This is a genomic window from Streptomyces albospinus (assembly GCF_014648695.1).
GTDB lineage: Bacteria > Actinomycetota > Actinomycetes > Streptomycetales > Streptomycetaceae > Streptomyces > Streptomyces albospinus.
Genome location: NZ_BMRP01000003.1, coordinates 327,016 through 424,668, shown reverse-complemented (window position 1 = coordinate 424,668; position 97,653 = coordinate 327,016). Strand labels below are relative to the sequence as shown.

Annotated in this window: 86 protein-coding genes and 2 pseudogenes; 41 read left to right on the top strand and 47 right to left on the bottom strand. The window is 71.0% G+C overall.

Annotation, left to right across the window (positions count from 1 at the left end):
- The 8 genes from IEZ17_RS42080 to IEZ17_RS07400 all read left to right on the top strand — a co-directional run.
- A partial coding sequence (locus IEZ17_RS42080; protein WP_229851990.1) for a hypothetical protein occupies positions 1-253 on the top strand: 253 nt, incomplete at its 5' end.
- A gap of 529 nt (positions 254-782) precedes the next feature.
- Positions 783-1,487: a class I SAM-dependent methyltransferase gene (locus IEZ17_RS07430; RefSeq protein ID WP_229851988.1), complete on the top strand. Its 705-nt coding sequence runs from the start codon at positions 783-785 to the stop codon at positions 1,485-1,487.
- A 94-nt stretch (positions 1,488-1,581) separates the two neighbouring features.
- Positions 1,582-2,814, top strand: a complete 1,233-nt coding sequence (locus IEZ17_RS07425; protein ID WP_189297625.1) for a hypothetical protein — start codon at positions 1,582-1,584, stop codon at positions 2,812-2,814.
- A 490-nt stretch (positions 2,815-3,304) separates the two neighbouring features.
- Complete coding sequence (locus tag IEZ17_RS07420; protein WP_189297702.1) at positions 3,305-4,807, top strand: sensor histidine kinase; 1,503 nt, start codon at positions 3,305-3,307, stop codon at positions 4,805-4,807.
- A gap of 4 nt (positions 4,808-4,811) precedes the next feature.
- Positions 4,812-5,219: a roadblock/LC7 domain-containing protein gene (locus IEZ17_RS07415; protein WP_189297624.1), complete on the top strand. Its 408-nt coding sequence runs from the start codon at positions 4,812-4,814 to the stop codon at positions 5,217-5,219.
- Positions 5,216-5,590 carry a DUF742 domain-containing protein gene (locus tag IEZ17_RS07410; protein ID WP_189297623.1) on the top strand — a complete coding sequence of 125 codons (375 nt, stop codon included), beginning with the start codon at positions 5,216-5,218 and terminating at the stop codon, positions 5,588-5,590. Before IEZ17_RS07415 ends, IEZ17_RS07410 begins: the two co-directional genes overlap by 4 nt.
- Entirely contained in the window at positions 5,571-6,194 is a 624-nt protein-coding gene (locus IEZ17_RS07405) for a GTP-binding protein (RefSeq protein WP_189297622.1), read from the top strand. Before IEZ17_RS07410 ends, IEZ17_RS07405 begins: the two co-directional genes overlap by 20 nt.
- A gap of 128 nt (positions 6,195-6,322) precedes the next feature.
- Positions 6,323-7,636, top strand: a complete 1,314-nt coding sequence (locus IEZ17_RS07400) for a cytochrome P450 (protein WP_229851986.1) — start codon at positions 6,323-6,325, stop codon at positions 7,634-7,636.
- Between the two features lie 91 nt (positions 7,637-7,727).
- Here IEZ17_RS07400 and IEZ17_RS07395 read toward each other — a convergent pair whose 3' ends face one another.
- The 6 genes from IEZ17_RS07395 to IEZ17_RS07370 all read right to left on the bottom strand — a co-directional run bounded on the left by IEZ17_RS07395 (position 7,728) and on the right by IEZ17_RS07370 (position 15,650).
- Positions 7,728-8,741, bottom strand: a complete 1,014-nt coding sequence (locus tag IEZ17_RS07395; RefSeq protein WP_189297619.1) for a terpene synthase family protein — start codon at positions 8,739-8,741, stop codon at positions 7,728-7,730.
- A 552-nt stretch (positions 8,742-9,293) separates the two neighbouring features.
- Complete coding sequence (locus tag IEZ17_RS07390) at positions 9,294-10,556, bottom strand: sugar ABC transporter permease (protein ID WP_189297617.1); 1,263 nt, start codon at positions 10,554-10,556, stop codon at positions 9,294-9,296.
- A complete protein-coding gene (locus IEZ17_RS07385) occupies positions 10,553-11,332 on the bottom strand; it encodes an ATP-binding cassette domain-containing protein (RefSeq protein WP_189297615.1) in 780 nt (259 codons plus the stop codon). Before IEZ17_RS07385 ends, IEZ17_RS07390 begins: the two co-directional genes overlap by 4 nt.
- 11 nt (positions 11,333-11,343) lie before the next feature.
- The gene (locus IEZ17_RS07380) at positions 11,344-12,444 is read right to left on the bottom strand and encodes a sugar ABC transporter substrate-binding protein (RefSeq protein WP_189297613.1); all 1,101 of its coding nucleotides are present in this window, start codon (positions 12,442-12,444) and stop codon (positions 11,344-11,346) included.
- A gap of 10 nt (positions 12,445-12,454) precedes the next feature.
- Positions 12,455-14,947, bottom strand: coding sequence for a SpoIIE family protein phosphatase (locus IEZ17_RS07375; RefSeq protein WP_189297611.1), 2,493 nt, complete (start codon positions 14,945-14,947; stop codon positions 12,455-12,457).
- 256 nt (positions 14,948-15,203) lie between these two features.
- Positions 15,204-15,650, bottom strand: a complete 447-nt coding sequence (locus IEZ17_RS07370; RefSeq protein ID WP_229851985.1) for a hypothetical protein — start codon at positions 15,648-15,650, stop codon at positions 15,204-15,206.
- Between the two features lie 285 nt (positions 15,651-15,935).
- Here IEZ17_RS07370 and IEZ17_RS07365 point away from each other — a divergent pair, with 285 nt between their 5' ends.
- Complete coding sequence (locus tag IEZ17_RS07365; RefSeq protein WP_189297609.1) at positions 15,936-17,354, top strand: amino acid permease; 1,419 nt, start codon at positions 15,936-15,938, stop codon at positions 17,352-17,354.
- Between the two features lie 139 nt (positions 17,355-17,493).
- Here the strand turns inward: IEZ17_RS07365 and IEZ17_RS07360 are convergent, their stop codons facing one another.
- Both IEZ17_RS07360 and IEZ17_RS07355 read right to left on the bottom strand, forming a co-directional pair.
- Positions 17,494-18,435, bottom strand: a complete 942-nt coding sequence (locus IEZ17_RS07360; RefSeq protein ID WP_189297607.1) for an NAD-dependent epimerase/dehydratase family protein — start codon at positions 18,433-18,435, stop codon at positions 17,494-17,496.
- A gap of 208 nt (positions 18,436-18,643) precedes the next feature.
- Positions 18,644-18,883, bottom strand: coding sequence for a hypothetical protein (locus tag IEZ17_RS07355; protein WP_189297605.1), 240 nt, complete (start codon positions 18,881-18,883; stop codon positions 18,644-18,646).
- A gap of 1,534 nt (positions 18,884-20,417) precedes the next feature.
- Here IEZ17_RS07355 and IEZ17_RS07350 point away from each other — a divergent pair.
- The 4 genes from IEZ17_RS07350 (at position 20,418) to IEZ17_RS07335 (ending at position 24,059) form a co-directional block, all read left to right on the top strand.
- Positions 20,418-20,909 (top strand): hypothetical protein, encoded by a 492-nt coding sequence (locus IEZ17_RS07350; protein ID WP_189297603.1) that lies wholly within the window; start codon positions 20,418-20,420, stop codon positions 20,907-20,909.
- Positions 20,910-21,230: 321 nt separating this feature from the next.
- Positions 21,231-21,515: a hypothetical protein gene (locus IEZ17_RS07345; RefSeq protein ID WP_189297601.1), complete on the top strand. Its 285-nt coding sequence runs from the start codon at positions 21,231-21,233 to the stop codon at positions 21,513-21,515.
- 964 nt (positions 21,516-22,479) lie between these two features.
- The gene (locus IEZ17_RS07340) at positions 22,480-23,388 is read left to right on the top strand and encodes a hypothetical protein (protein WP_189297599.1); all 909 of its coding nucleotides are present in this window, start codon (positions 22,480-22,482) and stop codon (positions 23,386-23,388) included.
- Positions 23,389-23,780: 392 nt separating this feature from the next.
- Positions 23,781-24,059 carry a hypothetical protein gene (locus IEZ17_RS07335; protein ID WP_189297597.1) on the top strand — a complete coding sequence of 93 codons (279 nt, stop codon included), beginning with the start codon at positions 23,781-23,783 and terminating at the stop codon, positions 24,057-24,059.
- A gap of 568 nt (positions 24,060-24,627) precedes the next feature.
- Here the strand turns inward: IEZ17_RS07335 and IEZ17_RS07330 are convergent.
- The 3 genes from IEZ17_RS07330 to IEZ17_RS07320 all read right to left on the bottom strand — a co-directional run bounded on the left by IEZ17_RS07330 (position 24,628) and on the right by IEZ17_RS07320 (position 25,966).
- Complete coding sequence (locus tag IEZ17_RS07330) at positions 24,628-24,978, bottom strand: hypothetical protein (RefSeq protein WP_189297594.1); 351 nt, start codon at positions 24,976-24,978, stop codon at positions 24,628-24,630.
- 127 nt (positions 24,979-25,105) lie between these two features.
- Entirely contained in the window at positions 25,106-25,393 is a 288-nt protein-coding gene (locus IEZ17_RS07325; RefSeq protein ID WP_189297592.1) for a hypothetical protein, read from the bottom strand.
- A 327-nt stretch (positions 25,394-25,720) separates the two neighbouring features.
- Positions 25,721-25,966, bottom strand: coding sequence for a hypothetical protein (locus tag IEZ17_RS07320; protein WP_189297590.1), 246 nt, complete (start codon positions 25,964-25,966; stop codon positions 25,721-25,723).
- Positions 25,967-26,791: 825 nt separating this feature from the next.
- Between IEZ17_RS07320 and IEZ17_RS44380 the strand changes: the two genes are divergently transcribed.
- Together IEZ17_RS44380 and IEZ17_RS07310 are read left to right on the top strand one after the other, a co-directional pair.
- Positions 26,792-27,361 carry a hypothetical protein gene (locus IEZ17_RS44380; protein ID WP_373299746.1) on the top strand — a complete coding sequence of 190 codons (570 nt, stop codon included), beginning with the start codon at positions 26,792-26,794 and terminating at the stop codon, positions 27,359-27,361.
- Between the two features lie 245 nt (positions 27,362-27,606).
- Positions 27,607-27,837, top strand: coding sequence for a hypothetical protein (locus IEZ17_RS07310; protein WP_229851981.1), 231 nt, complete (start codon positions 27,607-27,609; stop codon positions 27,835-27,837).
- A gap of 437 nt (positions 27,838-28,274) precedes the next feature.
- Here the strand turns inward: IEZ17_RS07310 and IEZ17_RS07305 are convergent, their stop codons facing one another.
- Positions 28,275-28,559, bottom strand: a complete 285-nt coding sequence (locus IEZ17_RS07305) for a hypothetical protein (protein ID WP_189297586.1) — start codon at positions 28,557-28,559, stop codon at positions 28,275-28,277.
- Positions 28,560-28,998: 439 nt separating this feature from the next.
- On the opposite strand from IEZ17_RS07305, the gene IEZ17_RS07300 reads away from it, so the two are divergent.
- Positions 28,999-29,175 (top strand): hypothetical protein, encoded by a 177-nt coding sequence (locus IEZ17_RS07300; protein WP_189297584.1) that lies wholly within the window; start codon positions 28,999-29,001, stop codon positions 29,173-29,175.
- Positions 29,176-29,653: 478 nt separating this feature from the next.
- Positions 29,654-29,881: pseudogene (locus IEZ17_RS42075) on the top strand (chaplin); the annotation flags it as partial.
- Between the two features lie 1,104 nt (positions 29,882-30,985).
- Here IEZ17_RS42075 and IEZ17_RS07290 read toward each other — a convergent pair.
- Both IEZ17_RS07290 and IEZ17_RS07285 read right to left on the bottom strand, forming a co-directional pair.
- On the bottom strand, positions 30,986-32,878 hold the full coding sequence (locus IEZ17_RS07290) for an alpha-keto acid decarboxylase family protein (protein WP_189297580.1): 1,893 nt from the start codon (positions 32,876-32,878) through the stop codon (positions 30,986-30,988).
- Positions 32,875-34,989 carry a flavin monoamine oxidase family protein gene (locus tag IEZ17_RS07285; protein ID WP_189297578.1) on the bottom strand — a complete coding sequence of 705 codons (2,115 nt, stop codon included), beginning with the start codon at positions 34,987-34,989 and terminating at the stop codon, positions 32,875-32,877. The genes IEZ17_RS07290 and IEZ17_RS07285 overlap by 4 nt, the downstream gene beginning before the upstream one ends.
- 421 nt (positions 34,990-35,410) lie before the next feature.
- Between IEZ17_RS07285 and IEZ17_RS07280 the strand changes: the two genes are divergently transcribed.
- The gene (locus IEZ17_RS07280) at positions 35,411-36,325 is read left to right on the top strand and encodes a LysR family transcriptional regulator (RefSeq protein ID WP_189297576.1); all 915 of its coding nucleotides are present in this window, start codon (positions 35,411-35,413) and stop codon (positions 36,323-36,325) included.
- A gap of 345 nt (positions 36,326-36,670) precedes the next feature.
- On the top strand, positions 36,671-37,816 hold the full coding sequence (nicT, locus tag IEZ17_RS07275) for a Nickel transporter NicT (protein ID WP_229851978.1): 1,146 nt from the start codon (positions 36,671-36,673) through the stop codon (positions 37,814-37,816).
- Between the two features lie 43 nt (positions 37,817-37,859).
- Here the strand turns inward: nicT and IEZ17_RS07270 are convergent, their stop codons facing one another.
- From IEZ17_RS07270 to IEZ17_RS07255, 4 genes are all read right to left on the bottom strand, one after another.
- Positions 37,860-39,455 (bottom strand): purple acid phosphatase family protein, encoded by a 1,596-nt coding sequence (locus IEZ17_RS07270; protein ID WP_189297574.1) that lies wholly within the window; start codon positions 39,453-39,455, stop codon positions 37,860-37,862.
- Between the two features lie 127 nt (positions 39,456-39,582).
- On the bottom strand, positions 39,583-41,154 hold the full coding sequence (locus tag IEZ17_RS07265) for a GMC family oxidoreductase (protein ID WP_189297572.1): 1,572 nt from the start codon (positions 41,152-41,154) through the stop codon (positions 39,583-39,585).
- 26 nt (positions 41,155-41,180) lie between these two features.
- On the bottom strand, positions 41,181-42,776 hold the full coding sequence (locus IEZ17_RS07260) for an APC family permease (RefSeq protein WP_373299743.1): 1,596 nt from the start codon (positions 42,774-42,776) through the stop codon (positions 41,181-41,183).
- Positions 42,773-44,242 (bottom strand): aldehyde dehydrogenase family protein, encoded by a 1,470-nt coding sequence (locus IEZ17_RS07255; RefSeq protein ID WP_189297567.1) that lies wholly within the window; start codon positions 44,240-44,242, stop codon positions 42,773-42,775. The genes IEZ17_RS07260 and IEZ17_RS07255 overlap by 4 nt, the downstream gene beginning before the upstream one ends.
- A gap of 175 nt (positions 44,243-44,417) precedes the next feature.
- On the opposite strand from IEZ17_RS07255, the gene IEZ17_RS07250 reads away from it, so the two are divergent.
- Positions 44,418-44,906 (top strand): DUF6314 family protein, encoded by a 489-nt coding sequence (locus IEZ17_RS07250; RefSeq protein WP_189297565.1) that lies wholly within the window; start codon positions 44,418-44,420, stop codon positions 44,904-44,906.
- On the opposite strand, the gene IEZ17_RS07245 is transcribed toward IEZ17_RS07250, so the two are convergent.
- Both IEZ17_RS07245 and IEZ17_RS07240 read right to left on the bottom strand, forming a co-directional pair.
- Positions 44,866-45,756 (bottom strand): class I SAM-dependent methyltransferase, encoded by an 891-nt coding sequence (locus IEZ17_RS07245; protein ID WP_189297563.1) that lies wholly within the window; start codon positions 45,754-45,756, stop codon positions 44,866-44,868. The genes IEZ17_RS07250 and IEZ17_RS07245 overlap by 41 nt on opposite strands.
- A 10-nt stretch (positions 45,757-45,766) precedes the next feature.
- A complete protein-coding gene (locus tag IEZ17_RS07240) occupies positions 45,767-46,504 on the bottom strand; it encodes an ATP-binding cassette domain-containing protein (protein ID WP_189297561.1) in 738 nt (245 codons plus the stop codon).
- A gap of 301 nt (positions 46,505-46,805) precedes the next feature.
- On the opposite strand from IEZ17_RS07240, the gene IEZ17_RS07235 reads away from it, so the two are divergent.
- Positions 46,806-47,624, top strand: a complete 819-nt coding sequence (locus IEZ17_RS07235) for an SAM-dependent methyltransferase (protein ID WP_189297559.1) — start codon at positions 46,806-46,808, stop codon at positions 47,622-47,624.
- Between the two features lie 66 nt (positions 47,625-47,690).
- Here IEZ17_RS07235 and IEZ17_RS07230 read toward each other — a convergent pair whose 3' ends face one another.
- Positions 47,691-48,599: a Sco1979 family transcriptional regulator gene (locus IEZ17_RS07230; RefSeq protein ID WP_189297557.1), complete on the bottom strand. Its 909-nt coding sequence runs from the start codon at positions 48,597-48,599 to the stop codon at positions 47,691-47,693.
- A 116-nt stretch (positions 48,600-48,715) separates the two neighbouring features.
- On the bottom strand, positions 48,716-48,964 hold the full coding sequence (locus IEZ17_RS07225) for a DUF397 domain-containing protein (protein WP_189297555.1): 249 nt from the start codon (positions 48,962-48,964) through the stop codon (positions 48,716-48,718).
- 214 nt (positions 48,965-49,178) lie between these two features.
- On the opposite strand from IEZ17_RS07225, the gene IEZ17_RS07220 reads away from it, so the two are divergent.
- Positions 49,179-49,715, top strand: coding sequence for an ATP-binding protein (locus IEZ17_RS07220; RefSeq protein ID WP_189297553.1), 537 nt, complete (start codon positions 49,179-49,181; stop codon positions 49,713-49,715).
- 71 nt (positions 49,716-49,786) lie between these two features.
- Here the strand turns inward: IEZ17_RS07220 and IEZ17_RS07215 are convergent, their stop codons facing one another.
- The 5 genes from IEZ17_RS07215 to IEZ17_RS07195 all read right to left on the bottom strand — a co-directional run bounded on the left by IEZ17_RS07215 (position 49,787) and on the right by IEZ17_RS07195 (position 56,603).
- Positions 49,787-50,185 (bottom strand): coenzyme f390 synthetase, encoded by a 399-nt coding sequence (locus tag IEZ17_RS07215; RefSeq protein ID WP_189297551.1) that lies wholly within the window; start codon positions 50,183-50,185, stop codon positions 49,787-49,789.
- Positions 50,186-50,260: 75 nt separating this feature from the next.
- Positions 50,261-51,262: a carboxymuconolactone decarboxylase family protein gene (locus IEZ17_RS07210; RefSeq protein WP_189297549.1), complete on the bottom strand. Its 1,002-nt coding sequence runs from the start codon at positions 51,260-51,262 to the stop codon at positions 50,261-50,263.
- 172 nt (positions 51,263-51,434) lie between these two features.
- Positions 51,435-52,439 (bottom strand): methylmalonyl Co-A mutase-associated GTPase MeaB, encoded by a 1,005-nt coding sequence (gene meaB / locus IEZ17_RS07205; RefSeq protein ID WP_189297547.1) that lies wholly within the window; start codon positions 52,437-52,439, stop codon positions 51,435-51,437.
- A gap of 10 nt (positions 52,440-52,449) precedes the next feature.
- Positions 52,450-54,717, bottom strand: coding sequence for a methylmalonyl-CoA mutase (scpA, locus tag IEZ17_RS07200; RefSeq protein WP_189297545.1), 2,268 nt, complete (start codon positions 54,715-54,717; stop codon positions 52,450-52,452).
- Complete coding sequence (locus tag IEZ17_RS07195) at positions 54,717-56,603, bottom strand: methylmalonyl-CoA mutase subunit beta (RefSeq protein WP_189297543.1); 1,887 nt, start codon at positions 56,601-56,603, stop codon at positions 54,717-54,719. The genes scpA and IEZ17_RS07195 overlap by 1 nt, the downstream gene beginning before the upstream one ends.
- Positions 56,604-56,946: 343 nt before the next feature.
- Here IEZ17_RS07195 and IEZ17_RS07190 point away from each other — a divergent pair, with 343 nt between their 5' ends.
- Positions 56,947-58,239, top strand: coding sequence for a DUF5005 domain-containing protein (locus IEZ17_RS07190; RefSeq protein WP_189297541.1), 1,293 nt, complete (start codon positions 56,947-56,949; stop codon positions 58,237-58,239).
- 21 nt (positions 58,240-58,260) lie between these two features.
- Here the strand turns inward: IEZ17_RS07190 and IEZ17_RS07185 are convergent, their stop codons facing one another.
- From IEZ17_RS07185 to IEZ17_RS07170, 4 genes are all read right to left on the bottom strand, one after another.
- Positions 58,261-58,662, bottom strand: a complete 402-nt coding sequence (locus IEZ17_RS07185) for a DnaJ family domain-containing protein (protein ID WP_189297539.1) — start codon at positions 58,660-58,662, stop codon at positions 58,261-58,263.
- Between the two features lie 75 nt (positions 58,663-58,737).
- Positions 58,738-59,379, bottom strand: a complete 642-nt coding sequence (locus tag IEZ17_RS07180) for a hypothetical protein (RefSeq protein ID WP_189297537.1) — start codon at positions 59,377-59,379, stop codon at positions 58,738-58,740.
- Positions 59,376-61,013, bottom strand: a complete 1,638-nt coding sequence (locus IEZ17_RS07175; protein ID WP_229851976.1) for an ATP-binding protein — start codon at positions 61,011-61,013, stop codon at positions 59,376-59,378. Before IEZ17_RS07175 ends, IEZ17_RS07180 begins: the two co-directional genes overlap by 4 nt.
- Positions 61,010-61,714 (bottom strand): response regulator, encoded by a 705-nt coding sequence (locus IEZ17_RS07170; RefSeq protein ID WP_189297535.1) that lies wholly within the window; start codon positions 61,712-61,714, stop codon positions 61,010-61,012. The genes IEZ17_RS07175 and IEZ17_RS07170 overlap by 4 nt, the downstream gene beginning before the upstream one ends.
- 157 nt (positions 61,715-61,871) lie before the next feature.
- On the opposite strand from IEZ17_RS07170, the gene IEZ17_RS07165 reads away from it, so the two are divergent.
- Positions 61,872-62,669 (top strand): polysaccharide deacetylase family protein, encoded by a 798-nt coding sequence (locus IEZ17_RS07165; protein WP_229851975.1) that lies wholly within the window; start codon positions 61,872-61,874, stop codon positions 62,667-62,669.
- Positions 62,670-62,887: 218 nt separating this feature from the next.
- Here IEZ17_RS07165 and ssgD read toward each other — a convergent pair whose 3' ends face one another.
- The 3 genes from ssgD to IEZ17_RS07150 form a co-directional block, all read right to left on the bottom strand.
- The gene (gene ssgD / locus IEZ17_RS07160; protein ID WP_189297530.1) at positions 62,888-63,301 is read right to left on the bottom strand and encodes a spore wall synthesis regulator SsgD; all 414 of its coding nucleotides are present in this window, start codon (positions 63,299-63,301) and stop codon (positions 62,888-62,890) included.
- A gap of 163 nt (positions 63,302-63,464) precedes the next feature.
- Positions 63,465-65,030, bottom strand: a complete 1,566-nt coding sequence (locus IEZ17_RS07155) for a PH domain-containing protein (RefSeq protein ID WP_373299741.1) — start codon at positions 65,028-65,030, stop codon at positions 63,465-63,467.
- A complete protein-coding gene (locus IEZ17_RS07150) occupies positions 65,027-65,548 on the bottom strand; it encodes a PH domain-containing protein (protein ID WP_189297528.1) in 522 nt (173 codons plus the stop codon). The genes IEZ17_RS07155 and IEZ17_RS07150 overlap by 4 nt, the downstream gene beginning before the upstream one ends.
- A gap of 139 nt (positions 65,549-65,687) precedes the next feature.
- Between IEZ17_RS07150 and IEZ17_RS07145 the strand changes: the two genes are divergently transcribed.
- Together IEZ17_RS07145 and IEZ17_RS07140 are read left to right on the top strand one after the other, a co-directional pair.
- Complete coding sequence (locus IEZ17_RS07145; protein ID WP_189297526.1) at positions 65,688-66,326, top strand: TetR/AcrR family transcriptional regulator; 639 nt, start codon at positions 65,688-65,690, stop codon at positions 66,324-66,326.
- A gap of 217 nt (positions 66,327-66,543) precedes the next feature.
- Positions 66,544-66,870, top strand: a complete 327-nt coding sequence (locus tag IEZ17_RS07140; protein ID WP_189297524.1) for a hypothetical protein — start codon at positions 66,544-66,546, stop codon at positions 66,868-66,870.
- 178 nt (positions 66,871-67,048) lie between these two features.
- On the opposite strand, the gene IEZ17_RS07135 is transcribed toward IEZ17_RS07140, so the two are convergent.
- Positions 67,049-67,555: a MarR family winged helix-turn-helix transcriptional regulator gene (locus tag IEZ17_RS07135; RefSeq protein ID WP_189297522.1), complete on the bottom strand. Its 507-nt coding sequence runs from the start codon at positions 67,553-67,555 to the stop codon at positions 67,049-67,051.
- A gap of 171 nt (positions 67,556-67,726) precedes the next feature.
- On the bottom strand, positions 67,727-69,589 hold the full coding sequence (locus tag IEZ17_RS43800; RefSeq protein WP_189297519.1) for an FUSC family protein: 1,863 nt from the start codon (positions 69,587-69,589) through the stop codon (positions 67,727-67,729).
- 309 nt (positions 69,590-69,898) lie between these two features.
- Here IEZ17_RS43800 and IEZ17_RS07125 point away from each other — a divergent pair, with 309 nt between their 5' ends.
- Entirely contained in the window at positions 69,899-70,519 is a 621-nt protein-coding gene (locus tag IEZ17_RS07125) for a TetR/AcrR family transcriptional regulator (RefSeq protein ID WP_189297517.1), read from the top strand.
- 354 nt (positions 70,520-70,873) lie between these two features.
- On the opposite strand, the gene IEZ17_RS07120 is transcribed toward IEZ17_RS07125, so the two are convergent.
- The 5 genes from IEZ17_RS07120 to IEZ17_RS07100 all read right to left on the bottom strand — a co-directional run bounded on the left by IEZ17_RS07120 (position 70,874) and on the right by IEZ17_RS07100 (position 75,452).
- On the bottom strand, positions 70,874-71,185 hold the full coding sequence (locus IEZ17_RS07120) for a hypothetical protein (RefSeq protein WP_189297515.1): 312 nt from the start codon (positions 71,183-71,185) through the stop codon (positions 70,874-70,876).
- 415 nt (positions 71,186-71,600) lie between these two features.
- On the bottom strand, positions 71,601-72,404 hold the full coding sequence (locus IEZ17_RS07115) for a DeoR/GlpR family DNA-binding transcription regulator (RefSeq protein ID WP_189297513.1): 804 nt from the start codon (positions 72,402-72,404) through the stop codon (positions 71,601-71,603).
- 9 nt (positions 72,405-72,413) lie between these two features.
- On the bottom strand, positions 72,414-73,442 hold the full coding sequence (locus IEZ17_RS07110) for a P-loop NTPase family protein (protein ID WP_189297511.1): 1,029 nt from the start codon (positions 73,440-73,442) through the stop codon (positions 72,414-72,416).
- Positions 73,443-73,581: 139 nt separating this feature from the next.
- A complete protein-coding gene (locus IEZ17_RS07105; protein WP_189297509.1) occupies positions 73,582-74,463 on the bottom strand; it encodes a class II fructose-bisphosphate aldolase in 882 nt (293 codons plus the stop codon).
- Between the two features lie 83 nt (positions 74,464-74,546).
- Positions 74,547-75,452: an SIS domain-containing protein gene (locus tag IEZ17_RS07100; RefSeq protein ID WP_189297507.1), complete on the bottom strand. Its 906-nt coding sequence runs from the start codon at positions 75,450-75,452 to the stop codon at positions 74,547-74,549.
- Positions 75,453-75,816: 364 nt separating this feature from the next.
- Here IEZ17_RS07100 and IEZ17_RS07095 point away from each other — a divergent pair, with 364 nt between their 5' ends.
- Both IEZ17_RS07095 and IEZ17_RS07090 read left to right on the top strand, forming a co-directional pair.
- Positions 75,817-77,286, top strand: coding sequence for a sugar porter family MFS transporter (locus IEZ17_RS07095; RefSeq protein ID WP_189297506.1), 1,470 nt, complete (start codon positions 75,817-75,819; stop codon positions 77,284-77,286).
- A gap of 116 nt (positions 77,287-77,402) precedes the next feature.
- Complete coding sequence (locus tag IEZ17_RS07090; RefSeq protein ID WP_229851973.1) at positions 77,403-78,317, top strand: nucleotidyltransferase domain-containing protein; 915 nt, start codon at positions 77,403-77,405, stop codon at positions 78,315-78,317.
- Between the two features lie 79 nt (positions 78,318-78,396).
- Here IEZ17_RS07090 and IEZ17_RS07085 read toward each other — a convergent pair whose 3' ends face one another.
- Positions 78,397-78,696, bottom strand: coding sequence for a YciI family protein (locus IEZ17_RS07085; RefSeq protein ID WP_189297504.1), 300 nt, complete (start codon positions 78,694-78,696; stop codon positions 78,397-78,399).
- A gap of 138 nt (positions 78,697-78,834) precedes the next feature.
- On the opposite strand from IEZ17_RS07085, the gene IEZ17_RS07080 reads away from it, so the two are divergent.
- Positions 78,835-79,557 carry an endonuclease V gene (locus tag IEZ17_RS07080; RefSeq protein ID WP_189297502.1) on the top strand — a complete coding sequence of 241 codons (723 nt, stop codon included), beginning with the start codon at positions 78,835-78,837 and terminating at the stop codon, positions 79,555-79,557.
- A gap of 15 nt (positions 79,558-79,572) precedes the next feature.
- Here the strand turns inward: IEZ17_RS07080 and IEZ17_RS07075 are convergent, their stop codons facing one another.
- Complete coding sequence (locus IEZ17_RS07075; protein ID WP_189297500.1) at positions 79,573-80,763, bottom strand: saccharopine dehydrogenase family protein; 1,191 nt, start codon at positions 80,761-80,763, stop codon at positions 79,573-79,575.
- Between the two features lie 235 nt (positions 80,764-80,998).
- Between IEZ17_RS07075 and IEZ17_RS07070 the strand changes: the two genes are divergently transcribed.
- Positions 80,999-82,510, top strand: a complete 1,512-nt coding sequence (locus IEZ17_RS07070) for a sialate:H+ symport family MFS transporter (protein ID WP_189297498.1) — start codon at positions 80,999-81,001, stop codon at positions 82,508-82,510.
- A gap of 45 nt (positions 82,511-82,555) precedes the next feature.
- Here the strand turns inward: IEZ17_RS07070 and IEZ17_RS07065 are convergent, their stop codons facing one another.
- Complete coding sequence (locus IEZ17_RS07065) at positions 82,556-83,290, bottom strand: MgtC/SapB family protein (protein WP_189297496.1); 735 nt, start codon at positions 83,288-83,290, stop codon at positions 82,556-82,558.
- Positions 83,291-83,711: 421 nt separating this feature from the next.
- On the opposite strand from IEZ17_RS07065, the gene IEZ17_RS07060 reads away from it, so the two are divergent.
- The 5 genes from IEZ17_RS07060 to IEZ17_RS07040 all read left to right on the top strand — a co-directional run bounded on the left by IEZ17_RS07060 (position 83,712) and on the right by IEZ17_RS07040 (position 90,712).
- Complete coding sequence (locus IEZ17_RS07060) at positions 83,712-84,878, top strand: CaiB/BaiF CoA transferase family protein (protein ID WP_189297494.1); 1,167 nt, start codon at positions 83,712-83,714, stop codon at positions 84,876-84,878.
- Positions 84,878-85,903: an LLM class F420-dependent oxidoreductase gene (locus tag IEZ17_RS07055; RefSeq protein ID WP_189297492.1), complete on the top strand. Its 1,026-nt coding sequence runs from the start codon at positions 84,878-84,880 to the stop codon at positions 85,901-85,903. Before IEZ17_RS07060 ends, IEZ17_RS07055 begins: the two co-directional genes overlap by 1 nt.
- A 101-nt stretch (positions 85,904-86,004) precedes the next feature.
- Positions 86,005-87,147: an acyl-CoA dehydrogenase family protein gene (locus IEZ17_RS07050; protein ID WP_189297490.1), complete on the top strand. Its 1,143-nt coding sequence runs from the start codon at positions 86,005-86,007 to the stop codon at positions 87,145-87,147.
- An 88-nt stretch (positions 87,148-87,235) separates the two neighbouring features.
- Positions 87,236-88,450 carry an acetyl-CoA C-acetyltransferase gene (locus IEZ17_RS07045; protein ID WP_189297488.1) on the top strand — a complete coding sequence of 405 codons (1,215 nt, stop codon included), beginning with the start codon at positions 87,236-87,238 and terminating at the stop codon, positions 88,448-88,450.
- Between the two features lie 33 nt (positions 88,451-88,483).
- Positions 88,484-90,712, top strand: a complete 2,229-nt coding sequence (locus IEZ17_RS07040; protein WP_189297486.1) for a 3-hydroxyacyl-CoA dehydrogenase NAD-binding domain-containing protein — start codon at positions 88,484-88,486, stop codon at positions 90,710-90,712.
- A gap of 36 nt (positions 90,713-90,748) precedes the next feature.
- Here IEZ17_RS07040 and IEZ17_RS07035 read toward each other — a convergent pair whose 3' ends face one another.
- Positions 90,749-91,495, bottom strand: coding sequence for a MerR family transcriptional regulator (locus IEZ17_RS07035; RefSeq protein WP_189297484.1), 747 nt, complete (start codon positions 91,493-91,495; stop codon positions 90,749-90,751).
- A 558-nt stretch (positions 91,496-92,053) separates the two neighbouring features.
- Here IEZ17_RS07035 and IEZ17_RS07030 point away from each other — a divergent pair.
- From IEZ17_RS07030 to IEZ17_RS07020, 3 genes are all read left to right on the top strand, one after another.
- Positions 92,054-92,230 carry a hypothetical protein gene (locus IEZ17_RS07030; RefSeq protein ID WP_189297483.1) on the top strand — a complete coding sequence of 59 codons (177 nt, stop codon included), beginning with the start codon at positions 92,054-92,056 and terminating at the stop codon, positions 92,228-92,230.
- Between the two features lie 236 nt (positions 92,231-92,466).
- The gene (locus IEZ17_RS07025) at positions 92,467-93,909 is read left to right on the top strand and encodes an amino acid permease (protein WP_189297481.1); all 1,443 of its coding nucleotides are present in this window, start codon (positions 92,467-92,469) and stop codon (positions 93,907-93,909) included.
- A 153-nt stretch (positions 93,910-94,062) separates the two neighbouring features.
- Entirely contained in the window at positions 94,063-94,560 is a 498-nt protein-coding gene (locus IEZ17_RS07020) for a macro domain-containing protein (protein WP_189297479.1), read from the top strand.
- On the opposite strand, the pseudogene IEZ17_RS43795 reads toward IEZ17_RS07020, so the two are convergent.
- A pseudogene (locus tag IEZ17_RS43795) lies at positions 94,534-94,752 on the bottom strand (IS110 family transposase); the annotation flags it as partial. The gene IEZ17_RS07020 and the pseudogene IEZ17_RS43795 sit on opposite strands and share 27 nt — an antisense overlap.
- 83 nt (positions 94,753-94,835) lie before the next feature.
- Positions 94,836-95,837, bottom strand: coding sequence for a sphingomyelin phosphodiesterase (gene sph, locus IEZ17_RS07010; protein ID WP_189297477.1), 1,002 nt, complete (start codon positions 95,835-95,837; stop codon positions 94,836-94,838).
- Between the two features lie 565 nt (positions 95,838-96,402).
- Between sph and IEZ17_RS07005 the strand changes: the two genes are divergently transcribed.
- Both IEZ17_RS07005 and IEZ17_RS07000 read left to right on the top strand, forming a co-directional pair.
- Positions 96,403-96,609, top strand: coding sequence for a hypothetical protein (locus tag IEZ17_RS07005; protein ID WP_189297475.1), 207 nt, complete (start codon positions 96,403-96,405; stop codon positions 96,607-96,609).
- Positions 96,610-96,791: 182 nt separating this feature from the next.
- Positions 96,792-97,637 (top strand): oxygenase MpaB family protein, encoded by an 846-nt coding sequence (locus tag IEZ17_RS07000; RefSeq protein ID WP_189297473.1) that lies wholly within the window; start codon positions 96,792-96,794, stop codon positions 97,635-97,637.
- Positions 97,638-97,653 lie beyond the last annotated feature (16 nt).

The following is a 97,653-nucleotide window of genomic DNA, read 5'->3' as shown; positions in this document are numbered from 1 at the left end:
TTCCATGCTTCACCCCCCGTCACGCTGGCGGCTTGACATCACGATTGGGAAGTTCCTTCTGGTGGTGCGGGTGGTGCAGGAGCCGGTGGCGGCAGCGCGCCGCCCGTACGTGGGCAATGAGCGGATCGCGGGCGATCGTGCACCTGCCACTGCTGTCGGGAAGTGGGCCGGGGAGAACACCCCCGCCTCTGACGAGGAGCTCTATGGCACTCCCGGGCGAGCCGGTTTGCCGAAGGCCGCCCTGGTGCCCTGAGCCAAGCGGGAGCGTACAGGCGCCGATGCGAGATCGGGCAGGGGGAAGCGACGGCGAAGGGCCGGCGTCCTGCGAAGCCGGCCCGGCCAGATCCGGCCGGTCCGCTGCTTTGGCCGGCCGGAACTCACAACTCCCCGTTCCGGCCGCCTGGAGCCTGACCTGACTTCATGATGAAGACCGGCCGAGTCGACGGCCGGGAACATGGTGTCCTTGCCGTGCGCCCGGCGGACCAGGGCGTCGTCCGGCCAACTCCTCCTCGCCGATTCCGAAGAACGGGCGGAGCGCCCCCTGCACAGACGCCTGCTCGGCCGCCGCAACCGGCGCCCATCAGCGCCTCTGCTGCTAAGCCTCCTTTACGTCTCCATTTACGTCTCCAATTACGTCTCCGTCTACCGCGATCCCGCGGGGGCGGGGGCGGGGGCGGGGGCGGGGATAGCCTTCAGAAGTCACGGGCGTCGGGATACAGGGAGCGATCTTGAAATACCGCATATCAACCCGGGCCTCGGCCCGGCGCCAGGGGAAGTACGGCGTGGACGCACCGTACGTTCCGGCCGGCTACGGCGCTGCGGGTATCGTGCTGCTGGTCTGGGGCGTCGTCTCGCTGGCCCTGGACAAGGCCGTCGCGGCACGTTCGGCGCTCCTACTGGGCTGCCTGGCGCTCATCGCCGCGGGCCTGTACATGTACGCCACCCGGCGCGGCAAGTTCGTGGTCTGGGAGAAGCTCCTCGACGATCTGGCACTGCGCGGTGACGAGAGCATCCTCGACCTGGGCTGCGGCCGGGGCGCCGTGCTCCTGGCGGCTGCCCGCCGCCTGCCCGAAGGCCGGGCGCACGGCGTCGACCTGTGGCGCAGTCAGGACCAGAGCGGCAACGAGCCCGCCGTCACCGAGCGCAACGCACAGGCGGAAGGCGTGGCCGACCGCATCGAGCTTCACACGGGCGACATGACCCAACTCCCTTTCCAGGACGGCACGTTCCACGCCGTGGTCAGCAGCCTGGCGATCCACAACATCTCCGACTCCGCCGGCCGCACGGCGGCAATCGAGGAGGCGGTACGCGTGCTCGGACCCGGCGGCCGGCTCGTCGTCGCCGATATCCGCAACACCCGCCAGTACCGTGCCGATCTGCAACGGCTCGGTCTGCACGACATCACGCACCGCGGTGTGGGACCACGGATGTGGTGGACCGGCCCCTGGATGCCGACCACGGTCGTGACCGGCACCAAGCCGAGCTGACCCACCACCAGCGGTCGTGACGGTTCCGTACATTGCGGCGGGTTTGCACCGGCCTGCCTGCCGAAGCCGACCGGTCGGCGGATACGGTGCAGATGTGCAGATCAACGGGGCGGGAGGACCGCCGGGGACAGTGCTGCTACTGGCAGCCGCCCCGGCGGGCAAAGGCAGGTTCGCCGATGCGAGCGGCGTGATACCCATGCTCGCCGCCGTGCCCCCGGCCGCGTGGGCGGGCACGACGACCGCCACGCTCATCGAACTGGCCGACCCCGTCGACCCTCAGGCCGTCCTCACCCACCTGCGAGGTGCCGCCGCCGCGGAGGGCCCGCTGACCGTCGTGATCGCGGGCCAGCTGCAACTCGACCGCAAACAGCGCGCCGTCCACCTGGCCCTCGCCCGCACCACGCCCTCCACGGTGCGCTATACCGCCCTCCCGTGGGCCTGGCTCGTCCAGGAGCTGCGACAGCGCCGCCCCGGCACCGTCACCACGTTGTACGTGGACCTGGTCGCCGATGCCGATGTCTGGCAGCTGCTCGGGGAGGGACAGCCGCTCGCCCTCCCCGGCGGCACCCGCGTCTACGGCGTCATCGCCCCGCCCCCGCCCCGTCGGCGGAACGCCCAGCCCCATTACATGCAGGCCGTGGCCCAGATCCTGCGCGCCGGGCAGCGCTCCGGCCCCGCCGAGCTGCACCGCGAGGCCCTCCGCTGCGCAGAGGTCGCCGAGGCCGCACTCGTCCTCGACGCCGGGCCCGCGCCCGTCAATCCCCTTGTGCCGCCCGGGAATCCGGCCCCTGCGGCCCCCGAGGTATCCGCGGTCCCCGCCCCGGTGTCCCCACCGCCGGCACAACAGGCCATCTCGCCCGTCCACGTGCCCAGCGGGGCCATGGTCCCGGTCGACGACGACCCGCACGAACGCATTGCCGCCCTCTCGAAGGCCGGCCGGCACCGCGAAGCTGCCGACCTGGCAGCCGCCGCCGAACGGCGCGCGGTGCAGACGTACGGGGAGACCACGTTCGCCGCGGTCCACTGGGTCGAGGTCCGGGCGTTCCTCGCGCTGGTCGCCCAGGATCCGCGCCTCAGCTGCCAATTGTGGCTCCAGGCCGCCGAGGCCCGCCTCGACGTCCTCCAGCAGACCCCCACCGCGCAAGACGTCGAGACCGCCGTCGACGGAGCCCACCACCAGTGGATGCAACTGCGCGACCCCGTCGCCGCCCGCGCGCTCGCACCCCAACTTCTCGCCCTGCGCAGCCGGGTGCCGGGGCGACGACGCACCGCCACCGAATCCATCCAGAAGATTTTGGACCGGCTCGACAGCCTCCCCGGAGCCTGACGGAAGGGCCTGGACCCAGGCCCGTACCGCGACCTCACAGGGGCGAACCGGCACGACAGTCGGGGCCCCGATCCCTCAGCGGAGCAGGTCGCGGCAGGTACCGGCACATCAGTTTGATTCAACTGCCCATGAACTCAAGGAAGTTGAACGTCTGTCCGACTTCTGTTTTTCGTACATGAGTACATTCCGGTGGTATATGCAGTAGGGCTACCCAGCGGTCTTGAAAGGGCTATGCTCCCTGTTGCGCAGCGAGTTGTGGCGACTACAGATGGTCGTCGCCTGCTGATGCGGTGCCGCCGACTGCACGAGGTTCTGGGTGTCCTGGGGACAGGCTTCCATGTGGGTGGAACACCACCGCGACCGCGCCGCGGCAAGCGCCGTGAGTGTGATCCGGTGGCTGTTGAGCCTGTTCACCCGGCCCCGCGCGATGGTGTGCGCCCACATCACGCCGGACAGTTGGTCCGGCATTTATCACGCTCTTAGGATGCCGATGGCTCGTGCTGGCTCGTCACCCGGAGGCTGGCGGTCTACGCCAACTCCCTTGTGGATATTCCCTCCTGCCCTGGTGGCCGCGTGTGCCGCCGCTGTCGTGTCGCTGGCGCCGTCGAGCGCCGTCGCACCGGTTGCCCTCTGCGGCGCGGCATCGACCGCGACCGTGGCCCTCGTGGCCGGGGAGACGGTGCGCAGGGGGCGCAAGATCACCGAACTGCGCAGGCAGCATGCCGAACAAGAAGCGCAGCAACGTCAGTACCTGGCCAACCAGGAGATCGAGACGGTACGGCTCGCCAAGGAGCTGCTGCCGGTCCTGGTCGCGCGGCTCCAGCGAGGCGAGTTCGGCGAGGAGGTGCTGCGCGACGTCGACTACGGCTCCAGGGTCAGCCCCGAGTTCGCCGCAGCGCACGAGGCCGTGCTGCGCTCGGTGGTCGAAGCGGTGGAGGCGGAGGAGGGCCTGCGCGACTCGGCCCAGCGGGCCTTCGTCAACATCGCGCGCCGCGTGCAGGCCATCGTCCACCAACAGGCGCAGGACCTGCGGGAGATGGAGGACAAGCACGGCAAGTTGCCGGATGTCTTCGGGGATCTGCTCCACCTCGACCATGCCACCGCGCTCGTCGGGCGCCTCGCCGACAGCATCGCCGTACTCGGCGGGGCCCGCCCGGGGCGCCAGTGGCAGCAGAACGTACCGCTGTTCAACGTGCTGCGCGGCGCGATGTCGCGGATCATCGACTACCAGCGGGTCGATCTCCACTCGGTGGCCGAGATCGCCATCGTCGGGCCCGCGGTCGAACCGCTGATCCACGCCCTGGCCGAGCTGCTCGACAACGCCACCCGCTACTCGCCGCCGCAGACGCGGGTCCATCTCACGGCGATCGAGGTGCAGTCCGGCGTCGCGGTCGAGATCGAGGACGCCGGGGTCGGCCTCACCGACGAAGCACGCCACCGCGCCGAGCGCGTGCTGGCGCAGGCATCGGCCGGACTGGACCTCGACGACCTGGGTGAAACTCCCCGTCTCGGCCTGGCAGTTGTCGGCCGCCTCGCCCAGGCCAACAACTTCTCGGTCTCGCTCCGCCCTTCCGCATACGGCGGGGTGCGGGCGGTCCTGACGGTTCCCCAGGAAGCGACCACCGCGACTCCCACCCCCGGCGGGCAGATCGCCCGGGCGGCCACCCTGCCGCCGCCCAGGCCGCGGATCAGGCCGCTGGCCACGCCCACGCCCCAGGAGATCGAGGAGGCGGAAGCGGCGGCAGCACCCGAGGCCGGTGTCAACGGCCTGCCGCAGCGCCGGCGGCGGCGCATCGCGGGTGCTCCGGTGGCTCCCCGGGCCAGATCGGCTCCCGCGGAATCCGGACCCGCGTCCGGGGGCCGGACGTCGGCCGAACCCCCCGCACAGCCGGGCATGTGGCTGGCCGCCTTCCAGAACGCAGTTTCCGGAGAGGCGCCCTCGGCCAGCCACGACCGCCCGAACAGCGATGAGTCTCCAGGAAAGGATGAATGAGCACGTGACGCAGCAGCGGCTCAATATGGACTGGATGCTCAAAGACCTGGCGTCCAGCGTTCCGTTCACCCGCCACGTCGTGGTGTTGTCCGCGGATGGCCTGTGCATGGCCAAGTACGGTACCGACACAGACACTTCTGATCGCCTGGCCGCGGCCTGCGCCGGACTCCAGAGCCTGTCAGGGGCTGTGGCCGCCGAGTTCCCGGACGGTGACGGGACCATGAGACTCGTCGTGATCGAGGTCGGCGGGGGCTTCTTCTACCTGATGGCGGCCGGCGCCAGAGCCTATCTCGCGGTGCTGGCCGACGACGGGGTGGACGCCGGGCTCATGGGGCAGCGCATGCGGGATCTGGTGGCGAGGATCGGTCAGCACCTCACCAGTCCGCCGCGTGCCGACGGGCAGGTCACATGAGCGACGGTCCCCAACACGAAGGACGAAAAGAGTGGGAGGAAGGCGGCCCCGAGCGGCTCTACGTCGTCACGGCGGGCCGGAGCCGCCCCGCCGAGCAGGCCGCACTGGACCTGGTCACGTTGATCGTGTCCCGCAGCGCGCCCGCCTCGGGCATGCAACCCGAACACGTCGCGATCATACGCATGTGCAATTACCCACTGTCCGTCGCCGAGATCTCCGCCTACCTGCACCTGCCGGCCAGCACGGTGACGGTGCTCCTCGCGGATCTCGTCGAAGGCGGCCACGTCGAGGCCCGGGCCCCGATCCCGGCCGCAGCCTTGCCCGATGTCGAACTCCTGGAGGCGGTGATGCATGGACTGCAACGTCTCTGAGGCCCTTGTAGGGCCCCGGATCGAGGACCAGTTGCCCGCCTCGGCTGCTGCTGCCGTCAAGGTGGTGATCGTTGGCGGCTTCGGGGTCGGAAAGACCACGATGGTCGGATCGGTGAGCGAGATCCGGCCGTTGACCACCGAAGAGATGATGACCAAGGCCGGCGCCGATGTGGACGACATCGCCGGGGTGGAACGCAAGACCGCGACCACCGTGGCGATGGACTTCGGCAGGATCAGCCTCAACGAACAACTGGTGCTGTATTTGTTCGGCACGCCCGGACAGGAGCGCTTCTGGTTCCTGTGGGACGGGCTCTTCGAGGGCGCGCTCGGCGCGGTGGTCCTGGTCGACACCCGTCGGCTGGAAGTCAGCTTCGACGTCATCGGCCGCCTGGAGGACCGCGGCGTGCCGTTCGTCATCGCCATAAACGCCTTTCCCGACGCGCCGGTCTACCCCATCTCCGACCTCCGCTCGGCGCTGGACCTGTCCGCGACCGTCCCCATCTTCGACTGCGACGCCCGCAACCGCTCCTCCTCCCGTGATGCGCTGTTGACGCTCATGCGCTACCTGCACTCCCTCACAACCGCAACCCCGGAGCCACAGTGACGCCCCCTTCCCCCGACCTCTCCGACCACGACTCGACACTTGCCCCGCCGCCGGGGTGCCCGGCCCATGCCCGTCGGGCCGCGGGCGGATCGACGCGCTTGTACGGGCCCGAGTACGAAGCCGATCCGATGCGCGTGTTCGAGCAGCTGCGCGCGAAGCACGGTGCGGTGGCCCCGGTTCTCCTCACCGGAGACCTGCCGGGCTGGCTGGTTCTCGGCTACCGCGAGATCCTGGAGGTGCTGCGGACGCCGGGCCGGTTCTCCCACGACTCGCGGATCTGGAACGAGTTGAAGCAGGGCAGAGTCCCCCAGGACTCACCGGTGCTGCCGGTGATCGCCTGGCGGCCGGACTGCCTGTCCGCCGACGGAGAGGAACACCGGCGGCTGCGCGACGCGATCAACGAGAGCATGGGGCGCTTCGACCGGCGGGGGATCCGCCGCTACGTCACCCGCTTCACCCACCAGCTGATCGACGCCTTCGCCGCTGACGGTCAGGCGGAGCTGGTGACGCAGTTCGCGCAGCAACTGCCCATGATCGTCCTCACGCAGATGCTGGGGATGCCGGAGGAGTACGGCCCGCGCATCGTGGAGGCCGCGACCGAGCTGGTCAAGGGCTCCGAGAAGGCGGTCGCCAGCCACCAGTACATCATGGAGGTGCTGAGGGAGCTCGTGGCGCGCAAACACACCGCGCCCGGTCCCGACCTCGCGTCGTGGCTCATCGACCACCCCGCCAAGCTGAGCGACGAGGAGGTGGTCAACCACCTGTGGCTGGTCCTCATCGCCGCCAATGAGAACACCACCAGCCTGATGGCGAGCACCCTGCGGATGGTGCTGACCGACCAACGCTTCCGCGCCTCGCTGACGGGTGGCCACATGACGCTGCCCGACGCGGTGGAGCAGGTGCTGTGGGACGAGCCGCCGACCACCGTGGTCCCCGCCCGGTGGGCCACGTGTGACACCAAGCTCGCCGGCCGTTCCATCCAGGCCGGCGACATGCTCGTGCTCGGTGTGGCCGGCGGGAACGTCGACTCGGCGGTCCGCCCCGATCTCAACACTCCGATGCACGGCAATCGTTCCCACCTCGCGTTCGGTGGCGGGCCGCACGAGTGCCCTGGCCGGGATGTGGCGCGCGCCATCGCCGACACGGCCGTCGACGCCCTGCTCATGAGGCTGCCCGACATCCAACTGTCGGTCCTCGAAAGTGAGTTGCTCTGGCGGTCCAGCACCTGGACCCGCCATCTGGTGGCGCTGCCCGTGCAGTTCGCTCCGCGCCGGGTCGACCCCGTCCCGGCCGCCCGTCGCCCGCGGGACACCGCAGCACGGCCCGCGCCGCAATCGGCTCCCGCGGAGGCGGCCGGATCCACACAGTCGCCGCCCGTCCACGCGGGCGGGCCCCGGCGGTCCTGGTGGCAGTCGGTGAAGCGGCGGTTGCTGCGACGGTAGCCGGGCCGTTTGCGGTCGTACCCGGTGCGGTCGCCGGTTCAGGGAGCGGTACAGCCCCCTGAACCGGCGAGTCGGCCACGGCAGCCGCCGGTCAGACCACGGAGACCCGGTCCTCTATGCGCGGGGACTCCCTGACGTACTGGACGCCGGTCCGGTCGTAACGGCCGGTGGCCCGGCCCCAGTCGTAGTTGCCGCGCATGCAGACGCGGTTGGCCTCCACGAAGCGGGCCGCACTCTCGCGCTCCCGAAGGGGGAGCTCCAGCGCTCGGCACAACCGGCCCACTTCGAGGCTGAGCAGCTGGAACCGGCTGATGCGCTGTCGCGTCATCTCCTGCACCGCGTCGATGGCCTCGCCCAACTTGTAGTGGTGCTCGCGGAGGAGAAGCAGGATGATGTTGTTGGGCTCGCCGTTGGCCTCGTCCTTCTCCAGGGAGCTGAGGTCGTTCGCGAGGATGACGACCTCGCAGGTGAGGTCGCGTAGTTGGCGCATGCAGGTGCTCTCGTGCAGAGCGGCGGGCGCTTCGAAGTGGCCGCATCGTTCTGTGGTGTCCAGGACGGGTTGGGCGCCGATCGCGTGGCGTCGCAGCCTCAGGTACCCGTCGACGTCAAGCACCGTGCCCGACTTCCGGTTGACCGCTTCGGCCGCGTAGGACAGGAAGTACTCCGCCCAGTGGCGTGCGGTGCGCGCCTTCCACGCGTCGGACATCCCCTCCTGGGCGCGGGTCCAGTGGTCGAGCCAGACGTGGGCGAGGGGAAAGGTCGGCTGCACCAGCCTGGAGTCGGGACTGCGGTGGGCGAGCGCCGCCATCTCGTGACAGATCGCGTACGTGCTGACCGGGTCCGTGCCGAGGTGACCGTCGAACAGGTCGTCGAAGAAAAAGAAGAAGCTCTGTCCCTGGACGCCCAGCACCAGGTCGTCACCGACGGCGTCCGGGTAGAACCGCGCGGCGAGGTCGGCCAGGTTCCAGCCGAGGTACCTGGCCTGGTTCTCGGCGCTGGTGAGCAGGCCGGTGGATGTCAGCCACTCGAGGTTGCGGGCCCGGGCCGTCTCCAGGTCCGGGCTGATACGTGGGGCGAAGGGGATGTCGAGTTCGATGTGCTGCACGGGCGTCCTCCGAGGGTGTCCTGCGTTGCGGGGCTCCTCATGCCGGAAACACTCGAATGTGCGGGGCGGATCGCGAAGTCCCCCGCGCGCACGGCGCGTTCGTCGGTGCCGACATGACAGAGCTCCTTGCTGACGTTGCAGAGCGTCTGGCGCACGCGCCTCCTGCTCTGGGCACGCCGGGGCGCGTATCGGCTGCAGGTTCCAGCCTTTTACCTCATTGGAACAAAAATTGTTCATGACTGTACCGGCGTGCAGGGGATGTAACCAGGCGCACGGACACGCCCTTCACCCCTGCCACTGTGCGACGTCCCGTGGTATGCGCACGAGGTGCTGTCCCGTCGCAACAGCCCGGTGGGAGCTGAGCGTTGTCCGACTCGGGAGACGCGGGGGAGGGCGGGAAGCAGCGCCGGCAGAGCCGTGACGGCGCGGAACCGCCGGTCCGGTGGGGGCCGGTGAGCGCCGGGAGCTGTCGCCGAGGCGGTGTCGTGGAGCAGCCCGTCCGCGCCCCAGGAGCAGCCGATCGCCTGCCGCCGGCGGTACGTCGCCGTCGCCTCACACCCGCCCATGCGCCCGCTGTGCCCGGCGGGAGAGGGAGTCGATGACCACCGCGACCAGCAGTACGCTGCCGGTGATCATGAACTGGACGGCGGGCTGGACGCCCATCAGTGCCACACCGGAGGCGATCGACTGGATGACCAGCACGCCCAGGAGCGCCGACCAGGTGCGGCCCCGGCCGCCGAAGAGGCTGGTGCCGCCGATGACCGCGGCGGCGATGGCGTTCATCAGCAGATTGCCCGCGCCGGACGTCTGGGTGGCCGAGGTGACGCGGGAGGCCAGGAACAGACCGCCGATGGCGGCCATCGTTCCCGAGACCATGAAGACGGAGATCCGCACCAGGTCCACGTTGAGGCCGGTACGGCGGGCGGCCTCGACGCTGCCGCCGACGGCGAAGAGCATTCGTCCGTAGCGGGTGCGGAGCAGAACGTGGTCGAGCCCGACGAGGAAGACGAGGAAGATCAGCAGGGCCAGCGGCAGCCCCTCGAACTGGTTGAGGACATAGGCCGCGGCCAGTGAGATCACCGCGATGACGCCGGTGCGCAGGATGATCTCGCGCTGCGACCGGGTGGGCACCCCGGCGGACCGCCGGCGCCGTACGTCGCGGTAGGACGCCAGGAAGTAGCCGGCGGTGCCGAGCGCTGCCAGGCCGTACGCGACGGCGACATGGGTGAAGTAGAAGCCGGTCAGCATGGCGACCAGGCCCTTGTCGTCGAGGTTGATGGTGCCGCTCGCGCCCAGCAGGGAGAGCATCAGACCGTTCCAGCCCAGCAGGCCGGCGAGGGTGACCACGAAGGCGGGCACCCCGACCTTGGCGAAGAAGAACCCGTGGATCGCTCCGATCGCGGTGCCGGCGAGCACCGTGAGCAGCAGTGCCAGACCTTCCGGCACGCCCTCGTTCACGTTCAGCACCGCGAACGCAGCCGCCGCCAGGCCGCTCACCGAGCCGACCGACAGGTCGATCTCACCGAGCAGCAGCACGAAGACGACGCCCGTCGAGATCATGCCGATACCGACGATGTCCACGCTCAGGGCGGACAGATTGCGCGGGGAGAGGAAGTGCCCGTTGAGGCTCTGGAAGATGATCCACACCACCACCAGGCCCAGGACGACGGGGACCGCGCCGAGTTCGCCGCTGTGGAATCTGCGGGCGAGCGCCCGGAGCGGGTTCTGCGCGCCCTGCCCGGACGGGGGCCGGCGGTCCGGGCCGCCCGTCCGGTTCCGGCGCAGCGGAAGCGGCAGGGGCCATGGACGGCTCATCGCTCCACCTCCCAGCCCGGTGCCTTGCGGCGCGTCACCGCGTTGTCGGTGGCCCCGGTGATGGAGGAGATGATCTGTTCCTGGGACGTGGTCATGACGTTGAAGAACCCGTTGTTGCGGCCCAGCCGCAGCACCGCGATCCAGTCCGCGACGGCCTTGACGTCCCCCAGGTTGTGGCTGATCAGCAGCACCCCGAGGCCGCGCTCGCGCAGCTGGTCCACGAGGTCGAGGACCTGGGCGGTCTGCTCGATGCCCAGGGACGCGGTGGGCTCGTCCAGCAGTACCAGCCGGGGCTCGCCCAGCAGCGAGCGGGCGATCGCGACGGTCTGCCGCTGGCCGCCGGACAGCGAGGCGACCGGAAGGCGCACGCTGGGCATCCGGATGGCGAGGGTGTCGAGCAGTTCCAGGGTGTGGCGCTCCATCTCCACCTCGTCCAGCACGCCGGCCCGGCAGATCTCCCGGCCGAGGAAGAGGTTGCCGACCACATCGAGGTTGTCGCACAGCGCGAGGTCCTGGTAGACGGTGGCGATGCCCAGTGCCTGGGCCTCGTGCGGCCTGGTGATCTGGACCGGCCGGCCGTCCCACTCGATGACGCCCGCATCGGCCGCGTCGACCCCGGCGATCACCTTGATCAGCGTGGACTTCCCCGCGCCGTTGTCCCCCACGAGCGCGACGACCTCCCCGGCGCGGATCTCCAGTTCGACGTCCGCGAGGGCCTGGACGGCGCCGAATCGCTTGAAGATCCCGCGCAGCGCCAGCAGTTGGGGTGCTGCCATGGGTGCCTGCCTTACCTGGTGAGACCCGCCTTCGCGCAGGCGGCTGCGTACTTGGGGGTGCAGATCTGATCGACGGTGTACATCCCGTCCCTGACGACGGTGGCCTTGATGTCATGGACGGTCACCGCCACCGGGGTGAGCAGCACGGCCGGGATGCGGTGGGTGGTGGGGCTGTCGACACGGTGGGAGACGATGCCGTCGAGACTCCGGCCGCGAGCCAGCGCGACGGCCAGGGCGGCGGCGGTGTCGGCCTCGGGCGCAAAGGGCTTGAGGACGGTCATGTACTGCTCGCCGCTGACCAGCCGCTGGATGGCGGGGAGCTCGGCGTCCTGGCCGGTGATCGGGGGCAGCGGACTGACCTTCGCGGCCTTGAAGGCGGCGATGATGCCCGAGGCGAGGCCGTCGTTGGCGGAGTAGACGCCGTCGATCTGCTCGGGGCCGAGGGCCGAGATGGCGGCGGCCATATTGCTGTTGGCCGCCTCGGGCCGCCAGCCGGCGGTGTTGTACGCCTTCGCGATCTGCACCCTGCCCTGGAGCACGGACAGTGCACCCCGTTTGAACCAGGCGGAGTTGGGGTCGGTGGCCGCGCCGTTCATCATGACGATCCGGCCGCCGTGCGCCTTGGCGCCGAGCGCCGTCAGCAGCGCCTCGCCCTGGAGCCGGCCGACCTGCGCGCCGTCGAAGGAGACATACGCGGATATCGGCCCTTCCACGAGGCGGTCGTAGGCGACGATCCGGATGCCGGCCCGGCGCGCGTTCACGACCGGGGCGCGCAGCGACTTGGTGTCGACGGCGTCGAGGATCAGCACGTCCACCTGCTTGGTGATCATCGCGTCCATCTGCTGCTGCTGGGTGGCCACCTCGTGCTGCGCACTGACGGTCTCCACCTGGCACTCCCGGCACAGCTGGTGGATCCTCTTCTCGATCATGGGCTTGTCGAAGTGGTAGAAGCGCGAGGTGTTGTCGGGGAGCAGCACACCGATCCGCGGCGGCTCACCGGAGGTCCCGACCGGCGCATGCACCCCGGGGGCCTCGCCGCAGGCCACCGGGACCGCCGCCAGGCACAGTCCGGCCAGGGCGGCGACGGCAGCGCGCCGGCGCGTTCGCTCCATGGGAACCTCCTCACGCTCCCGTTCCGTCGATCCGTTCGCCCGGGAACAGGCAGATCTCGCTCCACACCTGCTTGCCACCGCTCAGCGGCACCGAGCCCCAGGACTCCGACATCGCCTCGACCAGCAGCAGCCCCCGGCCACCGGTCGCCTCCCAGTTCACGCTGACCGGCTTGACGGGGGCTCGGGGTGACGCGTCGTTCACCGCGATCCGCAGCCGGCCGGCGACCAGCGTCAGATCCAGCTGGACCTCGCCCTGGGTGTGCGCGATGGCGTTGGTGACCAGCTCGGAGACCACCAGCAGCGCCACGTCCAGCTCCTCCGTCACGCCCCAGGTGCGCAGCGTGCGCCCGGTGAAGCGGCGGGCGTGCATGACGGCGTCGGGGAGCCGCCACACCGCCCAGCGGGCCCGGGTCGGGCGGACCCGCATCCCGTCGTAGCGCAGGACCAGCACCGCCACGTCGTCATCGCGCCGCCTGCCGCCGCCCACCAGCTCGTCGGCGAGCCGCCCGGCATCGGCGGGGTCGGCCGCACCGAGGACCTCACGGACCCGGTGGAGCCCCTCCTCCAAGGGGAGGTCGGCCGACTCGGCCAGGCCGTCGGTGAGCAGCACCAGTACCGTGCCGGGAGCCAGCCCGACCTCCGTCAACGGGAATTCGCCCTCCTCGGACACGCCCAGCGGCGGCCCGCCCTCGACCGACAACTCCTCCGTACTGCCGTCCGGGTACCGCACCAGCGGCGGCAGATGCCCGGCCCGTACGAACCAGGCGATGCCCTCCTCCATGTCCAGGTCCACGTAGCAGCAGGTGGCGAAGAGGTCGGTCTCCATGCCGAGGAGCAGCCGGTTGGCGTGCGCGATCACCACATCGGGCGGATGGCCCTCCACCGCGTAGGCCCTGATGGCCGTCCGCATCTGGCCCATGATCGTCGCGGCGCCCGCGCTGTGCCCCTCCACATCGCCGATGACCAGTGCCACATGGCCGTCGGAGAGCGGAATCACGTCGTACCAGTCGCCGCCCAGCTCCAGCCCCATCGTGGCGGGCAGATAGCGGACCTCGGCCTCCCCGCCGGCCAGCTCCGGCAACTTGCGGGGCAGCAGGCTGCGCTGGAGCATCGTGCCGAGCTCGTGCCAGGCGTCCTGCGCATGGGCACGCACCAGGGCCTGCCCCACCAGGCCGGCGGTCGCCGTCAGCAGCGACCGCTCCTCCGGCCCGAACCGGTGCTCCGTGTTCCACCCGATCAGGCAGACCCCCACGATCCGGCCCTCGGCGGGCAGCGGCAGGATGGCGAGGCCGCCGGGGCCGATGCCCGCCAGGCCCGGTTCGAGGTCCGCGCCGGGGGGCCACACGGCCACGTGCCCGCCCCGGAGCACGCCCTCCAGCGTGGGCAGTGCGTGGGACGAGGTGTCCGGCCACTCGGACCGCCATTCGGACTGCCAGGACGCGGGCCACGACTCGGGCGACGGCGGGTCGAGAACGGTCACCACCAGCCGGTCCGCCTCCAGTTCCGCCACCGCGATCCGGTCGGCGGACAGCGGCGCGCGGAGCGTTGCGACCACGGCCCGGCTGACGTCGCGGATGGTGGTGGCGCCGGCCAGCGCGGCCGACAGCCGCTGCACGATGGAGACCTCGTCGGCGCTGGGCCGCAGATACGAGGCGTCCGCGACGACTCCCAGCATCCGCTCCGGCCTGTCGTCCGCCCCGATCAGCACCCGGCAGCGCAGACTCAGCCAGCGCAGCTCACCGTTGGGCCGGCGGATACGGAACGACAGCTGCTGCCCGGCGACCGTCGCCCCGCCCGGCTCCACGATCGCCAACAGCGCCGGCACGTCGTCCGGGGCGGTCCGCTCCAGCAGGGTCTCCACCCGCCGGTCGAAGTCCTGCGGGGCGATGCCGAACAGTTCCAGCACCTGGGCGTCCGCGTCCATCCGCCCGGTGTGCAGCATCAGGCTGAACGCGCCGCCGCGGAGCGTGTCCAGGCCCGGACCGAGCAGCGAACGGCGCTCCGTCCGTGCCATCGTCCGGGCCGCGACAGCATCCAGCCCCGCGGCCACCTGGTCGGCGTGCAGCTCCAGCAGATGGCGGCGGTCGGCGTCGAAGGCGTTCACCGCCTGGTCCACCACGACCAGGCAGCCCAGCCGTCGGGCGCCCCCGCCCAGCGGCAGTATCCCGGCCGAGCCCGTGGCCGGCGGCGCTCCGGCACGGCGCACTTCGCTGTCGCGGCCCGGGGGAGGGGCGCCCCCGTGCTCGGCGAGATCCGCCGCGCTCGGCCACTGGGGGAGGCCGGTCAGGAAGGCCCGGGTGACCGGGGAGTCACCGGACAGCGGGTAGCTCGTCGGCAGACTGAAAGGGACCCCGGAGCCACCGACCATCTCGGCCAGCTGGAGATCGTCGTGTCCTTCGGCCAGCACGTAGACGGCGGTCAGCTCAGCCCCGGAAGCCCCAAGGACCCGCGCGGTCACTTCCTGCACCGCCTCCGTACGGGGGAAGCCGTCGTCGTAAGCCACGGTCGCCGTATCCGCCCTCGGGGCCAGGGCCGCCGCCCTGCCACCGCCTCATCGGATACTTCGCCACTTACCGCCCTTACTCCATGGTGCGGCATGGACGGAGACCGTAGCCAGTCGGTGAACGGAACACGCACGACCACGGTGCGTGACCGGCGCATCCGCGTCTGGTCGAGCGCCGCGGGGCCCGCCCCGCTGCCCGTCGTTCACCGTCGGTCACGCCGGGACCGCTTCGGTCGGCCTCGTCCTCCCCTTCCTCTCAGGCGGGCCCGGAACGCGTCGGATCATCGATATCCACCGTGATCGCCACACCGGACGTCGAACGGAATTCGGCGGTCGTTCCTGACAGGCGGATGTCGCAGAAGGGGTTCGACACCTGGAAGAAGATCACCCAGACCAGCGTGAGATCGGCATGCAGCCTCGCGAAGAACCCGTTCGACCCCGTGGCCCCGTCCCCTCCCCAGAGGACCCCGCCGTCCCCCAGGGGGACCGTTCGCAGCCCATCGACCCGGGTCGTCCAGTCCGGGTCCTCCGCCAGAACCTCTTCGAGGTCGAACTGCTCCTGGACCCGCATCCCACTCGGCACATCAGGGTCGATCTCCACCTCGAATGACCGTCCGTCAGCGAAGTGCAGCGCATCCAGGATCGGCAACCGGTAGTCCGCCCAGAGGCGTTGAATCGCGGTCAATTCTTCCTGCGTCCCCATTGCGTTCCTTCCTCCGTAGAGGAGCCGACCGGATCCGACCGCCCGCGCGGAGAACAAGCGCATCGCGGACGCACGCCTCGCCCTGCCCGGACGGCCGGCCCAGGGCGACGGCATCGTGCCGGCCCCCGGCCCCCGGCCCGCAGGCCGGCGGACCGTCGCCGTGTTCACGTCTTCACCACGAGTGACCGCGGTGTCCGAATAGCGGGCGTTCACGTCACTCACGCAACGTGCCTCCGCAGACTCGTCTGGCTCATCGATCGTCTCAAGTAATGAACAGGCACGACCATGACTCGGAGTATGACCCGGTCCCCCCAGGGCACCCCGGAGGCCGTGCAGGACGCTGCGCCCGCCTTGTCGCACGGCCTCAAGCAGCGCCATCTCTCGATGATCGCGCTCGGCGGGGTCATCGGCGCAGGGCTCTTCGTAGGTTCCGGGGTCGGCATCGCCGCAGCAGGGCCGGCCATCGTCCTCCTCTTCGCGGGTACCGGCGCGCTGGTCATGCTGATCATGCGGATGCTCGGCGAGATGTCCGCGGCCCGGCCGTCCACCGGTTCGTTCTCGGTGCATTCCGAGCAGGAGCTCGGCTCCTGGGCGGGGGCCACCTCGGGCTGGATGTACTGGCTGATGCTCTGCGCCGGCGTGGCTGCCGAGGCCACCGCGGCGGGCGCCATCATGCACACCTGGGTGCCGTTCCTCCCCGCGTACGGCTGGGTGGCGGTCTTCATGGTGTTCTTCTGCGCCAGCAACCTGACCGCGGTGAAGAACTTCGGCGAGTTCGAGTTCTGGTTCGCCACCATCAAGGTCACCGTGATCGTCGCCTTCCTGGTGCTCGGCGTGCTCGGCATCCTCGGTGTGTTCGGCAGCGCACCCGGCACCCACCACCTCACCGGCCACGGCGGCTTCTTCCCGACCGGCGCCGCCGGACTCGCCGCCGGACTGCTGACCACCATCTCCGGGTTCGCCGGTCTGGAGACCGTCACCATCGCGGCGGCGGAGTCCGACCGGCCGAGCCACAACGTGGCCCGCGCCGTCCGCACCGCCGTCTGGCGCATCGCCGTCTTCTACATCGGCTCGATGGCCGTGGTCGTCACCTTGGTGCCGTGGAACGACCCGAAGGTCGCCACCGACGGCCCGTACGTCACCGTGCTCGACAGGCTCGGCATCCCGGCAGCCGGCACGATCATGCAGGTCGTCGTGCTGGTGGCACTGCTCTCCGCGATGAACGCCAACATCTACGGCTCGTCGCGCATGGCGTACTCCCTCGTCACCCGGGGGTTGGGCCCGCGCTTCCTGAGCAAGGTCACCAGGGGCATCCCGGCAGCGGCGGTGCTGGCATCCTGCGCGTTCGGCTTCGCCGCCGTGATCGCCGGAATCGTCTGGCCGACCACCGTCTTCACCTGGCTGCTGAACATCGCCGGCTGCTCGGTGCTGGTCGTCTGGTCCATCGTCTGCCTCACCCAGCTGAAGATGCGCCGCCGCCTGGAGCGCGAGGCACCGGAACTGCTCTCGGTGCGGATGTGGGGCTTCCCCTATCTGACGTGGCTGGCGCTGGCCGCCATCCTCGGCGTCTTCGCCGTCATGGCCACCACCTCGGACGGACTCCACCAGCTCGCCGGCACCGCCGTCGTGGTGGCGGCGCTGGCCGGCGCGGGCCACCTCAAGGGACGCCGCGACCGGCGGACCGACCTCACCCCGCAGCCGTAATCACCCACCCGTAGTAACCCAGCCACCGTCGCGATTCCGCCGTCGGTGCCCGGAAGACAGCATTCCGGCGGTGTTCCCGCCGGAATGCTGTCGCACCGCGCACGGGTATCCACGGCCCGGATCCTCGCGGTCACCGACCTCACCCGGCGGTGGCCAGGTGCCCCCGCCACCATTCCACCGTCGCCTTGACCTGCTCGTCGACGGGTGTGGCCCGTACCGCGAACTCGGCTTCGTACGCGCCCGACTCCGCGACAAACGGACGGTCGAACTGGTAGCGGATCTCCTTCAGTTCGCGAATCAGCGGGGAGAAGACCGCAGCGATCCCCAGCACGGCCGGCGACAGCCCGCGCACCGCGACCGGCCCGGTCCCCGCCTGAGCGGCAAGCCGGCCGACCATCTCCCGGGTGGACAGCGCGGGCTCCGTCGGAACGTGCCAGGCCCGCCCCCAGGCCCGTTCCTCGCCCGCCACCTCGACCAGGGCCCTGGCCACATCGGGGAGATAGCTCCAGCTGTGCGGGGCGTCCGGATCCCCGAGCGCGGAGACCGGCTTCCCGCGCAGCAACCGCGGCATGACCCGCGCGGCCAGGTGACCGCCGTCGGTCACCCCGGGCCCGAAGAAGTCCGAGGCCCGCACCTCGACCGCCTTGATACGACCCTGCTCGTGCAGTTCCTGCGCCTGCTCCCAAGCGGTGGCGCGCACCCGCCCCTTGGGGCCGGTCGCCGCGAGCGGCAGCTCCTCGGTCATGGGACCGTCCACCGGACCGTAGCCGTAGAGGTTGCCCAGCATGGCCAGGGTGGCCCCGGTCGCCTCGGCCGCCGCACAGACCGACGAGGCCAGCGGTGGCCATTCACTCGCCCAGCGATGGTAGGGCGGTGCGGCACAGCTGTAGATCGCGGCTGCGCCCTGCGCGACCTCGCTCAGTCGCGCGCTGTCCGTCGCGTCCAACGCGACATGCTCGATGCCGGGCTCCGGGCTTCGGCCGGACTTGGTGACGACCCGCACCGCATGACCCTCTTCGGCCAGCAGCCGAGCGGTGCCCGCCCCGGCGGGCCCGAACCCAATGACGACATGAAGATCCATCCGGGCACACTAGCGCGAGGTCAGGTTGCCCTTGTCGTCCATGAGCCGGATGGGGGCACCGCGCTGGCAAGCGACGCGGACCGGGCCTGTCTCCGGCCCGCCCCGCGCGCTGTCAGGACCCCGAATGCCGAAATGGGCCCGGCGCCGGGCTCGCGGCTCGGCTACCAAGACCCATTTCGGTGACAAGGGTGAGGCGACTGCCCGATCCCTACATGCCGCAGTTGCCCATGCCGGTGACCTGACCGCCGGCGTTGCCCTCGCCGTTGAGCGCGTTGCCCAGCAGGCCGTTGAGGATGCCGACCTCACCGAGGACGTCGACGTTGATCTCGTGGTTGCGGCACCCTCCGCCGTGGCCCCCTGAGGGCTGGGCGGACGCCGTACCGGCGCCGAAGAATCCGACGCTGCCAATGACGGCGGCCACAGCAGCGGCCTTGTGAAGCTTGCGCATTTTTCTCCTCCTTGGGTGGTTCAGAGCTAGGCATCAAAAGATCCACTTCGCGCTGTTATAGGAGGTTAATCACATAATCGTCATATCGCCCACCGATGCCGCCATCCGAGGCTGGAGGCCCGGCCGCCCCCGCTGGCACGGCGCACCGAATCCGGCCTTCGGCACGTCAGGATCCACGCAGGTCACACCCGTTGCCGGGCGGCATACGGCGCCCGGGCGCCGCCGTCCAATCGACGATCACCGTGTGCCCACGGGGGGTCATCCGACCGCGGCAACCATCCCTGCGGCGCCGTGCATGCCGTCGGCCGCCTCGCGCGGACGGCACCCCCGTCACCCGCCCGTCACCCGCTGCGGGCGAACCGCTAGGGGTAGCCGTCCACCTGTTCGAGACCACGGCCGAGCCGCAGCCCACCGGGAGGGAGGAGGCGCCCCTCAGCGCCGCCGCATACGACGTACAGCTGGAGGGGTCCATGCGCTCCGAGCGAGCCAGGGCATGGTGTCAGGCCCTCCGAGCTCACCAGGTCTACGTATGGGCGACCTGCGAGCCGACGGCGGATGCCTTCACTCGGGTAACGGATTCAGGGCGGTCGACCCCAGCCGCTCACGGTGGCGAAGGTCCCCCATCACAACGAACACGACCGTCGGCCATACGTCGATGCCGACATCCGCGGTGAGTTGGGCGGAGCCGTCGGCACGGGGCCGGACAGGGCGCCGGCGGCCTCGCATGACCACGTTCTCTCCACCGGGAGAACGCGGCGGTCGGCGCGCCATGGGTCCTTCCGGTCGGCCGTCTTCTCTTCCTGGCACGAGGGCGCCGCCTCCTCGGGCGCGCTGTACCAGACGTGTGGCGGGCCGGGTTTGCGCTCCCACCACCCAGGAAAGTCCCCACGTTCAAAACGAAGTTGACGGAAGGTCAAAAAATCCCACGGTGGAACCGTCAACCATCGAGACCGCCCCCACGGTGCTTGACGGCCGGGAGTCCGCCTCCCCGCGGGTCATCAAAGCTGCGGCGAACGGCGGCACTCTGACTGCCGCCCGCGCACGTTTCTGCCCGCCCGGGCGTCGTACCAACACCCGGGCAACCACCCGGAACTCAGGCCGAGATCACGGCCTGTTGGGAAAGCCAGGACGCCGGGCACTCCAAATGATTCATGCTGCTCGGCAAATGGGTGACCGTTCATGGGTTCCCGTGACCGGGTCCGGTGAATTGCCGTTCCTCGCTGGGAGAGGACAGTGAATGGGCCTGAGGGCCGCCGGCCGGCAGGGTCTTCGTTGCTGGCTTCGGGCGGTCCGCGGCGACGATACCGGCATGTTGTCCCACGTGAATCGGAGGAGAGGCGATGGGGTGCGCCGTCGGCTTCGGGAAGCGTTGGCGAGCGTCGCGGTGGGTGTTGTCGCGGCCCTGCGGGAGGCTTCCGCCGTGATTTTGCATGGGGTGCGCCGGGTGTGAAGCCCAGGACTACCTCTGTTCGCGCACTCAAGACAGCGATAAATAATCAGTTTTCCATACAAGCAATGAAGGGCCGAAGGTTCCATGCGCAAGCTTCAGCAGATCGCGCTCATCGTCGCAGCGGCCGGCGGTCTGTCCACCATCGGTGCCGGCGCGAGTTCCGCCGACGCTCCTGTCGGGTACAACGGCGCCGTCCCGCCCACTGCTCCGCAGAACGAAGGCCCCCAGGCCGCCTCCTGGACGGCCGCCGGAGCCACGTCGCACACTTACGGCTCGCACGGCGGTCCGCAGCAGGCCGCCCCCCAGGCCGCCGCTCCGCCGCAGGCCGGCCCGCAGGTCAATCCGCAGCTCAATCCGCAGCTCAACCCGCAGCTCTCCCCGCAGGTCGCGCAGGTCCTGCCGCACGCCGCCGGCCAGCGGGAACAGAACAACCTCTTCCGCCCGTTCCAGGAGTGCAGCCCGCAGTCGCTGCTCGACGCCAATGTCCCGATCGGCCTGCTGGCTACGCCGGAGACCCACGGCTTCAGCTGCACCCAGGCCAACAACCAGGCCAACGCCTTCGCCACGGCCAGGTAGGGGCGACTGCGTTCGCCTGCCGTACTCGCTGCGGGCCCTTCGAGGGGATTCCTCGGAGGGCCCGTTCGTGCGTCGTGAGCCAGTGGGTGCTGCGCGATTAGTTGAAAACGGCAGCTCACCACGGGGATCCGCGCTGTTCCCGCTGGTTCATCCCTGAACTACGTGGGTTCCGGGGCAACTTCCAACTTCTTGATTTCGCGATCCGGCGCGTCGCTCAAAACCGGTGGATATTTCGTATTAGCCTCCCTGATTGTACGAAGTCGGTACATCAGAGATACATCGGGATCGCACACCACATCGACTCAACCTTCCGGAGAAGAAATGCGCAAGCTTTACAAGGCTGCCGTCGTGGCCGCCGCCATCGGTAGCGTCGGCTTCCTCGGCGCCGGCACCGCCAACGCCACCGGCCACGGCGGGGGCGGCGGTGGCGAGTTCGACATCAAACAGGGCTCTCAGTGCCGGTCGCACGACCTGAACGTCGATGTTCTCGGCGAGGTCGGGATCCTCAACGGCCTGCTGGGCAACGCGCTCAACGGTGAGGGCTCGCCCGGTGCGCAGTCCACCCACATGGGCTCGAGCGTGGGCTGCAACAACAGCGCCCTCTGAGCGACCAGCAGTCGCGCAGGTCACCCAAAGGGGTCCCGCCGCCGAGCCGCAAGGCCGGTGGCGGGACCCCTTTTTGATGTTCCGTCATACGCTGTCGAAGAGCGCGTAGCCAGTGTGGGTGAAGGCCCCGACACGGCGAATTCGAACCGGTGGACACTGCCCCTCCGTGAGTTCGCCCGCCCTCACATGCAGCACCGCTCGTCCGAATCCGACGTTCGCCGGCGCGGCAGTAACTTCACGGTGTCAACCGGGACTTCGGCAGCCGGCGAGCCGGCGGGTCCATCCACTTTGGGCACGCCCTGCCGTTTCGGCGTGGCGAACTTCGCCGAGGTCCCGGTCCCCCCCCGGGCCGCCCGTAACTCTGGCGGGGGAACTGCTGCCGTGGCCGCTCGTGTCCTCGCTCACCGGTGGCTCGGCTGCCGTCGGCGGTCCCGCCAACCGGATCAGATGCCCGGTGTCGGCCATGCGGTTGCGCGAAGCGCGCAACCGTCAACGGATGGCGCTGGGTTGGGGGTTGGGGCGATGCGCGGGGTGGGGTGCGGTACCGCTGCGGGGTCTCCGCCGGCACTCCAAATGATTCATGCTGCTCGGCAAATGGGTGACCGTTCATGGGTTCCCGTGACCGGGTCCGGTGAATTGCCGTTCCTCGCTGGGAGAGGACAGTGAATGGGCCTGCGGGCCGTCGGCCGGGGTTGTTTCCTTCCTGGTGTGGGGCGGTATCCGCGGCGATGATGTCGGCTTGTTGTCCGACGCGATTCGGAGGAGGGGTGATGGGGTGCGCCGTCGGCTTCGGGAAGCGTTGGAGAGCGTCGCGGTGGGTGTTGTCGCGGCCCTGCGGGGGGCTTCCGTCATGGATTTGCGTGGGGTGCGCAGGGTGCGAAGCCCGGAATTACCTCTGTTTGCGCTCTCAAGACAGCGATAAGTAATCAGTTTTCCATACAGGCAATGAAGGGCCGAAGGTTCCATGCGCAAGCTTCACCAGGTCGCGCTCGTCGTCGCAGCGGCCGGCGGTCTGACCGCCATCGGCGCCGGCGTGAGCTACGCCGATGCTCCAGCCGGGTACAACGGTGCCGCCGCGCCCACCGCTCCGCAGGCGACCGCTCCGGGCCCTGCCCCTCAGCAGGCGGCTCCTCCGCAGCCTGCTCCGCAGCAGTACGTTCAGCAGCCGGCCCCGCAGGCGGCTCCTCCGCAGCCGCAGTACGCCCCGGCTCCCGCTCCGCAGCCGCAGTACGCCCCGGCTCCCGCTCCGCAGCAGGTGGCTCCCCCGCAGCCTGCTCCGCAGCAGTACGTTCAGCAGCCCGCCCCGCAGCCTGCTCCGCAGCCGGCCCCGCAGGCGGCTCCTCCGCAGCCGCAGTACGCCCCGGCTCCCGCCCCGGCTCCCGCTCCGCAGCCGGCACCCCAGCCGGCTCCGCAGCCGGCTCCGCAGCAGTACGTCCCCCAGCCGGCTCCCCAGCCGGCTCCGCAGCCGGCTCCTCCGCAGCCGCAGTACGAGCCCCAGCACGAGGAGGGGCCCCACGCCAGTGCCTGGGCCGCTTCGCGCGGTGCTGCGCAGGCCTCTGTCTCGCAGCCTTCGGGCCCGCAGTCCGCTCCGCAGGCGGCCCCGGCACCTGCTCCGCAGGCCGGCCCGCAGGTCGCTCCCCAGGCGGCCCCGCAGGTAACTCCCCAGGTGGCGCCGCAGGTTGCCGTTCCGCAGGTCTTTTCCCCGCAGCCCTCTCCCCAGGTCGCGCCGCAGGTCAATCCGCAGCTCAACCCCCAGGTCAACCCGCTGGTCAACCCGCTGGTCTCCCCGGATGTTCCGCAGGTGAACCCGCTCGGGCTCGGGCGGCTTGCGGCACCCCCGGTGGGCGCGCTCGACCTGCCTCGCATGGCCTGACCCTGCAAAGGCGGCCCGGAGCGCTGCCCTTGAACCGCCCCGACACCGGAGGCGAGGTCGCACGGACTGCCCTCGGATGTCTCCTGGGGCCGGGCCCTGAGGCCGCGACGGGTTCGCCGCAACCGGCAAGCCCGCGCAGCTCCTTCAGCAGGACCGGAACCGGCTCGTCCGCCCGTACCAGGGTGCATGCCGCGGACGTCGCTCTGTGCCGATCTTCGATCGGCCTGCTTGCCACCCCCTAATTCCCGGGTGCCTCCTGAGCTCAGCGCGCAGGAGGTCCCCGCCCGTTCCGGCCCGCCGATGCCGTGCCCTGCGGCACGGCGCCCGCGGCTTCCGTAGCGGCACCAAGCCGACCAACTCCACAACTCATCCGCTCGATCACCGGAGAAGAAATGCGCAAGTTCCACAAGGCCGTCGTCGTGGCTGCGGCGGCCCTCGGCAGCGCCGGCGCACTTGGCGCAGGTACCGCCTACGCCCATGGCGAGCCTGGCCATGACGTCGACGTCAGGCAGGGCACCGAGTGCCGGTCGCACGACATGAACGTCGATGTGCTCGGGGCATTTGGAGTGCTCAACGGCACGCTGGGCAACGCCCTCAACGGCGAGGGCGCGCCGGGTTCGCAGCCTTCCCACGTGGGCGCGAACCTGCGCTGCGACAACGCGGCCTTCTGAGCGACGGACCATCGCGCAGAAACCGACCGGGAGGGGTCCCGGCGCCGGGCTTCGAGCCCGGCGCCGGGACCCTTTTTGTTTATGGGCAGGTCCGAGGTCGTCGCTCCGCAGGGCCTATTGATGTCGTCGACGCGCTGGATACGGCTGCCGGGCCGGGCTGTTGAAGGTACTGAGTGACGCTGTGTCAGAACTCACCGGGACTTGTTCGCCGGCCGGGCAGCTGTCGGCCGGCCGGGAACCGGCAGTAGTGGGCGTGCCGGGTGCGGCCGGATTCGGAGGGCGATGGCGGTGGTGCGACTCCGGGATTTCTGCGCTCGTGCAGGTAGCGAACAGCGGATGGCCGGACCGAGGTCAACTCGGTCCGGCCATCCACTATTTGGGGGGTGCTATCAGCCGTCACCCAGGTTCAAGCGGATTGGGGAAGCAGCCGACGGCGGGCCTGTGCGGTGCGAGTGGTGCCTCGCTGATGGGCGGGGCTCTGCCCCCGGCTGGTCGTGGCCGAGGAGGTAGGGAGACCTGTCTCGTGCACTGCCTGCCGACCCCTCGCGCAGCGGCTCGCCAGTGGGGCTCAGTCCATCGAGGGCAGCTGGTCGCTGGACACGGGTGCCTGCTCGCCGGGCGCGGGTGCCACGTTGGAGCAGGTCACAGCGGGTCCGACCTGCGTGACGCCCGGGTTGAGCACGCCCTGCGCGGGGATTGACACGGGCTTCGTCGGATTACAGCTCTGTGTCTGGTTGAGGGTGTAGCTGCCGTCTTGGGTCGGCCCGGTGCTTCTCTGGAGGCAGGTGACATTGCCCTGTGCGTCGCGGCGGCACAGACCCGTGTTGTCCGCAGCGTGTGCCTGGGGGATGACGGCGCAGGTTGCGGCGAGGCCGCCCAGGAGTGCCGTGATGGCTGCGATCTTCTTCCGACTGAACATGTACTGCGTTCCTTTGTGATCGGTGCCCGGGTGTGAAGTGGCGTGTGCCGGTCCGCGCCCGAGCCTGGAGAATGCCAGAGGGTTCCGGTGCCCGGGCCCGAGGACCGAACACCGGAACCCCTTCCGGCTACTTGCTGAGGGCGCTGTTGTTGCAGCCCAACCCCGAGCCCATCGGGGTGGCCTGCGCGCCCGCGGAGCCCTCGCCGTTGATCGCGTTGGCCAGCACGCCGTTGAGGATCCCGACCTCCCCGAGGACGTCGACGTTCAGGTCGTGCGTGCGGCACTGGGAACCCTGACCGACGTTGACGTGGCTTCCGCCGCCCTGCCCGCCGTAGGCGTACGAGGTACCGGCGCCGAAGAAGCCGACGCTGCCGAGGGCGACGGCGACGACAGCAACCTTGTGAAGCTTGCGCATTATCTTCTCCATAGATTGAGCGGAGCGATCTGTGAGCGATCGACTTCGTACAGTTGCGGAAAGTTAATACGAAAGATCCGCAGTTGCTGAGCGACGCGCCGGATGCTATGAGCGTCGTGAACGGGCTTCGGCCCCGGAACGGTCCCATGTTCCGGGCGGGTAGGGGGTTCAACGGGCCGGGGCGGACTCAAGAGCTCCGCGGTGAACCACTCGTTCGGTCGCACCGCATACGACTCCTCCGGTCGGGCGCAAGCGAACGGGCCCTTCGGGGGAACATTCCCGAAGGGCCCGCGATCGGCGTCGGGTGCGGCTGCCCCGACGACTTCCTTACTTGGTGAAGGCGTGGTTGAACTGGCCGCAGGTGGTGCCGAACGTTTCGGGCACGGCGAGCACGCCGAGCGGGAGGTTCGACTCGGCGAACGTCTGCGGGCTGCACTCCTGGTAGGGGCGGAAGATGTCGTTCAGCCGCGCCTTGCCGCCATCGTGGGCGTAGGCGGTGCCGGCTCCGGCACCGATGGCGGACAGACTGCCGGCCGCGGCGGCGACGAGCATGACCTGCTGAAGCTTGCGCATGGAACCCTCGACCCTTCGGTCCCTATACAAGGAGACCTAGTTGCTGGTTGTGACCGCGCGAACACTAGCAGTAGTCAAACTGGGGGTTCCACTCCGTTGCGCGCTTTGTGTCGAGGTGCGGCGGAAGCTTTTCGCGGGTGTGTGACGGCGTAGTGAGTTCCGCCTGGTTGGGCGGTGGGAGTCGGAAGTGGTGAGCCGTCGGGCGATGGACTCACTATGCGGCAACGGGTCGGCCGCGGCAGCACATTAGAGCTCCACGGTCTCCCCTTTCGTTGGTCCTGGGGAGAGGCCGGTCTGCCGAAACCCGCTGTGTTTGCCGGGAATTCGGCGAGTGCGGCTGTCTCGGCGGTGGGGGTGCCGCAAAGAGGTGTGTGGGCGGGGCCCGTGTTGACGGCGAGGGCAAATGGGTGACTGTGGATCGGCTTCCGTGACCCTGTCGGGGGGGCGTCTCGTTTCTCCCCCGGAGAGAGTAGGGGAAGGGTTCGCGTCGTCGTCGTCCTTCCTTTTGTCGGTAGCTCCGTCATGCGCGTCCTCGGCGAGCTTTGTCGGGCTCAACTGGTCTGCCGTGCGGGCCTCGTTGGGAATCTTCCGGCGTGAATTCAGAGGGGAGGTGCCGGGGGGTCGCCGGTCGCTTTTCCGGGTGCTGGAGTGCGTGGCGGCGAGTGCCTGTCGCAGGCTTTAGGGAGGGGGCTCCTGTTGCGGGCTCGACACGAAGTGTGTATCGGGAGGAAATGCACGATTGGTTACAGTTGGTGTGCATATACTCACACTAAGTAGTCAAGGCATGTCATCTCCATCCACACGCAATCAAGGATCAAGGGTTCCATGCGCACACTTCAACGAGTCGCCATCGTCGTCGCAGCGGTCGGCTGCCTGTCCACCGTAGGTGCCGGAGTCAGCATCGCTGACGGCGGGCCGGAGGCCAACGCCTGGGCCGTTTCATCGTCCGCCTCGGGGGCCACTTCGCGTGGCGGCGGCGGGTACGGCGGCGAGCAGGCCGCCCCGCAGCCGGCTCCGCAGGCCGCTCCGCAGCCGGTCCAGCAGGCTCCCGCTCCGCAGCCGGTTCAGCAGGCTCCGGCCCCGCAGGCCGCTCCGCAGCCGGTCCAGCAGGCTCCCGCTCCGCAGCCGGTCCAGCAGGCTCCGGCCCCGCAGGTTGCGGAGCCGGTTCAGCAGGGTCCGGCTCAGGAGTCGGGGCGCCGTGAAGAGAAGAAGATCGACATCAAGCAGGCCGCTCAGTGTCGGTCGCATGACCTGAACGTCGATGTCCTCGGCCAGGTCGGGGTGCTGAACGGTGTGTTGGGCAACGCGCTCAACGGCGAGGGTGCCCCCGGTGGGCAGCACACCCACCAGGGTTCGCGCATGGGCTGCGACAACGTCGCCCTCCCCCGCAGGTAACTGGAAGGGGTTCTGGCGTCCGGCCTGAAGGTCGGGCACCAGAACCCTCTTTCGGTATTCGTCAGGCCCGGGTGCGCACCGTTCGCGGTGCTTCGCACCCGGGCATCGATCGCAAAGGAACGCGGTACATGTTCAGTCGGAATCAGATCGCAGCAATCGCGGTACTTCTGGGCGGCGTTGCCGCAATGGGTGCCGTGGCCCCTCAGGCGTATGCCTCGGGAGCCGGTGGCTGCGACCGTGGCGTCGTGGGCGACAAGAGTTGCGTCCACAGGAGCGCGACCGCCTTCACCACCAGGGAAGGCAAGCACGTCGTCATCAGGCAGATGCAGAGGTGCGCGACGGCGTCCCGGCAGCGTCTGATCTGGCCCGAGAACGGCCTGCTGAGCCGGGGGGACACCGAGATCGGTCCGCACATGAACTGCTCCAACGGGTTCCGGCTCCCCAGGGGCTTCAAGCGCCCGCATATCGACTTCTGAACCTCACGCGATCGATAGCCGGGCCAGGTTGATCCTGTGCCCGGCTTTGCGATGCCCTGGTGAGGCGGGCGGCCTGCTCGCCGGCGACCGGTAGCGCGTCCGGGTTGCCCGGGTTCTGTGGTGGGGGTGCCCGCGGACGATGTCTCAGCGGTCCGTGCCGAGCGGTCGGTGGGGTGCCGTCTGCATGTATGACTCCGGGGCGACGGCGGAAGGTGCTGCCGTCGCCCCGGAGTCAGTGGCTACTTCTGCCTGTGAGGGCTGCTTTGCTGTGCGTTGCCGCCGGGTCGGGGTCAACTCGATTTGTGGGCGGCCTGCTTGGGGGGATTGCCGGCCGGCGCTGCCGGTTCGTGACGGATCGGTTGGCCGCGGGGGCCGGGGGAGAGCATGAAGGAGTTCCGGCGTCCGGCCTGCGGCCCGGACGCCGGAACTCCTTCCCGTTACTTACCGAATGCGTCGTTGCTGCAACCCATGGTCGAGCCCATGTGGGTGGACTGCGCGCCCGGTGCGCCCTCGCCGCCGAGCAGGTTGCCGCCCAGGCCGTTCGCGATCCCGACCTCGCCAAGGATGTCGACGTTGGTGTCGTGCGATCTGCACTGGGCGCTCTGCCTGATGTCGAAGCGGGAGCCGCCTCCCCCGCCGTCGGCAGAGGCGGTGCCGGCACCGAGGATGCTGACGCTGCCGAGGACAGCGGCGACGAGAGCGGCCTTGTGAAGCTTGCGCATTTCTTCTCCGGTGGGTTGAGCGGATGGTGTCGCTGAAGTACCGATTTCGTACTGATAGAGATGTTAGTGGTAAATATCCGTGAAGTCGCTTAACGACGCGCCGGATTGTATGATTGAGGTTTTGTGATTTGCCCAGGTCATGCACGGTTTTTGGCCGCTGTCGGGCACCCCGTGAAGGCAGATCTCGCGAGGCAACCCACCTGTTCGGCTGTACGGCGCCCAACTCTTTTCCGGCAGTGCCGCAAATCAGCCTCACGTCTTCATGCCGTCTGCTCTGTGGGCGTCTTCGGGGTGATGGCCGGTCGCGCTTTCGGTAGCGCGCATCCCGCAATCGCGCGATCAGGTGACCGCTTGGCGTGGACGGCAGGGCCTGCGGTGCGCGGGTGCAAGGGTGGCGTGTGCCGGCACGCCAACGCCACGAAATGGAGCAGGAGTAGCTATGCGCCGTGTATTTGCCGCCCTTCTGGGGGCCTTCGCGCTCGCCGGAGCCCTTTCCATGCCCGCCCACGCCGACGGTCCGGGTGGCGCTGTCCTCGGAATCCTCGGCGCCCCCGTGAAGGCCACCTCCGATATCGGTCCTCTGCACATCGGCCGGCTGCCCGTGCTCGGGAGCTGATCGCTTGACGCCGGCTGGAGAATCGGCCGGGCGAGCAGTGGTCGGACTCGTTCGGTCGGCCGCGGCGCGGGTTTGTCGCGGTCGTCCGGCGAGTTCGCCTTCGAGGTGCGGGGAAATTCAGGAGGTGGGGCGGGTGCGACGGTTGCCGGTAGTTGTCAAAGGGCCGGTGTGAAGCCGCTCGCGCGGTCAGAAGGGCGAATGGGGTGAGGGTGTGACGCCCTCGGAGCGGCTCGAAATATTGCGGAAAATACGATTGATTTCGGGCGGTGGGGGCGGGTTTCTGCCTCGGAATTTTCCGGGCTGATTATCGTTGTGGATGCATCTCTGTAAAAAGGAATATGTGTCACTCTTCAGCCGTGCGAGCATACATATCAAGCTGAAAGAGTGATCGAAATGACGCATTCGGAGCTTTCCTCCTTCGGGCTCGTTGTGTGTTGTGCGGTCCGCGGACGTGACCGCACTGTCAAGGAGGAGTCACGTGATCAAAAAGGTCATTGCCGCTTCGGTTGCCACGGGCGGCCTGCTGCTCGCGGGGGCGGGCACGTCCGTTGCCGACGCCGGTGCTGATGGGGCAGCTGTCGGATCTCCCGGCGTGCTGTCCGGCAATCAGATTCAGGTGCCCCTGCACGTCCCGATCAACGCCTGCGGTAACACCGTGAATGTGATCGGCGCGCTCAATCCCGCTTTCGGCAACCGTTGCGCCAACGTGTCGAAGAGCCACGAGCGGCGGGAGCACAAGCACCACAAGCACCACAAGCACCACCGAGCGCAGGAGCAGCAGCCGCAGATGCACCACGAGCGGTCGGCGGTCCACCACCGGGAGGCTCCGGAGGCGCCGGAGGCGCCGGCGGTCACTCCCGAGACCGGGAACCACCGTCACCACCACCACGTTGTGTCTCACGCCCGCCCCCAGCTGGCGAAGACCGGTGGTGCGCAGACCGGTCTGGCGATCGCGGGCAGTGTCGGGCTGCTGGCCGGTGGCACCCTGCTCTACCGCCGGGGCCGTCGCGCCGCCAACAACTGACCGGCAGCAGCGGCAACGGTCCGGCGCCGGCGCTCGGTTACGTAGGGCGTCGTGCCCGCCGGACATGCCCGGTACGGACGCGGGCGTCGGCGCGGTAGGACTCGCGGTCGGCCATCTCGGGCTGTGAACAGGCGACGAGGTGGTCGGCGCGCGTCCGGAACGCGACGCGCGTATCCAGCCGGCTGTTCAGTGATACCCAGCAGCGCCCGGGCCGCCCCGGTCCGGGCAACAGCTGGTCCTTCTCGGCAGTTCACCGCCGTTGGTGGTGAACTGCCGTTCCATGGGTGCTCAGCTCGTGGCGCGCCACGCGGGCGGCACCGTCACGAGGCGGGTCTGCGGGCCCGTCCGTGCCGCGGCGTGGTGTCTGCCGGGTGGGCTGTCCGACCTGGCGGAACACAGGTGGACGGCATGGTCGTGGGGGTGCCGGGAGCCGCTCGGGGGCGGCCGTGACGACGACGGTGACCGCGCGGCCGTCGGCGGGACACCGGTGCGCGTGCGGTGGCCGGGGATGCCCCCGCCGTGGCCCCACATCAGGCCGCCGCACCTCAGCGACGGTTCCCCGGCTCTCGTCGGCACCGCCCTGTGCCGGTGACGGCCGGCGGTCCGAGGTGACCGTGTGGGCAGGGGTGGGCGGCGTCGGTGCGGCGGGTGATCATGCGGCATGCCGCCCCCACCACCGGGAGCGGCATGCGGCGGGCTAGCCCTCGGGGCGGGCCCGGTGTGCGGGCGGGTGGGCCGGTGCCGATGCGGTGGCCGGAGCGCCGGGGGACCTGGTGCCGTCCGGGCTCATGCCACCTTCTCCTTCAGTACCGCGGCGGACGGGGGCGGGCAGTTCTCCTGGATCTTGTACTTGAGCGCCTCGGGGTAGTCGTGGCGTGACAGGCCCACCCGTACGAGGATCGGGCCCCGGTTGATCGGGTCGTTGGGCTCGCCGATCTTCTTGAGGAGGGCGGCGAGGTCGTCGTGGGTGGCGACGGCGACGCCGTGCATCGGGTACTTGGCGGAGCCGAAGACCTCGGCGAGCTTCTCGTAGCGCCAGGGGAGGAGCTCGTTGTAGAAGTCGGCGCCGTCGGAGGGCGGGGCGTCGTTCGGCTTGAAGTAGCAGGGGTGCACCAGCATCTGCTCGATGCCGTAGAAGCCCTCGTTGTCCAGGACGAACACCACCGGGTTCAGGCCCTGCCGGACGTGGGTGGACATCTCCTGGCAGGTCTCCTGGAACGAGCCGTCGCCGACGAAGACCATCGGCCGCTTGCCCGCCCCGCGGCGGCCGATGCCCACCCCGGTGGCGGCGCCGACCGAATAGCCGATGGACAGCCAGCTGTTCTGCGCCACGTAGGAGGCGCGTTCGGGCATCCGCAGGTTCATCGAGCCGATCAGCGCGAACGCGGCGTCGCTGATCACGGTGAACGGTGTGGTGCGCCGGCCGGATTCCTCGGTGGTCTGCGATTCCAGGAAGGCGTTGATGTGCCGGAAGAAGCTGTCGTAGGTCGGGCTCTTCGGGTACGGGCCGCCGGTCAGGGTCTCCAGGAAGGCGGCGACGCTGTCCGGGACGTCCAGACCGGCCCGGTGCGCTTCGGCGTAGTAGTCGGCGGCGAAGTGGCCGCTGCCGAACTCCTCGACGAAGGCGTTCCGCAGCGCCGGGATGAACTCCGCGAGCTGGACCTCCGGGAAGTACGAGGCGCCCACCCGCACCCCTTCGTGTGCGGCGACCGCCCAGTCGTCGCCGATCGACATCATTCCGCCGAGGTTCTTCGACGTCGCCCAGGTGCCCAGTCCGATGCGGCAGCCGGCGTTCTGGAACACCGCGGCCACGTCCGGGTTGCTGGCCTTGCCGTTGTAGACACCGGAGAAGCCGGGGGTGTCCTCGGAGATGACGGACTTGGCGCCGATGGTGGTGCAGTACGGGATGCGGGTCGCCCGTACCAGCTCCTCGAACTCCTCGGCCAGGCCGAACCGGTCGATCTCCTCGCCGGCCCACAGGATCGGGTCGAACCGGTGGTCCTGCACCAGCTTCACACACGCCTTGACCGCGGCGTCCAGCATCTTCTTGTTCCGCGGTGTGAGGGGGCGCTCGTGCCGCTTCAGCCGGCCTTGCGGTGCCGGGCAGTGCGCCTCCCAGACGTCCTCCATGACTTCCAGGTAGACCGGCCGGCGGTGGGACAGGCAGGCGGTGAGCGCCCTGTCGATCTGGCTGGGGGCCAGCCCCGGGTGGGAGATCGCCTGGGCTTCCACCGTGACCTGCCGGTAGACGTCGAGGTTGCACTCCGGGCGCTGGGACATGTGCGAGGTGAGCAGGCCGATCGCCCGCTGGTTGAGCCACTGCTCGTACGTGGGGGCCCCGTTGATGGCGATCAGCGGGACGTACTCGGTGTAGCCGCCGCCGATCGCGTTGAGCAGGTTGAACGCGCCCACGCCGTAGGTGACGGCGACCGCGCCGATGCCCTGCTCGCCGAGCGCGGTCTGCGCGTCGGCGACCTTCACCCGCGCGTACCCGTCCGCGGCCTGGCCGGCGCCGCCCTCGGTGGGGGTGCCCACCCAGCGGACCTTGGTCTTCTCGTGCAGGGTCGACAGGAACGGGCCCAGGTGGTTGCCGGGCACGCCGAACAGGTGGGTGATGCCGAGCTGTTCCAGGCGGACGGCCAGGTACTCGGCCACGGTGCAGGTCCGGGAGGCGGTCATGAGGTCAGCACTTCCTCTCGCGTCGGCTTCGTCGACGCGGTGGCCCCGCGCCTGCTGGTGGCTGAGATGGTGCCCGCGTCGGCCGCGGGTGCCTCGTTGGCGGCGATGGCGGCCCGTACGGCGGTCTCCACCGCCCCCTCGATCCAGGCGTGCTTGAGCGACACATGCTCACCGGCGAAGTAGACCGGCCCCTCGGGGCGGACGACATCGAGGTGGAAGCTGGTCATCTGGTGCGGGGTGTAGACCGCCGCCTCACCGCAGGCGTACGGGTCGCGCAGCCAGCTCTGGGTCTGGCCGGCGCCGGTGAAGAAGACCTCGATCCGGCGGCCGTGCACCGATTGCAGGTTCTCCAGGGCGTAGCCGTAGCGCTCGGCGTCGTCGAAGGAGTCCCAGCGGGCGGCGTCGTCCGACCAGGAGTAGGCGGCGAGCACCACGCCGCCCTTGCTGCCGGGGACGGGGTGGGAGGGGTAGTACATGAAGCGGTTGGGGTTGTCGGTGGTGGAACCGCCACCGTAGGCGTTGGTGGCCGGCCGCACCCCGCCGCGCAGCGAGGAGTTGCGGTAGTACTCCACCTGCTCCTCGCTGATCCGGCTCTCGTCGACGCTCGGGTGCGCGCCGAGCAGTCCGGTGGGCAGCTTCCGCAGGCTCTGCGGCAGGGCCAGCGCCGCTTCGGCGTCGTCCTCGCCCCACTTCTGGTAGTACTCGTACAGGCCGGGCCCGATCGCGTCCAGCTCCCGCTTCCAGTCGTCCTCGGTGAACTCCCACCAGCGGCGCGAGAACTCCAGCAGCACCTTGGTGGCCTGGTCGTAGTGCGTCTCGATGACGGCCCGGCGCTTCTTGTACGAGAACGGCGGGGTCACCTTGACGAACCGCAGGCTGGAGAACGGGATGGTGACGATGGCGAGGTCGCCGGTCCAGGTCTCGGTCGCCGCGTACGGTTCGCCCTCGGGCACGGTCTCGATGGCGACGGCCGGGCCGCCGGGGCCGGTGAGCCTGCCCTCGTGGCCGTCGCGGCCCGGGTCGTAGTACTCCAGCCGCACCATCCGATGGCCCATCACGATCTGGTCCCGCAGGTCCTTGGCCAGCGCTTCGGGCAGCTTGCGGCTGCCGCCCTCGATCTCCCAGTAGGTGGCCTGGGGGTCGATGTCGCTGCGTCCCAGGAAGCTGTGGAAGAACGCCAGGTGGAGCCGCGAGGTCATGTTCTCGATGGTGCCGATCGCCTCGACGGCCTCATCGCTGAATCCCGCGTACTCGCGGAGGAAGCGCCCCATCGAGTAGCCGTCGAACTCGCGGATGACGTCGGCCCAGCCCGCCAGCCACTCCTTGAACGGCTTGTTGACCCGCTTTCCGTCGTTCTGCATGACGGAGTAGTAGTCGCGGACCGGTTCCAGGGCCTGGTTGACCATGTGGGAGACGGTCAGCCGGGTTTCGCAGCCCGTGAGGTGGAAGCCCTCGTTGATGGCGGAGGGGTCCTTGGCGTACTGGGCGCGGCGGACCTGCTCGCGGTTGGTGCGGATCCAGGCGTGGTTGCGCTTGTCCGGCTCCCGGAACTCGGGGCTGGGGTCGCCGTGGGTCCAGATCTTGCCGTCCTTGAACGACTTGTAGACCACCGGCGGCGCGGGCGCGTCCGGGTTGCCGGTCGAGGGGTCGATGTCGACGTTGTAGAACAGCCGCCGCTTCAGGCCGAGTTTGTCGATCAGCGCCAGCGTCAGCGGATGGAAGCTGGGCAGCCGCATCGCCCCGGCCTCCGCGTACTGCGCCGGGTCGGTGAAGGGCGAGGGCCGGCCCTTCTGGGTGTGGAAGGTCTTGACCCGTCCGCCGACCCGGTTGCCGTTGGCCTCCAGGATCGTCACGTCGTGCCCCGCCCGGGTGAGCAGATCGCCGGCGACCAGACCGGCGATGCCGGCACCGACGATCAGGATGCGCTTGGGCGGCCCGGGGGGATTGAGCCCGTTGTCGATCAGTACGTCGAGATAGCGCAGCTTGAGGTCCTCGTTGGCGGGGGCGGGGCCCACCAGCAGCAGTTCGCGGGCCAGCTGCTCGTAGGTCATCTCGCTGGCGCGCTCGACACCGGTGCGGCGACCGGGGGTGTCGGTGCGGTTGTCGTTCATGCGGGTTCAGCCGTTCTTGTGCAGGGACGGGTGCGCGGCGGGCCGCCGCGGGGTGCTGATGGTCACGGTTCTCCTTGTGACAGGGGCCGGCGGCGCGGGACCACGCGGGCGGCACAGGGCTTCGCTCACAGGGCATGCGCGGCCCTTGCGGGTGCGCGCGCATGTGAAATCCGCGCGGAGCGGGACACGGGCATATACCGATGTCAGCTGCGCGGCAGATGACACCAGCCCATCACCGAACCGGAGGGTCCGCATGCGCAGCGAGGCGAACGGGGCGCACGCCCGCCGGTGCCCGACTCCACCCCGGTCCGGGGGGCGGACTCGCGGTCGCCGGGCTCCGTGGCCTCCGGTGTGCGCTGGTGCACTTCCGGACCGGTTCTGCCGTGTGATGATGCCCGGCAGGCATGAGGAAAGGTGGGCGATGGACCTCTTGCAGCTGCGCTACTTCCAGGTCGTGGCGCGCTACGAGCACATCAGCCGGGCCGCCGAGGAGCTGCGGGTCGCCCAGCCGTCGCTCAGCCGGGCCGTCGCCCGGCTGGAAGCCGAGCTGGGCGCACCGCTCTTCGACCGGCGGGGCCGCCGCATCCGGCTCAACCAGTACGGTGTGACCTTCCTGCGCCATGTCGAGCGAACGCTGAGCGAACTCGACGACGGGCGGCGGGCGTTGCTGGACGCCCGCGACCAAGTCCTCGGCAGGGTCTCGGTCGCCGCCGAGACATTATTGACGATCAGTCAGATGCTGGGCGGCTTCCGTGCCGCGCATCCGCGGGCCGAGGTGCGGCTCCGCCAGTCGACCGCGGAGGAGATGGAGCGCCAACTGCGCGCCAGGGAAGTCGACTTCTGTATCGCCTCGCAGCCGCTGACCGGGCCGGACCTGCACGTCGTCGAGCTTGCCCGTGAGGAGGTGCTGCTCGCCGTGCCGTGCGGGCACCGGCTGGCGGACCGGGAGAGCGTGACGATCCCCGAGATCGCCGAGGAGCCGTTCGTCACCACCCGCCCGGGGAGCTGGCCGCGCGCCCTGCTGGAGCGGCTGTTCGCCTCGGAAGGGCTCACCCCGGTCCTGTCCTGCGAGGGCGACGAGCCGGGCGCGACCGGGGACCTGATCAGCGCCGGGCTGGGCATCGGCCTCGTCCCGGCCATGTCCCGCCGGGTCGGCCCGCGCGCCCCGGTCGCCGCGGTGCGCCTCGACGCCCCCGACTGTCACCGCGTGCTCACCCTGGTGTGGAACGAGGACGCCTACGTATCCGCAGCGGCCCTGAAATTCCGGGAGTTCGTGACCGGTCGGCCCTTCATGCCGCACGGTCTGCCGGACCCGCCGGAGCGGCAGCAGGCGTAGGAGGCGCCGGGTACGCCCGGTGGCCGTGGCGCGATACCGCAATGACCGTCCCGACGCGTATACCGGCCGTCGTACCGGCAGGCCGGAAGGTGTGCAGGTCGCCGGCCGGTGCTTGAGCTCCGGAGCGGCCTGGCGCTGCGTCCGTGGCGCTTCTCCGACGCCGGCGCGCCGGGGCGGTCGGGCGCCGAGTCGCGCGGGGATGTGGCGCCGCCGCCCCGTGAGCGGAGCCGCTTGCGGGCTTTACTGCGAATTTGTTGCAATTAAAACATGCCCGCAGGAATGTAGGGGGCGTACACCTATTCCCCGGCGGAGCCCGGGGCAGCCTGGAAGAGAGCAGCGCCGCACATGACGACGTCCCCCTCCCTCACACCGGCCACTGCGGCGCCGCCCTCGCGCCGGCAGCGGATCGCCCGCTCGATGAGCCGGGCCGAGTGGGGGCGCATGGCGGGGATGGCGGGGTTCATTCTCGCGCTGCATGTGATCGGCTGGTTCACGCTGGTGGCGATCGTGGCGCCGCAGCACTACAGCCTGGGGACCAAGAGCTTCGGCGTGGGCATCGGCGTCACCGCCTACACACTGGGCATGCGGCACGCGTTCGACGCCGATCACATCGCCGCCATCGACAACACCACGCGGAAGCTGATGCACGAGGGGAAGCGGCCGTTGTCGGTCGGCTTCTGGTTCTCGCTGGGGCATTCCAGCGTGGTGTTCGCACTGGCCTTTCTGCTCTCGCTGGGCGTCAAGGCGCTGGCCGGCCCGCTGAAGGACGACAACTCCCAGCTGCACTCGGTGACGGGGCTGATCGGCACCACCGTCTCCGGGGTCTTCCTCTATGTGATCGCCGCGATCAACATCGTGATCCTGGTGGGGATCTGGGGCGTCTTCCGGCGGATGCGGGCCGGTGACTTCGACGAGGCGGCGCTGGAGGAGCAGCTCAACAAGCGGGGGTTCATGAACCGGCTGCTGGGCCGGGTGATGAAGTCGATCACCAAGCCGTGGCAGATGTATCCGCTGGGGCTGCTCTTCGGGCTCGGATTCGACACCGCCACCGAGATCGCGCTGCTGGTGCTCGCCGGTTCCGGTGCGGCCTCCGGGCTGCCGTGGTACGCGATTCTGTGCCTGCCGGTGCTGTTCGCCGCGGGCATGAGCCTGCTGGACACCATCGACGGGTCGTTCATGAACTTCGCGTACGGGTGGGCCTTCTCCAAGCCGGTCCGCAAGGTCTACTACAACCTCACCATCACCGGTCTGTCGGTCGCGGTGGCCCTGATCATCGGCACCGTCGAGCTGCTGGGGCTGCTCGCCGACAAGCTCGGGCTGCACGGCTTCTTCTGGGACTGGATCGCCGGCCTGGACCTGAACGTCATCGGCTTCGCCATCGTGGGCGTCTTCTTCGCCACGTGGGTGGTCGCGCTCGCCGTCTGGAAGTTCGGCCGCATCGAGGAGAAGTGGTCGGCGCGGGTCCGGCCGGCGGCGGAGCGGGGCGACTGACCGCGGTTCGGCCGCCCCGCCACGGGTGCCCGCCGCCGACTGCTCAGCGGCGGTGGGCCGTTGCCGGAGCCGCCGCCGTGCCCGGCCGGGCGGCCTGGTGGGGGAAACCGTCGCGGCGGTTGCGGTGCAGGGTGAAGCGGTCGAAGAGGACCGGGCGCGGGGCCGGGTCGACCGGGGTCGCGGCGGGGCTGTGGTAGTAGCTCACCGTGATCGTGGTGCGGGCGCCGGGGCGGTGGCCCGGGTCGACGTCGAAGACCGCGATGCCGTACGGGTAGTGCGTGTCCGGGTCGCGGACCGCCGACCAGGTGGCCTTCTCCGTCGCGTCCGGGTCGGCCTTGTACGGGAGGCGCCTGGTGCGGACGAAGGCGTTGGGGACGCCGTCGTGGTCGGGGTCGGGCAGATAGGTGCCGTCGTGGGAGGCGGTGCCGCCGCCACCGAGGACGAGGTGGACCGTGCCCCGGGACGTGTCGATGTCGTCCAGCCGGTCGTCCACCACGGCGGGGCGCAGCAGCGAGTGGGGGTCGGTGCCGCGGACCGGGTGGGTGCGCTCGTAGTCGTGGTCGTGGCCGCACAGGACCAGGTCGACGCCGTACCGGTCGAGGACCGGGAGCAGCTGCTCGCGGATGCCCATGTCGCCGCCGTGGCTGCTCGCGGACGAGGACATCGCGAACTGGTGCATCGAGGCGACGATCCAGTCCACCCCGCGGTCCGCCCGGGCCCGGCTCAATATGCGTTCCAGCCAGCGGAGTTGGGCGCCCTCGCTGTAGCCGCTGATGTAGAGGGAGCGGCCGGTGACCGGGTCCTGGCTGGCGTCGTCCTCGACCGCGAGGTCGTTGCCGTCCAGCGAGACGAAGAGCACCGAGCCGACCCGGAAGCTGTACCAGTTCCCGCAGTGGTCCCGTGTCCCGTTGTCCGGCAGCGCGAAGCGGGTGGTGTACGAGGCGTAGCCCAGCTCACCGCCGCCGAGTTCGACCTCGTGGTTGCCGGGGGCCGGCATCCACGGCCGGTTGCGGGCCGAGACGGCCATGTTGCCCATGAACGCGTCCCAGCACTGGGGCTGCCGGTCGGGGTTGTTGTTGGCGTACGCGAGGTCGCCGTTGAGCAGGTGGAAGAGCGGGTCGAACCGCTCGACCTGGCGGACCGCGGCGGCGCCGTGCAGCGCCGACTTCTTCCAGGCGGTGCTTCCGGTGCCCAGGTCGCCGAAGCTGGTGAAGCGGAAGGCGGTCCGCTCGTGGCCGGGGGCGGTACGGAAGGTGCCCCGCACGGGCGCCGCGCCGTCGTGCAGCACCTCGTAGACATACGTGGTGTCGGGGCGCAGGCCGTGCAGCCGTACGTGGTGGGTGTAGGTCTCCACCTTGTTGAGGCCGTCGACGTACGTGCGGGTCTCGGCCGGCACGGTGCGGCCGACGCCCTGGTGCGGGGTGCCCAGGCGCAGCCGCGGGCGGCGCACCGAGCTGCCGGTGGCCCAGGAGACGGTCATCCGCCGGGCCGGCTCGTCGCCGTACTGGAGGTGGATCTGCTCCGGGGACGGGGTGCCGGCGACGGCGGGGCGCGCCCAGAGCAGGGCGGAACCGGGGACCGCCGCCAGCGCGCCGGCTGCGGTGGCGCCGCGCAGCACCGATCGGCGTGAGGGCTGCATCACGTGTCGCCTCCTGGGCCTCGGGAAACGGATGGAGGCTCACAGGAGCGGGGGACGGGCGCGGCCCCGGTGGTGGTCGGGCGGGTGAAGGAGAGGTGAACTCAGCGGCGGGGACGGGCAATCGGCGTCAATCGCCGCGGATCAGGTCGGCGCACTTCTCTCCGATCATCATCGTCGTGATGCACGGATTGGTGGTCGTCAGGAGCGGCATCGCCGAGCCGTCCGCCACCCGCAGGCCGGTGACGCCCTTGACGCGGAGCTGCGGGTCCAGCGGGGCGGTCGGATCGCCCGGGGCGCCCATCTGGACGGTGCAGGCGGGGTGGTAGACGGTGTTGTGGGTGGTGCGGATGTAGTCCAGCAGGTCGTCGTCGGTGCGCGCGGCGGGTCCCGGGGCCAGTTCGGTGCCGGCCCAATCGGCCATCGGGGGCCGGGAGATGATGTCGCGGGCCAGCCGGAGGCCGTAGGTCATCACGCGGATGTCGTGCTCGTCGGTGAAGTACCGGGGGTCGACCTTCGGCTTGTCGCGGAAGTCGCGGGTACGCAGCCGGACGGTGCCGCGGGAGCGGGCGCGGGTGACGTTGGGGGTGAGGCAGAAGGCGTTCTCCGAGGTGGGGTAGCCGCGGCGGTAGGTGTTCATGTCGAAGGGCACGGACCCGTAGTGGAACATCAGGTCGGGGCGGTCCAGGCCGGGCTCGGTGTCGTAGAAGATGCCGATCTCCCACCACTGGGTGGAGGAGTCGACCATCGGCTGTTTGGCGTCCCACATGATGACGCCCTCGGGGTGGTCCTGGAGGTTGGCGCCGACGCCCGGGGAGTCGACCAGCGGTTCGATGCCGGTGGCGCGGAGGTGGTCGGCCGGGCCGATGCCGGAGAGCATCAGCAGCTTGGGGGAGTCGATGGCGCCGCAGGAGACGACGACCTCGCGGCGGGCGTGGACGGTGCGGGTGTGGATCAGGTCGGGGGAGAGGTAGTCCACGCCCGTGCAGTGCCGCGCGGCGTCGAAGCGCAGCCGCTTGGCCTGGACCCCGGTGCGCACGTCGAGGTTGCGGCGGGTGCCCATGACCGGGTGGAGGTAGGAGACCGAGGCGGACGAACGGGTGCCGTCGGGGCGGCAGTTGATCTGGAACCAGTCCGCGCCCCGGACGACGGTCTCGCCGGTGTTGAACGGCGTGGTGGGGATGCCCGCCGCCGCACAGGCCTCCAGCAGGGCGACTCCGCAGGGGTCCTTGGGCGGGACGGTGCGGAGGGTGACCGGGCCGCTGCGGCCGTGGTGGCCGCCGGGGGCGTCATTGGTCTCCAGGCGCTGGAACAGCGGGAAGCAGTCGGCCGCGCTCCAGCCCGTACAGCCCCTGGCGGCCCACTCGTCGAGGTCTTCGGCGGGGGCCCAGAAGGCGATACAGGAGTTGTGCGAGGAGCAGCCGCCCAGCACCCGGGCGCGGGCGTGCCGCATGAAGCTGTTGCCGTTCTCCTGCGGCTCGACGGGGTAGTCCCAGTCGTAGCCGGATTCGAGGAGCGCCATCCAGCGGTCCAGCCGCAGGATGTTGTCGTCGCCGACGTCGGAGGGCCCGGCCTCCAGCAGGCATACGGTGACGGACGGGTCCTCGCTCAGCCGGGCCGCGACGACCGCGCCGGCGGTGCCGCCGCCGACCACGACGTAGTCGAACGAGTCGAGCTGGTCCACCGGGGCTTCTCGGTCCATCGTGCCGTCTCCAGGTCGGGGGAGGGTCAGGGAGTGGTGCCGCTGCCGTCGGTGTCGGCGGCGTGGGCGGCGAGGACGCCGGTGCGGTGGCGCTGGACGCACCAGTAGTAGGCGAAGCCGCCGAGCGCCACGACGCCGATGAACAGGAAGGCGCCCCAGCGCAGGTACCAGTGCTGCGGGCCGGTCGCGTTGTAGACCGCGGCCCGCGGCCAGGCGAGATTGACGGACATCCCCAGGCCCCACAGCACGGTGAGGACGTTCACCGGCAGCCCGAACCTGCCGAGCGAGAACCGGCCGGGCACCGGCGTCCACCGGCCGCGCAGCCGCTGCATCAGCATCGGCAGCGTGACCAGCAGATACGCCAGGTAGATCATGATGATCGCGATGCTGGTGATCACCGAGAAGATCTGCGGCTGGTTGACGTTGATGAGCAGGATGCCGACCCCGACCAGGCCGATGATGATCGCGGGCAGCACCGGCGTCTGGAAGCGCGGGCTCACCCTGGCGAGCAGGGACGATGCCGGGAGGTTGTTGTCGCGGGCCATCGCGAAGGCGAGCCGGATGCCCGCGGTGTGCACCGCCAGTTCGCAGACGGTGATCGCGATGACCACGCACCACAGCACCAACTGCCCGACGGTCGATCCCAGGGTGGAGAGCACCACGTACTGGAGGCCGTCCACCGACAGCTTCTCGGAGTGCAGATCGGGGACCGCCAGCAGGGCGAAGAGCAGGATCAGGCCGCCGATGACGAACGAGGCGACCAGGGCCCGCAGGATCGCGCGGGGCGCGTTGCGGGCCGGGTCCTTTGACTCCTCGCCGAGCGACGAGGCCGTGTCGAAGCCGTACATGACGTAGGCGGAGGCCAGCGAGGCGGTCAGGAACGCGCCGAAGTAGCCCAGGCTCTCCCCGCGGCCCAGGCCGAAGGTCTGGGTCACCGCGGCGGGCCCCCGGGTGATGTGCGCGGCGAGCAGCAGGATCAGCACGATGGCGGCGATCAACTCGATGGCCACGCCCGCCGAGTTGATGCGCGCCATCAGCTTGACGCCGAAGGCGTTGACCAGCGTGGTGAACGTGATGAGCACGGCGCCGAGCAGCACGGCGTTGGCCGCCGCGTCCGTCTTCCCGGTGCCGTTGCCGATGAACTGGAACCACGACGAGATCTGGGGCAGCGTCACCTGATACGCCAGCGCCACCGCGGCCAGCGAGACCATCGAGGCGGTCAGCATCATCCAGCCGCCCAGCCAGCCCACGTGCGGACCGCCCAACTGCTTGGCCCAGTTGTAGATCGACCCGGCCACCGGATAGCGGGCGGCCAGCTCGCAGAAGCACAGCGCCACCATCAGCTGGCCCGCGAAGACCATCGGCCAGGACCACCAGTACGCCGGGCCGCCGTGGCTGACACCGAAGTAGAACAGCTGGAAGGTGCCGGTGAGGATCGAGATGTAGCTGATGCCGGCGGCGAAGGTGTGGAAGTTGCCGAGGGTGCGCTTGAGTTCGGGCTTGTAGCCGAGCTCGGCGAGCGCGCCGTCGTCATGGGAACCGCCGTCCGGCGCGCCCTCCGCGCCGGCACCCGGGGCTACGGAGCCGGGCGCGGCGTCGGATCCGGAGCCGGCGTCGGTCACTCGAACCACCTCTGCGGACGCGGGGCCGTGTTGCGCCAGATGTGCTTGGCCTCCTGGTATTCCGCCAGCCCGGCCGGCCCCAGCTCGCGCCCGATGCCGGACTGCTTCATCCCGCCCCACTCGGCCTGCGGGACGTACGGATGGAAGTCGTTGATCCACACGGTGCCCGCCCGCATCCGGGCGGCGACCCGGTGCGCGCGCTCGCCGTCCTGCGTCCACACCGCCCCGGCCAGCCCGTACACCGTGTCGTTGGCGAGCGACACCGCCTCGTCCTCGTCCCGGAAGCGCTCCACGGTCAGCACCGGCCCGAACGACTCGTCGCGCACCACGGACATGTCCGGCGTGCACTCGTCCAGCACCGTCGGCAGGTAGTAGAAGCCGTCCGCCAGCTCCGGGTCGTCCGGCGCCCGGCCGCCGCAGCGCAGTACCGCGCCCTCCTCGATCCCGGCCGCCACATACGCCTCGACCTTCGCCCGGTGCGCCGCGGAGATCAGCGGACCGGTACGGGCCAGCTCGTCGAACGGCCCGCCCGGCCGGATCCGCCGGGCCCGCGCCACCACCTCCTCGACGAACTTGTCGTGCAACCGGTCCTGGACCAGCAGCCGGGCCCCCGCCGAGCAGACCTGCCCGGAGTGCAGGAAGACGGCCGTCAGGGCGTAGTCGACCGCGGTGTCGAAGTCGGCGTCCGCGAAGACGATGTTGGGGTTCTTGCCGCCCAGTTCGAGGGCGATCTTCTTGACGGTGGGCGCGGCGGCGGCCATGATCCGGCGGCCGGTGAGCAGCCCGCCGGTGAACGACACCATGTCCACCCGGGGATCCTCGGTCAGCGGCGCGCCCACGACCGGGCCGGTGCCCAGCACCAGGTTGGCCACCCCGTCCGGGACGCCCGCCTCCGCCAGCAGCCGCATCAGGTGGATCGCGGTGTGCGGGGTCAGCTCGCTCGGCTTCAGGATGAACGTATTGCCGGTGACCAGGGCCGGGGCGACCTTCCAGGCGGTCTGGAGCAGCGGGTAGTTCCACGGCGTGATCAGCGCGCAGACCCCGACCGGCTCGTGCCGCACCGAGCTGTCGGTCTCCGCGGTGCCGGTGTCCACCACCCGGTCGGTACCGCCGGCCGCGCCGAGATTGCCGAAGTACCGGAAGCAGTTGGCGATGTCGTCCATGTCGTACGCGCTCTCCACCAGCCGCTTCCCGGTGTCCAGGGACTCGGCGCGGGCCAGCGTGTCCTTGTCGCGCTCCAGCAGTTCGGCGACGCGCAGGACGATGCGGCCCCGCTCGGCGGTCGGCGTGCGCGGCCAGGACCCGTCGTCGAACGCGATCCGGGCGGCGGTGATCGCCGCATCCACGTCCTTCGGCCCGCCCTCGTCGACGGTCGCGACCAGCCGGCCGTCCGCCGGGCAGCGGATCTCCCGCACCTGCCCGTCGGCCGCTGCGGTCCACTGACCGCCGATGAACAGCTCGGGCATGGGGCGGGCCTCCGGTCTCGGTCTCCGGGCGGGCGGCTGCGTAGCGGTGACGATCTCGATACCGAGCGTAGGGCGGGCGCCAGGGGACCGCACGGTGCGAGGGGCCGGGGGAGAGGCGGACGGCGGGGGTCGGGGCCGATGGGGTGACGGCGCGGGCTTCCGGGACAATGGGGGCATGCATCCGGTCCCCGACGCAGCCGCCTATCTGGCCGGCCGCTGGCACGTCGAGCGCGCGGTGTACGACCTGCGGGCCGGCGCCGAGGGCAGCTTCCGGGGCACCGCCGACTTCCGCCCGGACGGCGCCGGCGGTGCCCTGCTGCACGTCGAGGAGGGCGAACTGGCCTGGGGCGGGGCGGTCCACCCGGCCACCCGCACGCTGCGGCTGCTGCCCCGGCCCGACGGCACCGCCGAGATCACCTTCGCCGACGGCCGCCCCTTCCACGACCTGGATCTGCGCACCGGCCGCTGGACCGCCGGCCACCCGTGCGCCGAGGACCACTACGCGGGGACCTTCACCGCCGTCGGCGCCGACCGCTGGGAACTGGAGTGGCGGGTCGGCGGCCCGGCCAAGGACCAACTGCTGCGGTCGGTGTACCGGCGCAGCGTCGCAGCACCCCGGCCGGCTACGGCTTCACGGCCTTCAGGGCGTACAGCAGCGGGATGATCGGCTCGGACGGCGGCAGCCGCCACCAGCCGTTCTCGGACGGCACCATCGACGGGAAGCGCGGCCAGGGCAGCAGCTCGGTCTCGCGGACGCGGCGGACCGTCAGCCCGGCCCCGACCACGGCCGAGACGACCTCGCCGACGCCGTGCCGCCAGGAGTAGCTCGTCGTGGCGCCCTGGAGGGGCGGGCCGTCGGTGTACGTGGCGGGGGAGTCGCTCCGGATGGCGCCCCGGCCGGCCAGGTAGTCATGGCGGAGGACGAGGTGGCGGCCGTCCTCGTCCGGGTGCGGCGTCGGGCCCAGCGAGTCGAGCAGCGGATGGAACTCCACCAGGTAGAACGTCCCGCCCGGCCGCAGCAGTTCGGCGACGATGCCCGCCCAGACGGCGACATCGGGGATGTAGCACAGCGCGCCCTTGCCCGTGTAGATCACATCGAACCGGCGGTCCCCGAGCGCCTCGACCGCCCGGTGGACATCCGCCCGGACGAACTCCATGTCCCGGCCCGCCTCGCCGGCCAGCCGCCGGGCCTGCGCGACCGCCTCGGCGGAGATGTCGAGCCCGACCGCCCGCGCGCCCCGGTCGGCGAACGCCGCCGTCTCGGTCCCCAGATGGCACTGAAGGTGCAGCACGTCGCGCCCGGCCAGCTCACCGAGATCCGTCCACTCGAACGGCGCGAACCAGTCCTCGGCGCTCCGTGAGCCGTCCAGGCCGTAGAACGCGCTGGCCACATGGACGGGCGTGCGGGCATCCCAGTTGGCCTGGTTGGCGCGCACCATTTCGTCGGTACTGGGGGTGCGCGGATGCGGGGCGGGGTGAGCCGTGGTCGGGGGCTCGCTCTGCTCTGTGGTCATACCTCCTCTTCTACCGGGCGCTCCGGCTCGCACACCAGGGCGCGGGCCGATCGGCCCCGTCCCCCTGCGGGTCGCCGCTGCCGGCGGCGGTCACCGTCCCCCGGGAGAGCGTCGCCCGCCGGGGCGCCCGCCGGGCCAGGGCGTCGTCCTCGGTGGCGATGACGCAGGTGAGCCGCCGCTCGCTCCACAGCCGGGCCAGCAGCTCGGTGAAATCCGCGCGGTCGGCAGCGGGGAGGCCGGCGGTCGGCCGGTCCGCCAGGAGCGCGGTGGGCCGCTTGACGAGGGCCCGCGCCAGGGCGGTACGGCGCCGCGCGTGGTCGTCCAACTCCCCCGGCAGGAAGTCCATGTGCCCCGACAGCCCGACCTCCTCCAGCGCGTCGCCGGCCAGTTCCCAGCGGTCGGCGGGATGCAGCCGCAGGGGGACGAGGGCGCCGGCCACGTTCTGACGGGCGGTGCGGCCCGGGGTCAGTCCGGCGTCGGGGCCGAGCAGGCCGATCGACTCGGCACGGATCCGGGCGAGACGGGACTCGGTCACCGTGGCCAGATCCGTGCCGTCGAGCTCGACGCTGCCGCGGGTGGGGCGCTCCAGCCCCGCGAGGATCCGCAGCAGCGTCGACTTGCCGCCGCCGGGCGGGCCCTGGAGCACGAGGGTCCCGCCGTCCTCGACGTAGAGACCGATGCCGTCCAGCGCCCGCACCGTGTCGCCGCCGTCGCGGTAGCACTTGGTCACGCCGGTCAGGTGGTACATGGTGCACGCTCCTCCAGGCCCGCGGAGCTGTGGGCCTGGAGCCACCGTAGGGGCGGTATGTGACCGGGTGATGAGCGGAGAGTGAGAGGTCGATGAGAAATCGGGGCGTTCCGGGCGGCCGATGGACGGTGGACGGCGGACCGGGAGGAGCCGGGCCGTGCACCCCGCCTCTCCGGCCACCGGCGTCACGTACCGGGATTGCGCTGCGGAGCGCAACACCCCCGTTGCGGTGGGTATGTTGGACGCCGCGCAGAGTGGTCGTGCCGTTGCCGGCACCGTTACCCGACGGGAAGAGTGTGGAATGAGCCAAGAGATCCAGCCGCAGTCCAGCACCGTCGACGTGAGCATCCCGAGTGTCGCACGGATGTATGACTACTACCTCGGCGGCAAGGACAACTACGCGGTCGACCGCGAGGCTTGTGACGAGCTGAGCAAGGTCGTGCCGAGCACCCAGGTGCTGGCGCTCAACAACCGGCGCTTCCTGCGGCGGGTGGTCCGCTGGCTGGCCCAGGAGCACGGCATCCGGCAGTTCGTCGACCACGGATCAGGGCTGCCGACCCAGGACAACGTCCACCAGGTCGCCCAGCAGGTCGACCCCGATTCCCGTGTGGTGTACGTCGACAACGACCCGATCGTGCTGGCGCACGGCCGGGCGCTGCTGGAGGAGAACGCGAACACCGCCGTCATCCAGGCCGATATGCGGGACACCGAGGGCATCTTCGGCCACCCGGAGGTCGAGCGGCTGATCGACGTCAAGGAGCCGGTCGCCGCGCTGTTCGTCTCGGTGCTGCACTGCATCCCGGACGCGGACGACCCGGCGGCGCTGGTCCGGCGGGTCGCCGAACGACTGGTGCCGGGAAGCTTCCTGGTGGTGTGTCAGCTGGTGAGCGAGGACGCCGCGACCCGGGACTTCGTCACCGAGTTCATGCGGGTGAGCACCCATGGCAACTGGGGCCGCGTGCGGCAGGAGCACGAGCTGCGGGCGTTCCTGGACGGGCTGGAGATCCAGGAGCCGGGGCTGGTGGAGGTGTCCACCTGGCTCCCGGACGCCTCGGACGTCGGCCCGGAGCAGCTGACCAAGGAGTGGATCGAGTTCGGCGGGGTGGCACGGAAGCCGTAGCCCCGGCAGCGGGCACGAACCGGCAGGGGGAGGCGAGGCCGTCGCCTCCCCCTGCGTGCACCGTCGTCAGCTGTACTGCTTGAGGAGCCGGTCGAGTATCGCCAGCGACTCGCGCGGTGACTCGGCCTGCGCGCTGAGCCGGTCCATGACCGCCAGGTAGTGATCGACATCGTCGCGCTTGTCGAGATAGAGCGCGCTGGTCAGCTGCTCCAGATACACGATGTCCGGGAGATCCGGCTCCAGGAAGCGGAGGATGGTGATCGGGCCGCCCGCCGCGGCGAGGCCGCCGAGGTCGAAAGGGGCTATCTGGAGGGTGACATTGGATAGTTGAGCGATGGTCAGAAGATGTCTGAGCTGATCGGCCATCACGTCCGCGCCGCCGAGCGGACGCCGCAGACACGCCTCGTCGATGACGGCCCAGAACCGCGGCGCGTCCTTGAGGGTCAGCAGCTTCTGCCGCTCCATGCGCAGCCGCACCCGCTGCTCCGTCTCCTCGGGGCCGGCCCCGGGATGCCCGAGCCGGGAGACGGCACGGGCGTAGTCGGCGGTCTGCAACAGGCCCGGTACGAACTGGACTTCGTAGGTACGGATGACCGAGGCGGCCTCTTCGAGGCCGATGTGGGTCTCGAACCAGCCGGGCAGCACATCGCTGTACTGGTGCCACCAGCCGGGAGTGCTGGTCCGGCGGGCGAGCGTGAGGAAACCGGCGCGGTTCTCGGCGTCCGTGACGCCGTAGAGCGTCAGCAGATCGGCGACATCGCGCTCCTTGCAGCTCACCCGCCCCAGTTCCAGTCGGCTGATCTTCGCGTGGGAGGCGCGGATATGGTCCCCGGCGGCCTCGCGGGTGATGCCCGCGGCCTCCCGGAGCCTGCGCAGCTGGGTGCCCAGCACGATGCGCAGAACGGTCGGGCCGCCCCTCGGATGTTCCAGATAGCGGCGCAGAGACGGTTCGCTGCTCGGCTGCGCGGCGCTCATGCTGACTCCCCTGAGTGGTCGGGCGAACGCCCAGTGTCCCATTGCCTGTTGTGGTCGTACAGCGGCACCGACTATCCGGCCGACATATGCCTCAGTCTCGTCGGTCGTCGGCCGCCCTACGGTCGGTCAGGGGCGATCAGATGGTCGAAGTCGCCGTCCTTGGCGCCCTGGACGAAGGCTGCCATCTCGTCGTGGGTGTAGATCAGCGCGGGTCCCGCGGGGTGCCGCGAGTTGCGTACCGCGACCCCGCCGTCCGAAAGAAGCGCCAGTTCAACGCAGTTGCCACTGGGGTTGCTGCGGCGGCTCTTGCGCCAGACCGCGCCTTCGATGCCGGTCGCCGGCATGCCGTTGGTCATCGACTCCATCAGAGCTGCTCCCTTGCCGGATGGTGCTCTCGGTACCGGTCCGGGGGCGCGATCAGCGTGGCGTGATCCCGTCCCTGGGTGGCCGTCCTTGCCGACGTAATTGCAGATGCACTTGCAGCGAGGGACGGCTGACGAGGATATTAGCCCTCCGGAGCAGTTCGGCCCAGACCTTCCCGGACGCGCCCAGCCCCGTACGCCCTTCGCGGAGATCGTGATGACCACACATCCGGCAGAGCCCGAGCACGACGCTTTTCGGGAGGGAGCGCAACCGGTGGCCTTCCCGGGCAACGGGGCGGCGCACGGCGGTTGGTGGATGCCGGGGGCGAACGGGTTCGCGGCGTGTGCGCTCAGCGGATCGGCGTGCACCGTGGCGGAGGCCCGGCAGTTCACGCGGACCACGCTCCAGGGCTGGCGGATGTGCCCCGGACTCGCCGAGAACGCGGTACTGGTCGTCTCCGAACTCGTCACCAATGCACTGCGGCACGGTGCCGAGCAGACCCGACGTACCGTCAACTCGACTTACTCGGAGCCGTTTTGCCATGCGTGGCTGGCGCTGACCCGGCAGGAGCGCAGCGTGCTGTGCGCGGTCTCGGACGCCGGTGCCGCAGCGCCCGTCCTCCGGCCCCAGGACGAGCTGGCCGAGTCCGGACGCGGACTGCACCTCGTCGACCTGCTGAGCGACGCCTGGGGGTGGACGCCGCCGGACCTGGCGGGCAAGACGGTGTGGGCGACGGTGTCGGCGCGCGGCTGAGCGGGCGGCGCACTGGCGGGTTCGGGGGTGGCGTGATCCGAGGCGGCAACGGGCCCACCAGACAACCGAGTTCAGGTACTTCCGCTCCGCTCCGGAGGGAGCTTTCCGGCCACTCCGCGGAGCAGACAGCCGTTCCGGATCGCGGCGGGTCCGGCGAACGGGCCGCTGCCGTAGGGGTGCAGCGCGATGGCGATCTCGTTCGCCGCCGGGCAGTGCTCCGGATGCAGGATGAAATACCTGTTGTGGAAGGCCAGTTGGCGCTGCATGCCCCGCTGGCACGCCGTGGCCAGCTGATCCGCCTCGACCGCCGACAGTGTCACCCCGCGCCGCTGCCGGCCGTGGACCACCGGCCGGGACTCCAGATCGCCGGCCGCGTCCAGCGTCAGGCAGAACCCCTCGATCAACCCGGCCGGTGGATTGCCCTCGAAGAGCCCGTGCGCGACGTCCTGCGGAGAGCTGTTGGCCCCCATGACGGCTCCCCGGCCCCGGTCGGTGGGTGGTCACCGACATGATGGGCGTCCCGCCCGGGGGCGTCGTGAGTGCGGCTACTCAGGCCCGCCGGCGAGTACCCGTCCGCAGGGCGCCGGGGCGAGGTGTGCCTCGACGCGGTCGACGGCGGCATGGGCGCCGAAGGCGGCGATACGGAGCAGATCGGCGTCGCCCGATGCCTCGCCGCTTGCCGTGCAGCGCCAGAACTCGACATCCCCGGCGGTGAGTTGGGAGGGCGTGAAAGCGGTCAGCAGGGCCAGTGCGGCGACCGGGCGGTCTGCGCCGCGGAGGCCGGTGAGCGCGTCGTAGAGCCAGGACCGGGTGAGCGGGTCACGGTTGGTCGGTTCGGTGTCCGGTGGCCGCAGCCCGCGCTCGGCCATCGTCGTGCGCACCCGCGTGCGGACGGCGTCGGTGAGGGACGGGTGGTCGTCGGCCGTGACGGCGGCGCGGAGTGCGGCGAGTGCGGCGCGCGGGGGCGCGGCGTCGGTGTACGGCGGCCGGTCGCCGGCCGGGAGGGCGGCGGGGCGCCGTCGCGGCAGCAGTCCGTTGCGCGGTGCCCGCCCGGTCAGCAGGGCGGTGGCGAGGCGGTTGAGGAAGTGGCACACCAGGGCGGTGGCGAGGTATTCGGGGGCGTGGCCGGCCGGAGCCGGCGGGGCGGCGGCGCCCGGGGTGGCGGTGGCCGCGCCCCAGGCCAGCAGTCGGGCGTGGGCGGCATCGCCCGGGGTGCCGCCGGTGCGCACGGACCGGGCCAGGGCAGGGTGGCCGGCGGCCTGAAGCGTCCGGGTGTGGGTGTCCAGGCAGGGCGCGCAGCGGTTGGCCCGCGCGACGCCCGCCGCGACCAGCTCCTTGGCCGTACGCGGGGCGTCGCCCGTCACGAGCGAGGCGCGCACGGCGCCCCAGGTCGCGTCGAGGAGACCGGGCGCGGGGGAGAGGAGGCGGAACTCCGGAGGGGGCGCGGAGGCGCCGAAGGCGCCCGCCAACTCGCCCTGGAGGGCGGCGCGTTGATCGCTCGCCGCGGTCGGGTCCACGGGGGAGGTGAAGCGGAAGGGGCTCGGCACGGCGGTCTCCAGTTCTGGGTGCGGCGGCCCCGCACGGCCGCCTCTCCGGAACCGATCCTCGCCGCCCGATCGCCGCAGGTCGTCGTACGCAGGGCGGCCGTTCCCCCTACTGCACCCGGAGCGCGTACGGGCCCCGCCTACTCCTCCGGGAGTAGGGAGGACCCGTACGGGTTCACCGTCCGGCGCCGGGATCCCCGAGCCCGAACGCCGCCAGCAGCTGTTCCGCCGCCAGGGTCGCCGTGATCTCGCCGTCGCGGACCGCCCGTTCGATGCCGGGCCCCAGCCGGCGCACCTCCGGATGGTCCTGGAGGCGGTCGATCAGCCGGTCGCGGACCATCGACCAGGTCCAGTCGACCTGCTGGGCGCGGCGCCGTTCGGCCAGCGCGCCGGTGGAGTCCAGCAGGGTGCGGTGCTGCTCGATCCGCTCCCACACCGTCTTCAGGCCGGTGCCCTCGCGGGCGCTGCACGTGAGGACCGGCGGGGTCCAGACCGCGTCGGCGGGCTGCAACAGCCGTAGCGCGCCTGCCAGTTCGCGGGCCGCGGAGCGGGCGTCCCGCTCGTGCGGGCCGTCCGCCTTGTTGACGGAGACCAGGTCCGCCAGCTCCAGGACGCCCTTCTTGATGCCCTGGAGCTGGTCGCCGGTGCGGGCCAGGGTCAGCAGCAGGAACGTGTCGACCATGTCGGCGACGGTGGTCTCGGACTGGCCGACCCCGACCGTCTCCACCAGGACGACGTCATAGCCCGCGGCCTCCATCACCACCATCGACTCGCGGGTCGCCCGCGCCACCCCGCCCAGCGTGCCGGACGTCGGGGAGGGGCGGACGAACGCCGCGGGATCGGTCGCCAGCCGCTCCATCCGGGTCTTGTCGCCCAGGATGGAGCCGCCGGTACGGCTGGAGGACGGGTCGACGGCGAGCACCGCCACCCGGTGCCCCATCCCCGTCAGCAGCGAGCCCAGCGCATCGATGAAGGTCGACTTGCCGACGCCGGGGACGCCGCTGATGCCCACCCGGCGGGCCGCACCGGAGTACGGCAGCAGCCGGATCAGCAGCTGCTGGGCCGCCGCGCGGTGATCGGACCGGGTGGACTCGACCAGGGTGACCGCGCGGGCGATCCAGGCGCGGGAACCCGCCCGGACTCCCTCGGCGTACCGGTCGACATCGATCCTCGCAGGCATGGCCCCCCGCTCACAGCTCGTGGCCGAGGACCGCTGCCAGGTCCTTCACCAGGTCGTGGGCCGCGTCCGGGATGACCGTGCCCGGCAGGAAGACCGCCGCGGCGCCCATGTCGCGCAGCGGCTGGACGTCCTGCGGCGGGATCACCCCGCCGACCACGATGGTGATGTCCTCCCGGTCCTCCGCCGCCAGTGCCTCGCGCAGCGCGGGCACCAGGGTGAGATGGCCGGCCGCGAGCGAGGAGACGCCGACGATGTGCACGTCCGCCTCCACCGCCTGGCGGGCCACCTCGGCCGGGGTCTGGAACAGCGGGCCGACGTCGACGTCGAAGCCCAGGTCGGCGAAGGCCGTGGCGATCACCTTCTGGCCGCGGTCATGGCCGTCCTGGCCCATCTTGGCCACCAGGATCCGCGGCCGGCGCCCCTCGGCCCGCTCGAACTCGGCGACCAGGTCCCGGGTGCGGTCGACCCCGGAGGACGGGCCCGCTTCGTCTCGGTACACACCCGAGATGGTACGGATCTGGCCCGAGTGGCGTCCGTAGACCGACTCCAGGGCGTCGGAGATCTCGCCGACGGTCGCCATGGCGCGCGCCGCGTCCACCGCGAGCGCCAGCAGGTTGCCCTCAAGTCCCGTACCGGGCACGGCCCCTGCCGCCGCGGTCAGCGCCCGCAGCGCCGCCTGGCAGGCGTCCTCGTCGCGCTCGGCCCGCAGCCGCTTCAGCTTCTCGATCTGCTGGGCGCGCACCGCGGAGTTGTCGACCTTGAGGACCTCGATCTCCTCGTCGGTCTCCACCCGGTACTTGTTGACGCCGATCAGCGCCTGCCGCCCCGAGTCGATCCGCGCCTGCGTACGGGCCGCGGCCTCCTCGACCCGCAGCTTCGGGATACCCGCGTCGATGGCCTTGGCCATACCGCCGGCCGCCTCGACCTCCTCGATGTGCTGCCAGGCCCGGCGCGCCAGATCGTGCGTGAGCCGCTCGACGTAGGCGCTGCCGCCCCACGGGTCGATGACCCGGCAGGTGCCCGACTCCTGCTGGAGGAACAGCTGCGTGTTGCGGGCGATCCGCGCCGAGAAGTCCGTGGGCAGCGCCAGCGCCTCGTCGAGCGCGTTGGTGTGCAGCGACTGGGTGTGGCCCTGGGTGGCGGCCATCGCCTCCACACACGTCCGGGTGACGTTGTTGAAGACGTCCTGCGCGGTCAGCGACCAGCCCGAGGTCTGCGAATGGGTGCGCAGCGAAAGGGACTTGGGGTTCTTCGGGTCGAACTTCTGGACCAGCCGGGCCCACAGCAGCCGGGCCGCACGCAGCTTGGCGATCTCCATGAAGAAGTTCATGCCGATGGCCCAGAAGAAGGACAGCCGCGGGGCGAAGGAGTCCACGTCCATCCCCGCCGCCAGACCCGCGCGCAGGTACTCGACACCGTCCGCGAGGGTGTACGCCAGCTCCAGGTCGGCCGTCGCACCCGCCTCCTGGATGTGGTAGCCGGAGATCGAGATGGAGTTGTAGCGCGGCATCTTCTGCGAGGTGTACGCGAAGATGTCGGAGATGATCCGCATCGAGGGCTGCGGCGGATAGATGTAGGTGTTGCGGACCATGAACTCCTTGAGGATGTCGTTCTGGATGGTCCCGGCCAGCTTCTCGGGCGGTACGCCCTGCTCCTCGGCGGCCACGATGTAGAGGGCGAGAACGGGCAGCACCGCGCCGTTCATCGTCATCGACACCGTCATCTTGTCCAGCGGGATGCCCTCGAAGAGCTGCCGCATGTCGTAGATCGAGTCGATCGCGACGCCCGCCATGCCGACGTCGCCGGTCACCCGCGGGTGGTCGCTGTCGTATCCGCGGTGCGTCGGCAGGTCGAAGGCGACCGACAGGCCCTTCTGGCCGGCGGCGAGATTGCGCCGGTAGAAGGCGTTGGACTCCTCGGCGGTGGAGAAACCCGCGTACTGCCGGATGGTCCAGGGCTGGTTGACGTACATCGTCGGGTACGGGCCGCGCAGATACGGCGCGATGCCCGGATACGTCCCCAGGAAGTCCAGCCCGTCGAGATCCGCCTCCGTGTACAGCGGCTTGACGTCGATGCCCTCCGGGGTCTCCCAGGTCAGGTCCGCCACGCCCTTGCCGGTGGCCTGCTGGACGGCCTGTGCCCAGCGGCCGGAATCGCCCGCGTCCCTGCCCGGGGCGCCCAGCTCCACCGTGCTGAAGTCCGGGATGGCGCCGGCCTGCGCCCGGGTGCCAAGCGGCGATCCGCCCACGGCGCCCGCCTGCCCTGCCGTCTCCTCCATCACGCCACCTCCGTGACATCCAGGGCCGAGGTCAGCACCTCGACCGCGTCGCAGCCCGCGAACACGAACGCGTCCACACCGGCCGCCACGAACTCCTCCCGGCGCTCGCCCGGCCTGCCCGCCAGGTAGACCCGCACCGCCGCGGCCGACTTCAGCGCCGCGGCCACCTCCGCCGCCTGCTCGCCGTACACCGCGTCACTGGAGCACACCGCGGCGATCCGGGCACCGCTCCCCGCGAACGCCGCGGCCACCGACTCCGCCGTCACCTGCTCCGAGGCGGTCTCGATCCCGCCCGCCTGGAAGAGGTTGGCGGTGAACGCCACCCGCGCGGTGTGCGCCGCGACCGGGCCCAGCGCGGCCAGGAACACCTTCGGCCGGGCGCCGTCGGCCGCCAGCCGCGCATCGGACCGCGACCGCAGCGCCTCGTACGCATCGTCCCTGCGCACCCGCGGCAGCCCACCGGAACCCGGGCCCGCCGGCGCGGGGGCCGGCTCGCGGTGCACCGGCGGCTCGGCCAGGTGCGGGAACTCGCTGACACCGGTGATCGGTTCGCGGCGGTGCGCCAGATCCTCGCTGCGCCGCCGCCAGGTCGCCGCCAGCCGGTCGCCGAGCATCCCGGAGCGCAGCGCCGCGGCCTGGCCGCCCGCGCCCTCGATCTCCTGGAAGAACTCCCAGCCCTTGCCGGCCAGTTCGGCGGTCAGCTGCTCCACGTACCAGGAGCCGCCCGCCGGGTCGATCACCTTCGACAGATGCGACTCCTCCAGCAGCACCGACTGGGTGTTGCGGGCGATCCGCCGGGCGAACGCGTCCGGCAGGCCCAGCGCGGCGTCGAACGGCAGCACCGTCACCGCGTCCGCGCCGCCCACGCCCGCGGACAGCCCGGCGACCGTGGTGCGCAGCATGTTCACCCACGGATCCCGACGGGTCATCATGACCGTTGAGCTGACGGCGTGTTGACGCTGCGCCGCGGCGCCCGGCGACACCCCGCAGACCTCCGCGACCCGCGCCCACAGCCGCCGGGCGGCGCGCAGCTTGGCGATGGTCAGGAACTGGTCGGCGGTGGCGGCGTAGCGGAACTCCAGCTGCCGGCAGGCGTCGTCGATCCCGAGACCGGCCTGTGTCAGCTCCCGCAGATACGCCACACCGGTGGCCAGCGACGCGCCCAGCTCCTCGGCCGCCGAACCGCCCGCCTCGTGATACGGCAGCGCGTCGACGGCCACCGCCCGCAGCCGGGGCACCTCGGCGGCGCAGCGCACGGCCAGCCGCGCGGTCGCCGCCAGCCCGGCCGGCAGCGCGCCGTCGTCGCCGGTGCGCGCCAGCACACCGAGCGGATCGGCGCCCAGCCCGCCGCCGCCCTCCGGCAGCGCCGCACCGGACTCCCGGTAGAGCTTCAGCAACTCCTCGGCGGCGGCCTCGAATTCCGCGCCCGCGTCCAGCACCACCGGCGCCAGATCCAGATAGACGCCCCGGAGCGCCTCGGCCAGCCCCGCTACCGGTACGCCGCCGTCGCCGACGGTCAGCCATACCGAGGTGACGCCGTTCTCCAGGTCGGCGAGCAGCGCCTCGTTGACGCGCCGCGGATCGGTGCCGGCATGGCGCTGACGGACGTCCCACCCGGAGACGGCGGTGCCCTCGGGGCGTCCCGCCCGTACGAAGGGGGGGAATCCGGGGTGCCCGAGAGCGGACGGCGCGTCCTCGGCGGTATACAGCGGGCGGATGCGGATCCCGTCCTGGAGATCCGTGGCGAGCGCGTCCTCGGCGGCGGCACCGGCGGCCTCGGCGACGCCCGATTTGCGCAGTACGCCTTCGACGAGACGCTGCCACTGCGCTCGATCGGCGTCCGGGAAGGCGGCGGCCAGGGGGAGTTCGGGGGACTCGGCGGTCATGGCAGCAGGCTAGGCGAACGACCGTTAGCTGGAGCAGAGGCAACCGCTGTGACCTTGCACTCGTTGCCCCGGCCGCCCCCGGCGCTGTACAGGAATCCGGCCCTCCGCCCCTGTGTCAACCCCCGGGACGGGCGATTTCCTCCGCCGACATCCGCAACGCCCCGCCCGCCACCTTGTCGGCCGGATGACCCGGATTGCCGGTCCCGGAAAGGCCGGCGCCTACGGCCCCCGTGGAACGTCCACGCCGTCCGAGGCCGTGGGTGGAGCCGGCCGGCGCCCGGCGTTCCCGTGCCGCGCCGGCCCCGAGCGGTAGCGTGGGCCCGGCGCCACACCGAGGAGCGGAATGCCCAGGTCGACCGTCACCCGCACCACGCTCGCCGCCGGCGCTCTCCTGCTGCTCCTGCTGCTGCTCACCGCCGTCGTCCTGCTGGTGCCGGGGCTGCCGCCGGCCGCCCCGCACCGCGCCGCCTGCACGGGACGAGTCCCCGCCTCCTGGTCCGCCGACCCGGCACCCACCGACGCCTTCGCCCGCTACGGCGACGACAACACCCGCACCGACGACTGGACCGGCGGCGACGGCACCCACTCGGTACGGCTCCCGGACGGCCGCACCCTCTGGCTGTTCTCGGACACCTTCCTCGACCGGGTGCAGCCACCGCCCAACTCCCAAGGCCAGCCCTACAGTTGGCGCACTGCGAACAACGGCGGCACCCCCTACCTGCGGCACAACTCGCTGGTGGTGATGTCCCCCGCGGGCCGCCCGGAGCGCACCCTCACCGGCGGCAGTCCGGCCGCACCCGGCCCGTTCTTCCCCGACCCTCCCGGCGGCGGCTGGCGCTGGCCGGTCCAGGCGCGTGTGGAGCCCCGCACCCCCGGCTCGCCCGAGAAGGTGGTCCGGGTGCTGCTGTGGCACCGCGTCCCCGGCACCGGCACCTGGGTCTTCGGGATGCCCCAGGGCACCGAGGTCGCCACCCTCTCCCTGCCCGGCCTCCGCCTGGAGGGCATCGGCCAGACCGTCGACGCGGCCACGGTCGCCGACCCGGGCCGCCGCGTCCTCTATGGCGCCGCGGCCGTCGCCGACCGCGGCTGGACCTATGTCTTCGGCGGCGACGACCCGCCCTCGTCCCCCGCCGACAGCGCCTATCTGGCGCGGGTCCCGGACGGGCGGCTCGCGGACCGCGCGGCCTGGCGGTTCTGGGACGGCGCCCGCTGGCAGCGGCGGCCCGAGCGGGCCGCGCCCGTACTGCACGGCGGCGGCCGGCGCGGTGTCGGCAGCGCCTTCACCGTCGTCCGCGACGGCGCGACCTGGGTGCTCTTCACGATGGACACCCCGGCCGGCGGCACCGCCGGCATCCGCACGATCACCAGCTACTGGTCCTGCTCGCCCCAGGGCCCCTGGCACGGCCCCAACGGGCGGATCACCCCGCCCCGGCCCGCCGGCCCCGACCCGGGGCACATCGCCGTCTACAACCCGCAGGCGCACCCCGAATTCACCACCGGCGGAGCCCTGCTGCTCAGTTACGACGTCAACTGGCTCGGCCCGCCCGGCGTCCCCGCCGACCCGCAGGTCAACGGCGATGTCGCGCTCTACCGGCCGCGCTTCCTGCGCGTGCGGACGGCGCCCGCAAAGCCCTGAAGCGGGCGGCGCCCGTGCCCGTCAACTCCCGTGCTGCTCGCGCCACTTGGCGGCCCGCTCATCGATGTCGAAAGGGACCAGGTTGAGCGGCGGCCCGTCCAGCGGCGCGGCCAGCGCCGCCCGGATCCGGTCGTTGATCTCCGCGAGGATGCGGCGCAGCGCGGCCTCGCTCGGTGCCCGCTCGGCGGCGGCCAGCGCGTCCTCGGCCTCCTTGCGCAGCGCCAGGCTCGCCGGCAGCAGCGAGAGGTGCTCGCGGCTCATCTTCTCCTTGATCCACCACATCTCGTCATAGGGCCGGTCGAGGTGGGGGAGGGGCTTGCCGAATCCGTCGAGACCGTCGAACGCGCCGCGTTCGGCCGCCTCGCGGATCTGCTTGTCGGTCCAGCTCTCGAAGCTGATACCCGGGGGTTTGCGCTCGGTCATCGTGTGCATCTCCCGAGAGGGCGGGCCTGGTCGGCCCTCGTCCTCCCACCGTAGCGGGGCGGACCCCGCCCGAGGTCAGCCGGCCGGGCTCGGGCTGCCGGCGGCGCCCCCGGTCCCGCCGGTGTCGGTCGGGGTCGGCTGGACCACCGGGAAGGCGTTGTTGCCGCCGCACACCATCGGCCCGACGCGGACGCTCCCGCCGACCAGGGTCACCACGACCTGGCCGGGCGGCTTGTTGCCGGGGACCCGGGCGTTGGCGGCGGTGCACACCAGCTGGTTCATCGAGGCCGGGTCCAGCAGCTTGGCGTTCACCGGCAGGGTGATCACGACCGTGCCCTGACCGGTCTCGGCGGTCACCGGCCCGGGGAACTTCGGCACCACACTGGACAGCCCGCGCATCCGCTCGGCGTGGTTCGGCCCGCCCATCAGCAGCTGGATCGCCTGCTCGGGATCCACCGGAGCCTTCGCCGGGCGGGTCGCCGAGCGCAGCCCGGACGGACCGTAGAAGAACAGCTGGACATCGGCCGCGGGCTGGCCCGGCGCCTTCACACCGGTCGCCGGCTCACCGGCGTCGATGACATCGGTGGGTTCGATGCCGCAGCCGGCCAGCGCACCGGCGAGGACGGCGCCCAGGGTGCCCAGGACGATCCGCCGGGGCCCGGGCCCTGTCGTCGCGGGCAGGGTGCGGCGGGAGATCGGGGTACGGAGGGCGGTCATGCGGTGTCGTTCTCTTTCCCGGCAGCGGGGCGCTCGCCCGCCCGGCCGCCAACCTGGTCGTCCTGCTCGCGGTCCGCCGCCGCACCCGCACGGGGGCCGCCGGCGGGCGGCTCTCCGGCGGCCGGCCGGCCGGCTCCCGGCGCGCCGTCCGGTGTCCCGCCGTCCGCTGCCGTATCCGGCCGCAGCGGCAGCTCCACGGTGAACACCGCGCCGCCGTCGGGGGAGTTGGCGGCGCGCAGGGTGCCGCCGTGCAGCCGGACGTTCTCCTGCGCGATGGCCAGCCCCAGCCCGCTGCCCTCCGACCGGGCACGCGCCGAGTCCGCCTTGTAGAAGCGGTCGAAGACATGCGGCAGCACCTCGGGGGCGATCCCGGGGCCGCTGTCGCGGATCTCGATCAGCAGCCGGCCGGCGCCCGGCTCCGGCGCGTGCAGCACCACCCGGACCGGCTCCCCGCCGTGGTGCAGGGCGTTGCCGACGAGATTGGCGACCACCACGTCCAGCCGCCGCGGGTCGAGCCGGGCCCGCACGTCGTCCGGAAGTTCCGCCGCGACCCGCTGCTGCCAGGCCCTGGCCTGGAGGGTCTTGCGGATCGTCTCGGCGACGTCGACCTCGTCCAGGTGGAGCGCGGCGGCCCCGGCGTCGAACCGCGAGACCTCCATCAGGTCCTCCACCATCCGCGCCAGCTTCCCGGTCTCCTGGCTGATCAGCCGGACCGCGGAGGCGGTGTCCGGGTCCAGCGAGTCGGCGTCCTCGTCGAGCACATCGGTGACCGCCGACATCGCCGCCAGCGGCGTGCGCAGCTCGTGCGAGACATCGGCCGCGAACCGCCGGGAGTTCGCCTCCATCCGGCGCAGCTCCGCCATGCTCTCCTCCAGCTTCGCCGCCATGTCGTTGAACGTCCTGGACAGATCGGCGAGTTCGTCGGCGCCCTTGACCTCCAGGCGGGTGTCGAGCTTGCCCTCGGCGATCCGCCCGGCGGCCTGCCGCAGACCCCGTACGGGCCGCAGCACCCCGCGCGCCGCGAACAGCGGCAGTATCACGGCCAGCGCGAACGCCGGCAGTGCGCCGCCGCGCGCGGCGCTCACCAGCGCCTCGACATTGGCCTCCTCGGCGCTCAGCGGCAGCTGCGCGTACACCGTCAGCGCGGACGCCGCACCGTCCGACTGGCGCACCGGCATCCCGATCAGCAGCCAGGGGGCGCCGTCGCGGTCGATGCGCTGGAAGACCGGCACCCGGCGTTTCTCCACCGACGTCTTGAAATCGGCCGGCACCACCATCTCGCGCCGCAGCCCGCCCTGGTCGCTGTCCGGGACGCCGTTGTAGTGCACCGTGATGTCCCAGTCGCGGGACTTCCCCGACCGCTCCAGCTGCACCCGGAAGGAGTCCAGGTCCGTCTGGGACGGCGGTACCGCCAGCTCCGGCGCCAGCGAATTGACCTGGGCCCGCAGGTCGTTGACGGCCCCGTCCTGGGACCGCTGGAGGATGGCGTTACGGGCCTCGCGGTAGGTCAGCCCCGCGGTGGTCAGCGCGCTGACCGCGGCCACGAGCAGGAACGCCACCACGAGCCGGGCCCGCAGCCCGCGCGGTACCGAGAGGCCCGGCAGCAGCCGGCCCAGCCGGCCCTTACGCTTCACAGCGGCCCGAAGCGGTAACCGAACCCGCGGACGGTCTGGACGTAACGGGGGCTGCGCGGGGTGTCCTCTATCTTCGTCCGCAGCCGCATCACACAGGCGTCCACCAGCCGCGCGTCGCCGTGGTAGCTGTGCTCCCAGACGTGCTCCAGCAGCTGCTGGCGGCTGAAGACCTGTCCCGGGGTCGCGGACAGGAACAGCAGCAGCTTCATCTCGGACGGCGCCAGCGCCAGGTCCTGGCCGCTCTTGGTGACGACCAGACCCGCCCGGTCGATGGCCAGCTCGCCGTAGGTCTCCACAGGAGAGGGCCCCGGCTCGGTGGCCGGGGCGCCGTCGGCGGGCAGTGCCGTACGCCGCAGCACCGCGCGGATCCGGGCCTCCAGGACTTCACCGCGGGCCGGTTTGACGATGTAGTCGTCGGCTCCGGCCTCCAGGCCGAGCACCACATCGAGGTCGTCGCCGCGGGCGGTGAGCATGATGATCGGCAGCTGCCGCTCGGCGCGGATCAGCCGGCAGATCTCGAACCCGTCTTTACCCGGCAGCATCAGGTCCAGCAGTACGATGTCAGGGCGGAAGCCTGGCAGTGCTGCCAGCCCCTCCTCGCCGCTTGCCGCCGCCGCCACGTCATGGCCGCGTCGCCGCAGTGCGAGGCTCACTCCGTCCCGTACGGCGGCGTCGTCCTCGATCAGAAGTACTCGTGGCATGGGTCCAGTATCAATAAGTTTCATGATGGATCCGTAACAGGCGCATCCTGTCCCGAGTCCTGTGCATCTGTGGGGGTGTAGGCGGCGAGAGTGCGAGGGCGCACGCACCGCCGTTGAGGTACGCAGACCAGCAGAGCATATGAGGGCGGGATCGAACATGGCAGGGCGCTTCGGGACGGGACGGCGTTTCTTCGGGATAGAGAGCGGCATCATCGGCGTGACCACGGCGGCCGTGGCGTCACTGGCGGTCGCGGGGGCCTTCGCCTTCCTCCAGCCCGGCGCCACCGCCAAGGCCGAGGCCGACACCGTCGATGCCGCCCGGAAGTCCGCCCAGCCGGTCCGCACCGCACCCGTCGATCCGTCCATCTCCCACGCCTCGGACCGCCCGGGCCGCAGCCTGAACATCACCATCGACGACGGCCCGGACCCGGTCTGGACCCCGAAGGTGCTGGCGGTCCTGAAGAAGTACGACGTCAAGGCGACCTTCTGCATGATCGGCCCGCAGGCCAAGGCGCACCCCGACCTCGTCAAGAAGGTGGTCGCCGGCGGGCACCGGCTCTGCGACCACACCGTCAACCACAACACGGCCATGGACCACCGGTCGGAGAAGTACCAGTCCGCGCAGATACTCGACGCCCAGAAGATGATCGAGGACGCGGCGGGCGGCGCCAAGGTCGACTACTACCGCGCCCCCGGCGGCGCCTTCACCCCGTACAGCCGCAAACTGGCCGCCGATCACGGCATGCGCCCGCTGGGCTGGAACGTCGACAGCAAGGACTTCGAAGGCGGCAGCGTCGCCAAGATAGAGGCGACCGTCCGTGGCGAACTCCGCAACGGCCCGACCGTCCTCTTCCACGACGGCGGCGGCAACCGCGCCCGGACGGTCGCGTCCCTGGACCGCCTGCTGCCGTGGATGAAGGAGCAGGGCTACGGCTTCGGGTTCCCGAAGCGGTAGGTCCCGACGGGCGGTGCGCGGGGGCCGGTCCCTTCGACGCGCTGCCGCTCGTGCGTGACGGGCCGGTGACCACCGGCCCGTCACGCACGAGCGGCAGCCGCGCACTGCGGGCAGCCGGCGAACTCCGCCCCGACAGGCCCCTTTTACGCCCTGTGTCCCTGCCGTGCCTGTTGGTGACGCCGTGCCCGCTGACGCCTCGCCCTGACGGGCGCCGCCCGTCACGCCGCGCCGAACAGCTCCGCCAGCCCGCGCTCCACGCCCAGGTACTCCTGCTCGCGCCCGGCCGGCACCGCCTCGTACGAGCGGGCCAGGAACTGCCGCACGTCCTGTGTCCTCAGCTGGACCATGGCGATGCCCTCGTCCGCATGGAACTCCATCACCGTGCGCTCCGGACCCGACGGCCGCACCCGTACGTCGCCCCGGCCGGCCGGCATCCGCAGCCCCTCGGCGAGCAGTTCACGGGCGAACGCCCAGTCCACCGCCGCGCCGTCCAGGGAGATCTCCGGCGGGAAGGACATCCGCACCGCCAGCGGATCGGCGCGCTGGTAGTGCAGCACCGCGGGCACCGCATGCGAGCCGAGCGAGGTCGCGAGGAGGCGGACCTGGACGGCTTGCTCGATGGCGGTGTTCATCGCGGCTGCTCCTCACGGCTGTCGGCGCACGGGTCTGGGCGCGGTCATCCAGTAGGACGGTGTGCCCGCGCCCGCCGTGCACGCGACAGGGGTGTGATCTGCGTCATGCCGGCCGATATCATCCGGAACCCCGCCATCCGGAACCCCGCCATCCGGATCTCCGTCAGGACGGGTGCGCCAGGAACTCGTCCAGGATCCCCGGCGTCACCGCCGCCGCGAATCCCGGTGCGTCGGCCTCCGCGAGATCCGGAATGCGATAGCCCTCCTCGCCCGCCGCGACCGCAGCCGTGAGCGTGACCAGACCGGCCCGGCGGGTGAACGGCGACGTGGTCAGCGTCCAGGCCGCGACGGCCTCGCGCCGCAGCGCCAGGGTGTCCCGGCTGAAGGTGCCCGACCGGGTGACCAGATAGCGGCCGGCGATCCCGTGCCCCAGATTCCGGTACGCGTCCCGCGCCAGCCACAGCACGGCCGCCGTGCTCAGCGCCGCGTAGATCCACGCGGCGTGCAGCAGGACAGGGGTGAACGCCGCCCCGAGGCCCGCGAGCAGGACGGTTCCCGGCAGCACCGCGAACACCAGCCCGCGCACCCGGCGCCGGCGCAGCGCGACCCGGGGGTGCGGCAGCAGCTGCGCCGCGCCCGGTCCGTGCGTCAACTCCGCGTCGGGGAACGGGGAACGCAGCGTCCCGCCCGCCACCCGGACCGCCTCCCGCCGGGGTGCCGGCGGCAGCAGCACGCTGCGCTTGCGGTTCTCCTCCTTGTCGCCCAGGCCGCCCGCCACCGCGCGGACCGTCGCCCCGCCGCCGGCCCGCAGCAGCAGCGGCTCGCGCAGCAGCACACCGCGCAGCCGGGCGCGCTCGATCGTCACCGACCGGGTGGTGAGCAGTCCCCGGCGCACCTGCAACGTCCGCGCGTCGGACCACTCCAGGCAGTAGCTCCACCAGTTCTCGACGTAGAGGACGACCGCGCCCACCGAGCCCAGGGCGATGATCGCCAGCAGTGCCGCGGGGATCGTCAGCCACAGCATCCCGGTGCCGAACTCGGTGAACGCCCGCTGTACAAAGCCCAGTTTCCAGGGCTCGATACCCATCTCGTGCAGCGCCCGGTAGACCGACCCGGCCGCCACGAACACCCCGCCGACGACCCAGAACGTCAGCGGCGCGTACCGCAGCCAGCGCCAGCTGATCCGCGCCAGCACCGGGTCCTCGGTGACCTCCGCGGTGCCCGCGCGCGCCAGCAGCTCCGTGCGCAGCCGGTCGGCCTCGGCCACTGTGAGGGCCTCCAGCGACAGTTCGCCGGAGCCTTCCCCCGAGCCCGCCGTACCGGCCCGCAGGACGGTGACCCCCAGCAGCCGGTGCAGCGGTGTCGCGGTCAGGTCGACGGTACGGATGCGGTGCAGCGGCACACTGCGCAGCCGCCGGGTCAGCAGCCCGCTGCGCACGTCGAAGGTCTCCCGGGTGACCCGGAAGTCCGTACGGGCCCAGCGGATCAGCCCGATCGCGGTGACCACGGCGAACGAGGCGGCGACGGCGGCGAGCGTGATCCAGGCGCCCGAGCTGATCCGGCCGCCGGTCGCCAGCGCGGTCAGCCCCAGCGAGCCGAGCGGCGCGCCCATCCAGCCGCAGTGCACCAGCAGCGTACGGGCGTCCAGGCGGCGCCATTCGGGGGCGGGCGCGGTGGCGGTGGCCGCCGGTGCGCCGGCGTACGGGCCGAGACCCTGCGGGGTGTTCACGCGGCATCACCCGGCACGTCCTGCGCGACCTCGCCGATCCGGCGGGACAGCTCCTCCGCGTCCGCGCACGACAGCCCGGCGATCTTGATGTCACCCGCGGTGGAGGCGGTGGTGACGGTCACCGTCGCCAGCCCGTACCGCCGCTGTATCGGGCCGCGGACGGTGTCCACGGTCTGCACCCGGGACAGCGGTGCGATCCGCCGCTTCTGCCAGAACCAGCCGCCTGCCGCGTAGACCGCGCGATCCCCCAGCTCCCATGCGTGCACCGCATACCGCCAGCGCGGCATCACCGCGAGATAGCCCACCGCCGGCAGCACCAGCACGACCAGCAGCAGCGGCCCCAGCCACGGCAGCGCGCCCGGGAAGAACAGGAGCGACAGCACCGCCATCACGAGCGCGGTCAGCAGCATCGGACCGCTGAGCGTCAGCAGCGCCTGGGTCCGCCACCAGCTGCGGGCGCGGGGATCGACGCGGTGGCGGGGCGGGCGCAGCAGCGGGGCGGCGGCGTGCTCGGGCATGAGGGGTCACCGTTTTCCAAGTCATTCGTATTGGATGGCGGTACGTTATAACGGTACAAGCGACTTGTAAAAGCGGGCCGGTCACCGACGGACGGCACGACGGCAAGCCGCACCACGCTGCAACGAAGGGAGGCCGCCCGTGCCCAAGAAGGTGGATCGCGAAGCCAGGCGGCAGGAGATCTCCGCGGCGCTCTGGCGGATCGCGAGCACCCGGGGCATGGACAGCGCCAGCCTGCGCGATGTCGCAGCCGAGGCCGGCATCTCGCTCGGCCGGCTCCAGCACTACTTCCGCACCAAGGACGAGATGCTGCTGTTCGCCCTGCGGCACATCAACCGGCTGGCCACCGACCGCATCCGCGACCGCATCGAGGCCCTCGCCGAGGCACCCACGCCCCGGGACGTGCTGCGCGCCTGCCTGTCCGGCATGCTCCCCCTCGACGAGGAGAGCCGCACCGGCCTCCTGGTCGGCGCCGCCTACTACTCCCGTGCCGTCCACGACCCCGCCCTCGGCGCCGAGGCCCGCGACGGCATCCCCAAGCTCCGCGCCTTCTTCGCCGACCAGCTGCGGCAGGCCGCCGACCGCGGCGAAGTGCCGCCGGAACGCGCCACCGAGGACGAGGCGATGCTGCTGATCAGCCTCACCGACGGCCTCGCCACATACGTCCTGCTCGGTGTGCACGGCCCGGACGATGCGCTGCGCATCCTGGACGGCCATCTCGCCGGCCTCTTCGGCGACCGCACCCCACCGGTGGACCCGCCTCGGGAGGACGCCCCGTGACGCCGCGCGGGAACGCCGCTCTGTAACGGTGTTCCCGAACGGTGTTCCCGCCATCTGCGGCCGGCAGTGGACTTGACCTCTGGAGGAATACCGGAACCGGCTCGCCGTGCTCGCGCCGTCTGCGATCCTGTCGTCCGACCGTCGCGCATGACCTGCACCCCGCCGGACCGGGCCGGGCGCCCACGCGCGTCACCAGCAGGACCAAGGGGAGGCCGCAGTGCCGTACATCGGTGAGATCTGGCGGGTGGAGCGAGGCGCGGACGTGGTCGGTGAAATCACCGTCACCCAGGCGGACTTCCCATGGCTGAACGGCAGCTTCGCCCCCGGCCCGGCCTTCGCCGAACTGGAACCGCACTTCAGCCGCGAACTCGCCCTGCTCGACACCATCGACGACGACCCGACGGCCTGGGAGGACGCCTACAGCCGCGCCGCCGACGGCGTACGCCTGGTGGCCCCGGCCGGCCCCGTCGCCGAGTTCCTGCTGCACATCGAGGACGACGCCGCGTGGTTCCGCTGGAGCGACGAGCCGTTCGCGGGGGAGTGAGGAACCCGGTCCAGGGGGAGTGACGGGACGGGCTCGGGGGAGCGACGGGACCGGTCTGGGGGAGTGACGGGACAGGCTCGGGGGCGACGGGACCGGCTCGGGGGCGACGGGACCGGCCCGGCGGGACTGCGGGAAGAGGCCGCCCGCCCTCGCCACGCAGGCCCCCGAAGACCCTCCGTCACTCCATCAGGCTCCCCAGCCGTCCCTCCAGCACCACCAGCAACTCGCCCAGCGCAGCGGACAGTTCCTCCTGCCGCTCGTCCCCGATGCCGGCCAGCAGCGCCGCCTCGTAGCGCAACTGCTCGGGCAGCAGCCGGTCGATGGTCTCGCGCCCTTCGGCCGTGAGCGACAGATGCGCGACCCGGCGGTCCCGGTCGTCCGGCCGACGGCTGATCAGCCCGCGCTCCTCCAACTGCCGTACGCGCTTGGTGACCGCCGCCCCGGAAGCGAACGTCTCACGGGCCACCCGGCCGGGCGTCAGCTCCCGGTCCATCCGGCGCAGGGTGCCCAGGATGTCGAACTCCGGCCGGGTGAGCCCCGCCCGCCGCAGTGGTGCGTCGGCAGCCTGCTGGAGCAGCGCGGAACAGCGGTTGAGCCGCCCGATCACCGCCATCGGGCCGGTGTCCAGCCCGGGGTGCACCTGCTGCCACTGGCGCAGCACCCCCGCGACGATGTCCTCGGTCACCCGCACTCTCCTCTCGGCACCTTCGTACGGCTCCTGTCCCGGCAGCGTCGTACGGCCGTACACCCCGCATACCGGCCATGCCGTACGGCCGTCCGCCCGGTCCCGGCGACGGCCCTGCCCTCATTGTGCCTGCCACCCGGCACCCGCCGCCGCGCCGGGCGGACGGGCGCGTCAGGCCGCCAGCGCGGGCACGGACAGCCGCCGGACCAGGCCCGCCAGCGTCCGGTGCCCCTGCTGCTCGGCGCGCGCGATCCGCTCCTCGGGGAGCGCCCGCTGCCACCACTCGCCGGCCGCCACCTCGGCTGCCTCCCGCAGCTCGACCAGGCACCCGGCGAGCCGGTCGCGCGCCCAGTCGGCCTCCCGCGCCTGGTCCGCCACCAGCTCCGACGCCCAGGACGTCCCCGGCCCGGGCACCGCTCCCGCTCCCGTACCCGGCCCCGCGGCCAACAGCCGGGACGCAGCTGCCTCCGCCGCCGCGAGCCGCTCCAGCGCGCTGTCGATACGGTCGGCGGCCCGCCGGTTGGTGACCAGCACACAGCAGGCCAGCCCGACCGCGGCGCCCACCACGGTGTCGATCCACCGGTCGGCGATCAGCGTCGACGCCGGCAGATGCCTGCCGAACTCGGTCAGCAGCAGCGCCATGGGCGTGACACACACCGAGCCGAGCCAGTAATTCCGGGTGATCGTGGCCTCCGCACCGAGCTGGAAGGCCAGCGCCAGCGCGATCATCGTGAGCTGCCCGGTGTGGATCAGCGGCAGCAGGGCGGTGAACAGCACCAGCCCCAGCAGGTTCCCGAGGGTGCGCTGCACCGCGCGCTGCCAGGAGAGCGTGGTGTTGGCCTGGTAGATCGACGCCGCGGTCACCACGGCCCAATACGGATGCCCGACCCCCACCGCCATCGACGTCCAGCCCGCCAGCACGCACCCCACCGCGACCCGCGCCCCGATGGGCAGCAACGGCGAACCGGGCGCAAGGCGCGCGAGGACCGCCCTTACGCCATGGGGGCGCCCAGGGGCGGGACGACGCAGACCGGGGGAGGAGGGAGCCAGGCGGTCACCGGCACCGGGGGCGGCGAGGAGCCCGCCGACCGGACGGTCGATGGCGGCCTCGGCCGCCACGCCGGCCGGCTCCTCGGCCAGGCCCGCGGACGGCGACCCCGCAGGCACCGGCCGCCCGCTCCGCAACTCCCTCGCCCACCCGCCGAACCGCTCCGCCGCCGCCTCCGCGCCGCCCGGCAGATCCGCGTCCCCCAGCGCCGACTCGGCCTGCGCCAGCAGCCGTTCCAGCTCCGCCCGCGCCGCCGCCTTCTCGGGGGTACCCGCCGGAACCAGGAACAGCGTGTGCCACGCGGCATTCACCGCCGCCGCGGTCGCATGCCGGGCCTGCGCCACCCCGGCCGGATCCGTACCGCGAACCGCCCGCGTCGCTCCCGTCCTGTCCGGGGCGGCCCCGGTTCCCGTACGCAGCAACCCGGCGGCGGCCTCCAGCGCCCGCGCGGTGGCGATCCGCTCCGGCCCCTGCGGCCGTACCAGTGCCGGCGCCATGCACACCAGCCACGCGAACGCCCCGGCGCCGAGCGCGAGCCCCAGATGCGCCGGCACCTCCGCGGGCCGCTGGGGCACGAAGAATGCCGACGCCGCGATGAACGTCAGGATCAGATTCCCCGGCGGCCCGATCCGCGTCGCATCGCAGACCACCTTGTGCACCGCGGCCACCAGCGACGCCAGCACGACCAGCACCGCGGCCGACGCGACCAGCGACGCCGCGGTCAGCGCGACGCCCAGGCTCGCGACCATCCCGAGCACCACCCACCACAGCGTCCGGGCCCGCGCCGCGTATGGCAGCCCGTGCGCGTACAGCGCGCACATCGCCCCCGCGGAGGTGTAGAGCACCAGGTCCAGCCGCCCCAGAGCGAACAGCGTCAGATCGGGGACCGCCAGCGCCACCACCGCACTGAGCGCCGGCTTGTGCCAGATGTCCACCGGCCGCCGCAGCCGCACCGTGCTCCGGACCGGCAGCGGCCGGAATCGCACCGGACCCGGCACCGCCGTCCCCGGCGCGTGCGGCACGTGCCGCACGCGCCGCACGTGCGATGTATGCGGCACGTGCGATGTATGCGGTGCGTGCGATGTATGCGGTGCGTCCTTCGGGTTCTGCGAGCCCCGCGGGCTGTTCGGGTTCTGCGAGCCCTGCGAACTGTTCGGGCTCTGTGGTCTCTTCCTCAGCTTCCTCGTGATCGCGGCAGGCTTGGCGTGCTTCCCCATGGCGAAAAGATTAGCAGGTGTTTTACAAGTAAAAGACATGGCGCCCGTCACCCCTCGACGGCGCGCGAGAATAGCCACGTGCCAACCGCCAAGAACACCAAAGCGACCCCCGCGCCCACCTCCCCCGACCGCCGCCGCGAACTCCTCACCATCGCGGCCGAGGTGTTCGCCGACCAGGGTTACAACGCCACCACCGTCCGCCGTATCGCGGACCGGGCCGGCATGCTCGCGGGCAGCCTCTACTACCACTTCGACTCCAAGGAATCGATGGTGGACGAAATCCTCGCCACCTTCCTGGACGAACTGTGGGCCGGATACGACGCGGTGCTCGCCGCACACCTCGGCCCCCGCGAGACCATCGAGGCGCTGGTCACCGAGTCCTTCCGGGAGATCGACCGACACCGCTCCGCCGTCGCCATCTACCAGAAGGAGGCCAGGCACCTCGCCACCCAGCCCCGCTTCGGCTATCTCACCGATTCCCAGCGGAAGTTCGAAAAGGCATGGCTGGGCACCCTGGAACGCGGCGTCGCCGAAGGCGTCTTCCGCAGCGACCTCGACATCCGGCTGACCTACCGCTTCCTCCGCGACACCGTCTGGGTAGCCGCCAGCTGGTACCGGCCCCAGGGCCGACACAGCCCGGAAGAGATCGCCCGCCAGTACCTCTCCATGGTCCTCGACGGCGTCGCACTGCGCGCCTGAACCGCTCCGGGGCCGGGTCCTCTGATCAGGGGGTGCCCTGGGTCAGGGGGTGCCCTGGGGCAGGGCTTGCTGTGGGCCAGGGGTTGCCGTGAGCGAGGGCGTGTCCCGCATGGTCTTGGATGGGCGCGTCCTGGACGTCCTGGACGGGGGCCTGTCTGTCCCGCCAGGGGACGGTTCGTCAGCCTGGGAGGGTGCTCGCCAGGAAGGGGCGGTTCGTCAACCCGGGAAGGTACTCATAGGGACGGAACGGCTCGCCCGTAGGGATGCCTGTGGGGAATGACTTGCCTGCCGGGAACGGTTCGCCGGCAGGAAAGCGTTAGCCGGCAGGAATCGGTTCCTCGATGGCGAAGTTCGTCAGCAGGGCACGGTCTTGACGTACAAAGCCCGCGGCCCCGCAACCGTCCCGTACCGCACATCCTTCGTCGCGCCCTGCGGCAGCCTGCCGTGCGGATTGGCCCGATGCGGGACGACGATGGTGTAGCACGCGGCCCGCTTCGCGCACAGATTGGTCAGGCGTACATAACGCTGCTGGCCCTGGTTGAAGAACTTCCGCACCTTCACGCACCGCGGCACCTGCTCGGCGGCCACCGCCTCCGACGCCATGGACAACGTGAGCGACGCCGTGCACGCCGCACCCGTCAGCGCCATGGCAATGATCTTCCGCATGCGATCTCTCCCCCTGACAGCGCCGGCAGTCCCGATGGCCCGGCCGTCCCCGCCGGCCTCGATGCCCCTGCCGCCCTGGCTGTCCGTACTGCTTCTGATGGAAAACTCCCCCAACGGCGATGGGAAGGCCGACTATCCCGGCCCTGATGTGGATGTCCCGTGACTCCGCCCATTCTGCATACGCAGCTGCCGGAATTCAGCCCTCGCAACCCCATGGCAGAGCATCAGCGACGCAACAGCGACCCATTCGAAACCGGACCGCGCCCGTAATCAGGGAACCGAAACAACCCGATACGGGCCGTATCCGCCGCATCACCCCAGGGGTACGCCAGCCGCACCTCAGGAGCACACCAGGCATGCGCCAGGCTCGCACCAGGCATGCGCCAGGCGCTCCGGCCCCGGCGCCCCCTCGCGCTCAATCGTCCGCGGACGGTCGAGCCGTCACCACCTTCAGGCCCCGATCCGCGAACTCCCGACGCATCGACTCCTTCGCTCCGCCGTCCGTGATGAACGTGTCGAAGACATCCGCGTCGCCGACCCTGGCGAAGCAGCGCTCACCGATCTTCGACGAGTCCGCGACCACCACCGCACGCCGGGAACGCTCGGCCATGAGGCGGTTGACCCGGGCTTCCGCCTCGTCGTGCACCGTGGCGCCCATCATCGGGTCCATGCCATTGGCTCCGATGAACGCGATGTCGATGGAGATCTGCTGTAGTACCAACTCGCTGAAGGGGCCCACCAGTTCAAACGACCGCGAGTGTGCCACGCCGCCGGTGAGAACGATCTTGATTTGCGGTCGCACCGCCAGCTCATTGGCGATGTTGAGAGAGTTGGTGACGATCGTCAGATGCGGTTGCGGCCCCGCCTCCGCGAAGTCCGGACGGGTGGCGAGCGCCCGGGCGATCGCGGTGGTCGTCGTCCCCCCGCTCAGCCCGACCACATCCCCACGCTCGACCAGCTTCGCCGCCGCTTTCGCCACGGCCTCCTTTTCCGCCGATCTGTGTGCGTGCTTGTAACGAATGGGAAGGTCGTACGCCACCGAGCTGAGCACCGCCCCGCCCCGGGTGCGGGTCAGCAACTGCTGCTCGGCGAGGGCATCCATGTCGCGCCGCATCGTGGCAGCCGAGACTTCCAGCTCGGTCGCCGCCTCCTCGACATCCACCCGGCCTCGATCCCCGAGCAGCTCAAGCAGTGCGTTCATTCGTTCATGGCGCTTCATGGCGCGAGCCTAATTCGTTTCCACCGACCACGGTGCGCGCCGAGGGATGCCTATAGCGCCCACCGCCCCGGCTGTCCCCGAGCCCAGCCTCCATGCGATCGCACCGCCGATCCCACCGCCGGAGCCAGGACGGAACACCTCATCCATCACTCGTCGCTCCTGCCGTACAGCGGTCCCATCACACGTTGTTCCTGTCGCTGCTGTCGCTGCTGTCGCTGCTGTCGCTGCTGTTGCTCCCGTTGCTCCTCGTTCTGATCGCTCCGTGCCCGTCACTTGTCCACCCTTCCTTTTGCCTCTCCGCCCTTCCTCGCTCTGCTCCACACGCCGCTCGTCATGCCGCGCCCGGGGAAAGGCACCGAGCCAGTGCCACGCGCTGGTCGTCCGGCAGATGGTCACCGAGCGGCGATGGGCGTGGGCTGTGCTCGCCGTCGCAGATCCAGCCGCCGCTGTCGGGGGCGAGCGACCATGGCTCGGCTCCCCACACCGCGTGCCCCTGGAGCAGGCTCTGGGCCAGTGGTTCGCATCCTGCGGGGGCCCCTGGGCCACGAGCGTCGCGGACACCACGGCGATGGCTTCATCGGGCATGTCGGTGTCGCCGAGGGCGGGAAGCAGCAGGAGCAGTCGCGGGTGCCGGTCGGTTACCCCGATCGCCCCGGACGGGGAGTCGATCAGGGCGGCCAGCTCCGGCCAGCACAGCCCGGGGCCGATGCGGTCCTCGTCGTCGCTGGCGAGTACCAGGTCGTGTGCCCAATCCGGGTGGCTGAGGAAAAAGTCCGTGGAGTTGTACTCCTCACTGTTGTTGTAGTGGATGGTGATGCTGTGGCCTCCGGCCAGCGGGATGCTGAAAGCGGGCCAGGCGGATGTGTCGTGGAGGGTGTCCAGCAGAGCGCCGGCGTCCGCCGCATCCACCCCGAAGGACGCCGCCGGCAGTCCTTCGTAGAGATTCGCGAGGCGCGCTGCCCAGAAGCCGGGCTCCTTGAGCAGGGGCAGTCCGTCCACGACGGGGGATGAGGCGTAGATGCGCCGTGCCGTGACCATGCGCTGATTGTCGCGGCAGCGGATCGAACTCCCTCGTCCGTCACCCCCGTTGCTCACTTCCTTCTGCCGGATTTCCTGTCCTTACCCCTTCCTTCTGTTCACTCCCTCGGGCTCTCCGACTCTCCGAAACTCTGGGGCCTCACCCCCGGGCGGTTGCTTCGACGGTGCGCAGACCGGGGACCGTCGCCGGAGTACCCAGTACTCCGAGCAGTCGTGCGGCCTCCTGGGCGACCGCTTCCCGGGCGGGCTTGACGTACTTCCGGGAGTCGACGAGGGCCGGGTCCGCTTCCAGGGTGCGCCGTATCGAGTGGGTGAAGACGGAGACCAGGTGCGTGGAGATATTGATCTTCGTCATTCCGGCGGCGATGGCGCGCCGCAGTTCGTCGTCCGGTACGCCCGACGAGCCGTGCAGCACCAAGGGCACCGGCAGCGTCGCGCGCAGCGCCGCGATCAGGTCCTTGTCCAGTTCTGCGGTGCGCTCGTGCATGGCGTGCGAGGAGCCGACGGCGACGGCGAGCGCGTCCACTCCGGTGGCGCGGACGAAGGACAGGGCTTCGTCGGGGTCGGTGCGTACGCCCGGTGCGTGCACGCCGTCCTTCCCGCCCACCTTGCCGAGCTCCGCCTCGACATAGACGCCGCGGTCGTGGCACCAGGCCGTGAGCGCGGCCGTCGCGGAGACGTTCTCCTCGTAGGGCAGCGCCGAGGCGTCCACCATGACCGAACCCACGCCGGCCGCGACTCCCTGGTGGACCAGTTCGGCATCGGTGATGTGGTCGAGGTGCACCGCGATCCGTGCGGTGGAGTGCTCGGCGAGGGCGAGCGTGGCTCGGGTGATGGGCAGCAGGCTGCCGTGGTAGCGGATGCAGTTCTCGCTGATCTGGAGGATCAGAGGGATGTCCGTGCGCTCTGCGGCGGTGACGAGCGCCTCGGCGGTTTCGAGATGGATGACGTTGAAAGCCGCGGCACCGACCCTCGCTTCACGCGCGGCGTCGACGATGGCTGAGGTGGGGACTAGGGGCATGGGGTCCTGACTCCCTTGTGGAAGGGGTGAGTTGGTGGTGGGGGCAGGGGAAGGGGGACGCGGGTATGGGAGAGGGCGGTGGGCTAGGACGCGGTCGGTTCGTGGAGCATCACCGAGCGCGTGAGGCTGCGCGGGTTGTCCGGGTCCAGGCCGCGGGCGCGCGCCCGCTCGAGCGCCAGTCGCTGCACGAGCACCAGGTCGGCGAGCGGATCGCGCGCATGGCACACGAAGCGTGCACCGGTCCGCGCCACATCGGCCTCCAGCCCCTCCGGCGCCTGGCCGAACACCCAGGTCACCCGGCCCGGAGCAGCTATGGCGATCGGGCCGTGGCGGTACTCCATCGCGGGATAGGACTCCGTCCAACTCTGCGATGCCTCGCGCATCTTGAGCGCGGCCTCATTTGCCAGGCCGTACGTCCAGCCCGTGCCGAGGAAGGAGAACTGCTCGGCGTCCACCCACTCCTTCTCGATCGGCGCCGCGAGTGCTTCCTCGGCGTCGCGCACCGCCCGGGTGACGTCCTCGCCGACGTGTGCGCGCAGCAGCGTCAGTGCGGTGGTCGCGAAGCGGGTCTGTACGACGGACTGCTCGTCGGCGAAGGGCAGCGCGACCGTCTCGTCCGAGAGCGTGACCGCCGGCGTCTCCGGATCGCCGATGATCGTCACCGTCGGGATCCGCCCCTTGACCGCTTCCAGCACGCGGAGCACCTCGGTGGTCGTCCCCGAGCGCGTGATGGCCACCACCGCGTCGTAGTCGCGGTCGCTGCCAAGGAACGCCTCCGAGGCGGGGAACGGGTCCGTCACCCCCAGCCCGGCGCCCTCGCGCAGTGCCGCATACGACTGGGCCATGAACCAGGAGGTCCCGCACCCGACGACGGCCACGCGCCGGCCGGCAGCGGGCAGTGGGCCGCCGGCGGCGCCGATCCGCGCGGCCCCCCGCCAGGTCTCCGGCTGGCTGCGCAGCTCCTGCTCCATGTACGAGGTCTCGCTCATGGCATGCCCTCCCGTGATCGTGTGATCGATGCGTCGGCTGTGCTGCTTTGAACTGCAAGATTTCTGTTCGTTGCAATCGACTCTACGCAGTCTCGCGGCGTTGATCCATCCCTCGTGCGGGTGGATGCAGCAGAGAGGAGCACGCATTGTGGGGCGGATCCTTGCCGTAGGGGTTGGGCGCGGGCCGGCACTGGGTATGGCGAAAAGCAGAGCATAGTCTGTTGACAGCTGCGTGAAAGGTGGCTGATATTCGCGAGATCAGTCATGCAGTCCCGTCCACGGCCCGTGACGCAGTCACCCGAGACCCGTCACGCAGTTACGCAGATACGCAGCAAGGACGTTCCGCCGCACATAAGGACTCCGTATGTCCACTGCCCCGCTCCCCGCGACGCCCCCGCCGCAGCCGTCGTCCACGACCGCGCGCCGCACCGGCCGGCTGTTCGCGCTCACCGGCGCCGTCGTAGGCGTCATCTACGGCTATGACACCGGCAGCATCTCCGGTGCCCTCGTGTTCCTGAGCAAGGACTTCAACCTCACCGAGACCGAAAAAGGGCTGGTCAACAGCGTCCTTGTGTTCGGTTCGATTCTCGGCGCGCTGATCGGCGGCAAGCTCGCCGACGCGCTCGGCCGCAAGGCCGCGATGCTGATCGTCGCCGGCTCGTACGCGGTGTTCGTCGCGCTGTCCGCCGTCGCCCCCAATGTCGAGACGCTCGACGCGGTCCGATTCCTGCTCGGCGTCGCCATCGGCATCTCGATCGTCGCCGCCCCGCTCTATGTCGCCGAATCCACCCCGGCCCGTATCCGGGGCGCCTCCGTAGCCGCGTATCAGGTGGCGACCGTCGTCGGCATCGTGATCACGTATTTCGTCAACTGGGGCCTGTCCGGCGGCGGTCACTGGCGCTGGATGCTCGGCCTCTCCGCGATTCCCGCGGCACTCGTGGTGATTCCGCTGCTCCGCCTTCCGGACACGCCCCGGTGGTACGTCCTCAAGGGGCGCACGGAACGGGCCGTCGAGGTCATGGCGACGACCGACCCGGACGTCGATCCGCGCGCGGAGGTGGCCGCGGTGCAGGTCGCACTCGCCGCGGAGAGCGGCGGCTCGGTGCGCTCGATGCTGCGCAAGCCGTACGCCCGCGCCGCGTTCTTCGTCGTCGGCCTCGGCTTCTTCTGCCAGATCACCGGCATCAACGCCGTGACGTACTACAGCCCGCAGATCTTCGAGGAGATGGGCTTCACCGGCAACGGCCAGAATTTCCTGCTGCCGTCCTTCGTCGAACTCGCCTCGCTGGCCGCGGCGGTGCTCGCCATCCTCATCATCGACCGCCTCGGCCGCCGGGTGGTGCTGCTCTGCGGGATCGGCACGATGGCGGTGATGCTCGCCGTCCTGACCGTCGTGTTCAGCACGGGAGATCTGCACGGCACCACCACGTGGGTGGGATTCGGCGCCATCCTCCTGTTCACCGCCGCCTTCAACTTCGGCTTCGGGTCGCTGATCTGGGTCTACGCGAGCGAGGCGTTCCCCGCCCAACTGCGCTCCACGGGAGCATCGGTGATGCTCACCGCCGACCTGGTGGCCAACCTGCTGATCGCCCAGTTCTTCCCCTCCCTCATGGCCAAGGCGGGCGCCGCGGCGACCTTCGCCGGCCTGGGGGTGCTCGCGCTGGCCGCCCTCGTCTTCGCCGCGTTCACCGCGCCCGAGACCAAGGGGCGCCAGCTGGAGGAGATTCAGGATTACTGGCGCAACGGCGGGAGCTGGCCCGACACTTCCGCGCCCGGCCCGGTCGGTGCCGGACCGCTCGACAATCCGGCTGCGTCGTCCCCCTCGGCTCCCTGAGGTGACCGCATGGGCGTCTTCTCCTGAGCTGACGGACAGTCAACACGTTTCCCGCCCGACGATGGCCGCCGGGTGCTGTTCGCCTGCCCTCCCATAACTGCTCAGGAGTCATCACCATGCCGTTCTCCGCGTCCGCCGCGCGTTGCGCACCAGTCGTCCCCGGCAGCCCGTCCGGTGCCGTGTCCGATCTCGAACGGGGTGGCGGCAGCCGCCTCGACCGCCGTATCGAGCGCCTGCGGGAGGCCGCGCAGGCCGACCAGCGGCTGGACGGCGTGCTGCTGTACGGGTCGTGGACGCTGGGGGAGGCCGACGAGCACTCGGACATCGAGGCGTACCTCTTCGTCCGCGACGGGGAGGAAGAAGGCTTCGACGGGCGGGAATTCGTCGGCCGCCTGGCGCCGTTGAAGCTGGCGTACACCAACATGTACGGCATTTTCGCCGTGGTCTTCGGTGACCTGATGCGCGGTGAATTCCATGTCGAGGCGGCTAGGCCCGGGGTCGCCGAGGTCACCACGTGGCGTGGCGTGGTGCACCTGCCCGACCCCGACGCGGCCGTGCTGCTCGACCGCAGCGGACGGCTGACCGCAGCCGCCCGTACGCTCGCCGAGCACTGCCCGCCCGACCCGGTGACCACCGCCCAGCAGCTCACCGACGAGCTCACCAACTGGACGCTGATGCTCGCCCAGGTGCTGGCCCGCGGCGAGACGGCCCGTGCCCATGCGCTGCTGCACACCGTCATCGCCCCGCAGCAGCTCCAGCTCTGCCGGCTGCTGCGCGGATCCACCGTGCACTGGCTGACGCCCGGCCGGGCGCTGGAAGCGGATCTTCCGGCGGGCGACGTCGAGCGGTACACGGCGACCACCGCGCCCGCCCGCCAGGCGGACGTGCGGATCGCCGCGCGGCGGAGCTGGCAGTGGAGCCGGGAGCTCGCGTCGAAGGCGGCAGCCCGGTGGGGCACGGCATTCTCTGCCGGACTGCACGACGAGATCGGTGGGCTGCTGGGCATCCGCAACGGCGGACGGGTGGCGTGATCGCCCCGTTCGGCACGCGGCCCGGACCGCCGGAGGGAACCGGCGGCCCGGGCCGTGGTGTGTGCGGCGGGGCGTTGTCTCAGGACGGCAGCTGCTCCCGGTAGCCCTCCAGGGCAGGAGCGGTCTTCGTCGCGATGAACTCGGTGATGCGGTACTCGCAGACCCCGGCGACGACGAAGGGGTCCACGGCGGTGATCTTCTCGACGGTCGCACGGTCGATCCCGGCGGCGAGGATCACGCCCCCGTTGCGCGGGTTCTTGCGGCCGGAGGCGATGAAATGCCCGGCGGCGTACTCCTTGTCCAGCCACTCCACGTGGTCCTGGAGGACGGCGTCGACGCGTTCGACGGGCGCGGTATAGGTCAGTTCCAGTACGAACATGCCTGCAATATACGAGGCGGGGGGCGCGCGACGCGGACGTGCCCTGCCGGGCGGGGAAACGCGCAGGCCGGAGGGGATGGCCGAGGGTGCGGAGCGGCCCTGCGCTCCTGTTGGGGGTTCGGTAGCGTTGCGGTCACCATGGACATTCCCGGAATCATCTCCTGCGACGACGAGCTGCGGCACTGGCCGGCGGACGAAGCCCGGGCCCGCGCGGTCCAGGACCGGTTGCGGGCCCACGTACGGCTCGACGAACCCGGCCCGGAACCGGGTTTCGAGGGCACCGTGGTCGGCGTGGACGTCGCCTACGACGACGCGCGCGATGTGGTCGCCGCGGCGGCCGTCGCCCTCGACGCACGGACGCTCGCGGTCGTCGACGAGGCCACCGCCGTCGGCCCGGTCTCCTTCCCGTACGTCCCCGGGCTGCTCGCCTTCCGTGAGATACCCACCGTGTTGGACGCGCTCGCCCGCCTCGCCCGCACGCCCGGCCTGGTGGTCTGCGACGGCTACGGGCTCGCGCACCCGCGCCGGTTCGGTCTCGCCAGCCACCTCGGAGTGCTGACCGGACTGCCCACCATCGGCGTGGCCAAGAACCCCTTCACTTTCCGGTACGTGCCTCCGGGGCCGGAGCGCGGCGACACCTCGCCCCTTCTGGACGACGGGACGCCCAGGGGGGAGCCGGAGGAGGTAGGACGTGCGCTGCGCACCCAACGGGGCGTCAAGCCGGTGTTCGTGTCCGTAGGGCACCGGGTCGATCTCGACCGGGCATGCGCCCATACGCTCCGTCTGGCGACCTCCTACCGGCTTCCGGAGACGACCCGGGCCGCCGACTCCCTGTGCCGACGGGCGCTCGCGGGCATCTGACGGCCCGGCCGCCCACTACCCCCGGATGATCACCCGGAAACCGATGCCGGCGCCCTGGAGGCGGCGCGTCAGCGCCTCACCCATGGCGACCGCGGTCGTCACCTGTCCCGCGGTCTCCGGGAGATCGTCGAAGGCCAGGCTCAGCGCCGACTCGGCGAGTATCTTCGCCGTCTCGTCGTAGCCGGGGTCGCCGCCCGCGACCTCGGTGATCAGCTGCTCGCCGCCTCCCGAGGCGACGAAACGCACCCGGAACCAGCTGCGTGCCCGCCGCTCCTCACCGGGGCCGGCACCCGGTTCCAGACGGCCCGACAGCCAGCGGCGGGCGGGCGGCATCTGGGCCAGCGCGCACAGCGCACCGGCGCCCAGGACCCCGCCCACGGCGGTCGGCAGCCGCCGCACGGCCGCGTAGTGGCGGTAGCGGAAGTCGGGCCCGTAGCGGTCGAGGGCGGCGGCCGAGCGGGCGACGATCTGCGGGTCGACGGTCGGCAGCGGGATGCCCCAGGTGCCGGTTTCGGCGCTCCGGAGGGGCGGTCCGACCGGGGCGCGTACGGTGCGGCCGGCGGGCCGCGGTTCCACCTGACGGCGTTCCCGGGCGGCCCGCGCCATGGCGGCCGGGCGGGAGACGGCGGTCAGTGCGGAGGCGAGGGTTCCGCCGGAGAAGGCGGCGTTGGTCCGTACGAAGCCGTCGATGCGCAGCGGGACTCCCTCGGGGAGCAGCCCCACCGTGTAGCGCACCCCCAGGTCGTGCGGGACGGAGTCGAAGCCGCAGGCGTGGACGAGGCGCGCCCCGGAGGCGCGGGCCGTCGCGTCGTGGCGGAGATACATGCGGTCGATGAACTCCGGCTCGCCGGTGAGGTCGAGATAGTCCGTGCCGGCCCCGGCGCAGGCCGCGACCAGGGGCTCACCGTGGAGCAGATAGGGGCCGACCGTAGTGGCCAGGACCCTGGTGTCGGCGGCGAGGGCGTGCAGCGAGCCGGGGTCGGCGCTGTCCGCCCGGAGGAGCGGGAGGCCGGCGCAGGCCGGGTTGACCGAGGCCAACCGGTCGCGCAGCCGCTCCAGTTTGGCGGTGCTGCGTCCGGCGAGCGCCCAGCGGCAGTCGTCGGGGGCGTGCCTGGCCAGGTATGCGGCGGTGAGCGCGCCCGCGAACCCGGTCGCACCGTACAGGACGAGGTCATGGGCCCGTCCGGAGATGTCCTGCCGTCGCATGGTCCGTCCTCTCGGGGTGACGTCCGGACCCTAAGGACCCACTGGCGCCCCGTCAACGATCAGCCACCACCGTCGGGTTGGCGGCCCGCCTCGATGAGGCATCGGGCGCTCCGCCTTGACGCGGCGGGGGAGCGGGAAGAGATTCGTTGGCGACATGGGATATCCGACGTCCGGATTGCCGGGTACGTACGGAAGGGGGTGCCGGGCGGCGGCTGGAGGAGGGCGGGTTCCTGTGATGGCGCATCCTGCGGACGGTCCTCACCGGGCGGGGAGCTGGTACGAGGAGGTCACCCCGCGCCAGTGGAAGGCGATGTTCGCCGCCTGGATCGGCTATCTCCTCGACGGATTCGACTTCGTGCTGATCACGCTGGTGCTGACCGAGATCGCCGGTGAGTTCCGCCTGGACGCCGCGACCGCCGCCTCGCTGGTGTCCGGCGCGTTCATCACCCGGTGGCTGGGCGGTGCGGTCCTCGGCGCGATGGGCGACCGCCACGGCCGCAAGGCCGCCATGGTCGCCGGCATCCTGTTGTACTCGCTGGGCACCTTCGCCTGCGGATTCGCCTGGAACTACACCAGCCTGTTCGCCGCCCGGCTGGTGATCGGCCTGGGCATGGCGGGGGAATACAGCGCGAGCGTGACGTATGTGCTGGAGACCTGGCCGGTCCGGCTGCGCAACCGGGCATCCGGATTCCTGATCTCCGGATACGCGGGCGGCACGGTCCTCGCGGCCGAGCTCTACGCCTGGGTGGTCCCCGCCTGGGGCTGGCGACCGCTCTTCTGGATCGGGGTGCTGCCCGTCCTGGTCGCCGTATGGGTGCGCAGATCGCTGCCCGAAGCGGGCGACTGGCAGGTGGAGATCGGCGGCGCGCCGTCCGGTGGAGGGGAGCGGCGTCCGGAACGCCCGAATCCGTTCCGTCCGTTGTTCACCGGACGCCTCCGCCGCTGGGGCAATACGGTGCTGGCGGTGGCCGCGTGCGCCGCGCTGTTCTGCGTCTTCACGCCCGTCGGCGCGGGACATGCGCTCTGGCCGGCCGTTGCCGCGGCGCTGTGCCTGCTCGCGTTCGCCGGGCAGCTCGGCGGGCGCCGGGGAGCGTTGCTGTACGTGTCCCTGATGGCGACGGTGTTCTGCGCGTTCCTGTACAGCTGGCCCCTCCAGGCGCTGCTGCCCACGTATCTGAAGACCGAACTGGGCTACGCGCCGGGGCAGGTCGCCGACGTGATGTTCTACGCGGGGTTCGGGACGATGGCGGGCTGCTGGCTGGCGGGATTCACCGGCGACCGGCTCGGCACCCGGCGGGCCTACGCGTACACCCTGCTGGCCTCGTTGGCGCTCGTCTTCCCGGTGTTCGCGGTCCGCGGGAGCCTCGTGGGGCTCGGGGTGCTGCTGTTCGGGCTGCTCGCGCTCAGCCAGGGCATCTCCGGCATCCTGCCGAAGTACATCGCGGGCCACTTCCCGACCGCGACCCGCGCCGCGTCGCTGGGCTTCGTCTACAACGTCGGTGCCCTGGGCGGCGCGGTGGCCCCGGTTCTCGGGGCGCGGCTGGCCGAGGGCATGTCCTTGGGGCGGGCCTTGGCGGTGCTCACCTTCGGGCTGACGCTGGTGGTCGTCGTCCTCGTGGGCGGCGATGTCCCGCGGAGGCTGGGGCGGCTGCTGGACCGTCAGCTGACCGGGGACCGCCTGGTGCCCGAGGCGCCGGTCGGGAGAGCGGGTGCGGGTCCGGGGCAGGCGTCGCCCGACTCCGCCTGATCGGGACCGGACGGTTGCCCGCGTCCTAAAGAGGGGCAGCCCCTCTTACTCGGTGCTGTCGTCCCGCCGTCCCAGCGCCACCCCGCGCACGCCCTCCAGCTCGGTCAGCGCCTCGACCAAGGGGTGCGCCGAACCGTTCCCCTCCAGGCAGAGCAGCGCCTCCGCCGGGACCCAGGCATCGCCCGAACCGTTCTCCACCTGGACGTCGGTGACCCGGAAGCCGCTGCCGGTGCACAGCTCCAACATCTGCCCCAGCAGTCCGTTTTGCGACCGGTAGGACAGGCGCAGCACGACCCGGTCGAAGGACTGCTCCGACCCGATCCGTTCCGAGACCTTCGAGAAGCCGCGCACGATGAGGAAGTGCACCGCGGTCGCGCCGATGGCCAGCAGGGGCAGCCCGCCGCCGCACGCCATGCCGATGGCGCAGGTCAGCCAGATGGTGGCGGCGGTCGTCAGCCCGCGGACCGCGTCCTTCCTGACGAAGATCAGCCCGCCTCCGATGAAGCCGATGCCGGAGACGACCTGCGCGGCGACGCGGGACGGGTCGAGGGTGACGCCGTCCATGCCCAGAACCGAGCCGAAGCCGTGGATGGACACCTCCATAAACAGCGCGCTGCCCACGCCGACGAGAGTGTGGGTGCGCAGCCCGGCACTCTTCTGCCGGGCTTCGCGCTCCAGCCCGATCAGCGAGGACAGCAGCAGGGCTATCGCGAGCTCGGCGAACTGCCGCAGCCCCTGGCCGTCGTGGAAGTCGAACAGTGTGGTGGCGAGGTGTGACATGACGGCATTGTCCCTCCGCCGGCCCGGCGTTCGGCGCTGCGCGGGCCGTTGTCAGTGGTCGCGGTTAGCGTGGAATGCGATGGGCGGCGCGGGCGTACGCGCGGCCCGCCGGCAGGCACCGCGGGCGGTGCCGGACGGGGGAACGGACATGGAGGCAGGCATGGCGACGGCAGTGGCACCGGCGGTGGAGCCCCGCCGCTGCATAGCCCCGGGGAAGGTCATCGCCGAGTTCGGCGGGGGATAGCGGCGCAGCGGCAGCAGGCGCGCGAAGGCCCGCGACGGCGATGGCAGTTGAGCATCGTCGGCGTGGGCTTTTTCGGTGGTGGCCACTTGGCTCGGGGGGCTTGTGGAAAGTGGAACACGTTCTTAACATCACGAGTGTTACATCAGAAGTGTCACAGTGCGGAAGGCATGGGGCGCGATGACGCAGTCAGGGAACGGCCCGCTGAGCGGCGTGCGGGTGGTGGAGCTCGCCGGCATCGGCCCCGGCCCGTTCGCGGCCATGCTGCTGGCCGATCTGGGCGCCGATGTCGTCCGGGTCGACCGGCCCGGCGGCGCCGGGCTGCGCATCGATCCGGCCCACGACATCACCAACCGCAACAAACGCTCGGTGCTGGTGGATCTCAAGCAGCCCGGCGGGGTGGCGCAGGTGCTCGACCTGGCCGAGCGGGCCGACGTCCTGGTGGAGGGATACCGCCCCGGTGTGGCCGAGCGGCTCGGCGTCGGACCCGAGGAATGCCTGGCACGCAATCCGCGGCTGGTCTACGGCCGGATGACCGGCTGGGGGCAGCAGGGCCCGCTGGCCGACACCGCGGGACACGACATCGGCTATATCGCCATCACCGGCGCCCTCGGCATGATCGGCCCGGCCGACGGCCCGCCCGCCATCCCCGCCAACCTCGTGGGCGACTACGCAGGGGGCTCGCTCTATCTGGTCATCGGCGTCCTCGCGGCCCTCCAGCACGCCCGTGCCGAGGGCGGGACGGGCCAGGTCGTCGACGCCGCCATCGTCGACGGCACCGCCCATCTGACGGCGATGATCCACGGCATGCTGGCTGCCGGCGGCTGGCAGGACCGGCGCGGCGCCAATCTGCTCGACGGCGGCACGCCGTTCTACGACACGTACGCGACCGCGGACGGCGGCTATATGGCCGTCGGCGCCCTGGAGCAGCGTTTCTACGCCGAATTCATCCGCCTGCTCGGCATCGAGGACGACGTTCCCGGCCGCGACGACCTCGCCGCCTGGGAGGAGCTGCGGACCGCCATCGCCGCCCGGTTCCGGACCCGTACGCGAGAGGAATGGACCGCGGTCTTCCAGGAATCCGACGCCTGCGTGGCGCCCGTGCTGTCGCTGCGCGAGGCCCCCGGGCATCCGCATCTCGCCGCCCGCGGCACCTTCGTCGACCACGCCGGCATCACCCAGCCCGCCCCCGCGCCCCGCTTCTCGGACACCCCCGGAACGCTCCGCAGACCCCCCGCCCAGCCGGGCGCGGACACCGAAGAGGTCGCCCGCGACTGGCGGATCCCCAGCCTCGCGGTCCCGCCCGAAGATCCGTGCCGCGCCGAAGGCAAGGACCCGGTCAGCTGATGGAACTCGCCACCACGCTTCAGTACGCGGCCGATCCACGCCAGGCCGTCGAAGAGGTCGCCGCCCTCGAACGGGCCGGACTGGACGCCATCTGGGTCGCCGAGGCATACGGCTTCGACTCGCCCACGGTCATGGGCTTCCTCGCGGCCCGCACGGAGCACGCCAAGATCGGCTCGGCGATCCTCAACGTCTACTCCCGCACGCCCGCCCTGATCGCCCAGACCGCCGCCGGGCTGGACGCCCTCTCCGGCGGGCGTGCGCTGCTCGGCCTGGGCGCCTCCGGCCCGCAGGTCATCGAGGGCTGGCACGGCAAGCCCTACGACAAACCCCGGGGCCGCACCCGCGAGACCATCGAGCTGTGCCGCCGCATCTGGCGCCGCGAGGTCATCGACCACCACGGCATCACCGACATGCCGCTGCCCGCCGAGAAGGGCGGCCGGCTCGGCAAGCCGCTGAAGATCCTCACCCGACCCGTGCGCCCCGAGATCCCGGTGTATGTCGCGGCGCTCGGGCCGGCCAACGTCCGGCTGACCGCCGAGATCGCCGACGGCTGGCTGCCCACCCTCTTCATCCCGGAGAGGGCCGGCGCCGTCTGGGGCACCCCGCTCGCCGAGGGCACCGCCCGGCGCGATCCGGCGCGCGGCCCGTTGGAGACCGTCGCCGGTGGCCTGCTCGCCATCGGGAAGGACGCCGCCGCCGCGCGCGACCTGGCCCGCCCGACCATCGCGCTGTACGTCGGCGGCATGGGTGCGAAGGGCAAGAACTTCTACCACGATCTCGCCGTCGCCTACGGCTACGAAGAGGCCGCGCACACCATCCAGGACCTCTATCTCGCGGGCCGTAAGCGCGAGGCCGAGGCGGCGGTGCCGGACGAGTTCTGCGAGCTGATGTCGCTGTGCGGGCCCGAAGGCTACGTCCGCGAGCGGATCGCCGCGTTCCGGGAGGCCGGCGTGACCATGCTCAATGTCCACCCCATAGGCCCAGACCCCGCGAAGCTGATCGAGACCGTCAAGAACTGGCTCTGAGGAACCGTACGAATGCCGCGTCCGCCCGGACGCCGGCCCCGGCCCCTCGGCCGAGCCGCCCCGCCGCCCGCCCGGAACAAACGCCTCGAAGGGAAAACAGTGTGAAGCGCCAGATCTTCACCGAGGACCACGACGCCTTCCGCGAGACCGTCCGCACCTTCCTCGCCAAGGAGGTGGCGCCGTATTACGAGCAGTGGGAGAAGGACGGCATCGTCAGCCGGGACGCCTGGCGGGCCGCCGGCAGACAGGGGCTGCTCGGCCTGGCCGTGCCCGCGGAGTACGGCGGCGGCGGGGAGAGCGACTTCCGCTACAGCGCCGTGCTGGCCGAGGAGTTCACCCGGGCCGGAGCCGCCGGGCTCGCCGTCGGACTGCACAACGACATCATCGGCCCCTACCTGACCTCGCTCGCCACCGACGAGCAGAAGCGCCGCTGGCTGCCCGGCTTCTGCAGCGGCGAGACGATCACCGCCATCGCGATGACCGAGCCCGGCGCCGGCTCCGACCTCCAGGGCATCCGCACCTCGGCCGAGGACCGCGGCGACCACTGGATCCTCAACGGCTCCAAGACCTTCATCTCCAACGGCATCCTCGCCGACCTCGTCATCGTCGTCGCCAAGACCACCCCCGAGGGCGGCGCGCACGGCCTGAGCCTGCTGGTCGTCGAGCGCGGCATGGAGGGCTTCGAGCGCGGTCGCAACCTCGACAAGATCGGCCAGAAGTCCCAGGACACCGCCGAGCTGTTCTTCCACGACGTGCGGGTGCCCAAGGAGAACCTGCTGGGCGAACTCAACGGCGCCTTCGTCCACCTGATGACCAACCTCGCGCAGGAGCGCATGGGCATAGCGATCGCCGGGATCGCCGGCGCCGAGCACCTGTTGGAGATCACCACCCGGTACGTCAAGGAGCGCGAGGCGTTCGGACGGCCGCTGGCGAAGCTCCAGCACATACGCTTCGAGATCGCCGAGATGGCGACCGAGTGCGCCGTCACCCGCACCTTCCTCGACCGCTGCATCGCCGACCACTCGGACGGCACGCTCGACGCGGTGCACGCCTCCATGGCCAAGTGGTGGGCCACCGAACTCCAGAAGCGGGTCGCCGACCGCTGCCTCCAACTCCACGGCGGCTACGGCTATATGACCGAGTACCGCGTGGCCAAGGCGTTCACCGACGGCCGCATCCAGACCATCTACGGAGGGACGACCGAGATCATGAAGGAGATCATCGGCCGCTCCCTCCTCGGCTAACCCTCCCCGACTGCGCCTTCCCGGGCCCGGGTCGTCAGCGGCTGACGCCGCGGCCCCCGGACCCCCGGCCGGAAAGAAAGGCTTCTCTGTGAGCACCGAAGCGTATGTGTACGACGCGATCCGCACCCCCCGCGGCCGTGGCAAGGCCAACGGCGCACTGCACGGCACCAAGCCGATCGACCTGGTCGTCGGTTTGATCCACGAAGTCCGCCGGCGCTTCCCCGGTCTGGATCCGGCCGCGATCGACGACATCGTCCTCGGCGTCGTCGGACCGGTCGGCGACCAGGGATCCGACATCGCCCGGATCGCCGCGATCGCAGCCGGACTGCCCGACACCGTCGCCGGCGTCCAGGAGAACCGCTTCTGTGCCTCCGGCCTCGAAGCCGTCAACATGGCCGCAGCCAAGGTTCGGTCGGGCTGGGAGGACCTGGTGCTGGCGGGGGGCGTCGAGTCGATGTCGCGGGTCCCGATGGCCTCCGACGGCGGCGCCTGGTTCGCCGACCCGATGACCAACTTCGACACCGGCTTCGTCCCCCAGGGCATCGGCGCCGACCTCATCGCCACCATCGAGGGCTACTCCCGCCGCGATGTCGACGAGTTCGCCGCGCTCTCCCAGGAGCGCGCCGCCGCCGCGTGGAAGGACGGCCGCTTCGAGCGCTCCGTCGTTCCCGTACGCGACCGGAACGGCCTGATCGTCCTCGACCACGACGAGCACCTGCGCCCCGGCACCACCGCCGACTCCCTGGCCGCCCTCAAGCCGTCCTTCGCCGCCATCGGGGACGCCGGCGGCTTCGACGCGGTGGCCCTCCAGAATTACCACTGGGTCGAGAAGATCGACCATGTCCACCACGCCGGCAACTCCTCCGGCATCGTGGACGGCGCGGCGCTGGTCGCCATCGGCTCCAAGGAGGTCGGCGAGCGCTACGGCCTCACCCCGCGGGCCCGCATCATCTCCGCCGCGGTCTCCGGCTCCGAGCCGACGATCATGCTCACCGGCCCCGCGCCGGCCAGCCGCAAGGCCCTCGCAAAGGCCGGACTGACCATCGACGACATCGATCTCGTCGAGATCAACGAGGCGTTCGCCGCCGTCGTCCTGCGCTTCGTCAAGGACATGGGCCTGAGCCTCGACAAGGTCAACGTCAACGGCGGCGCCATCGCCCTGGGCCACCCCCTCGGCGCCACCGGCGCGATGATCCTCGGCACCCTGATCGACGAACTGGAGCGACAGGACAAGCGCTACGGCCTGGCCACCCTCTGTGTCGGCGGCGGTATGGGCATCGCCACCGTCATCGAGCGCCTCTGACCCCTCGTCCCACCCACTACGGAGTACGTACCCATGAGTGAATCCGCTGCCGTGTCGACCATCCGCTGGGAGCAGGACGAGACCGGCGTCGTCACCCTGGTCCTGGACGACCCGGACCAGTCCGCCAACACCATGAACAACGCCTTCAAGACCGCCCTCACCGCGGTCGCCGACCGCCTGGAGGCCGAGAAGGACAGCATCCGCGGCATCATCTTCACCTCCGCCAAGAAGACCTTCTTCGCCGGCGGCGACCTGCGCGATCTGATCGCCGTCACGCCCGAGCAGGCCCAGCAGGCGTTCGAGGCGGGCAACGGCATCAAGCGCGATCTGCGCCGTATCGAGACGCTCGGCAAGCCCGTCGTCGCCGCCATCAACGGCGCGGCGCTCGGCGGCGGTTACGAGATCGCCCTGGCCTGCCACCACCGCATCGCCCTCGACACCCCCGGCACCAAGATCGGCCTGCCCGAGGTCACCCTCGGCCTGCTGCCCGCCGGCGGCGGTGTGACCCGCACGGTCCGGCTGCTGGGCATCACCGACGCGCTGCTGAAGGTGCTGCTCCAGGGGACCCAGTACAACGCCACCCGCGCCAAGGACAACGGGCTGATCCACGAGGTCGCCCGCACCCCCGACGAACTGCTCGCCAAGGCCCGGGAGTTCATCGACGCCCACCCCGAGTCCCAGCAGCCCTGGGACGTCAAGGGCTACAGGATCCCCGGCGGCACCCCGGCGCACCCCAAGTTCGCCGCCAACCTCCCGGCGTTCCCCGCCAACCTCAAGAAGCAGCTCAACGGCGCTCCGTACCCGGCGCCGCGCAACATCCTCGCCGCGGCCGTCGAGGGCTCCCAGGTCGACTTCGAGACCGCCCAGACCATCGAGGCGCGCTACTTCGTCGAACTGGTCACCGGCCAGGTCTCCAAGAACATGATCCAGGCGTTCTTCTTCGACCTCCAGGCAGTCAACTCCGGTGCCAACCGCCCCAAGGACATCGCCCCGCGCACCGTCGAGAAGGTCGCGGTGCTGGGCGCCGGCATGATGGGCGCCGGCATCGCCTACGCCTGCGCCAAGGCCGGCATCGAGGTCGTCCTCAAGGACGTCACCCCGGAGGCGGCCCAGAAGGGCAAGGCGTACTCCGAGGGGCTGCTCGCCAAGGCGCTCTCCAAGGGGCGGACGACGGAGGCGCAGCGCGACGAGCTGCTGGCACGGATCACGCCCACCGCCGAGCCGGCCGACCTCGCGGGCTGCGACGCCGTCATCGAGGCGGTCTTCGAGGACGTGGCCCTCAAGCACAAGGTGTTCAAGGAGATCCAGCACATCGTCGCGCCCGACGCGCTGCTGTGCTCCAACACCTCCACCCTGCCGATCACCCTGCTCGCCGAAGGCGTCGAGCGGGACGCCGACTTCATCGGGCTGCACTTCTTCTCGCCGGTCGACAAGATGCCGCTGGTGGAGATCATCAAGGGCGAGCGGACCGGCGACGAGGCGCTGGCCCGCGCCTTCGACCTGGTGCGCCAGATCAAGAAGACCCCGATCGTCGTCAACGACTCCCGTGGCTTCTTCACCTCCCGCGTCATCGGCCACTTCATCAACGAAGGCGTGGCGATGATCGGCGAGGGCCTGGACCCGGCCTCCGTCGAGCAGGCCGCCGCCCAGGCCGGCTACCCGGCCAAAGTGCTGTCCTTGATGGACGAGCTGACCCTCACCCTCCCGCGCAAGATCCGCAACGAGACCAGGAGGGCCGTCGAGGAGGCCGGCGGCACCTGGCAGCCGCACCCGGCCGACGCCGTCATCGACCGCATGGTGGACGACTTCGACCGCCCCGGACGCAGCGGCGGCGCCGGCTTCTACGAGTACGGCGAGGACGGCCGGCGGACCGGCCTGTGGCCGGGGCTGCGCGAGCACTTCCAGCAGGAGGGCGCCGCCATCCCGTTCGTCGACATGCAGGAGCGGATGCTCTTCTCCGAGGCGCTGGACACCGTCCGCTGCCTGGAGGAGGGCGTGCTCACCTCCGTCGCCGACGCCAACATCGGCTCCATCTTCGGCATCGGCTTCCCGGGCTGGACCGGCGGTGTGCTCCAGTACATCAACGGGTACCAGGGTGGGCCAGGGCGGGAGAAAGCCGCCGGGCCGGGCCGGGAGGAACTCGTCGGCCTGACCGGATTCGTGGCCCGCGCCCGCGAGTTGCAGGCGGCCTACGGCGACCGGTTCGCGCCCTGTGCGCTGCTGGTCGAGAAGGCCGAGAAGGGGGAGCGGTTCAGCGACTGAGCCGGGCCGGGGGCGGGCCGACGCGGCCCGCCCCCGTCACCCCTCGCTCCGGGCGCCGCCCTCGCCCTTGCCGAACCACTCGCGCAGCTCCTCCTTCATCGACCGCTGGAAGGCGGTGACCAGTGCCTGCACCACCATCGGCTGCATATGGGCGGAGAGCGACTTCATCCGCGCCATCTCCTCCTCGTCCGGCCCGCCGTCCCGGTACGGCCCCCATACCTCGTCCTTGAAGAGCCGGCTCAGCTCACGGGCCGCCGAGCGGGTGTGCTCGATGACGACGGTGCGCGCCGCGAGGATGGTCTCCAGCGCGATCGGGACATCGAGCAGCCGCGTCCCCAGATGCAGCAGCCCCGGATCGACCCGGAAGACCTGCGGGTCCTTTGTCCGGACGAGTACGCTCATCGCCGCCAGCCGGTCCAGGTCCTCCTCGGTCAGCTCCCGGCCGGCCCGCCGCTCCAACTGCTCCCTGGTCGCGTCCTCCGCCTTGTCGGGGACCCAACTGGCCACCAGCGCCCGGTGGATGGCCAGGTCCTGGGCGCTCAGATCGGGCGGTAGCTGCGCCAGGTAGCGTTCGATCGCGGACAGGGTCAGGCCCTGGTGCTGGAGTTCCTCGATGAGCGCTAGCCGCGAGAGGTGGTCCGGTCCGTAGCGGCCGACCCGCCGCGGGCCGATCTCGGGGGGCGGCAGCAGACCGCGGGTGCTGTAGAAGCGGATCGTGCGGACCGTGACGCCGGCGCGGGCGGCCAGTTCGTCGACCGTCAGGTCGGTGGCGGACTCCATCATGTTCAACAGTATTGCTGTCTCACCACTCTTGTGAAACCTTCTGGGCCGCTCGGCGCCGCAGTCAGGAAACCCGTTCGGTCCGCAGATCGGGCCCAGGTCATCGGCAGGCCGCCTCGACCACGATCCGGCGCACGCCCGGCCGACCGGGCGAACTCCCCCCGCCCGCCCTGCTGTTGTGCAACGCCGAGGATCACGGCGCACCGCCCGCCCTGTCCTGGCGCGCGCCGGATGCGCCCCGACGGCGGACGCTCAGCCGCGCCGAGGTCCGCCGCCGGATCGGCGAGCCGGCCGCCGGGTACCGCGCCGGGCCGGCGAGTGCGTCCGTGCCCGCGCCGCCGGAGGCGGTGCGGTTCCGCGCAGGTTTCGGCATCGTGATCGTGGACGCATGGGGCTGGTCGAGACGGTCGGAGTGGCCACGACCAGCAGCCCCGGAGGCTTCCGGCCGGGCTTGGCCGGCCGGCCGACGGGCCTGGAGGTACGGACGGTCTGGAGGTACGGACGGCACCGGACGGGAGATCGAGGTCCGGGGGCGACCGGTCGTACCCGGTCGCTCCGCTGGTGCCGGGACGCCGAGCCGGCTCCGGCCCGGGGGCTCGGCGCGGCATCGCGGGGACGGTGGCGCAGCCGGCCCGGCATTCGGCCGTGCGGGAGGGGATCGAGCGGCGGGCCGTGGAGGCCGCCAAGACCCGCCTGAACCGCGTGGAGCAGGTCAAGCGATTTTCGCTGCTGAGCTAGGAGGGGGTTCCGGAATCTGGCGCACTTACGCTGCCGTTGACGCTGCGGCGCCGTGTTATTCGACACAAATGCGGACAAGTCTTGGGGCGAATGTCCGCCATGTGATCTCACCCACAGACGGGGGAGCGGTTTCCGGGGAAGGTGTGCCGTCGGCCGTTCGCGCGATCCGCGGAGCCGGTCTTTGGTCCTGATCTCCCTGAAAGCGAGATGAACCAGTAGTGAGCGCAGAAACCGTCGTGGATGAAGCACAAATCTCATCAGACGGAGGGAGAGAGACCCGGCAGGACGCGGGCGACGCCGGTTACAGCAAGGGGCTGAAGGGCCGGCACATCAACATGATCGCCATCGGCGGGGCGATCGGTACGGGTCTGTTCCTGGGGGCCGGCGGCCGTCTGCACTCGGCAGGACCGGCGCTGGCCATCGCGTACGCGGTGTGCGGCCTGTTCGCCTTCTTCGTCGTCCGGGCCCTCGGTGAGCTGGTGCTGCACCGTCCGTCATCCGGTTCGTTCGTCTCGTACGCCCGGGAGTTCCTGGGCGAGAAGGGCGCCTACGTCGCGGGCTGGATGTACGTCGTGAACTGGTCGACCACCGGTATCGCCGACATCACCGCGATCGCCCTGTACACCCACTACTGGAGCCTGTTCACCAGCATTCCGCAGTGGGTGATGGCGCTGATCGCGCTGGCGGTGGTGCTCTCGATCAACCTGATCTCGGTGAAGATCTTCGGTGAGATGGAGTTCTGGTTCGCGATCATCAAGGTCGCGGCGCTGGTCGTCTTCATGTTCATCGGCATCTTCCTGCTGGCCACCCAGCACCCGGTCGACGGGCACACACCGGGTCTGCACCTGATCACCGACAACGGGGGCATCTTCCCGACGGGTCTGATGCCCGTGGTGATCGTGCTCCAGGGCGTGGTCTTCGCGTATTCCGCGGTGGAGCTGGTCGGTGTGACCGCCGGTGAGACCAGCGAGCCGCACAAGGTCGTGCCGAAGGCCGTGAACTCGATCATGTGGCGGGTCGGCATCTTCTACGTCGGCTCGGTGGTCCTGCTGGCGATGCTGCTGCCGTGGAACGTCTTCAGCGCCAATGAGAGCCCCTTCGTCACCGTGCTGTCCCACGTCGGTATCCCGCACGCCGGCGATGTGATGAACCTCGTCGTGCTCACCGCGGCGATGTCCAGCCTGAACTCCGGGCTGTACTCCACCGGCCGCATCCTGCGCTCGATGTCCATGGCGGGCTCCGCGCCGAAGTTCGCCGCGCGGATGAACCGCAACCAGGTGCCGTACGGCGGCATCATGCTCACCTCCTCGGTGTGCGTGCTCGGTGTCGGGCTCAACTACTGGCTGCCGGGCAAGGCGTTCGAGATCGTGATCAACATCGCGGCGCTGGGCATCGTCAGCACCTGGTGCACGATCATGATCTGCCACATGGTGTTCGTCCGGCGCTCGAAGGCCGGGCTGGTGCAGCGTCCGCGGTTCCGCCTCCCCGGCACGCCGGTCACCGACATCGCCACCATCGCCTTCCTGCTCGGCGTCATCGTGCTCATGTGGTTCGACGACGGCGTCGGCCGGCAGACCGTGATGCTGATCCCGGTCCTGGCCGCGGCGCTGGTCGGCGGCTGGTTCGCGGTGCGCGGCAGGGTCAACCGGATCGCCCGGGAACGCGAACTCGCCGAGTAGCCGCGCCATCAGGCGCGCCTGAGCGACACAGGGTGGCTGCGGAGGCCCGACGGGCTTCCGCAGCCGCCCTTTCGCACGGTCCGCGCTGCCCGGAGCGGCGGCCGGACCCCACGCTCCCGGCCGATTGTCAGTGGTCGCCCTTACCGTTGAGACATGGCTGAGAGAACGGGGGATGCCATGGGAATCGTCTACGTCAAAGGGGACGCCACCGCGCCGCAGGGCAAGGGCGTCAAGATGATCGTGCATGTCTGCAACGACCTCGGGGGCTGGGGCAAGGGCTTCGTGCTGGCCGTCTCCCGGCGCTGGCCGGAGCCCGAGCGGGCCTACCGTCGCTGGCACCGCGAGCGCGCGCGGAACGACTTCGGCCTGGGTGCAGCCCAGTTCGTGCCGGTCGCGGACCATCTGTGGGTGGCCAATCTCGTGGGGCAGCGGGGCATGAGGACCGGCAGCAAGGGCGTGCCGGTGCGGTACGAGGCGATAGCCGCCGGGCTGGGCCGGGTGGCGGACCGAGCGCTGGAGCTCGGTGCCTCGGTCCATATGCCGCGTATCGGCTGCGGGCTGGCGGGTGGTAAGTGGTCCCGGATGGAGCCGCTGATATCCGCCCGGCTCGTCGAGCGCGGGGTCGCGGTGACGGTCTACGACTCCCAATGAAGATGTCAAGGCGGTGAGGATCTTCAGCTCGGCGATGGCATCCGCGTCGGGACGGACCGGTTCCAGGTCACGTCGCATCCGGGTCTGGTCGGCGATGATCGCCGCGTCCCGGGCGTCGGTCTTCCCCTGGCCTCGGTAGCCGGCCGTCGCCCGGTTGACTGCCAGTCCGGGCAGGTGGAACACGGGCTGGCCTGAGGACCACTGAGACCAGCGGCGGCCGGCGGCGTCCCGCCGGGCTGCCGTCGGCCGCCGCACCGGGAGCGGTCGTTCGCCGGTCAGCCGCCGAGCAGCGGATAGTGGTCGGAGAGATCGGTGTAGGTGTAGTCCTTGCCCCAGCTGGAGACGGTCCAGGGCGCCGACTCCTCCTTGATCACGGTGTTCTGCCAACGAGCGGGCCGGGCATGGCCGTTGCGGTACAGGACGTAGTCCAGGTCCTCGCGGGGGTCGTTCGGGTAGCGGTACCTGGCGATGGAGTTCTCCTGCGTGTCGAAGGAGTACGGATGGCCGGTGCGGCTGTCGGCCGGGGCCAGATTGCCGTTGCGGAGCAGCGCGCCGTATTCGGCGCCGTGCGAGTCGACGTTCATGTCGCCGGCGACGATGACCTCCTCGTCCGCCGGGATGTTCTTGGCGGTGAGGAAGGCGTCCATCTCCTTGAGCTGATCGGCGCGGTCGGCGGCGGCCTCGCCGGACCGACAGCCCGAGTCGGTGGACTGGGTGTGGGTGCCGACCACATGCACCCTGCTGCCGTTCACATCCAACACCGCATACACAAAGCCCTTGTTGGAGAAGGAGTCCGAACCACAGGCGTCCTCGTAGACGTACTGTTCCTTGCGCAGGATCGGCCACTTGCTCAGCAGCGTCACCCCGCCGTCCTCGGGGACCACTGCCGAGTAGGCGCCGCCGGTGGCGTCCCAGCCGCTCTTGCTGCGCCCGACCACCGGGGTCTGGTGCGGGTACTGCGCCGCCGCGTTCGCCTTCAGCGCGTCGGAGGAGGAGTTGTCGAAGGCTTCCTGGAGCACGACGACGTCATTGCCCTGGAAGAAGCCGGCGGCCGGGATCGCCCGGGCGCGGTGGTCCTGGCCCCAGTTGGGAGAGAGGTTCTTGCTCATGAGGAAGGTGTTGTAGGTGAGCACCTTGAGGCGGGGGACGCCTGCGGACGGTGCGGTCGCGGACGGTGCGCCGTTCGCCGACGCGGCGGGGGACGCGACGGCCAGGGTGGCGGCGAGGGCTGCGGCTATCGCGACGGCCCTGGCGGTGCGCGGCGTGGGGTGCGGCACTGAATCTCCCTGTGGGGGTGGGGACATGAGGCGTGGGATCCGGCGACGCACATCAAATCAGCTGGGGTTACTTCCAGGTAACGGGTCGGAGGGCACGAGATTGACAGACCGAAGCACTTGCCGGTGATGTCCCGCCGGGCTGCGCTGATGCCGCTGTAGACGGTGGAGATCAACCCCGCCTCGCGGTTCCGGCGCCGCGCCTAGAGGGTCGGAGCACCCCGCCGCGACGGTATGGCCTGCGTCGGCTCGGCCACGTCCGAGGAATTTGACGCTGCGTCAGTTATTGCCGCTCCAGGGCGCTGGCCCCGTCGTCGACACCGGCGTCGACGGCCACCCGGACTTCCGCGCCGAGCCCTGCGCGCCGGGAGCACACCACCCTGGTCCGCGCCCCGGTCGACGCGCTGCGACTCTTCGGCGACGACCCCACGTCGGACGAGACCGAGGAGTACTACCGCGAGACGCGGGACGTCGGCCGCGTCGGGGAGCTGAGGGCTGCGGGCTGAGGGCTGAAGGACCGTCCTCTGCTGCCGGGTTGGGGGGCGTTCTGCGCGTACCGCGAACCCTTGTGGCCGAGCGGCTGGAGTCGGACCGGCCGGTGCGCGATGTCCTCGGCGAGATGGTCCATCCGCGGAAGCCGCCGGTGCGGTGGGTCCCGGAACTTCTGTGGCGGCCGTTCGCGGCGCTTGCAGCGCACGGCGCGCTGCCGGTCGCCGTCGGCGTGCTGCTGCCCGCGTTGCGTGCGCGGCCCGGGTCGCGCCGGACGGGCCGGTAGCGGTGCCGGCTGCGGTGGTTCGCCCGCCCGGCGCGCTGCCCGATGGTCGTGTGCCGTCGTCGCCGGGGATCGCCCCGGCGCTGTTCCTGGCGCAGGGGAACACCCACCGGCCCGGGGCGCCCGCATGCCCGCCGACCGCTGGGGGCCACCGTATGATGAGTAATGATATGAATACGGTACGAATGGCTCCAATTCCCCCGCCGCCCGGAGGTGTGCTCTGGTCGCTGGTCGGGGACATCCGGACGGTGCTGACGCTGCCCGCCGCACTGACGATGCAGGTCGCGCACCCCGCGGTGAGTGCCGGTGTGGACGATCACTCGGTATACCGTACGGACCCGTGGGGGCGCGGCGAGCGCTCGCTGGTCTCGCTCCAGCTGTGGGTCTACGGCGGGGAGCAGGCGGTCGAGGAAGGGCGCCGGCTGCGGAAGCTGCACCGGACCATTCAGGGCACCGACGCCCACGGCCGCCCGTACCACGCGCTCACCCCCGCCCACTACGCCTGGGTGCACGCCACCGGCTTCCCCGTGTTCCAGCACACCCGACGCTATCTCGGGCGCCCCTTCACCCCGGCGCAGGAGCGGCAGCTCTACGCGGAGTGGCTCCAGGTCGGCCGGGTCCTCGGCATCGACGACCGCGATATGCCGCAGACCATCGAGGAGTTCTGGCCGTACTACCGCAAGGTGCTCGACAACGAGCTGGAAGAGACCGTCGTGGTAAGGGAGTTGATCGCCACCGACCGGCCGCTGCCGGCCCCGGACCGCGGGCCGCGGGCGGTGCGGTGGCTGCTGCGGCTGACCTGGCCGGTGCTGCTGCCGCGGTTCGTGCGCTTCCGGCGGTTCGTCACGATCGGGCTGATGCCGCCGGACGCGCGGCGGGCCATCGGACTGGAGTGGACCGACGAACAGGAGCGGCGGCTGCGGCAGTTCGGGCGGGTGGTGCGGTTCGTGGTGCCGCTGCTGCCGGAGCGGCTGCGGTTCATGCCGCTCGCGCGGCGGGCGCGCCGGGCGCACCGGGCGGCCCGCCGGTAGCGGGGGAGGAGCGGCG

Coding starts and splice junctions, on each gene's coding strand:
- IEZ17_RS07350 (WP_189297603.1), top strand. CDS start 20,418: ATGCGCAAGCTTCAGCAGATCGCGCTCATCGTCGCAGCGGCCGGCGGT.
- IEZ17_RS07215 (WP_189297551.1), bottom strand. CDS start 50,185: ATGGGGGCCAACAGCTCTCCGCAGGACGTCGCGCACGGGCTCTTCGAG.
- IEZ17_RS07420 (WP_189297702.1), top strand. CDS start 3,305: ATGGCTCGTGCTGGCTCGTCACCCGGAGGCTGGCGGTCTACGCCAACT.
- IEZ17_RS07080 (WP_189297502.1), top strand. CDS start 78,835: ATGGACATTCCCGGAATCATCTCCTGCGACGACGAGCTGCGGCACTGG.
- IEZ17_RS07355 (WP_189297605.1), bottom strand. CDS start 18,883: ATGCGCAAGCTTCACAAGGCCGCTGCTGTGGCCGCCGTCATTGGCAGC.
- IEZ17_RS07280 (WP_189297576.1), top strand. CDS start 35,411: ATGGACCTCTTGCAGCTGCGCTACTTCCAGGTCGTGGCGCGCTACGAG.
- IEZ17_RS07120 (WP_189297515.1), bottom strand. CDS start 71,185: ATGCGGAAGATCATTGCCATGGCGCTGACGGGTGCGGCGTGCACGGCG.
- IEZ17_RS07385 (WP_189297615.1), bottom strand. CDS start 11,332: ATGGCAGCACCCCAACTGCTGGCGCTGCGCGGGATCTTCAAGCGATTC.
- IEZ17_RS07330 (WP_189297594.1), bottom strand. CDS start 24,978: ATGTTCAGTCGGAAGAAGATCGCAGCCATCACGGCACTCCTGGGCGGC.
- nicT (WP_229851978.1), top strand. CDS start 36,671: ATGACGACGTCCCCCTCCCTCACACCGGCCACTGCGGCGCCGCCCTCG.
- IEZ17_RS07410 (WP_189297623.1), top strand. CDS start 5,216: ATGAGCGACGGTCCCCAACACGAAGGACGAAAAGAGTGGGAGGAAGGC.
- IEZ17_RS07100 (WP_189297507.1), bottom strand. CDS start 75,452: ATGAGCGAGACCTCGTACATGGAGCAGGAGCTGCGCAGCCAGCCGGAG.
- IEZ17_RS07245 (WP_189297563.1), bottom strand. CDS start 45,756: ATGACCACAGAGCAGAGCGAGCCCCCGACCACGGCTCACCCCGCCCCG.
- IEZ17_RS07270 (WP_189297574.1), bottom strand. CDS start 39,455: ATGCAGCCCTCACGCCGATCGGTGCTGCGCGGCGCCACCGCAGCCGGC.
- IEZ17_RS07230 (WP_189297557.1), bottom strand. CDS start 48,599: ATGAGCGCCGCGCAGCCGAGCAGCGAACCGTCTCTGCGCCGCTATCTG.
- scpA (WP_189297545.1), bottom strand. CDS start 54,717: ATGGAGGAGACGGCAGGGCAGGCGGGCGCCGTGGGCGGATCGCCGCTT.
- IEZ17_RS07115 (WP_189297513.1), bottom strand. CDS start 72,404: ATGAAGCGCCATGAACGAATGAACGCACTGCTTGAGCTGCTCGGGGAT.
- IEZ17_RS07070 (WP_189297498.1), top strand. CDS start 80,999: ATGGCGCATCCTGCGGACGGTCCTCACCGGGCGGGGAGCTGGTACGAG.
- IEZ17_RS07380 (WP_189297613.1), bottom strand. CDS start 12,444: ATGGAGCGAACGCGCCGGCGCGCTGCCGTCGCCGCCCTGGCCGGACTG.
- IEZ17_RS07085 (WP_189297504.1), bottom strand. CDS start 78,696: ATGTTCGTACTGGAACTGACCTATACCGCGCCCGTCGAACGCGTCGAC.
- IEZ17_RS07190 (WP_189297541.1), top strand. CDS start 56,947: ATGCCCAGGTCGACCGTCACCCGCACCACGCTCGCCGCCGGCGCTCTC.
- IEZ17_RS07405 (WP_189297622.1), top strand. CDS start 5,571: ATGGACTGCAACGTCTCTGAGGCCCTTGTAGGGCCCCGGATCGAGGAC.
- IEZ17_RS07335 (WP_189297597.1), top strand. CDS start 23,781: ATGCGCAAGTTCCACAAGGCCGTCGTCGTGGCTGCGGCGGCCCTCGGC.
- IEZ17_RS07285 (WP_189297578.1), bottom strand. CDS start 34,989: ATGAACGACAACCGCACCGACACCCCCGGTCGCCGCACCGGTGTCGAG.
- IEZ17_RS07165 (WP_229851975.1), top strand. CDS start 61,872: ATGGCAGGGCGCTTCGGGACGGGACGGCGTTTCTTCGGGATAGAGAGC.
- IEZ17_RS07300 (WP_189297584.1), top strand. CDS start 28,999: ATGCGCCGTGTATTTGCCGCCCTTCTGGGGGCCTTCGCGCTCGCCGGA.
- IEZ17_RS07110 (WP_189297511.1), bottom strand. CDS start 73,442: ATGGTCACGGCACGGCGCATCTACGCCTCATCCCCCGTCGTGGACGGA.
- IEZ17_RS07055 (WP_189297492.1), top strand. CDS start 84,878: ATGGAACTCGCCACCACGCTTCAGTACGCGGCCGATCCACGCCAGGCC.
- IEZ17_RS07105 (WP_189297509.1), bottom strand. CDS start 74,463: ATGCCCCTAGTCCCCACCTCAGCCATCGTCGACGCCGCGCGTGAAGCG.
- IEZ17_RS07290 (WP_189297580.1), bottom strand. CDS start 32,878: ATGACCGCCTCCCGGACCTGCACCGTGGCCGAGTACCTGGCCGTCCGC.
- IEZ17_RS07170 (WP_189297535.1), bottom strand. CDS start 61,714: ATGCCACGAGTACTTCTGATCGAGGACGACGCCGCCGTACGGGACGGA.
- IEZ17_RS07090 (WP_229851973.1), top strand. CDS start 77,403: ATGCCGTTCTCCGCGTCCGCCGCGCGTTGCGCACCAGTCGTCCCCGGC.
- IEZ17_RS07265 (WP_189297572.1), bottom strand. CDS start 41,154: ATGGACCGAGAAGCCCCGGTGGACCAGCTCGACTCGTTCGACTACGTC.
- IEZ17_RS07235 (WP_189297559.1), top strand. CDS start 46,806: ATGAGCCAAGAGATCCAGCCGCAGTCCAGCACCGTCGACGTGAGCATC.
- IEZ17_RS07150 (WP_189297528.1), bottom strand. CDS start 65,548: ATGCCCGAGCACGCCGCCGCCCCGCTGCTGCGCCCGCCCCGCCACCGC.
- IEZ17_RS07180 (WP_189297537.1), bottom strand. CDS start 59,379: ATGACCGCCCTCCGTACCCCGATCTCCCGCCGCACCCTGCCCGCGACG.
- IEZ17_RS07250 (WP_189297565.1), top strand. CDS start 44,418: ATGCATCCGGTCCCCGACGCAGCCGCCTATCTGGCCGGCCGCTGGCAC.
- IEZ17_RS07075 (WP_189297500.1), bottom strand. CDS start 80,763: ATGCGACGGCAGGACATCTCCGGACGGGCCCATGACCTCGTCCTGTAC.
- IEZ17_RS07365 (WP_189297609.1), top strand. CDS start 15,936: ATGACTCGGAGTATGACCCGGTCCCCCCAGGGCACCCCGGAGGCCGTG.
- IEZ17_RS44380 (WP_373299746.1), top strand. CDS start 26,792: ATGCGCACACTTCAACGAGTCGCCATCGTCGTCGCAGCGGTCGGCTGC.
- IEZ17_RS07060 (WP_189297494.1), top strand. CDS start 83,712: ATGACGCAGTCAGGGAACGGCCCGCTGAGCGGCGTGCGGGTGGTGGAG.
- IEZ17_RS07185 (WP_189297539.1), bottom strand. CDS start 58,662: ATGACCGAGCGCAAACCCCCGGGTATCAGCTTCGAGAGCTGGACCGAC.
- IEZ17_RS07400 (WP_229851986.1), top strand. CDS start 6,323: ATGCGCGTGTTCGAGCAGCTGCGCGCGAAGCACGGTGCGGTGGCCCCG.
- IEZ17_RS07325 (WP_189297592.1), bottom strand. CDS start 25,393: ATGCGCAAGCTTCACAAGGTTGCTGTCGTCGCCGTCGCCCTCGGCAGC.
- IEZ17_RS07390 (WP_189297617.1), bottom strand. CDS start 10,556: ATGAGCCGTCCATGGCCCCTGCCGCTTCCGCTGCGCCGGAACCGGACG.
- IEZ17_RS07340 (WP_189297599.1), top strand. CDS start 22,480: ATGCGCAAGCTTCACCAGGTCGCGCTCGTCGTCGCAGCGGCCGGCGGT.
- IEZ17_RS07240 (WP_189297561.1), bottom strand. CDS start 46,504: ATGTACCACCTGACCGGCGTGACCAAGTGCTACCGCGACGGCGGCGAC.
- IEZ17_RS07065 (WP_189297496.1), bottom strand. CDS start 83,290: ATGTCACACCTCGCCACCACACTGTTCGACTTCCACGACGGCCAGGGG.
- IEZ17_RS07020 (WP_189297479.1), top strand. CDS start 94,063: ATGGCTGAGAGAACGGGGGATGCCATGGGAATCGTCTACGTCAAAGGG.
- IEZ17_RS07225 (WP_189297555.1), bottom strand. CDS start 48,964: ATGGAGTCGATGACCAACGGCATGCCGGCGACCGGCATCGAAGGCGCG.
- meaB (WP_189297547.1), bottom strand. CDS start 52,439: ATGCCTGCGAGGATCGATGTCGACCGGTACGCCGAGGGAGTCCGGGCG.
- IEZ17_RS07345 (WP_189297601.1), top strand. CDS start 21,231: ATGCGCAAGCTTTACAAGGCTGCCGTCGTGGCCGCCGCCATCGGTAGC.
- IEZ17_RS07000 (WP_189297473.1), top strand. CDS start 96,792: ATGGCTCCAATTCCCCCGCCGCCCGGAGGTGTGCTCTGGTCGCTGGTC.
- IEZ17_RS07320 (WP_189297590.1), bottom strand. CDS start 25,966: ATGCGCAAGCTTCAGCAGGTCATGCTCGTCGCCGCCGCGGCCGGCAGT.
- IEZ17_RS07035 (WP_189297484.1), bottom strand. CDS start 91,495: ATGATGGAGTCCGCCACCGACCTGACGGTCGACGAACTGGCCGCCCGC.
- ssgD (WP_189297530.1), bottom strand. CDS start 63,301: ATGAACACCGCCATCGAGCAAGCCGTCCAGGTCCGCCTCCTCGCGACC.
- IEZ17_RS07095 (WP_189297506.1), top strand. CDS start 75,817: ATGTCCACTGCCCCGCTCCCCGCGACGCCCCCGCCGCAGCCGTCGTCC.
- IEZ17_RS07370 (WP_229851985.1), bottom strand. CDS start 15,650: ATGGGGACGCAGGAAGAATTGACCGCGATTCAACGCCTCTGGGCGGAC.
- IEZ17_RS07305 (WP_189297586.1), bottom strand. CDS start 28,559: ATGCGCAAGCTTCACAAGGCCGCTCTCGTCGCCGCTGTCCTCGGCAGC.
- IEZ17_RS07360 (WP_189297607.1), bottom strand. CDS start 18,435: ATGGATCTTCATGTCGTCATTGGGTTCGGGCCCGCCGGGGCGGGCACC.
- IEZ17_RS07040 (WP_189297486.1), top strand. CDS start 88,484: ATGAGTGAATCCGCTGCCGTGTCGACCATCCGCTGGGAGCAGGACGAG.
- IEZ17_RS07255 (WP_189297567.1), bottom strand. CDS start 44,242: ATGCCCGAGCTGTTCATCGGCGGTCAGTGGACCGCAGCGGCCGACGGG.
- IEZ17_RS07220 (WP_189297553.1), top strand. CDS start 49,179: ATGACCACACATCCGGCAGAGCCCGAGCACGACGCTTTTCGGGAGGGA.
- IEZ17_RS07195 (WP_189297543.1), bottom strand. CDS start 56,603: ATGACCGCCGAGTCCCCCGAACTCCCCCTGGCCGCCGCCTTCCCGGAC.